107 protein-coding genes and 1 pseudogene (1 of these 108 running past the window's edge) are annotated in these 115,343 nt (G+C 49.9%); 67 read left to right on the forward strand and 41 right to left on the reverse strand.

All coding sequences use genetic code 11. The features are described from left to right. Nucleotides 1-336 (forward strand): hypothetical protein (locus tag K9N57_10035; protein MCF7804518.1); only part of this gene is annotated, 336 nt, incomplete at its 5' end. Between the two features lie 6 nt (nt 337-342). Here K9N57_10035 and K9N57_10040 read toward each other — a convergent pair. Beyond that, a complete protein-coding gene (locus tag K9N57_10040; GenBank protein ID MCF7804519.1) occupies nt 343-660 on the reverse strand; it encodes a metalloregulator ArsR/SmtB family transcription factor in 318 nt (105 codons plus the stop codon). A 316-nt stretch (nt 661-976) separates the two neighbouring features. Here K9N57_10040 and K9N57_10045 point away from each other — a divergent pair. Further along, nucleotides 977-1,306: pseudogene (locus K9N57_10045) on the forward strand (DUF1801 domain-containing protein). Nucleotides 1,307-1,391: 85 nt separating this feature from the next. On the opposite strand, the gene K9N57_10050 reads toward K9N57_10045, so the two are convergent. The 4 genes from K9N57_10050 to K9N57_10065 all read right to left on the reverse strand — a co-directional run bounded on the left by K9N57_10050 (nt 1,392) and on the right by K9N57_10065 (nt 3,934). Continuing rightward, the gene (locus K9N57_10050; protein MCF7804520.1) at nt 1,392-1,700 is read right to left on the reverse strand and encodes an antibiotic biosynthesis monooxygenase; all 309 of its coding nucleotides are present in this window, start codon (nt 1,698-1,700) and stop codon (nt 1,392-1,394) included. A gap of 156 nt (nt 1,701-1,856) precedes the next feature. Continuing rightward, nucleotides 1,857-2,399 (reverse strand): DUF1697 domain-containing protein, encoded by a 543-nt coding sequence (locus tag K9N57_10055; GenBank protein MCF7804521.1) that lies wholly within the window; start codon nt 2,397-2,399, stop codon nt 1,857-1,859. A gap of 490 nt (nt 2,400-2,889) precedes the next feature. Continuing rightward, nucleotides 2,890-3,300 carry a DUF6157 family protein gene (locus K9N57_10060; GenBank protein ID MCF7804522.1) on the reverse strand — a complete coding sequence of 137 codons (411 nt, stop codon included), beginning with the start codon at nt 3,298-3,300 and terminating at the stop codon, nt 2,890-2,892. Between the two features lie 196 nt (nt 3,301-3,496). After that, entirely contained in the window at nt 3,497-3,934 is a 438-nt protein-coding gene (locus K9N57_10065; GenBank protein MCF7804523.1) for an SRPBCC domain-containing protein, read from the reverse strand. Nucleotides 3,935-4,019: 85 nt separating this feature from the next. Here K9N57_10065 and K9N57_10070 point away from each other — a divergent pair, with 85 nt between their 5' ends. Together K9N57_10070 and K9N57_10075 are read left to right on the forward strand one after the other, a co-directional pair. Further along, complete coding sequence (locus tag K9N57_10070) at nt 4,020-4,820, forward strand: AraC family transcriptional regulator (GenBank protein MCF7804524.1); 801 nt, start codon at nt 4,020-4,022, stop codon at nt 4,818-4,820. A 646-nt stretch (nt 4,821-5,466) separates the two neighbouring features. Then, nucleotides 5,467-8,679 (forward strand): DUF4981 domain-containing protein, encoded by a 3,213-nt coding sequence (locus K9N57_10075; protein ID MCF7804525.1) that lies wholly within the window; start codon nt 5,467-5,469, stop codon nt 8,677-8,679. Between the two features lie 138 nt (nt 8,680-8,817). On the opposite strand, the gene K9N57_10080 is transcribed toward K9N57_10075, so the two are convergent. The 8 genes from K9N57_10080 to K9N57_10115 all read right to left on the reverse strand — a co-directional run bounded on the left by K9N57_10080 (nt 8,818) and on the right by K9N57_10115 (nt 15,111). Further along, a complete protein-coding gene (locus K9N57_10080; GenBank protein ID MCF7804526.1) occupies nt 8,818-9,303 on the reverse strand; it encodes an SRPBCC family protein in 486 nt (161 codons plus the stop codon). A gap of 23 nt (nt 9,304-9,326) precedes the next feature. Then, a complete protein-coding gene (locus tag K9N57_10085; GenBank protein MCF7804527.1) occupies nt 9,327-9,920 on the reverse strand; it encodes a dihydrofolate reductase family protein in 594 nt (197 codons plus the stop codon). A 33-nt stretch (nt 9,921-9,953) separates the two neighbouring features. After that, a complete protein-coding gene (locus K9N57_10090) occupies nt 9,954-10,448 on the reverse strand; it encodes an SRPBCC domain-containing protein (protein MCF7804528.1) in 495 nt (164 codons plus the stop codon). Beyond that, nucleotides 10,441-10,782, reverse strand: a complete 342-nt coding sequence (locus tag K9N57_10095; protein ID MCF7804529.1) for a metalloregulator ArsR/SmtB family transcription factor — start codon at nt 10,780-10,782, stop codon at nt 10,441-10,443. The genes K9N57_10090 and K9N57_10095 overlap by 8 nt, the downstream gene beginning before the upstream one ends. Nucleotides 10,783-11,070: 288 nt before the next feature. Continuing rightward, complete coding sequence (locus K9N57_10100) at nt 11,071-11,655, reverse strand: dihydrofolate reductase family protein (protein MCF7804530.1); 585 nt, start codon at nt 11,653-11,655, stop codon at nt 11,071-11,073. A 179-nt stretch (nt 11,656-11,834) separates the two neighbouring features. Then, the gene (locus K9N57_10105; protein ID MCF7804531.1) at nt 11,835-12,200 is read right to left on the reverse strand and encodes a nuclear transport factor 2 family protein; all 366 of its coding nucleotides are present in this window, start codon (nt 12,198-12,200) and stop codon (nt 11,835-11,837) included. A gap of 13 nt (nt 12,201-12,213) precedes the next feature. Then, nucleotides 12,214-13,128, reverse strand: a complete 915-nt coding sequence (locus K9N57_10110; protein ID MCF7804532.1) for a VOC family protein — start codon at nt 13,126-13,128, stop codon at nt 12,214-12,216. A gap of 894 nt (nt 13,129-14,022) precedes the next feature. Continuing rightward, nucleotides 14,023-15,111, reverse strand: a complete 1,089-nt coding sequence (locus K9N57_10115) for a winged helix DNA-binding domain-containing protein (GenBank protein ID MCF7804533.1) — start codon at nt 15,109-15,111, stop codon at nt 14,023-14,025. A 175-nt stretch (nt 15,112-15,286) separates the two neighbouring features. Between K9N57_10115 and K9N57_10120 the strand changes: the two genes are divergently transcribed. The 7 genes from K9N57_10120 to K9N57_10150 all read left to right on the forward strand — a co-directional run bounded on the left by K9N57_10120 (nt 15,287) and on the right by K9N57_10150 (nt 24,858). Next, nucleotides 15,287-16,159 carry a DUF72 domain-containing protein gene (locus K9N57_10120; GenBank protein MCF7804534.1) on the forward strand — a complete coding sequence of 291 codons (873 nt, stop codon included), beginning with the start codon at nt 15,287-15,289 and terminating at the stop codon, nt 16,157-16,159. A 20-nt stretch (nt 16,160-16,179) separates the two neighbouring features. Further along, complete coding sequence (locus tag K9N57_10125; protein ID MCF7804535.1) at nt 16,180-16,899, forward strand: SOS response-associated peptidase; 720 nt, start codon at nt 16,180-16,182, stop codon at nt 16,897-16,899. Between the two features lie 166 nt (nt 16,900-17,065). Continuing rightward, complete coding sequence (gene acs / locus K9N57_10130; protein MCF7804536.1) at nt 17,066-18,970, forward strand: acetate--CoA ligase; 1,905 nt, start codon at nt 17,066-17,068, stop codon at nt 18,968-18,970. 447 nt (nt 18,971-19,417) lie between these two features. Next, nucleotides 19,418-20,599 (forward strand): cation diffusion facilitator family transporter, encoded by a 1,182-nt coding sequence (locus tag K9N57_10135; protein MCF7804537.1) that lies wholly within the window; start codon nt 19,418-19,420, stop codon nt 20,597-20,599. A 30-nt stretch (nt 20,600-20,629) separates the two neighbouring features. After that, on the forward strand, nt 20,630-21,745 hold the full coding sequence (locus K9N57_10140) for an isocitrate/isopropylmalate dehydrogenase family protein (GenBank protein ID MCF7804538.1): 1,116 nt from the start codon (nt 20,630-20,632) through the stop codon (nt 21,743-21,745). A gap of 23 nt (nt 21,746-21,768) precedes the next feature. Further along, nucleotides 21,769-22,530: a DUF1571 domain-containing protein gene (locus K9N57_10145; protein ID MCF7804539.1), complete on the forward strand. Its 762-nt coding sequence runs from the start codon at nt 21,769-21,771 to the stop codon at nt 22,528-22,530. 141 nt (nt 22,531-22,671) lie between these two features. Continuing rightward, complete coding sequence (locus K9N57_10150) at nt 22,672-24,858, forward strand: choice-of-anchor B family protein (protein MCF7804540.1); 2,187 nt, start codon at nt 22,672-22,674, stop codon at nt 24,856-24,858. Here the strand turns inward: K9N57_10150 and K9N57_10155 are convergent. Then, nucleotides 24,803-25,042: a hypothetical protein gene (locus K9N57_10155; protein MCF7804541.1), complete on the reverse strand. Its 240-nt coding sequence runs from the start codon at nt 25,040-25,042 to the stop codon at nt 24,803-24,805. The two genes, K9N57_10150 and K9N57_10155, sit on opposite strands and share 56 nt — an antisense overlap. A 184-nt stretch (nt 25,043-25,226) precedes the next feature. On the opposite strand from K9N57_10155, the gene K9N57_10160 reads away from it, so the two are divergent. From K9N57_10160 to K9N57_10190, 7 genes are all read left to right on the forward strand, one after another. Further along, nucleotides 25,227-25,856: a hypothetical protein gene (locus K9N57_10160; protein MCF7804542.1), complete on the forward strand. Its 630-nt coding sequence runs from the start codon at nt 25,227-25,229 to the stop codon at nt 25,854-25,856. Between the two features lie 446 nt (nt 25,857-26,302). Next, on the forward strand, nt 26,303-27,871 hold the full coding sequence (locus K9N57_10165) for a PDZ domain-containing protein (protein MCF7804543.1): 1,569 nt from the start codon (nt 26,303-26,305) through the stop codon (nt 27,869-27,871). A 50-nt stretch (nt 27,872-27,921) separates the two neighbouring features. After that, the gene (locus K9N57_10170) at nt 27,922-29,148 is read left to right on the forward strand and encodes a PDZ domain-containing protein (protein MCF7804544.1); all 1,227 of its coding nucleotides are present in this window, start codon (nt 27,922-27,924) and stop codon (nt 29,146-29,148) included. 174 nt (nt 29,149-29,322) lie between these two features. Further along, nucleotides 29,323-29,931 carry a DUF4390 domain-containing protein gene (locus tag K9N57_10175; protein ID MCF7804545.1) on the forward strand — a complete coding sequence of 203 codons (609 nt, stop codon included), beginning with the start codon at nt 29,323-29,325 and terminating at the stop codon, nt 29,929-29,931. Nucleotides 29,932-29,954: 23 nt separating this feature from the next. Continuing rightward, nucleotides 29,955-31,154, forward strand: a complete 1,200-nt coding sequence (locus K9N57_10180) for a HAMP domain-containing protein (GenBank protein MCF7804546.1) — start codon at nt 29,955-29,957, stop codon at nt 31,152-31,154. Nucleotides 31,155-31,234: 80 nt separating this feature from the next. Beyond that, nucleotides 31,235-31,585 (forward strand): four helix bundle protein, encoded by a 351-nt coding sequence (locus K9N57_10185; GenBank protein MCF7804547.1) that lies wholly within the window; start codon nt 31,235-31,237, stop codon nt 31,583-31,585. 51 nt (nt 31,586-31,636) lie between these two features. Further along, the gene (locus tag K9N57_10190) at nt 31,637-32,992 is read left to right on the forward strand and encodes a sigma-54 dependent transcriptional regulator (GenBank protein MCF7804548.1); all 1,356 of its coding nucleotides are present in this window, start codon (nt 31,637-31,639) and stop codon (nt 32,990-32,992) included. Between the two features lie 193 nt (nt 32,993-33,185). Here the strand turns inward: K9N57_10190 and K9N57_10195 are convergent, their stop codons facing one another. The 3 genes from K9N57_10195 to K9N57_10205 are packed head-to-tail and all read right to left on the reverse strand — an operon-like array spanning nt 33,186 to nt 35,723. Then, on the reverse strand, nt 33,186-34,070 hold the full coding sequence (locus tag K9N57_10195; GenBank protein ID MCF7804549.1) for a metal ABC transporter permease: 885 nt from the start codon (nt 34,068-34,070) through the stop codon (nt 33,186-33,188). After that, nucleotides 34,063-34,851 carry a metal ABC transporter ATP-binding protein gene (locus K9N57_10200; protein MCF7804550.1) on the reverse strand — a complete coding sequence of 263 codons (789 nt, stop codon included), beginning with the start codon at nt 34,849-34,851 and terminating at the stop codon, nt 34,063-34,065. The genes K9N57_10195 and K9N57_10200 overlap by 8 nt, the downstream gene beginning before the upstream one ends. Next, entirely contained in the window at nt 34,851-35,723 is an 873-nt protein-coding gene (locus tag K9N57_10205; protein MCF7804551.1) for a metal ABC transporter substrate-binding protein, read from the reverse strand. The genes K9N57_10200 and K9N57_10205 overlap by 1 nt, the downstream gene beginning before the upstream one ends. Before the next feature lie 136 nt (nt 35,724-35,859). Between K9N57_10205 and K9N57_10210 the strand changes: the two genes are divergently transcribed. The 5 genes from K9N57_10210 (at nt 35,860) to K9N57_10230 (ending at nt 39,131) form a co-directional block, all read left to right on the forward strand. Then, nucleotides 35,860-36,066 carry a cold-shock protein gene (locus tag K9N57_10210; protein MCF7804552.1) on the forward strand — a complete coding sequence of 69 codons (207 nt, stop codon included), beginning with the start codon at nt 35,860-35,862 and terminating at the stop codon, nt 36,064-36,066. A gap of 35 nt (nt 36,067-36,101) precedes the next feature. After that, nucleotides 36,102-36,797 (forward strand): class I SAM-dependent methyltransferase, encoded by a 696-nt coding sequence (locus tag K9N57_10215; protein MCF7804553.1) that lies wholly within the window; start codon nt 36,102-36,104, stop codon nt 36,795-36,797. Between the two features lie 149 nt (nt 36,798-36,946). After that, the gene (locus tag K9N57_10220; GenBank protein MCF7804554.1) at nt 36,947-37,390 is read left to right on the forward strand and encodes a heavy-metal-associated domain-containing protein; all 444 of its coding nucleotides are present in this window, start codon (nt 36,947-36,949) and stop codon (nt 37,388-37,390) included. A gap of 113 nt (nt 37,391-37,503) precedes the next feature. After that, nucleotides 37,504-38,637, forward strand: coding sequence for an aminotransferase class V-fold PLP-dependent enzyme (locus K9N57_10225; GenBank protein ID MCF7804555.1), 1,134 nt, complete (start codon nt 37,504-37,506; stop codon nt 38,635-38,637). Further along, a complete protein-coding gene (locus K9N57_10230) occupies nt 38,637-39,131 on the forward strand; it encodes an NYN domain-containing protein (protein MCF7804556.1) in 495 nt (164 codons plus the stop codon). Before K9N57_10225 ends, K9N57_10230 begins: the two co-directional genes overlap by 1 nt. 384 nt (nt 39,132-39,515) lie before the next feature. Here the strand turns inward: K9N57_10230 and K9N57_10235 are convergent, their stop codons facing one another. Next, nucleotides 39,516-40,283 (reverse strand): type III pantothenate kinase, encoded by a 768-nt coding sequence (locus K9N57_10235; protein ID MCF7804557.1) that lies wholly within the window; start codon nt 40,281-40,283, stop codon nt 39,516-39,518. A 160-nt stretch (nt 40,284-40,443) separates the two neighbouring features. Here K9N57_10235 and K9N57_10240 point away from each other — a divergent pair, with 160 nt between their 5' ends. From K9N57_10240 to K9N57_10255, 4 genes are all read left to right on the forward strand, one after another. Then, nucleotides 40,444-40,659 carry a hypothetical protein gene (locus tag K9N57_10240; protein ID MCF7804558.1) on the forward strand — a complete coding sequence of 72 codons (216 nt, stop codon included), beginning with the start codon at nt 40,444-40,446 and terminating at the stop codon, nt 40,657-40,659. Between the two features lie 227 nt (nt 40,660-40,886). Then, complete coding sequence (locus tag K9N57_10245) at nt 40,887-45,794, forward strand: lamin tail domain-containing protein (GenBank protein MCF7804559.1); 4,908 nt, start codon at nt 40,887-40,889, stop codon at nt 45,792-45,794. Between the two features lie 482 nt (nt 45,795-46,276). Next, the gene (locus tag K9N57_10250; GenBank protein ID MCF7804560.1) at nt 46,277-46,726 is read left to right on the forward strand and encodes a PIN domain protein; all 450 of its coding nucleotides are present in this window, start codon (nt 46,277-46,279) and stop codon (nt 46,724-46,726) included. Beyond that, a complete protein-coding gene (locus K9N57_10255; GenBank protein MCF7804561.1) occupies nt 46,727-46,897 on the forward strand; it encodes a hypothetical protein in 171 nt (56 codons plus the stop codon). A 92-nt stretch (nt 46,898-46,989) separates the two neighbouring features. Here the strand turns inward: K9N57_10255 and K9N57_10260 are convergent, their stop codons facing one another. Genes K9N57_10260 through K9N57_10270 form a run of 3 tightly spaced genes read right to left on the reverse strand, consistent with a single transcriptional unit; the run spans nt 46,990 to nt 48,897 of the window. Beyond that, nucleotides 46,990-47,430, reverse strand: coding sequence for a hypothetical protein (locus K9N57_10260; protein MCF7804562.1), 441 nt, complete (start codon nt 47,428-47,430; stop codon nt 46,990-46,992). An 11-nt stretch (nt 47,431-47,441) separates the two neighbouring features. Continuing rightward, nucleotides 47,442-48,119, reverse strand: a complete 678-nt coding sequence (locus tag K9N57_10265) for a DUF4198 domain-containing protein (GenBank protein ID MCF7804563.1) — start codon at nt 48,117-48,119, stop codon at nt 47,442-47,444. Nucleotide 48,120: 1 nt separating this feature from the next. Continuing rightward, on the reverse strand, nt 48,121-48,897 hold the full coding sequence (locus K9N57_10270) for a hypothetical protein (protein MCF7804564.1): 777 nt from the start codon (nt 48,895-48,897) through the stop codon (nt 48,121-48,123). Nucleotides 48,898-49,093: 196 nt separating this feature from the next. Between K9N57_10270 and K9N57_10275 the strand changes: the two genes are divergently transcribed. The 12 genes from K9N57_10275 to argS all read left to right on the forward strand — a co-directional run bounded on the left by K9N57_10275 (nt 49,094) and on the right by argS (nt 59,702). Next, nucleotides 49,094-49,648 carry an RNA methyltransferase gene (locus K9N57_10275; GenBank protein ID MCF7804565.1) on the forward strand — a complete coding sequence of 185 codons (555 nt, stop codon included), beginning with the start codon at nt 49,094-49,096 and terminating at the stop codon, nt 49,646-49,648. Between the two features lie 66 nt (nt 49,649-49,714). Then, complete coding sequence (locus K9N57_10280) at nt 49,715-50,608, forward strand: SDR family oxidoreductase (protein ID MCF7804566.1); 894 nt, start codon at nt 49,715-49,717, stop codon at nt 50,606-50,608. An 82-nt stretch (nt 50,609-50,690) separates the two neighbouring features. After that, a complete protein-coding gene (locus K9N57_10285; GenBank protein MCF7804567.1) occupies nt 50,691-51,278 on the forward strand; it encodes an NAAT family transporter in 588 nt (195 codons plus the stop codon). A 370-nt stretch (nt 51,279-51,648) separates the two neighbouring features. Then, nucleotides 51,649-52,848, forward strand: a complete 1,200-nt coding sequence (locus K9N57_10290) for a cysteine desulfurase (GenBank protein MCF7804568.1) — start codon at nt 51,649-51,651, stop codon at nt 52,846-52,848. Nucleotides 52,849-52,981: 133 nt separating this feature from the next. After that, a complete protein-coding gene (gene mnmA / locus K9N57_10295; protein ID MCF7804569.1) occupies nt 52,982-54,100 on the forward strand; it encodes a tRNA 2-thiouridine(34) synthase MnmA in 1,119 nt (372 codons plus the stop codon). A gap of 178 nt (nt 54,101-54,278) precedes the next feature. Further along, nucleotides 54,279-55,079: a 3-methyl-2-oxobutanoate hydroxymethyltransferase gene (panB, locus tag K9N57_10300; protein ID MCF7804570.1), complete on the forward strand. Its 801-nt coding sequence runs from the start codon at nt 54,279-54,281 to the stop codon at nt 55,077-55,079. A 237-nt stretch (nt 55,080-55,316) separates the two neighbouring features. Beyond that, the gene (gene panC, locus K9N57_10305; GenBank protein ID MCF7804571.1) at nt 55,317-56,186 is read left to right on the forward strand and encodes a pantoate--beta-alanine ligase; all 870 of its coding nucleotides are present in this window, start codon (nt 55,317-55,319) and stop codon (nt 56,184-56,186) included. Beyond that, nucleotides 56,167-56,541, forward strand: a complete 375-nt coding sequence (locus K9N57_10310; protein ID MCF7804572.1) for an aspartate 1-decarboxylase — start codon at nt 56,167-56,169, stop codon at nt 56,539-56,541. The genes panC and K9N57_10310 overlap by 20 nt, the downstream gene beginning before the upstream one ends. 19 nt (nt 56,542-56,560) lie before the next feature. Beyond that, the gene (locus K9N57_10315) at nt 56,561-57,067 is read left to right on the forward strand and encodes a hypothetical protein (protein MCF7804573.1); all 507 of its coding nucleotides are present in this window, start codon (nt 56,561-56,563) and stop codon (nt 57,065-57,067) included. A gap of 18 nt (nt 57,068-57,085) precedes the next feature. Beyond that, the gene (locus tag K9N57_10320) at nt 57,086-57,664 is read left to right on the forward strand and encodes a LytR C-terminal domain-containing protein (protein ID MCF7804574.1); all 579 of its coding nucleotides are present in this window, start codon (nt 57,086-57,088) and stop codon (nt 57,662-57,664) included. Between the two features lie 47 nt (nt 57,665-57,711). Then, entirely contained in the window at nt 57,712-58,074 is a 363-nt protein-coding gene (gene rsfS / locus K9N57_10325) for a ribosome silencing factor (protein ID MCF7804575.1), read from the forward strand. Then, on the forward strand, nt 58,071-59,702 hold the full coding sequence (gene argS / locus K9N57_10330) for an arginine--tRNA ligase (protein ID MCF7804576.1): 1,632 nt from the start codon (nt 58,071-58,073) through the stop codon (nt 59,700-59,702). Before rsfS ends, argS begins: the two co-directional genes overlap by 4 nt. Before the next feature lie 579 nt (nt 59,703-60,281). On the opposite strand, the gene K9N57_10335 is transcribed toward argS, so the two are convergent. The 3 genes from K9N57_10335 to topA form a co-directional block, all read right to left on the reverse strand. After that, nucleotides 60,282-61,271 carry a site-specific DNA-methyltransferase gene (locus tag K9N57_10335; GenBank protein ID MCF7804577.1) on the reverse strand — a complete coding sequence of 330 codons (990 nt, stop codon included), beginning with the start codon at nt 61,269-61,271 and terminating at the stop codon, nt 60,282-60,284. Nucleotides 61,272-62,382: 1,111 nt separating this feature from the next. Beyond that, nucleotides 62,383-63,825 carry a glycine--tRNA ligase gene (locus K9N57_10340; GenBank protein ID MCF7804578.1) on the reverse strand — a complete coding sequence of 481 codons (1,443 nt, stop codon included), beginning with the start codon at nt 63,823-63,825 and terminating at the stop codon, nt 62,383-62,385. A gap of 3 nt (nt 63,826-63,828) precedes the next feature. Further along, the gene (gene topA, locus K9N57_10345; protein MCF7804579.1) at nt 63,829-66,087 is read right to left on the reverse strand and encodes a type I DNA topoisomerase; all 2,259 of its coding nucleotides are present in this window, start codon (nt 66,085-66,087) and stop codon (nt 63,829-63,831) included. Nucleotides 66,088-66,459: 372 nt separating this feature from the next. Here topA and K9N57_10350 point away from each other — a divergent pair, with 372 nt between their 5' ends. From K9N57_10350 to K9N57_10370, 5 genes are all read left to right on the forward strand, one after another. Continuing rightward, a complete protein-coding gene (locus K9N57_10350; GenBank protein ID MCF7804580.1) occupies nt 66,460-67,617 on the forward strand; it encodes a Na/Pi symporter in 1,158 nt (385 codons plus the stop codon). Nucleotides 67,618-67,622: 5 nt separating this feature from the next. Then, nucleotides 67,623-68,300 carry a hypothetical protein gene (locus K9N57_10355; protein MCF7804581.1) on the forward strand — a complete coding sequence of 226 codons (678 nt, stop codon included), beginning with the start codon at nt 67,623-67,625 and terminating at the stop codon, nt 68,298-68,300. Nucleotides 68,301-68,413: 113 nt separating this feature from the next. Further along, nucleotides 68,414-69,853, forward strand: coding sequence for a proline--tRNA ligase (gene proS / locus K9N57_10360; protein ID MCF7804582.1), 1,440 nt, complete (start codon nt 68,414-68,416; stop codon nt 69,851-69,853). A 286-nt stretch (nt 69,854-70,139) separates the two neighbouring features. Then, nucleotides 70,140-70,934, forward strand: coding sequence for a DNA repair protein RecO (gene recO / locus K9N57_10365; protein ID MCF7804583.1), 795 nt, complete (start codon nt 70,140-70,142; stop codon nt 70,932-70,934). 178 nt (nt 70,935-71,112) lie between these two features. Beyond that, nucleotides 71,113-71,994: a rhomboid family intramembrane serine protease gene (locus tag K9N57_10370; GenBank protein ID MCF7804584.1), complete on the forward strand. Its 882-nt coding sequence runs from the start codon at nt 71,113-71,115 to the stop codon at nt 71,992-71,994. 99 nt (nt 71,995-72,093) lie between these two features. Here K9N57_10370 and K9N57_10375 read toward each other — a convergent pair whose 3' ends face one another. The 4 genes from K9N57_10375 to K9N57_10390 form a co-directional block, all read right to left on the reverse strand. After that, on the reverse strand, nt 72,094-72,786 hold the full coding sequence (locus K9N57_10375; GenBank protein ID MCF7804585.1) for an LON peptidase substrate-binding domain-containing protein: 693 nt from the start codon (nt 72,784-72,786) through the stop codon (nt 72,094-72,096). Nucleotides 72,787-73,160: 374 nt separating this feature from the next. After that, nucleotides 73,161-75,566 carry a signal peptide peptidase SppA gene (sppA, locus tag K9N57_10380; protein MCF7804586.1) on the reverse strand — a complete coding sequence of 802 codons (2,406 nt, stop codon included), beginning with the start codon at nt 75,564-75,566 and terminating at the stop codon, nt 73,161-73,163. Between the two features lie 12 nt (nt 75,567-75,578). Beyond that, on the reverse strand, nt 75,579-76,529 hold the full coding sequence (gene queG / locus K9N57_10385) for a tRNA epoxyqueuosine(34) reductase QueG (GenBank protein ID MCF7804587.1): 951 nt from the start codon (nt 76,527-76,529) through the stop codon (nt 75,579-75,581). 377 nt (nt 76,530-76,906) lie between these two features. Further along, on the reverse strand, nt 76,907-77,464 hold the full coding sequence (locus K9N57_10390; GenBank protein MCF7804588.1) for an NUDIX hydrolase: 558 nt from the start codon (nt 77,462-77,464) through the stop codon (nt 76,907-76,909). Nucleotides 77,465-77,588: 124 nt separating this feature from the next. Here K9N57_10390 and K9N57_10395 point away from each other — a divergent pair, with 124 nt between their 5' ends. Beyond that, a complete protein-coding gene (locus tag K9N57_10395) occupies nt 77,589-78,095 on the forward strand; it encodes an NUDIX hydrolase (GenBank protein MCF7804589.1) in 507 nt (168 codons plus the stop codon). Between the two features lie 364 nt (nt 78,096-78,459). On the opposite strand, the gene K9N57_10400 is transcribed toward K9N57_10395, so the two are convergent. Continuing rightward, the gene (locus tag K9N57_10400) at nt 78,460-78,759 is read right to left on the reverse strand and encodes a glutathione S-transferase N-terminal domain-containing protein (protein MCF7804590.1); all 300 of its coding nucleotides are present in this window, start codon (nt 78,757-78,759) and stop codon (nt 78,460-78,462) included. A gap of 92 nt (nt 78,760-78,851) precedes the next feature. Next, nucleotides 78,852-79,910 carry a 23S rRNA (adenine(2503)-C(2))-methyltransferase RlmN gene (rlmN, locus tag K9N57_10405; protein MCF7804591.1) on the reverse strand — a complete coding sequence of 353 codons (1,059 nt, stop codon included), beginning with the start codon at nt 79,908-79,910 and terminating at the stop codon, nt 78,852-78,854. 395 nt (nt 79,911-80,305) lie between these two features. Between rlmN and K9N57_10410 the strand changes: the two genes are divergently transcribed. Together K9N57_10410 and K9N57_10415 are read left to right on the forward strand one after the other, a co-directional pair. Continuing rightward, the gene (locus K9N57_10410) at nt 80,306-81,325 is read left to right on the forward strand and encodes a MoxR family ATPase (protein MCF7804592.1); all 1,020 of its coding nucleotides are present in this window, start codon (nt 80,306-80,308) and stop codon (nt 81,323-81,325) included. Then, complete coding sequence (locus K9N57_10415) at nt 81,325-82,227, forward strand: DUF58 domain-containing protein (GenBank protein ID MCF7804593.1); 903 nt, start codon at nt 81,325-81,327, stop codon at nt 82,225-82,227. Before K9N57_10410 ends, K9N57_10415 begins: the two co-directional genes overlap by 1 nt. Before the next feature lie 94 nt (nt 82,228-82,321). Here the strand turns inward: K9N57_10415 and K9N57_10420 are convergent, their stop codons facing one another. The 9 genes from K9N57_10420 to K9N57_10460 all read right to left on the reverse strand — a co-directional run bounded on the left by K9N57_10420 (nt 82,322) and on the right by K9N57_10460 (nt 90,173). Beyond that, nucleotides 82,322-82,915 carry a hypothetical protein gene (locus tag K9N57_10420; GenBank protein ID MCF7804594.1) on the reverse strand — a complete coding sequence of 198 codons (594 nt, stop codon included), beginning with the start codon at nt 82,913-82,915 and terminating at the stop codon, nt 82,322-82,324. 134 nt (nt 82,916-83,049) lie between these two features. Next, nucleotides 83,050-84,162: a tetratricopeptide repeat protein gene (locus K9N57_10425; protein MCF7804595.1), complete on the reverse strand. Its 1,113-nt coding sequence runs from the start codon at nt 84,160-84,162 to the stop codon at nt 83,050-83,052. 88 nt (nt 84,163-84,250) lie between these two features. Then, nucleotides 84,251-85,351: an S-methyl-5-thioribose-1-phosphate isomerase gene (gene mtnA / locus K9N57_10430; protein ID MCF7804596.1), complete on the reverse strand. Its 1,101-nt coding sequence runs from the start codon at nt 85,349-85,351 to the stop codon at nt 84,251-84,253. Beyond that, a complete protein-coding gene (locus tag K9N57_10435; protein MCF7804597.1) occupies nt 85,302-85,721 on the reverse strand; it encodes a secondary thiamine-phosphate synthase enzyme YjbQ in 420 nt (139 codons plus the stop codon). The genes mtnA and K9N57_10435 overlap by 50 nt, the downstream gene beginning before the upstream one ends. A 1-nt stretch (nt 85,722) precedes the next feature. Further along, nucleotides 85,723-86,631, reverse strand: a complete 909-nt coding sequence (locus tag K9N57_10440) for a sugar kinase (GenBank protein ID MCF7804598.1) — start codon at nt 86,629-86,631, stop codon at nt 85,723-85,725. Between the two features lie 149 nt (nt 86,632-86,780). Continuing rightward, nucleotides 86,781-87,704 (reverse strand): malate dehydrogenase, encoded by a 924-nt coding sequence (mdh, locus tag K9N57_10445; protein MCF7804599.1) that lies wholly within the window; start codon nt 87,702-87,704, stop codon nt 86,781-86,783. Nucleotides 87,705-87,894: 190 nt separating this feature from the next. Further along, nucleotides 87,895-88,152, reverse strand: coding sequence for a 50S ribosomal protein L27 (gene rpmA / locus K9N57_10450; GenBank protein ID MCF7804600.1), 258 nt, complete (start codon nt 88,150-88,152; stop codon nt 87,895-87,897). A gap of 4 nt (nt 88,153-88,156) precedes the next feature. After that, nucleotides 88,157-88,564 (reverse strand): 50S ribosomal protein L21, encoded by a 408-nt coding sequence (gene rplU, locus K9N57_10455; protein MCF7804601.1) that lies wholly within the window; start codon nt 88,562-88,564, stop codon nt 88,157-88,159. A gap of 79 nt (nt 88,565-88,643) precedes the next feature. Next, on the reverse strand, nt 88,644-90,173 hold the full coding sequence (locus K9N57_10460; protein ID MCF7804602.1) for an Rne/Rng family ribonuclease: 1,530 nt from the start codon (nt 90,171-90,173) through the stop codon (nt 88,644-88,646). Between the two features lie 1,529 nt (nt 90,174-91,702). Here K9N57_10460 and K9N57_10465 point away from each other — a divergent pair. From K9N57_10465 to K9N57_10535, 15 genes are all read left to right on the forward strand, one after another. Further along, nucleotides 91,703-92,260 (forward strand): hypothetical protein, encoded by a 558-nt coding sequence (locus K9N57_10465; protein MCF7804603.1) that lies wholly within the window; start codon nt 91,703-91,705, stop codon nt 92,258-92,260. A 201-nt stretch (nt 92,261-92,461) separates the two neighbouring features. Next, on the forward strand, nt 92,462-93,712 hold the full coding sequence (locus K9N57_10470) for a hypothetical protein (GenBank protein ID MCF7804604.1): 1,251 nt from the start codon (nt 92,462-92,464) through the stop codon (nt 93,710-93,712). After that, on the forward strand, nt 93,709-94,041 hold the full coding sequence (locus K9N57_10475; protein ID MCF7804605.1) for an MTH1187 family thiamine-binding protein: 333 nt from the start codon (nt 93,709-93,711) through the stop codon (nt 94,039-94,041). Before K9N57_10470 ends, K9N57_10475 begins: the two co-directional genes overlap by 4 nt. 7 nt (nt 94,042-94,048) lie before the next feature. Then, entirely contained in the window at nt 94,049-95,143 is a 1,095-nt protein-coding gene (locus K9N57_10480; GenBank protein MCF7804606.1) for an Mrp/NBP35 family ATP-binding protein, read from the forward strand. 280 nt (nt 95,144-95,423) lie between these two features. Then, nucleotides 95,424-96,209 (forward strand): isoprenyl transferase, encoded by a 786-nt coding sequence (locus K9N57_10485; GenBank protein MCF7804607.1) that lies wholly within the window; start codon nt 95,424-95,426, stop codon nt 96,207-96,209. 4 nt (nt 96,210-96,213) lie between these two features. Next, nucleotides 96,214-98,601: an outer membrane protein assembly factor BamA gene (gene bamA, locus K9N57_10490; GenBank protein ID MCF7804608.1), complete on the forward strand. Its 2,388-nt coding sequence runs from the start codon at nt 96,214-96,216 to the stop codon at nt 98,599-98,601. Between the two features lie 42 nt (nt 98,602-98,643). Then, nucleotides 98,644-99,198 carry an OmpH family outer membrane protein gene (locus K9N57_10495; GenBank protein MCF7804609.1) on the forward strand — a complete coding sequence of 185 codons (555 nt, stop codon included), beginning with the start codon at nt 98,644-98,646 and terminating at the stop codon, nt 99,196-99,198. Nucleotides 99,199-99,229: 31 nt separating this feature from the next. After that, on the forward strand, nt 99,230-100,261 hold the full coding sequence (gene lpxD / locus K9N57_10500) for a UDP-3-O-(3-hydroxymyristoyl)glucosamine N-acyltransferase (GenBank protein MCF7804610.1): 1,032 nt from the start codon (nt 99,230-99,232) through the stop codon (nt 100,259-100,261). Continuing rightward, nucleotides 100,258-101,661 (forward strand): bifunctional UDP-3-O-[3-hydroxymyristoyl] N-acetylglucosamine deacetylase/3-hydroxyacyl-ACP dehydratase, encoded by a 1,404-nt coding sequence (locus K9N57_10505; protein ID MCF7804611.1) that lies wholly within the window; start codon nt 100,258-100,260, stop codon nt 101,659-101,661. Before lpxD ends, K9N57_10505 begins: the two co-directional genes overlap by 4 nt. An 8-nt stretch (nt 101,662-101,669) precedes the next feature. Further along, a complete protein-coding gene (gene lpxA, locus K9N57_10510) occupies nt 101,670-102,434 on the forward strand; it encodes an acyl-ACP--UDP-N-acetylglucosamine O-acyltransferase (GenBank protein MCF7804612.1) in 765 nt (254 codons plus the stop codon). Continuing rightward, nucleotides 102,434-103,267 carry a lipoate--protein ligase family protein gene (locus tag K9N57_10515; protein ID MCF7804613.1) on the forward strand — a complete coding sequence of 278 codons (834 nt, stop codon included), beginning with the start codon at nt 102,434-102,436 and terminating at the stop codon, nt 103,265-103,267. The genes lpxA and K9N57_10515 overlap by 1 nt, the downstream gene beginning before the upstream one ends. Then, entirely contained in the window at nt 103,239-104,012 is a 774-nt protein-coding gene (locus tag K9N57_10520; GenBank protein MCF7804614.1) for a hypothetical protein, read from the forward strand. The genes K9N57_10515 and K9N57_10520 overlap by 29 nt, the downstream gene beginning before the upstream one ends. After that, a complete protein-coding gene (locus tag K9N57_10525) occupies nt 104,000-105,154 on the forward strand; it encodes a 1-deoxy-D-xylulose-5-phosphate reductoisomerase (GenBank protein ID MCF7804615.1) in 1,155 nt (384 codons plus the stop codon). The genes K9N57_10520 and K9N57_10525 overlap by 13 nt, the downstream gene beginning before the upstream one ends. A gap of 51 nt (nt 105,155-105,205) precedes the next feature. Next, a complete protein-coding gene (gene rseP, locus K9N57_10530; protein ID MCF7804616.1) occupies nt 105,206-106,267 on the forward strand; it encodes an RIP metalloprotease RseP in 1,062 nt (353 codons plus the stop codon). 223 nt (nt 106,268-106,490) lie between these two features. Next, nucleotides 106,491-108,440, forward strand: a complete 1,950-nt coding sequence (locus K9N57_10535; GenBank protein ID MCF7804617.1) for a glycoside hydrolase family 127 protein — start codon at nt 106,491-106,493, stop codon at nt 108,438-108,440. A gap of 230 nt (nt 108,441-108,670) precedes the next feature. On the opposite strand, the gene K9N57_10540 is transcribed toward K9N57_10535, so the two are convergent. Then, the gene (locus K9N57_10540) at nt 108,671-109,087 is read right to left on the reverse strand and encodes a VOC family protein (GenBank protein MCF7804618.1); all 417 of its coding nucleotides are present in this window, start codon (nt 109,085-109,087) and stop codon (nt 108,671-108,673) included. 818 nt (nt 109,088-109,905) lie between these two features. Here K9N57_10540 and K9N57_10545 point away from each other — a divergent pair. The 5 genes from K9N57_10545 (at nt 109,906) to K9N57_10565 (ending at nt 114,990) form a co-directional block, all read left to right on the forward strand. After that, the gene (locus tag K9N57_10545) at nt 109,906-111,165 is read left to right on the forward strand and encodes a sulfatase (GenBank protein ID MCF7804619.1); all 1,260 of its coding nucleotides are present in this window, start codon (nt 109,906-109,908) and stop codon (nt 111,163-111,165) included. Between the two features lie 222 nt (nt 111,166-111,387). Then, nucleotides 111,388-111,960 carry a sulfotransferase gene (locus tag K9N57_10550; GenBank protein MCF7804620.1) on the forward strand — a complete coding sequence of 191 codons (573 nt, stop codon included), beginning with the start codon at nt 111,388-111,390 and terminating at the stop codon, nt 111,958-111,960. A gap of 65 nt (nt 111,961-112,025) precedes the next feature. After that, on the forward strand, nt 112,026-113,039 hold the full coding sequence (waaF, locus tag K9N57_10555; protein MCF7804621.1) for a lipopolysaccharide heptosyltransferase II: 1,014 nt from the start codon (nt 112,026-112,028) through the stop codon (nt 113,037-113,039). A 37-nt stretch (nt 113,040-113,076) separates the two neighbouring features. Continuing rightward, nucleotides 113,077-114,195: a CDP-glycerol glycerophosphotransferase family protein gene (locus K9N57_10560; protein MCF7804622.1), complete on the forward strand. Its 1,119-nt coding sequence runs from the start codon at nt 113,077-113,079 to the stop codon at nt 114,193-114,195. A 21-nt stretch (nt 114,196-114,216) separates the two neighbouring features. Next, entirely contained in the window at nt 114,217-114,990 is a 774-nt protein-coding gene (locus K9N57_10565) for a lipopolysaccharide kinase InaA family protein (GenBank protein ID MCF7804623.1), read from the forward strand. A gap of 3 nt (nt 114,991-114,993) precedes the next feature. On the opposite strand, the gene K9N57_10570 is transcribed toward K9N57_10565, so the two are convergent. Beyond that, on the reverse strand, nt 114,994-115,343 hold the 3' portion of the coding sequence (locus K9N57_10570) for a class I SAM-dependent methyltransferase (GenBank protein MCF7804624.1). 265 nt of this gene lie beyond the right edge of the window; only the last 350 of its 615 coding nucleotides appear in the window; its start codon lies beyond the right edge, outside the window; its stop codon occupies nt 114,994-114,996.

Consider the following 115,343-nt stretch of genomic DNA (forward strand, 5'->3'; position numbering starts at 1 on the left):
ATTTTAGGGAAAGTGCTTCTGTTTTTCTTTGTGTCCTGGCGCCTTGGTAGCGTATCCTATGCTTTTAATTTCGATACCTTCCTGTGCTTCATTTTATTTATCTGCCACGAAGACACGAAGGCGCAAAGTATTTTAGGGAGAATATTCACGTTTTTCTTAGTGTCCTGGTGCCTTGGTGGCGTATCCTATGCTTTTAATTTCGATACCTTCCTGTACTTCATTTTATTTATCTGCCACGAAGACACGAAGGCGCAAAGTAGTTCAGGGAGAATATTCACGTTTTTCTTAGTGTCTTGGTGCCTTGGTGGCGTATCCATTTTATTCGGTTTTTTCTGAAGGCATTCAACCGGAATAATCTTTCATCATGGCTTCCAGTTTATTGAACCTGTTCTCCCACAATTGCCGGAACGGCTCAATAAAGTCGGCTATTTCTTTCATTTTGTCGGGATTCAGCTGATAGTGGATTTCCCTGCCGTCCTGCTCCTGCTCAAGCAAGTCGCACTCGGTAAGTATTTGCAGGTGCTTTGAGACAGTCGGGCGTGCGGTGTCAAAATGGGCGGCTATTGCGCCGGCTGTCATCGTCTGGGATACGAGCAGAACCAGAATTGCTCGTCGGGTCGGGTCTGCAATAGCCTGAAATGGGTCTCTTCTGCGTTTCATCGTTTTTCTGTTTCTGTAGCCATTTGACTACTAATATATATGTAGATATTTAGCTACGCAAGTTCATTTATATTTTCTGCAAAATCCTATTCATAGAAACGTTCGCAGAAGATTACAGCATTACCACCTAAATACATGGAAGTATGCCAATTTCCTGGTAACTCCATACTCGTCAACCGCATAACACATTCGCACCTGTCGGTTCAGTGTAAATCTGCGGAGCCCAAAACAAGAGTAAGAGCAATATGGAGACAATTACAAACCCTGAATTGCGGTAGTCTTCGACAACTCTCCGGAACAGGTGCGGAAAAAACTGATGTCTTTGCGCCAGCTAGTTTTTGAGACGGTGGGAAAGACAGAAGGCGTTGAAACTGTGGAGGTGACGCTCAAATGGGGTGAACCGGGCTACATCGCGGAAAACGGCAGCACCGTCCGGATGGACCGGAAAGAGCGTAGCCCGAAGCACTACGCCATGTATTTCCACTGTACAACCACATTGGTTGATACGTTCCGGGAGCTGTACCGGGATACATTCACCTTCGAAGGCAACCGGGCGATTATCTTCCACGAAGATGAGGAGATCCCGGCCGACCAGTTAAAGCATTGTATTGCCCTAATGCTTATTTATCACGACAGGAAGTATCTCCCCAATGCTGAACTCCTGAGGAGATTGCTGAGCAGAAAATCCCTTATACTCCGAACTCACCAACTACAATTATTAACTATATTGCTCATTCGCTGTCCGTGGATACCAACCCGTGTCCACCCACGGGTTCTATCTCAATTTGGTCTTCGAAATCTTCGATTAACGGTCGTCCTCTGCTCATCGCCTCCTGAACTGAGGGAAGCTGAAGGGAAGCCTTATGGCTCTCCTTGCTCTCCCAGACTTCGGTAACCCAGATCCCCTGCTCGTTATCTGCATCTTTGGAGACGATATAGCTCAGGCAGCCGGGCATGTTGGATGCCCCTTCAATCAGGATTGCGATCAGGGCATCTCGCTTGCCGGCTTTGGCCGTTATTTTCCCTATCAATCCGTACATATCGTTGGATCCCTTTTCTGGCATGTTCGACAAAACCCATGCGGGAACAAAAGCCAATCCTAATATTCCCGCACCGGTCATGGAAATAAACTCGTTTCGTGAAATTTTACCTGGAATCATAATCACAGGTCCTCGGTTTGAGCATGGAAGAAAACGTCACATCAGCTCTTCCGCCATCTCCCGGATTTTCCCCATGGTGCGCCAGTTCCGGCTGGTGGTGGAAACGCCAAGTAATTTCTCTGCCTTATTTGCGAGCTTCGAGCGACCGATACCCTCCGGGGCGTAAAGATAAAATTTCTGTCCTTTCAATTCATATTCTTCAGACTCCTTCTTTACCTCACGAAGCCCATCCATATCCGGGTTTTCCGGTTCCGCCTCCAGGAAGGTGAGATGCAGCCGCCGGTCATCGGATTCCGCATCCGGGAACGGATTGGCCTCCATGGCCCGGATGAATTTCTTCTTTTCCAGGATGAATACGTTCGGCTTGAAATCATAGTTTTCAGCGATTGCGGCGCTGATTTGCTCCGAGAGCTCTGAGGTATCGACTTTCTTACTCCGAAACACCACGTTCCCGCTTTGGATGTAGCTGTTCACGTCTTCGAGGCCGAGATCCTCCAAAAGCGAACGGAGATCCGCCATCTTGATACGGTGTCTGCCGCCGACGTTAATTCCGCGGAATAGTGCGATATAAGTGGGCATTTTATTTTCCTTTCAGGGCTATTAATCTATTCATTTGCGAACTTGAAGATTCTGTGAATTTGCCCGTTTTTTCTTGATATCCCATAGGGATCCCTTCCGGGAAAAAACGGGCATGATAGCAATATTGAAGAAACCTGTTTATCCTTGAAATATATTTCCTTTCGGTAAAATTCACATTGGGTTATGCAGCCTCAAAAAAAGCTGAGTTAATTCTCACTTTTGTCTTGATACAAAAGTGAGGGAAAAATCAAGGCTGTATGATTTATTTCGACCGCTATACAGCTCGCTCCGAAAAATTCCCGGAACTTGCTTCGCGTCAGACAGCCGGAAATTTTTATCTCCACTCGCTGAAGCGGTGCCCAAAATAAATCATAAGGCCTAAAGAAGTCGTTGCTCAATCCAAATACAAAAGGACGCTTGGGTGGGCCTGTTCCGCTTTGGCGTTGACACTAAGATTTGGACTCTATGGTATATAACGTATCCTCCCATCTTAATCCTTCCGGCTGGATCGCATCGCTTTAATATGATCGAGGCCTTCGTCATTCGCAAATTCGGCGTATTCTGCCGATTCCATCGGATAGATGGCGACCGTGCCGTCTGCGTCGTGATGCGTGCCCCAACCGTAGCGTTTTCCCAGCGAGGAAGATCGCAGGCATGCGCGTCCGTTTGAGAAGAATTTTTCCCGGGCGTTCGGTCTTTGCTCCTCCGGAATGTCGTTTTTCTCAGCATGAACGACGAAGATAACGTCGTCCGAGGTGAATCTATACGGATGCTCCGAGATCAGCTCGTACTGGATACGGACGGCAGACTTTTTCTTCCGCAACGGCGGGATTTCAGATTCTTCAACGGGACAATCTTCCGCCACCTCAATGAATGTATTGTAGTAGTTGGTTGTGTGCATGGTTGGCTCCGTCTGTCAGTTATCCGGTTCCTAAAGTTGGCATTGAATTGGAAAAAATTCCAGATGATAACAGACCCTTTCCTCAAAGAGATCCCCCTGGGACAGGGTCGTTAATCCCTGAAAGAGGTACAACCGGATCTATCTTTCGCTTTCACGATGTAGAGATGTTGCGTGCAAAATCTCTACATGAAACAGGTCAGTTTCGCAGTCCTTCCACCAACGCCTTCAAATTCCCCAGCACCTCCTCCCATCCCTGCGTGGAATGGTCGTAGGCTTCCTTGTCTTTGAACCCTTGTTGTGTGACAGACAGGATCGTTTTTCCATTTTCCTTCTCCAGTCGATAGGTAATCTCCGCGTAGTTTTCCGGTTGGTCTTCCAACCCGGACATGGAGCTCAGATAACTGAATTTGAGTAGACGCTCTCGTTTCTTTTCGATGATGGTACCCTTGTCCACGTATTTCTCACCTTCCCAGGTGCCGGTGAAGGTGATGGGACTGCCCTCCTCCCAGTCGGATTCGGCTTCGGTGCCGTAAAAGTACTGCTGAATCAATTCCTTATCAGTTAATGCACGCCAGACGTCCGCCCTGGGCGCATCGATGGTTTTGGAAACCGTCAGTGTCAGTTCGTGATCCATATTTATTGTCTCCCGTTTTTTTCGTATGATTTGTTCGAAAAACTATTCAAACGGTCAGACCAAATATTGTAAAAACGCGACACGTATGGTACAGCCAAAACAGGAAGAGCCCCGCGGTATTCTGAACGAGGCAAAGGGATTAGAGCATTTCCGGTTGTATCGGTATTTGCCGTCCCCGGAGTTATCGCCCTTCGTGGAGAACTACTGGAGCGTCCAGTGGGATCTCCGGGGGAATGAGCCATTCACGCAGGATGTTCTGTCGCATCCGTCGATTGATCTGGTCTTCGAACGCGGGAACACGTGGATCTGGGGCGTGGTCACCGGCAAGTTTACCCGGGTGATCGAGGGGAAAGGCAAGGTGTTAGGCGTCAAATTTTGTCCCGGCGGATTCTATCCCTTCTATGGAAAGCCGGTGGCTTCGTTCACCGATGACGTCCTGCCGTTCCGCGAGGCGTTCGACGAAGATCTCGCATCTCTGGAATCGAGTATTCTCAGCATCGGAGAAACCGCGCAAATGGCGGAAGCGGGCGAGTCGTTTTTGATGCGGCACTTCCCGGAGGGGGATCCGAAAGCGATAGCGGCCGGACGAATTGTTGCACAGATTCAGGAGGATACTTCCATCCTGAGAGTGGAGGATCTGGCGGAGAAGGTTAATCGGAGCACCCGTACACTGCAGCGTCAATTTCGTCGGTACATCGGCGTCAGTCCCAAGTGGGTGATCCAGCGCTACCGTCTGCACGAAGCCGCCGAGAAGATGGCAAACGGACGCGCTGATCACTGGCCAGCGCTGGCGGTGGATCTAGGCTATTTCGACCAGGCGCATTTTATCCGGGATTTTAAGACGATTGTGGGGCAAACGCCGGCGGAGTATGCGAAAACGCTGTAATTCGGACGACAAAGTAGTTCAATTAAAATTTTTAGCGGAGTTACCCAATCATCTCAGTGAGTCCGAAAAACCGTTTTTATTGTAAACTCAATGTTTGATCCCGACCGGTCGAGAGAGTGCTGAGTTTTTTCCGTAGGGATCCTGTTAGGACAAGTCCTTTTGGGTACTTTTTATGTCCAGGTATTAATGTCCAAGTGTTCCATACAAGCCCATGCAAGCGGGGCTAACAAAAGTACCTTTCAAAAAATTCGTTTCACTAATTTTTCAATTTGAAGTAGATAGCCTTAGGAGTACCAATGATATTTCCGCAACCTCTGTGTCCCTTTTGTCTTGATACAAAAGGGACGAAAAAATCAAGGAAACTCAGAACTCGCACACCTCAACCGGACGATGGTCTTTCATAATACCAAATATTTGACAATTATAACTAAGGTAATTTTAATTCGAGTGCTCAGACACTGAGTTTCCGTTTAAAAACCCAAAATAAAGAGCACAGCCTTGACCTTTTATCCACTTTTGCGTCAAGGCAAAAGTGGAAAGGGGAGGAGAAGAAGATTTATGAATCTCATCGTGAGGTTTATATATTTAACCATATTCATCGTTAATCCTTCCGCCCGGACAACAACATCAACGGAGACAAGTCGATATGAAATTCCTCAAAGGTTCATTCGTGCCCTTTTTGGTTATTATTTTTGCTTTTGGCCACCAATCCATACAGGCACAGTTCTCTCTGGCAGAATTCCCCGACTGGGAAAACCCTACGGTCATCGGAATCAATAAGGAGCCGGCGCATGCGGAATTTGTCCCGCATCCGGATATCGAGTCGGCGCTGGCGGATGTTGGCCCGGAGTATAACTCGGTCTATCATCAGTCATTGGATGGCCAGTGGAAATTTCACTGGGCGGAGAATCCCGCAAAGCGTCCGGTCGATTTTTACAGAGAAGATTTTGACGTCAGCGCCTGGGCCGAGATCACCGTCCCCGGTACATGGCAGCTGCAGGGCTACGATTATCCTATCTATGCGAACAGCCGGTATCCGGTGGAGTCGCTCATGGATGGACTCAAGCCGCCGCGAGCTCCGCGCGAGTACAATCCCGTGGGATCGTACCGACAAACGTTCACTGTTCCCAGCGATTGGGAGGGGCGTCAGACTCTGATCCACTTCGAGGGCGTCAAGAGCGCTTTTTACATCTGGGTGAACGGGCAAAAGGTCGGCTATAGCGAGGGGAGCATGACCGCCGCGGAATTCGATTTGACCCCGTATCTGAAGGATGGCGAAAACTCACTGGCGGTGGAGGTGTATCGCTGGTCGGACGGTTCCTGGCTGGAGGATCAGGACATGTGGCGATTCAGCGGTATCTATCGGAGCGTCTACCTGTTCTCCAAACCGTATCTGCACCTGCAGGACTTTTTTGTCCGTGGCGGCCTTGATGACGAGTATCGGGACGGGACGCTCCAAATCACCGCCGACGTTCGGAACAATACTGATGATAGCATGCGACCGGCAACCGTGGAAGTATACCTCTACGATCCGGATGGCAACCAGGTTGGCGACGGCCCGGTAGCCACATCTCGAACCCAGCACGGAATGGCGTCCGGAGTGCTTACACAAGCGATTCTGGAAACGACCATTGAGAATCCGAAAAAATGGACAGCCGAAACGCCGAATCTCTATACGGTGATCCTGGTGTTGAAGGACAGCGACGGAAAAATCAAAGAGGTGGCGCGTACCAACACCGGTTTCCGGGAGATCGAGATCCGGGATAAGATGTTTTTGGTGAACGGTGAGGAAGTGAAACTCAAGGGCACCAATGTCCACGATCACGATCCGGTCTCCGGGAGAACCGTCAGGTATGAGATGATGGTGAAGGACGTCAAGCTAATGAAACGCCACAACCTGAACGCGGTGCGGATGGCTCACTATCCCCATGATCGGCGGTATTATGATTTATTCGATAAATATGGGTTGTACGTGATTGATGAAGCCAATGTGGAATCCCACGGGATTTCGTTTCGCCGGAATGTCCTCCCTGGAAGCGATCCTCTCTGGGAAGATGCCGTATTGGATCGCGCCCGGAGTATGGTGGAGGCCAATAAAAACCATCCTTCTGTTGTGATTTGGTCGATGGGGAATGAGGCGGGGAACGGCGAAAATATCGCACAGATGGCCTCCTGGGTTCGGACGGCCGATCCGTCCCGTCCGATTCACTACCAGCACATGAACTATATCGCCGATATGAATAGTTACATGTATCCTCCGGTTGACGGCACTCAACGGATAATCAACGATCCGGAGATCCCGCGCCCCATCATTCTTTGCGAATACGTGCATTCCATGGGTAATTCCACGGGGAATCTGGACGAGTACATGGAGCTAATGGCGAACAACACCAATTTTATCGGCGCCTTCATCTGGGATTGGGTGGATCAGGGACTCCGGAAGGAGAGTGAAGATGGGACTTGGTTCTGGGCGTACGGCGGCGATTACGGCGATGAACCCAACGACGGCAACTTCGGATTCAACGGCGTAATCTTCCCGGACAGAACTCCCCAGCCGGCGCTGCAAAAGGTGAAGTATTCCTACCAGTATGTGAATTTCGGCGCCAGTGATTTAAGAACCGGCCGGATCTGGATCGCCAATAATTACGACTTTCTCAATCTGAACCAATTTGAACTCCGGTGGTCGCTAAACGAGGACGGCAAATCCATCCAGTCCGGAACTATCGATACGTTGGACGTGGAACCCGGCGGGTTTATGGGATTGAAACTGCCCATCGAATCTCCGGAATATGAGCCGGGCCGGGAGTACTGGCTGAACGTCAGCCTGCACCTGAAAACGGGTAATAAGTGGGCTGATGTGGGATACAAGATGGCCTGGGAGCAGATGGAGATGCCGTACGCTGTTCCGGCAGCGCCAGCGATTACTCCGGACAACAGTTTGTCATTACAGGTGAACCAAACCGAAGATGTGGTGACCGTTTCCAATGACAATTTCGAAATAAAAATTTCCAATGATGACGGGGCACTTTCAAAGTATGAATACGGCGGCAATAGTCTGATAAGCGGGCGGCTCACACCAAATTTTTGGCGCGCCATGACCGACAACGACGAGGCCGGCTGGGAGGATGAACTCGATCCGTGGCGGAAAGCTGGCGCGAACAGGAGTGTCAACAGTGTGGAAGTGACTGAATCCGGTGACAACCGTGCTGAAGTCACTGTCGAGGGCACCATTCCGGTGGGCGAGACGACCTTCAAAACTGTTTATACGATATTGAGTAACGGCGCAGTACAGGTTGACCAAACAGTCACACCCCTCGGTGCAGATATTCCGTCGTACACTCCCAGAATTGGAATGAATCTTCGCATTGATAAAAGCTATGAAACCATGACCTGGTACGGTCGCGGTCCGTATGAGAACTACTGGGATCGCAAAATCGGGATCACCGTTGGGGAATACTCCGGCGCCATCGACTCCCTGTGGGTGAATTACCCGTATCCCCAGGAGAACGGGAACCGGGATGACGTCCGCTGGGCGGCGTTTGCCAAGGATGATGGCACAGGATTTCTCGCTGTCGCCGCAGACCGGATCAACGTCAGCGTCTGGCCGTACACCGTGGAAGATCTGCAGGAGGCGAAGCACATCAACGAACTGCCGCGCCGGGAATTTTATACCGTCAACCTGGATTATAAGCAGCAGGGTGTCGGCGGTACCAACTCCTGGTCTGAACGTGCCAGGGCATTATCGGAATATCGGCTGCCGACGAGCGAGAGTTACAATTACACGTTCTACCTGCAGCCGTATTCCAAAGAGATGGGCGAGCTGCGGGACGTGGCGAATTATCGGTTTCCGGAGGAATGATTGTGATCCGGGAAATAAAATAAGGAATCAATTAAAACCTAACCCGGGAGGATAAATTCCCCCCTCCCTACTCTTTTCAATTAACCCTGCCAGGGGTCAGCGACCCTGGCAGGGTTAATTAGTTATCTTAAGTGCAATTCAGGATATCTTCTTCAAATACTCCGCCAGCCTGTTCAGCGTCTGCTTTCCACCTTCGATGGCACCATTTTCTTCAACATTTTTGTCCCTGGCCTCTTTCGTTGGGAAAAGCGTCCGAAAGGTGAGCCGGGTTTTACCGCCCAGATCCTCAAATATCACCATTCCGTGGAAAAGCGGTCCTTGTTCAACTTCTTCGCCGTGTTCATACGACAGCCATTTCGGCTTCACGATTTCTGTGTATTTGATGTAGTTCTTGTAATCCGTGCCATCCGGGCCGTGCATGACGAAGTCCCAGACGCCTCCTTCCCTGAAATCCATGGAATGAGTGGTCGTGGTGAAGCCGTCCGGCCCCCACCATTGGCCGATCTTATCCGGTGACGTCCAGGCGTCGAATACCTGCTCCCTCGGCGCATCGAACTCACGGGTGAGAACGATCTCCCGTTCACTGGTATCCTGATTATTGCTGGTAGTTGTATTTGAATTCATAGTATTCCTTCGGTTTGTTGAGTTTAAAAAGAGCCAGTTTTCACGTCTCCATTTCGTTTGTAGGACGCGATTATGACCCCACTCGGCGAGACTTTTGAGTCCTTCAGTTCGAAGGCTGCTGGGATGGTTCCATCGCGAAATAACCGCTTCCCCTTGCCGAGGGTCACCGGGTATATCTTTAGCCACAGTTCGTCGGCTAAGTCATTTGTAAATAACGTCTGGATGAGATTGCTGCTTCCGTGGACCTGCAGTGTGGGGCCATCTTGTTGCTTTAACTTCTCAATCTCAGCAACCACATCATCCTGTATTTGAATTGTTCCCTCCCAATCCGTATTGAGGGAATCATCGTTTGAGACCACATATTTTTTTGCTTCCTCAAAAGGGTTATCATTCTGGTGGGGCCAGTACGAGGCAAAGATGTCGTATGTCTTTCTGCCCAGCAACAGATCGAAGGGCGGCGTCATCTGTTTACCCATTTCATCTCCCAGGACATCGTCAAAATAGGGCACCGTCCACCCCTCAAGATCAAAGTCGCCGGAGGGATCTTCGCCCTTGCTCCCGGGCGCCTGCATGACGCCGTCAAGGGATAGGAATGTTAATACTATTATTTTCCTCATATTGTAGTCCTTTATGTCGAATGCTTTTGTGATTTATTGAATCTCCGCAAGGCGTTCTTCCAAGCGATCCAGCGAGCTGTTCATGCCTTCAACCACGCCCATTTCCACAACGGATTCGCGGGTCTCAGGCGAGTCGAACAGTGTGGTCTCAATCATCCTGGTTTGACCGTTCTCCGCGATAAATTCCACGGTGATGCGCATTTCCGGCATCTCGTTATTCACCGCACCGTCGCTATCCGTAAAGTAGTCTTTATACACAAGCTTGTCCGGAGTATCGATTTCCTGGTAGATGGCCTTGCCCCAGGATTCATCCCCTTCATTTGGCCCGCGCAGACAGTATAACCATTCGCCGCCTACCCGGAAATCCATGGTACATTCGTCCATGGGCCACTCCTTCGGTCCCCACCAGCGACTCAGATGCTCGCAACTAGACCACATCTGAAACAAAAGGTCTTTCGGCGCATCGAACACTCTGCTTAAAACCAGTTCCCGGCCTTTTGTCTCCACCTGTAATTTATCGTTACTCATCTTTATTCTCCTTTGCTTGTATGCGTTCAAGGTAATCGTCCAGCCGATTGAAACTCCCCTCGAAGAAGCGCCGGTACTGCTCCATCCACTCGTCGATATCCCGGAGCGGTTCCGGATGCAGCCGGCACGGACGATACTGTGCCTCCCGGCTGCGTTCGATCAAGTTTGCCTTCTCCAGCACTTTGAGATGTTTGGTGACCGCCGGCATGGTCATGTCGAACGGTTCGGCTAACTCTGAGACCGTCTTCTCGCCTGTAGTCAAATTTGCCAATATGGCCCGGCGAGTTGGATCTGCAAGTGCTCCGAAGGTGGCGCTGAGGGTATCCTGTGGCATCGATTATCCTTATTTTACCATCTGTTTAATTAACTTGCTGGTAAAATAGATGATGACAACCTGTCTGTCAAGGCGAATTTTCAAAATTAAGTTGCTACATTGAAATCTCTGTTTACCAAGTGTAAGGACGCGGTTTATCGCGTACGGGAAGATGATACGAAATGTCAACTTACATTTTCCAAAGCGAACCCTTGCCGACTATTGCCTATAGCGGTGCCGGTGATTAGAAGAAAATGACCGTCACCGACGCGGGGAGCGGTCGGTGACGGAAGGACTTTCCGGTATTTTTCAGTGGAGTTGTATACTGCGATTAATGGGAGTATACTCCAGCTGCACCAGTCCGCCGCTGAGAGGTCTGACCTTTCGCAATCTGAAATTTTTGTAGGAATCAGATTCCCCGAACAGCCGGATTCCGCCGCCCAGCAGCACCGGGGCGACGAACAAGATCATCTCGTCGAGCAAGCCTTCTTCTATGAACTGCTGAGCCACGATGCCGCCGCCTTCGACCCAAATGTGTTTATCGGTGATGCTTTTCGCCTTCTCCAGGACGACTCCGATCGGCTCATCGGTGAATGTTACCTTCTCTCGGACATCTTTATCCGGCGGACGATGCGTCAACACGAATTTCGGCAGGGGATGCACGTCGCCGTAGCCGTGGGAGATCTCCCAGTCGTAGGTGCTCCGCCCCATGATGATGGCGCCGACACTCCGGAAGAACAACTCCCAGGCATACGGATTGTCCTCCTTTTCTGAGTCAAAATCTGGCAGACCGGTCTCGTCGTCATTAAACTGATCCAACCACGACAGATCCGCCTCCGGCCCGGCGATATAGCCGTCCAGACTCATGGCAATGTACAGGATGGTTTTACTCATGGATTTCCTTATCTAAATTGATAAACCAGATTTCTCCTCCGGGAGGAGTCCCTTCGGGGAGACTCCCTCGTTAAATCGAGGTCGTTCGAAGTGACATTGTTGGAAGGTTATATAAACATGCCAGAGTGTTTCTCAACTCAAAGGATTTTTTTGGCGCAATCTATCTTTTTCTGTTCACCTTAAAAAAGTCCGTGTTCGTTTGGCGAATCCTCGATCTTTTCTTGTGACGCTTCCCAGAGTTCGATGATCTTGCCGTCTTCAAACCGGAAGATATGGATTACTGCCCAGATTGAATCGGCGGCAAGTTGCACTTTTCCATGAACTGTCACCAGATCCTTGTCTTCCAGCGCTCGCAAAGCCTCATAGGATTTATCCGGGAATTCCTCAGCATTTTCCTCCATACCTACCAGCAGGGATTCCCTATCACCTTTGAAGTACACATTGTGGTGAATGAACTCCGGGTGGACGTGCTCTTCGTACGCTGGTCGGACATCACCCCTGGAGACCCGTTTCAAAAAGTCGATGGCGATTTCTTTATTTGTCATAGCATTTCCTTTGCTATTTTTCCGCATACGCCTTTTCCAGATTAGCAATTTCAATCTTCTTCATCTGAAGCATCGCTTCGGTGACCCGTTTCCCCTTTTCCCGGTCTCCGTCCCGGAGCAAACTATACAGCTGCTTCGGCACGATCTGCCACGAGACGCCATATTTGTCCTTCAGCCAGCCACACTGTTGCTCCTGTCCTTCTGCCGTGAATTGTTCCCAAAGATGATCCACCTCGTCCTGGGAGTCGCACTGCACGAGCAACGAAATCGCCTCGTTAAAGGTGAAGTCGTGCTCCATGGCACTGTCCATCGCCGCAAAGAGCTGGTCTTCCAGCCTGAAATCCGCGTACATCACGGTTCCTTTTTCCTGAAACTCGTTATTCTCTTCGTAGTGCGCAATGTTGACTACCTCCGAATTGTCCAAAACCGAGGTGTAAAACCGGATAGCTTCCTCGGCTTTGCCGCACTGGTCGTTGACGAACATCAAGGAAGGCATGATTTTCTGCTCGAATCCGCTCCGGGACTTCATTATTTGCCACGTCACGCCGAATTTATCTGCCGTCCAGCCATACCGGTCGCTGAACGGATAGGAATCCAGCGGCATCAAGGCTTTACCGCCCTTGTTCAGATTTTCCCAGAGCGCATCCACTTCTTCTGCAGTATCACAGTTTACGATAAACGATATCGACGGGTTAAACGTAAAATGCGGACCGCCGTTCAGTCCAACCATTTTATAACCCTCGATCTCGAACTCGACGGTCATCACTGTTCCGGCCTCTTGGCCGTGAACATCCTGTCCCGCTTCTACATAATGGGTGATGTTTCCGATAGCAGAATTTTCGAAGATGGATGTATAGAATTCCGCAGCCTCTTCGGCCTGATCGTCGAACCAAAGGTGCGGAATGATCTTTTGCTTTGATGTATTCATGAGTGCTCCTTTTTTCTTGGTAGATAGGCCAAGTTGAAAATAAGTCAACCGGGGAAAGAAATATCTCATACTGTAACGTTACAGTCAATATGATAATTCTTGTCATCTTTCGTTGAAGTGTTTTTTACTTGCTACACTTTTGAATCAAGTCCCTTACACAGAGCACTGGGACACTAAACGTGGAAGTACACTGTATTAGGTATAGTATAGTGGAACTCTGATGGATGAATTACCTAAAGAGTTAAAAATGCCGCCTCCTACGACACCAGTATACCGGAGTTTTTTCTACGGATCACGGGGCTTACGCCGATCGAGTACCGGGAGAAGTATAACCGGGAGGCGGTGGCGGTGTGATGATAGTTTAATTTGTTGAAAACATGATCAAGTCCACCACATAGTATAAAACAAAGGAAGATGAATAGCCCCGGGCTTTAGACCGGGGTCAAACGTAAAATTCAAATACAGACCAATCTCCCCTCTAGGCAATACGAATTTTCAATTTCTTATTACCCGTTTTTTCTTGATATCCCAAAGGGATCCCTTCCGGGGAAAAACGGGTAGAAAAAATCAAGCCTCGTAGAGATCCCTGGTGGGAAAAACTTCGAACTCACACTCTTACATTTTAACATGGTCTTTCATAATCCATAGATGAAAATTTAGTATGATTATTGCTCTATATAAGGGTGCTCAGACACGAAGTTTTCCACAAAACAGAATAACTTCTGGAGTCGTTTTATATAATCATTGACCATTTAGGTGCCATTTTGATAAGCGGAAGCCTGCTTTAGCCATTTCCAGAGCGTTCACAGAGCGTTACTTTCCATGCCGCATAGGACCATAAGATGTTCTTTTTCGTCTCCTATGTTCTCCAATGCAAATTCCAAATAGCGCCCTTTATTTCCAGTGATGCGTCACCTCCACCGTCTCGCGCACCAAAAATCTTGCAAATTCCCCGGCAGACTCCTCAACCTGCTCCCTGATATCCAAGGAAGGCTTGTCAAAAAATTCAGTCTCAATGGTCACTTTTGTCTTCTGCACCGAACGCTTCCAGATGCCAACGACTTGCCCGCCCACCACAATAACCGGACGGAAAATGCCGTTATTCGAAATTGCCTTCTTTTCGATGTTCTCCGAGATAGCCACGTTGCGACTCTTGTAACTGATGAGGAACTCATCGTACGCCGGAATGAGAAACGCCGATTTCTCTGCATCGGCAGTATTCACCGATGATTCGGAGAACCAATATTCCCGGGATTCGACCGCTTCGGACTGAAAATCCGGTTTAATCATTTCCAGTGCTTTTCGGGAATCGGTGAGTGTGAGTCCCGACCACCAGACAAAGTCATCAAGCGTGGCCGGGCCGTGACTCCGGAAATAGGTGCGGGCCAGTTTTGCCAGTGACTCTTCCCGGCTCAGCTTCGGTACGTCCGGGACACGCTCATCCATCAAAGCGTAGGTATAATCCCTACCTTTTGTCGCCCCGCTGCAGATGACGCCGTCCAGTTCTGCCTGCAACAGCAGATGTGAAGCCATGTTGTCCTTGTTTTCGAATCCCGCGTCCTCAAGTGCGGTCACCAGTTCTTTTCGCGAAAGATGGTTACCGTCGGTGAGTGCTTCCTCGATAGCACGGTTACTTCGTGCCACGACTTCTTTGGTAATACCCAGCTGTTTGTGGCGTGATCTGGTGGCAGTCTGAATCCGCGGTGCAGTTAAATCCAATATCCATCGGATGTCGTTGGCGGCAACAATATGCCACGTCGGTCTCAAAAGGTGTGTCCGGATGATATCTCCATCCTTTATCGCGTCCTCGATTGTCTCAAGATTCGAGCCAGGTAACCGGACTCCCAGGGCCCACTTCACCATGCGGTAATCCTGTGCCTGCACCGCGCCCATCCACCCAACCAGATCTTTGGGAGATGAGAATTGCGGATTAGCTATCTGCTGAGTCTGCAGTCTGATTCGTGCTATATCTGACGAGTTCACTGTGTTTCCCGTTGTTTAGTAAATTATCAGGAGTAAGAAGAAGCCATATTAACGAATTTTCGTATAAATTTCCTGTAATGGGTTCAATCGAATTATTCAGGGAAAATCAGTCTTCAACTTCTTACATTGCTTTCCGCTAGTAGACAACTGCAAATACAAAAAGTGAGAATAAACTATGAAATTCGGCAGCGTCGATAATCCCGGTGGCAGAGATCTGAGTCTCCCGGGGGACCATCCGGATACTGCCAAGGTGCTGTCAAATTCTAGGAGCTCCGGCAAGCCGAAGATTTACGTCGGTTGCGCCAAGTGGAACCGCCAGGATCTGAAGAATTTTTACCCGCGCGGTACCAAAGATGAACTCACCTATTACGCCACGCAGTTCAATTCCGTTGAGATGAACGCCACGTATCACCGGAGTTATCCGCCGGATCAGTACATCGAATGGCGGGAGAAAGTCCACGATAATTTTAAGTTTTTCCCAAAAGTAGACGGGTATATCAGTCACATGAAATGGCTGAACGAGATTGAGAATAGAACTGACGATTTTCTTTCGGGGGTGACTCATCTGGGAGAAAATCTTGGCACCATTTTTCTACAGTTATCGGTCCGGTTTGCACCGAAATTCATGGATCGGGTTATCCGCTTTATCGAACGCTGGCCAGCCGATCTCCCGCTGGCTATCGAATTACGGCATCCGGACTGGTATATCGACACCTCCGTTGCAGCGGAATTATATCAATTATTAGAGGAAAACGACGTTGCGAATGTCATCACCGATACTGCGGGTGAGCGTGAGCTGCTGCACATGCGGTTGACGAACGGCGAGGTGTTTATCCGCTACGTTGGCGCTAACCATCCCAGCGATTACTCCCGCCTGGATGATTGGGTCGTTCGTCTGAAATCCTGGGCTGAGCAAGGCATTGAACAGATCGACTTTTTCGTGCACCAGAATGAGGAAATCGAATCCCCGAAATTGGCGGCATACTTTATCAGGAAACTGAACAAGGCGATGGGGAACTCCCTGCCTGTTCCCCGTTATCTCAGTTAATACGAGTTTGGAGGTATCTTATGTGTGGTCGTGTATCACTGACGAAAGCGATTGAGCCTGTGGAACAACGCTTCAATGTAAAGTATACGGGTGACCGGGAGTGGCCGATCTACTATAACGGTGCGCCTTCTCAGTATTATCCCGTCATTACCAACGAAAACCCGGAACAGATACAGCTCTTCCGATGGGGATTAATTCCGTCGTGGTCGAAGCAACCGGAAACCAAGTATTCCATGATCAACGCGAAAGCGGAAACCCTGGAGGAAAAACGTTCCTATAAAGGGCCATTTCAAAAACGGCGTTGTCTCGTGATTGTGGATGGATTTTACGAGTGGAAAAAAACCGGGAATTCGAAACAACCGTATCGGATCAGATTGGAAAACGAGTCACTCTTCGCTTTCGCAGGACTGTATGAAATCTGGAAAAATGACGAACAGGTGCTCCCGTCCTTTACCATCATCACAACCGAGCCGAACTCCGTAATGGAAAATATCCACAACCGGATGCCGGTTATTTTGCCCAAAGAGGTGGAGCTCCAGTGGCTCGATAACTCCCTGGAAACCGATGAACTGAAGCCTTTACTCCGGCCGTATCCCAAAGATGATTTGACCGCCTATCCCGTATCAAAAATCGTGAATAATCCGAAAAATAATCAGCCGGATGTCATTCGCCCAATAGACGATAGCACAAAGAACGATCCTAATGATACCGGAGAAGATGGCCAGGCCGAACTATTCTGATTCAACATGCAAAATTTTAGGAATTTTCGTAACAAAGACTGAGTAAACTTCTCCGGGCATTGGAACATGACTCCTTTTCTCCTCTTTGAATTATTTTGATTTCCTCGTATACTTTAGCCTCGTCTTTTTATAAAACAGTCAAAGTGTCCGAAAGAAGGAGGAAGTTATGGCAGGTCAGAACGCCGATCTCCAGGGTGACGTCGTTTATCCACCGGAACAGATCGTTGAAAATGCCAATGCCAAAGACTGGCAGCAGATGCAGCAGCGCGCGGCTGATGATCTGGAAGGTTTTTGGGAGGAAGAAGCCGAGAAATATCACTGGTTTGATAAGTGGGACCAAGTGCTTGACGACAGCAATCCCCCGTTTTATAAATGGTTCACCGGTGGAAAAACCAACCTTGCCTACAACTGTCTGGACGTGCATGTCAAAAATTCCAACCGGAACAAACTGGCGCTGATCTGGGAAGGTGAAAACGGCGAACAGCGGACCTTTTCCTATTATGCGTTATATCGTGAAACGTGCAAGTTCGCAAACATCCTGAAGGCGCTGGGCGTGGAAAAAGGCGATCGGGTGACCCTGTACATGGGGCCGGTACCTGAAACCGTTATGGCGATGCTCGCCTGTGCCCGGATCGGCGCGATCCATTCGGTCGTGTTTGCCGGTTTTTCCAAGGAAGCACTTCGAGAACGGGTTGAAGACAGCCAATCCAAACTGGTCATCACCCAGGATGCCGGCTACCGTAACGGTTCGGAAGTGCCGCTGAAGCAGACCGTCGACAAAGCCATCCGCCACGTGGGATTTGTGGAAAACGTCCTAGTTGTGAAACGCACCGGCACGGAGGTCCACATGGAGCAGGGCCGGGATCACTGGTATCACGAACTGGCAGAGATGCCCATTGCCAGTCGCGCCTGTGAGGCCGAAGAAATGGACGCCGAAGATATGCTGTATCTGCTCTATACCTCCGGCACGACCGGCAAGCCGAAGGCGATTGTCCATACGACCGGCGGGTATATGGTTGGCATTGCGACGACACTCCGGTATGTGTTTGATCTCAAACCGTCAGATCGATTCTGGTGCGCGGCGGATCCGGGCTGGGTAACCGGCCATAGTTATATCGTGTACGGCCCACTACTCCTGGGTGCCACGAACTTTATGTACGAGGGGGCGCCGACGTATCCGTACCCGAATCGCTGGTGGAAGATGATCGAGTACTACGGACTGAATATTCTCTATACGGCGCCCACGGCCGTCCGGGGGTTAATGCGCTTTGGACGCGCCTGGCCGGATCGACACGACCTGTCCAGCCTGCGACTGTTAGGCTCCGTGGGTGAACCGATTAATCCGGAGGCCTGGAAGTGGTACCACGATGTCATTGGATACGGAGAATGCCCGATCATGGATACCTGGTGGCAGACAGAGACCGGCGGGTTCATGATTACGCCGGTGCCATCTATGCCATTGAAACCGGGGTCCGCCACTAAGCCGTTCTTTGGTGTGGAGGCGGATGTCGTCAATGATGATGGGGAATCGGTCGATTCGGATGAAGAAGGGTATCTCGTCATCAAAAAGCCGTGGCCCAGCATGCTCCGGACGCTCTACAAAGATGAAGAGCGCTTCAAGGAGACGTACTGGTCGAAATTCGAAGATCAGGGGTGGTACCTGGCCGGCGATTCTGCCAAGAAAGACGAAGATGGCTATTTCTGGGTCATCGGCCGGATCGATGATGTCCTGAACGTCGCCGGACACCGTCTGGGCACTGCCGAAGTGGAAAGCGCGCTTGTCAGCCATGATGCCGTGGCCGAAGCAGCCGTGATTGGCGTCCCGGACGACGTGAAAGGTAACGCCATCCATGCCTATGTTATCCTGACGGTCGGCTACGAAGGCAGCGAGGATCTGATGGATGAGCTGGTTGAGCACGTAGCTGAAGAACTTGGCCCGATTGCCAAACCGGCGAACGTCGAGGCCGTGGATTCTCTGCCGAAGACGCGTTCCGGCAAGATTATGCGGCGGGTTCTGCGTGCCAAGGCCATGGGTGAGGAGGTCGGCGACTTGTCGACTATGGCGGATTAATGTGTTTCCACATAATAGTATGATTTCCAGTGAAGCCATCCGCGATTGCGGGATGGCTTCATATCAATTTTTATATCTTTACCCGTTTTTTCTTGATAAAAAACGGGTAGAAAAAATCAAGAAAACTTCGAACTCGCACACGTAATTCGCTGTGGGTCTTTTATAATTATCTCTTATAAACTGTTTAGTCGACGAGTATTTTATTCGGGTGCTCAAACACGAAATTTTCTTTAAAACTTGGAATGTGTCTTTAACTTCGAAGACTTATTTACTTTTGCGAAATTTTTGGAGTCGCACATTTTTCCGGAAGGGATCCCTTTGGGATATCAAGAAAAAACGGGCAATAGACAAAAAATTAATTGTCAATTGGTAGTAAATCGTAGTACATGAGAATTTCACAGAAATATCCGTTTATTTCAGTATCCCTGACTGGTAAATTACCGGACTATGGAACGGCTGACCAAATGGATAGCCAATAGGTTTATCAAAGATGCCGATAACGTAACCGATGGCACAGTCCGGGAACACTACGGACTGCTGGAGGGCTGGGTCAGCATCGTCCTGAATTTTTTCCTGTTTGTTTTTAAGCTTATTATCGGGCTGACGGTGAACTCCCTGGCGCTCATTGCCGACGCCATCCATTCACTCTCGGATACCGCGACATCCATCGTGGTCATCGTGGGATTCAAAATCTCCAACAAGCCGCCGGATCGTGAGCATCCGTACGGACATGGGCGAGCAGAATATATCGCGACACTTATCATTTCAATTCTGCTGGTCGTCACGGGGATCGAGTTTATCCAGACGGGGATTAAGCGCATCGCTGAACCCGTGACTATCCAGATTGGTATTCCGCTGCTGGCGGCAGTGGTATTTACCATCGTTATCAAAGAGATGATGGGCCAGTTCTCGAAACATCTGGGAGATGCCATCGATTCCGATACGTTAGCTGCGGATTCCTGGCACCACCGAACGGATGCGATCTCATCCGCTTTGGTACTGGTGGCACTTATCGCCGGGATGTTCGGACTTCCCTCGCTGGATGGAGTAGCCAGTTTGGGCGTGGCGGGCGTACTCATTTACACGGGGTACGACATTGCCAGAAACGCCATTGATTCCCTCTTGGGCAAACCGCCGAAACCGGAATTAGTCCGGAAAATCCGGAGGATGGCCAAAGAAGTGGAATACGTATTGGATGCCCATGATATTGTGGTGCACAATTACGGGCAGGGTAAGTTTATTAATCTGCATATCGAGGTGGATGAATCTATCAATCCCATGCTGATGCATGACACGGCGGAGGCGGTGGAAAACTGCCTGGGTGAAGCCCTGAATGCTTACGCACTGGTACACCTGGATCCGATTGCACCGGAATCCGAATACGTCCAGCGTGTACGCAATACCATGAACGATATTCAGGAACGAGAACCGGATTTGAAAGGATTTCACGAGGTCAGAGTTGTGGATCACGAAAACCGGCATGTGGCTATTATGGATGTAATGCTGTCGCCGGAGCTGTCCACCACGGAATCGCAACAATACATACAGCATCTGAAATCCCTGCTCAAGGATAGATTGCCTGATATTGAGTTCCGGATTCAGGTGACCCCATTGCACCGGTTCAAATAGTCTATTACAGCAAGCACGAAGGGACATATTATGGCAAAATACCGGATAGCATGGTTGCCAGGCGATGGCGTTGGGAGTGAAGTGATGGAAGCGGCCCGGATGGTGCTGGATGCCCTCCCGTTCGATGCTGAGTACTTGCCGGGTGATATCGGCTGGGAATTCTGGAAATCCGAAGGCGACCCGCTCCCGGAACGTACCCTGAATGTGCTCAGGGAAACTGATGCCTGTCTGTTCGGTGCGATTACCTCTAAACCGGCCGGTGAGGCGAATGAAGAACTGGATCCGGTGCTTCAGGGAAAGGGTTACGAATATTTTAGTCCGATTGTCCGGCTGCGCCAGGAGTTCAATCTCCACACCAATCTGAGGCCGTGTAAGGCGTATCCGAATAACCCGCTGAACTACAGAGATGGTATCGATCTGGTCATCTTCCGGGAAAACACCGAAGGCATGTACGGAGGCGTGGAATTCCATCCCCTCCCGGACGAAGTATTTGAAGCGCTCTCCGTGCATCCCAAGATGAAAAAATTCGAGAAATTCGGCCTCGAAAACATCGCGCTCTCTACCCGTATTATGACGCGCCAGGGCTGCGAAAATATTGTCCATCAGGCGTTCGAATACGCGAAAAAGTTCAACCGGAAATCTGTGACTGTCGTGGATAAGCCGAACGTACTCCGTGAAACCGGCGGACTGATGTTGCGCACCGCACGCCAGGTTGCACAGGATTATCCTGATATTCCATTATATGAAACCAACATCGACGCCCAGTGTATGTGGCTGCTGAAAAATCCGCACGATTACGACGTCCTGGTGGCGGAGAACATGTTCGGAGATATTCTGTCCGACCTTTCGGCGCAACTCGTGGGCGGGCTTGGCTTTGCCTGCGCCGGCAATATCGGCGACGAGTATGCCGTCTTTGAGCCGACCCACGGATCGGCGCCGAAATACGCAGGGCAGTATCGCGTCAATCCCATCGCGATGATCCTGAGCACCAAAATGATGCTGGAGTGGCTAGGAGAGTCTGAAGATGCCCGGCGGATTGAATCGGCGGTGACTGAAGTTATCTCGAATGGAAAAATCCGTCCCAGAGATATGGGGGGCGATGCGACGACATTAGAGGTGGCAAAAGCAATTGCAGAAAAAGTCTGAACCATTTTAAGAAGGATTACAGCATGCGTAAAAATCGCCAGCTCGTGACATCTTTGGGGAAATATGTCTGCACGATATTCATTTGTATTAGTATCGCATCTGCCCAGGACGGGACGGCCCTATCAGAGCAGGAACTGGACTCCCTGATTACCTCAATGCAAGACGCCTATGCGGCGGTGGATGACTATACCTGCGTTTTCTACAAACAGGAGCGGATTGATGGTGAAATGCGCCCTATGGAGACGATCCGGATGAAATTCCGGAAGCCGTTTGAACTGTACATGAAGTGGATCGAAGATCCGTATGAGGGACGGGAGCTGCTGTATAAACGGGGATGGAATAATGGGGAGGTGCGGGTGAAACAGCATTCGTTTCCATATCTCACCGTCAACGTTGATCCGACCGGTACCCTGGCGATGCGGGGCAACCGGCATCCGGTAACCGAGGCAGGTATCGGGCATACGGTGCAGATAGTTGCCGACGATTATGAGCGATCCATTGCCCATCCGGAGGAAAAGGTCCTGTATCTTGATCGTGGTGATTCGACCATGTACGGAGAACAAGTCCGGTGCATAGAAGCCGTAACGCCGAAGAATGAGTCTTCAAATTATTATGCCCATCGGGCACTGGTGTACATCAGCTACCGGACTCACCTTCCGCTCCGTGTGAAGATCTGGAATACCGGCGATATTCTTGTGGAGGATTACGGATATGCGGATTTTAAAATAAATTCCGGGCTGACAAATCGGGATTTCGAACCAAGTAATCCGGATTACAATTTTTAACAAACGTCCCTCATTCCGCCGAAAAAAATAGTAACCACTTATCTTTCTTGTGGAATTTTTTGCCGAAAGACACTCTTAGGGATTGAAACTAAATGATGATAAATTCAGTCATCATTAGTAAAGAATGTTAAGGAGTTCCTGATGTCGCACATCGGATTGAGTTCAATATCGAGATGGTTGAGTCTGATCAGCTGCCTACTTATCGCAGGAAATACTTTTTCCCAGTCACCTGGTGTGCCGTATCCGTATGTGGAATGGGAGGGAGAGATACAATGGCTTACCGGTTATGATTGGGGTGGAGACGCTTTTCATGGCAGCTTAGATCTCGGGGATAATTTCTACTATGATACTGATATGAGTAACGCCTCCTATACGCCGGTCGAACTTCGATTCGCCGAGGATGAGACAACCTATTGCCAGGTTTATCGTCGTGAAACCGGATTCCGGGCAGCTGGGGTGGGCATTTTCCGGGGATCGGCCTGGGATATTTCTGACCCGGACAATCCGAGACGATTGAACCTCTGTTTCTTCGAGGACGAATTCACTAATGATTCAACGCAGGCCAATTACCTCTGGGATCCTGATACGACAGACAACGGCGGATATGAACAGCTTTTTATCATGGCTAGTGATTACGACGGAACAGGTGAAACGTATGGTGACGAGAATTACGCTCCCAGCAGCGATGCCATGTTTGTCTGGTGGCCACGACGTACGCCGGGACATTCGTTCTTTGAAGTGCCGGATTCTAAACTTCGGATTCATCTTGCCTGGTATGCTTTTAAACCGTTTTCGGTAACGCCGGCCGACGGACGGCTCAACCTTTCCTGGCAATACAAGGGAACTGGTGTAGATAGTGTCTACCTGTTTTATTCACAGACAGAAGAGGCAGACCAATTGTTAACATCATTGCCAATTGGTCAGACGTCATTTACCCATACAGGTCTTCAGAACGGAGCAAAATATTTCTATCAGTTACGGGCGTATGATGACCAGGGAGATCTGAAATATGTCAGTGAGGAAAAACTGGGCGTGCCACAGATAATCAGGCAAAATATGAGTCTGTTGGGCCAGTGGGATAACCGGAATGAGTACGGCGATATCTGGGGGTATACCGATCCTACTACAGGAAAAGAGTACGCTCTGTTGTGTGCCAGGGAGGCAGGACTAAGTATTATCGATATTTCAGGTTCCGAGCCAGTGGAAGTCGGATTTGAACCGTCAACGAATCGGGGGGTGGATTCCAAAGATGTGAAAGTGTATCAAGACTACGCGATACTGGTTAATGAGCGTATGCCAGCACAGGTCATCGATATTTCCGATCCTACTGATCCTGTCACGATCTCGACCATTCGGATAGAAAACACCAATGAGGGCGGAGCACATAATTGCTTCGTTGAGGGACAGTATCTGTATGTGGTAGGCGGACATGACGTCGGCGGGCTGGAGATCTATGACCTGGCCGATCCTTCCGCTCCAAGACTGGTGGGAAATTTCCACCCGTATTATTACCATGATGTATATGTTCGGAATGATACAGCGTATGCTGCTGCCATTCAGGGTGAAGGAGTCGATATAATCGATGTCTCCGACAAAGCGAATCCGAAACGGCTTGCGAAATTTAACTATGCCGGATCAGGAGCACACAATGTCTGGACCACAACCGACGGGAAGTATGCCTTTGTTGGCGACGAAGTCGGTTCGGCGGGTAATTGGACCCGGGTTTTCGATATCAGCAATTTAAATGACATCCAGCAGGTGAGCGACATAATCGTTGACTCCACCGCGGTCGTACACAATTGTTATATTCGTGGCGATCTGCTTTATGTCGCGCATTATACCGAAGGAGTTCGGATCTGGGATGTCTCTGATCCTACCCATCCGGAAGAGGTTGGATTTTACGATACATTTTACGAACAGAACGCGTTGTTCGGCGGCTGTTGGTCGGTATATCCCTATTTTAACTCTGGTAAAATTATCGTCTCTGATATGCAGTCAGGGTTATTCGTTCTGAATTATAATGCATCCGAAACCGGCACAGAAACTACCCAACCCGGAATCCCCCAAACGACTTCTTTCTTGCCGAATTACCCGAACCCGTTCAATCCGGTTACAACCCTGGAGTATGTTGTGGCCGAACCGGGGCCAGTCTTGGTGACTATTTATAATCTGGCAGGCTCCAGGATAACCACAATCGTTAATGAAAGACAGAAAGCGGGGCGATATACCGTTCGATGGAACGCCGCACAAGTTCCTTCTGGCGTGTATTTCGCTACGCTTCGTACCAAATCAAAAACGTTGTCCCGTAAATTGATTTTGATGAAGTAATTGCCTCGCGTGTAAGACTTTTTGGGATCTTATGCTCAGTATTGTCTTCCGGGATAACTTTCTGTAGTATGCGCATCAGGTCAGTGTCCGCCAACGAACAGCTGATGTTGGAGACCGGACAGATGGAGATATGCAGTTGCCTGGCCAGTCCGTAGCCCCCGATGAGCGTATAATGTATGGCCATGACCATATCAGTTCGATATAACGTATATCAAATTCATATTTGTTTAAGCAAACTCTGATGGAAATGACAAAAGAAGAGAAATCCTCCTATCCCTTTACTGCCAAGAGTTTCAAGGGGATTAAATATATTTTGGCATAAGGATTGTATGAATAAAGGGAGAAGCCAAGAAAAAAAGGAGGCAAAAATGAGACGAATTATACAGCAGATGCAGCGAATTTCGGCAGGAATATTCCTCTTACTATTTCCAATGTTGGCCTTTACCGCTCCGACCGGTTTCGGGGGCATGGCCTATTCCTTATTTCAGGATGAAGTCGAATGGGAAATGATTCAGTCATCCCGGGAAAATATGATTGAAACGAACAATTTAAATTCAGCGCTGCACCGAATAAGCGTACAGGTCCGTGCGAAATCGGCACTATCAAGTTTTTATTCGCCGGTGTCTGAAGGTGCGATGAATCTCTTTATCGCCCAGGTGGAAGATGATATGGTTGCCAGGAATCACGGGAATTCCATGGACGAGGCACTGATTTTCGATGCACTGCAATCCGTGACGAAATCATTGAAGAATGGTCACGAGGAGAATCCCGGTTACGGAAACCGTGTCCTGTACGATTCAGAAATACAGCTTTTACTCTATGAGGTTGAAGAAAAAATGGTAAAAGAAGCCCACCAACAATATTTTGAGAACAGTATAATTGACCGCGCTTTACGCGAACTCGCAACGAGCCAGCGATCTGCTGAGAACGATGATACCTCCTTAACCCAATACGAAGAGGCAGAGGTTCCGCAAAAATCCCTCAGATTTCACCGGTAAATATTTTCCTCATGAAGGTCACCCTTTCTCAGGATTCTGTTCGTTCCAGTGTCACTAAACAGTTACTTTGTAGTCCGCGAAATTATCAGCTAAAATTCTGACATTCAGGTTCGGCGGCCGGAGAGAAAGCCGCTGATCCTGGTAATTCTTCCTCCGTATTTTCCGCGTATGGTTTTTATTTGGATGTCACCAGATTTATCTTACTAGACTCACTGTGTAAAGCGCTCCTCGTAAGGGATTGAACCAATTCCTATATCAGATTGATATGTGCACATATCAATATCATATGAATTTGGACTGAAATTATGGACTACGGAAAACAACCAAAGCTAGGTAATACACTGATATAAAAGGGTATAAGGAGTTTGAATGAATGGTTGGCATGTCAGTTGCGTTAGTATGAAGTGAATTTGAAAATGATTGTCTGGTTGAAAGGAGAATAAAAAATGAAACGGGTTATGAATCAAAGCAGACGCAGTCTCAGCCTTGTTGGAACTTTTGGTGTGTTGAGCCTGGCGGTGATCCTTCTGGCGCCGATCCCACAAGTGGGAGAAGCTGCTAGTTCCGGAACGCCTGATGAGCAGAACAAACGTCAACAGTATCGGATACAAATTTTTTCTGAAATTTTTGATGATCCCATTTTGGCCAATTTATATGCCCGGGCCACCGGGCTGCCTGGATATGCAGTGGCGGTAACCGTTGATTCTACTGGCGACACGGTTGATGTTGAAGTCGACCTTGAGCGGGAATTACAGCGTATGCGAGAAGAATTACGACGAGCACAGGAGGAATTAGAGCGACTCGATCCCGACGTACGTAAACAGATGGATATCGATCTGAACCAGATGGAACAGAATATGGAGCAGGCGCTTCAATCGCTGGAAGATCCGGAATTCATGCAAAAGATGGATAGTTTGAGTAACATCGACGTCCGGATAACGCGCCGGGATTCGCGCCCGTTTCTGGGGATTTCCGTTGCCGATCTGGATTTCAAGGATGCGTACGAACGCCATTACGATTATAACTATGGCGTGCTGGTCACCGGTGTAGTGGATGGAACGCCGGCAGACGAAGCCGGCCTTCGTAAGGGCGATATTATTATGGAATTTAACGGAGGCAAAGTGCGATATCGCGGCGTACTGAAGAATATGATAGACAGCAAAAATATAGGCGATAAAATCCGGGTGAAATACTTTAGGGATGAAGAAATTATTACCACCACACTGACTCTGGAGCCACGCGCTCCGCGTATTCCGGATTTGCCCCATTCAGAAGAGGCCGAAGGAGACGACGAATCGATGGATAAAGAAGACTGGGGTGAAGTCGATTGGGATGAAGATTGGGAAAGTGATTGGGACGGATTCCAGGAAGGTTTTCTTTCGAAAGGATACGGTGGTGGTGGCTGGATACCAGTGTATTCCATGGTGGATTTAGGCGATATCAACGGCGTAATTGGTGACCTGGGATTTACTCAATTACCGGAAAGCGGCATCCTGATGCATGGCGGTGGTGGTCAGGGTCCAATCGGTAAAGGCTGGTTCATCGGTGGGATGGGAGCGGGATACAGCTTTGACCGGAGAAATAACACCACCCATCGACGGATGAAGTTTTCAACTTCCTATGGCGGTGTCACACTGGATAAACGGTACCGGCCGACGGATAATTTTGTCATTGCTCCCGGACTGGTGCTTGGGGGGGCTGGCGTCGAGTTGGAGGTGGCCCAAACTCAGGGCGACGTTATCTGGGATAGCCTGGGAACAAATTTAACTGGTAGCGGCAATAGTTATCTCCACATGAAAAAGAATTATCTGCTGGTGAATCCACGGGTGACCTTCATGTACAGGTTTCTGCCATGGCTGGCGCTGCGAACTGAAGTTGGGTATGCTCTTGGCATGTCATTCAAGTCCGGCTGGGAAGCACAGATGGGTGGCGATACTTATGAAATAGAAGGGTCACCAAATAGTAATTTTTATCATGGTCCGATGATTAGCATCGGTCCCTGGTTTGGATTCTAATCACTTCTGGAATTGTTAATCTGATGGGATCTATAGAAGGAGAAAGTATCATGAAAACGATAAACGGACGGACCAAAAAGGGTCAAAGGCTTTTAAGGGCGACGGTGATGGTATTCTGTCTGATCTTTGTTGCCGCGATGAACCCGTTGGCAGGACAGACCATAATCGTCAAGTCCTCATCCGGGGATTTCGCCAATCAGCAGTCGGATATTAAACGTAAGGTTATCGGAAGCGATAGTTCAACCATTCGCATTGGCATTGAATCTTCTTCCGATGAGCGGCCGTTATTCGGTGTCTTTTTGGATGATCTGGACTTTGAGCAGGCGTATAAAATGCATTATGATTACACCTATGGTGTATTGGTGGACGGCGTGGTTTCCAGCGGTGCGGCGGAACAGGCCGGCCTCATGGAAAACGATATCATTATGGAATTCGATGGAAAAAAAGTTCAACATGAGGATCATTTGGTTCGCATGATTCGGAGTAAGCGCGTCGGAGATCCGGTCGAGGTAAAATATTTCCGGGATGGGCATGTCAAAACAACAAGCGCTATCTTGCAGGGCAAAGAGAGTAAGGAGCAACCAAAGCCCCAGAAATCCGAATTTTGGACGCGGGATGCGGGTAACGGCGGATTAACATTTTATGCCTCGTGGTACGAACCAGACCACGAGCCGATATCGCAGCTGCTGTCCGATATGGGGTTTTCGGATGTGCGGTCTGATCCGCCGGTTGGTGGCGGAGACCTGGGACTGCTGATGCGAGGATTCCATGTACAGTTTGAAGGCGATAACAACTGGCTCTGGGGATTCGACTTCAACGATTACGAAAGCAATCGCCGGGCCGCGACCAACGCAAACCGGAGGCTGGATTACGAATTCGGTTACTGGGGATTTACCATGGATAAACGGATCCCGATTATTCATCATCTGATACTGAGTGGCGGATTTACCGCCGGATTCGCGTCCTACGATCTCAAGATGTATGAGATGCAGGAAAACTATCGCTGGGGCGATCTGAACCAGCAGATGGCGAACTCGGTAAACAATTATATGCATTTGCAGAAAAAGTACCTCATGGGGCAGCCCCGGGCTTCAGCAATTGTGCGGTTCACGGACTGGCTTGGGGTCCGCGGTACCGTGGGATACATGCTTGGATACTCCTATCACACCCGGTGGAACGCCCATGTGGTGGATGATAATATCGAAGTGGAAAATTCTCCGGAAACCTCCATAAACGGATTAACCTATTCCGTGGGGCTCTGGTTCGATTTCTTCTAAAAGGACCCAGACTGAGCCCTGACTTACAACGTTCCAAGGATATGAAAAGCCGTCCCGGTGAGACCATCACTGGGACGGTCTGCATGAAGGCGGCACTCCTGGTAAAGAATCCGTTGGCAAACGGGTAAATCTTCATGATATTAATATGATTCAAATGAATAATTGTCACAGGTGGTGGCACGCCGGAAACCGGAAGAGTTAATCGCCGCAATGTTCGAAACCCTGGCACAAAAAGTAGCGACAACTGCAATTACCATTGGCTCCCTCTTTTTTACCTCCATCGCCGGGACAAACGCCATATTTAACAACCCGGAAGTGGATGTGAAAGGGAGTAAAATTACAGTCACTACCGAGCTCCGGGATTGCTACACCGAAGAGCTGGATCGGCTTTTTCAATCAGGGCAACCGGTGCGCTTTTACTTCCGGGTTTCCATTCGGGAAAACCAAAACGACAAAGTCCTGATTGTCAAAGATTTCTACCATCAGATTAAGTATAGCCTCGTCGACGGTTATTATCAGATTTACTTTTCCGAGACCGATGAAACTATTAACACGGTTACGCTGGAAGAAGCTCACCAGGAGATGGCATCTATAGATAATTATGAGGTGGTGGACGCCGAATTCCTGGACGGGAACAAGCGATACTATTTTCATATGACGGCCTATATGAAAAATATCCGGCTGCCGGGTATGCAGGAAGAAATAAACCTGATGAGCTACTGGAAAGGTGTCGAGCCAACCATTAAGTCGAACCCGTTTGATAAATCGGTCCTGGCGTTATGAGAAAACTGATCCCGTCGTTCCGTATGCAGATTATTCTGCTGGTGACTGTGCTACTGACGGCGTCAGTACTGGTCTTCAGGAGCTATTTCCTCGACAGTTTTCGCACCTACCAGTCCCAGATTGAATACCTGGAGCTGGAATCCAAGGTGAACACCATATACCAGGAATACAAAGACAATTTGTCTCAGGAGGAAGCGGAAGCCTTCAAGAACGAGGTGGAAAACCTCCTCATCGATGTACGACAGATTGAACTGGCCGGCGACTTCTTTGAACGGGAAATCCAGGTCTACTCCATCTTTATCTTTGTGTTCCTGATACTGACGGTGCTGATTATTTTTCTTATCTCCTTTGGACTCATTACCCGTCCACTGGCCCGATTGCAGGACGCGACCCGGGAACTCGCAGCCGGTAATCTGGATATTCAGGTGAAGGAAAGCCCGTTTTCTCCGATAAATGACCTCATTGTCTCCTTTAATGCGATGACCGATGAGCTCGTGGAGAACCGAAACAAGCTCCTGGAAGCCGAAAAGGAGATGATGTGGCGCGAAATGGCTCAGGTGATGGCGCATGAAATAAAAAATCCGCTGACACCGATCCGTCTTCAGACCCAGCGCCTGGAGAATAAATATCTGATGGGCAGCGAAGATTTAGACAAGGTGTTCAGTGAGGTCATGAATATCGTGAATGAGGAGGTGGATAATCTCCAGTCACTGGTGAATCAGTTCCGGGATTTTGCCAGGATGCCCTCGGCGAACTTTGAGGAGTATAGTCTGAAAGATCAGCTCCGTGAAATCGTAATGCCGTATGAAAATGAAGTCGAAATCGAATGCGATGTACAGGAGGATTTGCCCCTGTTCTACGGTGATAAAATGCAGATGAAGCAGGTGTTCGTGAATCTGGTGCAAAATGCTATCCAGTCCATGGACGGCCAAGCCGACGGTTACCTCACAATTCATGCGGAATATGCCGATCCGAATTTTTTAATTACCGTGGAAGACAACGGCAGCGGTATTACCGATGAAGATATGGAAAATATCTTTAAACCGTATTTCACCAAGAAGAAAAAAGGAACGGGACTCGGTTTAGCCATCGTAAAACGGATCGTCCAGAGCCACGAAGGGACAATTGAGGTGGACAGCGAACCGGGCGAAGGTACCAGATTTACAATCGAAATCGGCCTGTCGCCGGAAAGCCGGAAGAAGTACGGGAATATTGAAACTTGAAACTCGAAACTTGATACTGGTGCTCCGCAATAACATCACTTACCTTTTGGTACTTCGGTGCATATAAATCAAGAATTGCAATGAAAGAAATCCACGAATTGGATGTGTATCAGTTGGCTGAGAAATTAGCGGATAAGGTATGGTACAATTTCGATGAATGGCCAGTGAAAGCTCAAAATACCATTGGATATCAGATTATTCGATCTGCCGATAGTATAAGTGCCAATATATCCGAAGGATATGGGCGATATACACCAAAAGAGAGAAAGTTGTTTTATAGGTACGCAAGAAGTTCTTTTGAAGAAACAAAATGTTGGTTGCGGAAACTAATCCGTAGAGACTTGATCACTGAAGAAGATGCAGTATATTTCAGAGATATTATTGACGAATTAGGCCCGAAACTGAATGCGTTCATTAATTCAACTCGATAATTCACCAATTTCGAGTTTCCAGTTTCAAGTCACCAATTCCGGAGGGAATCCATGAAAGTACTGGTAGTCGATGATGAAAAAAACATCCGTATCTCCCTGGGGAGCATCCTGGAGGATGAGGGATACGAAGTCCTCACTGCCGAAACCGGCGAAGAGGGACTGGAAGCCATTGAAAAGTCCGCCATTGATCTGGTGCTGTTGGACGTGAAGCTGCCCGGTATGGACGGAGTGGAAGTCCTGGAGCAGATCCTGGAGCGGGACGAAGATATGGATGTTATCATGATTTCCGGTCACAGCGATATCAGTATCGCCGTTAAAGCTATCAAGATAGGCGCGTACGATTTTATGGAGAAGCCGCTCTCCCTCCCAAAGATTGTGGTGGCGGCCCGGAATATCGCCGAAAAACAGCGGCTGTATCAACGGTTTCGCCAGGAAAAGGAAGAACTGGACGATCAGTACCGTATTGTTGGTGAATCCCCGCAGATCGAAAAAGTTCGGGAACTCATTGACAAGGTGGCGAAGCAGGAATCCAAGGTGCTGATTCGCGGCGAAAGCGGCACCGGGAAAGAACTGGTGGCCTACGCCATCCATGCCAACAGTGCCCGGAAGCACGGGCCGTTCGGCAAGTTTAACTGTGCAGCCATTCCAAACGAACTGGTTGAAAGCGAACTATTCGGACACGAAAAAGGCGCCTTTACCGGAGCGGATAAGCGGAAACTCGGTAAACTCGAGCTGGCCGATGGAGGCACTCTGTTTTTGGATGAAATCGGCGACATGAATCTGGATGCCCAGGCCAAGGTGCTCCGGGTGATCCAGGAGGGCAAATTCGAGCGGGTCGGCGGCAACGAAACTATCGATATCGATGTCCGGATTCTGGCGGCGACGAACAAAGATCTGGAAAAGATGATCGAGAACGGAACCTTCCGGGAAGATCTGTTTTATCGATTAAATGTTATCCCCATCGAAATACCGCCACTCCGGGATCGGGAAGGCGATATAGACATCCTGCTGGATTACTACCTTGGCTACTTCGCCAACGATCTCAAAACCGAGCCGAAGCAAATTTCCGAAGAGGCCCGGAAGCTGCTTCGGAAGTACGAATTCCCCGGTAACATACGTGAGTTACGAAATCTGGTGGAGCGGATGTACATCCTGACCAGCGGTGAAACTATCGAGGCGAGCGATGTACGCCCGAGTTTAACCCAAGATGGCAAGGTTGCAGACGGATCGTATTCCTTTCTGGAGACCAAAGATTTTTCGGAGGTCAGAAAAGAATTTGAGGTTTTTTATCTGGAAAAGCAGCTGGATAAGTTCGACTGGAACATCAGCGAGGTGGCCGACCATCTTGGGATGGCTCAGCCAAACCTCTCACGGAAAATCAAGCAGCTGGGGATTGAAAAAGAGTAAAAATCAGTGTAATAGTGTTCAGGTGTTCAGGTTAAAAATCGTGTTATTGTGTTCCTGTGTTAACGTGTTATAGTTTCGGGTTTTATTAATCTTAATCATAATCGCTTTTATGAGTTGTTTGTTGAGTATTGTTTTTCCAGTCTCCCGTCTCCGGCCTCCGGTTTCCGGTCAGTTTCCCCCTATGCCCGTTTCCCTATTCCTTTCCCCCCCCTTCTTGCCGTTCCCGGCTCATCGCCCGCTCCCGGTCAGTGGCTTCCAGTGCTTCCGGTTCGCACTTTTTCTTCTTTGGCGAAAACAGGTACGCTAACCCGAAAATGACACTATTAGTTACTACTATTGTTGCGCCAGAGGGCAAATCGAAATAGTACGAAAGTAGCATCCCCAGGGTGGTAGAGAGTATCCCAAAGACAATAGCCCAGATCATCATAATGCCAATACGGTGTGTCAGTTGATACGCCGCGGCCGCCGGAATGACGATAAGCGCAAACACCAGGATAACGCCCACCGCTTTCAGTGAAACCACAACCGTTAGTGACGTCATAAGCAGGAAACCGGAGAAAATAGGGGTGACCGGAATTCCGCTGGCCCGGGCCAGCACTTCATCGAATGTGATGAAGTGCAGCTCTTTGAACAGGCCGCCGATATAGGCGAAGGTGACGACTGCAACGGCAATTATTGCATAGATATCGGTGGCGGTGATGCTCAGGATATTGCCGAAAAGATACCCCATTACCTCGGCGTTATACGACTCCATCAGTCCAATGAAGATGATGGCCAGCGCCATGGTCAGCGAGAAGAACATCCCGATGGCGGCGTCGTATTTGAGTTCACCGTATCGCTCGATGAGGTCAATAAGTCCCGTGGAGATAATGCTGAAGAGAAATGCCATTAGTAGTGGATTGGTACCAGTCAGAAAACCGAATGTTACGCCGGCAAATGCGGCATGCGCGATACCGGCACCGATGAAGGACAATCCCCGGAGCACCAAAAAGACACCAACCGTGGATGCCAGAGATCCCACGAGGATCGCCGCGATGAAGGATCGGAGTAGAAAGTCGTACTGGAGAAAATCAAACATGGCTGTCGCTCACAATTACGCACGGTGAGCCGTCTTCAAGACAAATAACCCGTACTGCCTGCCCGTATACTTTTGAGAGAATATCTTCCCGGATGATCTCATCGCTGGGACCGAATGCGTGGAGGGTCTTATTCAAATACATCACCCGATCGACCCGGCCGACGAGATGATTGACGTCGTGGGTAATGAATAGGACTGTCAAGTCGAGCTGCTGATGGAGTCTGGTGATGAGTTCGATGAGCCGGATCTGGGTGCCGGGATCGATAGCGGAGGTTGGCTCGTCCAGCAGCAGAAGCTTGGGATTGCTTACCAGTGCCCGGGCCAGAAACACCCGCTGTTGCTGTCCGCCGGACAGGTGGCCGATGGGTTCGTGGATAGCATCCCGCATTTCCACCATTTCCAGGACTTCCCTGACGCGCTTGTCATCTTCCCTGGTCGGTCTACGAAATAATCCCAGTTTACTGTATATTCCCATCATCACGATATCTTCCACCAGTCCGGGCACGGTGGGATCGAGGCTATCCCGCTGTGGCAGATATCCAATGGATCCCCGGATCTCTTTCAGCGAAGAGGTAACTTTGGAGCCATCGACGATGATTTCGCCGTTGAACAGGGACTGTAACCCAAGGATGCCGAGGAAAAGGGTGGTTTTGCCGGAACCGTTGGGCCCGATGATACCAATGAATTCACCGGGATGCACTTCGGCAGTGATGTTCTTTAGCGCGAGGCGGTCGCCATACGCAATGGAAACATTCTGGAACCGAATGAGCGGATCACGCATTATTCGGATAACTCGCCGTGGGAAAGTTGATCGGCGTTGTACCAGATCAGATCAATATAGGTGTCGACATACGGTGTACCGTTAATTAGCGGACTCATCTCAACTATGTCCACGCCGGATTCGGCGCTCAGTGTTTTGGGAAGCCGATCGCTGAATTGCGGCAACCGGATGATGGCAAAGATTTCTCCGGTATCCAGTTGATCGGATAGTTTCGTCATGGCTCTGGCGGACGGTTCTGTCCCCGGATGATCCACAATATGGGCGGCAGGTGTGATATCGAAGGCACTGAAGAAATAATCGAGTCCGGGAGTCTGGACTATCACCTGCTCCCCTGCCAATGGTGCCAGTTTGTAACCGACATCCTGGTAGAGTATATCCAGCTCCCCTATAAATTGTTCGGCACGTGCCCGGAACTGTTGAGCGGAATCCGGCAAAACTTTCTGAAGTTCTGGCAGAATGACCTGAACGATGGATTTTGTGATCCGCGGATCCATCCAGATGTGCGGGTTATCACCGTGGATGAGCAGGGAGTCGCCGGCCAAGCTGTCCGCAACCGTGATAAGCGGAGTCGATTTTCGCTTGAGTCCGGATTTCACCTGGTCCGCCCACCCCTCTAGTCCCATGCCGTTAAAGACGATGAGGTCGGCATCCTGGATCAATTTTGCTTTGCTGCCGGAGAGATCGAGTGTGTGTGGATTTTCCATGCCGGAAACCAGGCTTTTCACCTGGCAGGCCTCACCGACGATGTTTTGGACAAGGTCCTGATAGACGGAGATGCTGGTAACGATTACCGGAGATTCATCCGGTTCCTTCTTTTGGCATCCCAGGAGAAGCAAGCCCATCAGGGCGAATATGAGCAGGAATTTTTTCATTGGAAAAAGGTACTGAGTTTTTTCGCAGAGCGCAAAGTATTTGAACGTTTCACGTTTACGAGGACTTGTAACTTTTCTCTGCCGCAGTTAGATTCATCCTCGTTGTTGGAAATAATTTTGATGAGGAGGAAAGCCAGTGGAAACCGGTACCGTGAAGTGGTTTAACGAATCCAAAGGATTCGGATTCATCCAGCGCGAGGGCAAAGAGGATGTATTCGTGCATTTTTCCGCTATCCATTCCGAAGGGTATAAAACCCTGAACGAAGGGCAGCAGGTGGAGTTTGAGGTGGTGAAAAGCCAAAAAGGCGTGCAGGCCTCCAACGTACAGATTATCGAAGAATAGTTCATTTCTCTGCGGCAATTTACCAAAGACGATTTATGACCTCACTGAAGGAACAACTCCGACAGGAATTCAATGACTGGGCCGATGCCGGTCGAGGCGACGGCATGCGTGATGGTCACTGGGATATGACGATCCAGACCATCGATAAAATGAAACTCACCGGACACGAGACCGTGCTGGATTTGGGCTGCGGCAACGGCTGGACGGTCCGGGAGCTGGCGAAGCGGCTACCGGGCGGCAAAGCAATCGGAATCGATATCTCCGATAAAATGATCGCCGAAGCCCGGGAGAAATCCATCGAGTTCGACAATACTGAATTTTATGTCTCCAGCGCAGATGCCCTTCCGCTGGTAGATGAGTCGTTTCAGCACGTTCTCAGCGTCGAATCGTTTTATTATTATCCCGATTTGGAACCGGTGTTGGCGGAACTTTTGCGGGTACTCCGTCCCGATGGCAGGTTCTGGTGTGTAGTCGATCTCTATAAGGAAAATCCATACAGCATGACCTGGCCGGAGAAGTTGAACGTTCCCGTCCATGCGCTGGGCGAATCCGATTACCGCAATATCTTTGAGGGATACGGTTTTCGCATTGCGGCACAGGAAAAGGTTGTGGACCGGCGTCCGGTGGACGAAGATCGCTTCAAGCCGGGTTGGGGGACGCCCACCTTTGAGGATTATAAGGAATACAAAGCGTTAGGAAGCCTATTGACCGTGGCAAAAAAGCCTGAGTGATCGTAGGCTGGATTACAATAGTGTCTCTATAGAATTGCGTATTATTTCTTCAGCAATTATATTGGTTTTTCATTTCCAGGCTCCATATTGGTGCAAGACGATTGCTTCAAAGCGAGCGTTCAAATAAGCCAAACACAAGGAGATAAACCATGAGAAAATATATACCTGCATTCGTGATCGCCATCGCAGTGGGGCTGATCAGTCTCGGCACGGTGGCACAGGGCGGCGAAAAGACATCCGAGGTTTCCATCGAGGGAATGATATGTGAGGCATGTGTCAATAAGGTGGAAAGCGCCGTAAAAAAGGTCGATGGCGTAAAAGCCGTCAACGTCGACCTGAAGACGAACTCCGCCCAGGTAACTTTTGCTTCCACCGCCAATATGGCCTCCGTGGAACAGGCCGTAGCTGACGCGGGATACACTGTGAAAACCGCTGAAGCGCAGAAGACGATGAAATCTTCCGAAGGTGCAACCTGCGGCGCGAGTAAAGCCAGCGCCAAGGAAGCAAGCACGAAAAGTGCCGATGCAAACGCTGGCGCCACATGCAGCGACAAATCCAAGGCATCCGCCAAGGAGACCGGTAAGGAGATTTAGCCTTACAGAGAAGAACATTTCCAATGAAAGGGCGCTCGCAAGAGCGCCCTTTTTTATATCCTGCCTGCTCGTTATTTTGACATCTCAACAGAAAATAAATCACAGGAAACGGTATGAATCCAGAAGAGGCAAGACAGTTTTTCCCGGCAGTGGATGAACGACTCTATCTGAACCATGCGGCCAGCTCTCCGTTTTCCACCAGAGTACGAGATGCTATTGCCATATATCATGAGAACCGCACTGAAGGCACCCTTGACGACTACAAGCAGGATTTAAAGGAAGTAAAAGATCTGCGGAAAAACCTGGGGCAGTTAATTCAGGGTCAGCCGGATCGCATTGCCCTCACTGGGAATACCTCCCACGGATTAAATATCGTCGCCCAGGGATTTCCCTGGAAACCGAAGGATGAAATCCTGTATAGTAGCATGGAATTTCCGGCCAATGTGTATCCCTTTTTGAATCTGAAAAAGCGGGGCGTCGTAGTCCGGGAAATCCCGGCGAACGAAGGCCGGCTCAAAGTCGAAGATATCGAGGAATACGTGACTGACCAGACACGGATGCTGACTTTGTCATACGTTCAGTATTTGAATGGTTACCGGGCAGATTTGCGGTACATCGGGACGTTCTGCCGGGAAAACAATATCGCCTTTGTTGTGGACGGCATCCAGGGACTCGGCGCCATGCCGCTGAACGTGAGCAATCTGCCGGTGGATGCGGTGGCCACCGGCGGGCACAAGTGGCTCATGTCCCCAAAGGGTACCGGCTTTATATATCTGACGAAAGAATTCCAGGAACGACTTGATATGACGTATCTCGGGTGGCTCAGTGTTCGGGAACCGTTCGAATTTCACAACTACGATCAGCCGGTCAAGGGCGAGGCGGCCCGTTACGAACTGGGAACACCCAACCAGACCGGTATCTATGGGATGAACGCCGCCGTACAATTACTGCTGGAAGTGGGCATCAACAACATCAGTCTGCATATCTTGGATATTACAGAATATTTGCGCTCGGGATTGCGGGATGCCGGATGCGAGATTTTGACACCGTTCGAAGACGGCGAGCGCGCCGGAATCGTGTTGTTTTCGTGCGGTAATCCAGACGAGAATCAGCGAATTTTTAACGCACTCTTGGAGAAGAAAGTAACCATTTCATTCCGGGATGGAACCCTCCGCGTGGCGCCGCATTTTTACAATACCCGCGCGGATATGGATCGTTTCCTGGAATTGTTGGAGGAGGTACGATAATGGGACAGCACTATATTTTAGACGGCTATAACGTCATTCATGCCATTTCAAAACTGATGCAGGCACTGGACGTCAGCGCCAAAGAAGCACGCCGGCAGCTGCGGGAACACGTCCACTCTTATTGCAACACCGGTGAGATTACCGCAACTATCGTGTACGATTCCCGGACTATGCCGAACATGTTCGACGATTATCAGGATGCGGATCAGCCGCATGTTGTTTACGTGAGTAACAGCAGCGATGCCGATGACTTTATTATCCGGGAGGCGGAGAAACAAGCCAACCAGAATACTACCATTGTTACCAGAGATAACAAGGTCGGCCAGATGGCCTCCGGCGCCGGCTGCTCGGTGATGACGCCGAGGGAGTTCTTTGACTTCACGGAGAAGCGACTCGGCGGGCGCAGCGGCTCACGGCCCCGCAAGTATTCCGATCACAAAATGTCCCAGGACGAAATTGAACAGTGGAAGGACCTGTTTAAGGCGGAGGAATGATTGGGATGTACCTCTTATGATTGTTTAATATGCTGAGGTGATTCGAATTTTCCGCCTTAGAATGAGATTCAAAGGCTGTATTACCTTCCCGTCACAAAGGTGCCGCACACCACCTGTCGGCGACCCGTTATGGGATCACCGACAGAAGACCTCGCAGTCATTCCGAGCGGAACGCCGCTCAGGATGACTGGTTTTTTTACCCTCACCAATCCCGCCTCGCAATGAGATTGCGAGGCTATAACAACAGGTGCTCCCGCCGCCGATCGCTGACAGCGTCGGTGGCGGTCATTAAATTACACACGACCACTGTCGGCGACGCTGAAAGCGGTCACCGCCAGGACGGGATCGCCCGGGCTGACGAGTTTTTTCACTTCTATCGGAAGCCTACCCCACCTGCTCATAAATTAATTGCAAGCCGTATAGGGTCAAATCCGGGTTGTACTCCCGGGCATCTTCGATGTGCGGCAGCAGAAGTTTCCCGATACCGCCGGTGACGATAACATCCATATCATCGGTTCCCAGTGAATTCCGAATACGCCTGATCATACCGTTGATGGAGTCCACAGCACCGTAGAGGATGCCGGACTGCATGCTCTCCTCGGTATTGGTGCCGATGACCTTCTCAGGGAAGTGTAGGTCTACTTTGAACAACCGGGCCGCCTTGGAAAACAGATCCCGGGCGGAAATCTCAAATCCCGGCATAATGATGCCGCCCATGTAGTCGCCATTTCCGTTGAGCACATCGAACGTGGTTGCGGTACCGAAATCCAGAATCACCTGGGGCAGATCATACAATGCTTTCCCGGCGATGGCGTTGCAAATCCGATCCGCGCCGACCTGCTTCGGATCCTCGTAGAGGATATTCAGATCGAGAGGAAGCGAGGCGTCCACAATAACAGGATCTATGGCAAGATATTTCTCCCCCATGGTGGCGAAAACATCTGTCACGTTGGGGACCACCGACCCGATGATCACCGAATCCAGTGCGTCCGGACGAATGCCTTCCTCTTCACAGAGTAGTTTGACGGTGATCCACGATTCGTCCACCGTCCGCGTCATAGCGCTGGTCAGCCGCCAGTGGGTCAGCAGCTCTCCATCGCTGAAAATGCCGAACACCGAATTGGTATTGCCGATATCAATGGCCAGTAACATAATAATCTCCCGGGAATATCAGTGAATTTGCCGGAATGTACGGACATTCCCAAAAAAACTAAACAGTTTGTGTCCCACCGTTGCAATTGCCCGGATTTCTCCGCAAGTTTATTAACGAATTAAATCCAATCACTAACAACCAGCTATCCCAGAGAAGGCGATGAGCAACGATCAGAGTTCACAGGACATTCTCCGAACTGTCTGGAGCGTATTTAAAGAAATACTCAAATATCTGCTCCTGTACCTTGTCTTTTATGCCATTTTGAAGGCACTTATTATGGAGGTACTGGCGTATGACAATGAGGGCGTGGTTGCTCTTACAGCGCTGATTCCGACCCTTCTCATTTATTACCTGATTAAACGGCGATCATCGTAAATTTGGTATCCAGTATTTCCAGCACCTGAATTTTTCTTGCTTCTGTAAATCTTCGGTGATATTGTTTACACGGTACAGCAATTGTTGTTTTCTTCGTAACGGTTTGAGTTCAACGGCGTTACCTATTCTGTAAGATTCGTATTACGCTGCACAATCGTTGGCGTCTATCGTATATCCGGTCTAACCGGTTGCTATAAGTTTCGCTATATAACGACGGGAGTTTCCCGGTGAAGAGATTGCTCATCTCTGCGTTCATAATAGGGTGTAGCGCCGTGGCGTTCGGACAAATCACCATCAGCGAGGTGATGTTTGATCCGACCGGCGATGAGTCCACCGATGAGTTCGTGGAACTCTACAATACGGCGGACTCGGCCGTCTCAGTGTACGCATGGCAGCTATTCGTGGATGGTTCGCCGGAGATGTTGAATGCTCCACCTTGGATTGCGCCACTCTCCACCCCCTCTTATCTAGTTATCAATCCGCACTCTTTTGCAATTATCCTGGACCTCGATTACTGGGACGGCGATCAAACCTACGATTCAATAATTCCGGATTCTGTCAAAGTGATGACCATCGACGACACCCGATTCGGTGTGTACGGGCTTTCCAATTCTACGGGCAGAGAGCTGGTACTAAAGGATTCCATGGATGCAATCGTTTCGGAATATACCTATACACCCGAAAATGACGAGGGATATTCAGATGAGAAAATCGTGCTCGGCGGCGCTAATTCTCCATCAAACTGGGAAGACAGCCGCCAACTCAACGGAACGCCGGGATTTACGAATTCAGTCAGTCCCAGGGATTACGACCTGGCGCTGACAGCTCCCGTCATATGGAGTCCGATGCCGGCGCGGCCAGATACATCTCTGGATATTTCCATCAGAGTGAAAAACGCCGGGGCGAAGTCCGCAGACGCAGCCAGGATTATTTTAAGTGGCGAGGATAAGCTCGGAGTATCTCAAATTCCGAATCTCGCTTCAGGGGATTCCACCCTGACCAAATTTACCATTTCCCTGCCCAGCGGTATCCATGCGTTGATAGCGGAACTGGACTATCCCGGCGATCAGGATACATCGAATAATACAATCACGTTTACCCTCCCGGTCAGATTCCCGGAAAATAGCGTCGTAATCAACGAAATCATGTACGATCCAATCAGCGGGAATCCCGAATGGCTTGAGTTACTCAATACATCCCCGGAAACTATTTCGCTGCTCGAATGGACATTCACAGATGAATCAAATATCCGGGCGACGATAGCGGACGATGCAACGATGTCACCTGAACAGCCTCTTGTTCTTGCCGAATCCGCCGATCTTGGGAATTACGACTATTCGCAAAACTCTGTGTATATCCCTGAAGATTTTCCGAACCTGAATAACGGCAGCGACGGCTTGGTCATCAGAGATGCTTCCGGTGCCGTCATCGATACGGTGTACTACTCCGGAAACTGGGGCGGTGGGGATGGAGTGAGTCTGGAACGGCGGAATCCCTATCTGTCCGGACTGAATCCGGGCAATTGGGCGAGCGCGAGTTCCGGGGTTGAAGCTACCCCGACGACTCCCAACTCCGTCATGGCGGATTCGGTGCAGGTCGAGTTGAAAAACCTGACGATGAAACCCGGCCTGGCTGAACCGGGGGAAAGCTTGACAATAACCGGAACACTCTGCAATACCGGACTTCGATCACTCACCGTCAACTCCGTCGGGGTCTCCGATTACACCGATTCCGCATTCGGCGATATCGATAAACTTGGCAGTATCGCGACCCACGCCCCGCTTGACGTCGGAGATTCCACGGAGTTCCGCTTCGATCTGAGATTCTCCACCCCCGGCTTGCGGCGTGTAGTATTGAGTTGTGAATTGTCCGGCGGGGACGAAGTCACCCTGACGGACACCACAATTCAAGTAAAGTATCCGGAGCCAGTGCTACGTATCAATGAAATTATGTATACCCCGGATGATGGCGAACCGGAGTGGATTGAAATGGTGAACGTCGGCGATAAGCCCGTGAATTTGGCGGGGTGGCAGGTGCGGGATGCCGCAGGCAATACCGCCGGATATTCCCTGTATGACAGACGCGTGAGTCCGGGCCATTACATCGTGATTGCCGGTGACAGCACGCTGACTGAATATTATCTGGATTTGCCGGATTCCCTCATCTGTCCGGTTTCTGATTTTCCCACACTGAATAACTCCGGCGATTCCATGGTGATCATCCCGCCTGCCGGAAAACCACACGACGCCCTGGAATATCAATCCTCCTGGGGCGGAAATGCCGGAGAATCTCTGGAGCGGCGGAATATTTACGCTCCGGCAACTGACGCCTCGAACTGGAGAACCAGCCAATCGGAGGATGGCGCCACACCGGGATTACCGAACAGTATCGCCGTACCGGATCTGGACGCCGGAATTGCCGGGATGACCCTCTCCTCTGCGGAAACTGTTGCAGTGACCGTTCGTAACTATGGACTCCGGAATTTGCCGGATCACACCCTTTCATTATACCGTGATGCAGACGAGGATTCGATAGCGGATTCCAACGAGCTTATCAAAGAGGTCGCTGGAGCCAATCTCTCAACCGGAGATTCCGTCACCCACCGGGTGGTTCTCCCGGACGAACTCCACGGCTACCACCGGTTTTTAGCGGAGATCCGGCTGTCCGGTGATGAGAATCCCGGGAACAACACCGCCTTCACCGCCGGGATATTCGGTTATCCGCCGGAAACGGTGAAAATCAACGAGATCATGTACCGGCCGGAACCGGGCGAGCCGGAATGGGTGGAAGTGTATGTTGCCAGAGATTCCGTGGACTTACGCGGTTTTCGTGTTTGTGATGCCGGGAGTGAATCCCGGATTCCGATTCACGGAAAGCAGCTCTATCATAGCGGGGAGTACGTTGTGTTTGCGAGTGACTCTTCGGTGCTGCAATCGTATCCTCGCAGTGATTTCTCAATCGAAATTCCAGATGAATTCCCGACACTCAACAACGGAATAGATTCTGTCACCATCAGGGACGGCGTCCATAAGATTCAGGAAAAAGTGGAATATACCTCAGATTGGGGCGGCAACGGCGTTTCGCTGGAACGAGTTAACCTGTTTACGGAGGTGCAGCACAGCGATAATTGGGGCGATTCCAATGATGAATCCGGCGCTACGCCCGGGCGGGTCAACAGTATCGCGACGCTGGAATATGATCTTGCCATAGGTTCGGAAAGTTTGACGCCGACTACATCATTGGCACCAGATAAAGAGTGGCAATTGCAAAGCACTATTCGAAATGTGGGATTGAATGCCGCAGATGCGTGTACCATTAATTTTCAGATTAAATCTGCCGTGTCCCCGGCGCAGACTGGCTCCAGACGGATTGAGTTACACCTCGCACACGGTGATTCGGGTGTGATATCGCTGGCGATGCCCGCATTGAAGAGCGGAACGTACACCGTATTATTGGAATTAACCTTCGAACAGGATAGCCGGGAGACCAATAATTTTGCCGAACGTGTAATCAGCGTTCCGTTTCAGGAATCAGCACTGCTATTGACAGAGTTCGCTCCGGTGCCCGGTGAAGGGTGGTCGGAATTCGTGGAGATATACAATCCGGGACCTGATGCTATTGAACTCTCCGGCTGGAAACTCGCAGACAACAGCGCTAAGGCAGAGATAAAAGGAAATTACAATCTCTGGTCAAAGGAATATGCGATCCTGACGCCGGACAGCTCGGTCTTCCGGGAGTTTCGGTTGCCGGATTCGTCAGTATATATCGTCTTGGATCGGTGGCGGAGCCTGAATAACGGTGCCGATGAAATCCGCGTGATTGATCCGGCCGGCGTGACCGTCGATTCCCTGCATTACACTCCGGAGTGGAACATCGCCGCCGGCAAATCGCTGGAACGACGGAGATATTTTACCGGATTTTCTCCGGGTGCCAGTTCGAACGCGGGAAATTGGGACGTCAGTACCTCGGCCTCAGGGGGAACCCCAGGATTCGTGAGTTCGGTGGCAATTTCGGATTCGTATCAAATCAGAGTTGAGCGGATGGACTCGGTGCAATCTGTACCGCCGCTGAATGGCCTGAATCCGGAATACCTGGTTGTTAATACCGGCCTGAAGACCATTAATACCATCGATTTTCAAATCGGGATCGATGAGAACGACGATTTAGTACTCAACCCGGAAGAGATCCAGGGCGATACGAGTCTTGCTTCCCTGGCGCCGGGAGACACGGTTACCGCATGGAGTTCGTTAATTGTTCCGAATCTATCGGGACAACGCCGGCTCATCGGACTGTTCACATTTAATGGTGATACCGTCAGGCACATCTCGAATCTCTGGATTCCGTATCCGCGGCAATCGGTCATATTGAATGAATTTTTACCCGATCCATCGGAAATATATCCTGCGGAGTTCGTGGAAGTAGTAAATACCGGAGACGATACTATTTCTCTGGGAAACTGGCGGTTACTTGTAAACGAACGTAGCGCGGAATTGGATTCCGGTCTCTCTGTGCTACCTGAACAATACGTGGTGATTTCAGAAGATTCACTCTCTATGGACTCTGGCGTTCTCATGGCGCCGGCAGACTGGGCGAATTTGTCCAATGATGGCGGGACAATTCAACTGTTCGATCAGTACGGAAACCTGATGGATTCCCTGGCCTATGACAATCGCTGGGATTTGCAGGCAGGCCGGTCTCAGGAGCGGGTGCATCTTGAGAATGGGGAACACTCGGTGTCGAATTGGCGGACGAGCGTAAGTCCGGACGGCGCGACACCCGGTGTAGAGAACAGCATCTATTACCATCCGGATTCGCTGGCGACCGGATGGACGTTCACGCCACCGACCTTTTCGCCAGATGGTGACGGATTCGATGATTTGTTACAGGTTACTTACCGTGGCGAATTGTCATTGGATTACGTGACCATCCGGATCTTTGATACCGTTGGTCGAAATATCCGGACGCTGGTTCGGGATACGCCTGCTCCGGTGCGGCAGACGTGGCTCTGGGACGGCCGTGATTACGATGATCGCATTGCGCCAATCGGTATCTACATTGTGCACATCGAGTACAAACTATCAGATGGGAACGTCCGGGAAAAGATCGAGACGGTGGTGCTGGCGAAGCGATTGTGATCTTGACGCATAATATCGCTTCGTGGTGTTTACAAACTGAGGTTAAGTGTAGATTAATACTCAGTACTTTTAGTCCGGATATCTTTAGGTGCTATTCCGTATAACCTTTGCTTCTTCTGTCCTATTTAACCGTTTTTATTAGGGGCTTCTGATGCCCCGCTTGTATGGAATACTTGGATATGAAAAGTACCCAAAAGGGTTTGCCTCAGCGATATCCTTAATCCCTGCTCCGCCCAGACGGAACGATTAATCTATACCCCTCTCTTCGGAACTTGGTTTTATAGGATTCTAAATACCTGGTCACCGCTAATTTAGCGACAGCGAATCTACCTCAGACTTCATTCAGGGAGAACTGCACTCTGCGAAGTGAATAGAGGTTCGGTTGAACTATTCGATGAGCCGATTTTTTGCGCGATTTTCTATTGGCACACCAATCTCTTACACCTATATTGCAGAGAAATTTGGAGACACATGCAGACGAAATGAAGTTTCGAATCTATACAGATACATCAGTGATTGGAGGATGCTTCGACCCCGAATTTGCCGAGTGGTCGAATCAGTTACTCGACCAATTTGCCGCGGGCGAAAAAATTCTTGTCCTCTCTGATTTGACGTTACGTGAATTGGAGTTAGCGCCCGATTTTATTATGGAACGTTTGCAGGATGTACCAAAGCAGTATACCGAATATGTGGACTTCACGAATGAAGTGAAAGCCCTAGCACACCAATATGTTGCCGAAGGTGTCCTGGGCGAAAAAAATATCGTCGATGCGCAGCATATTGCCTTGGCGACTTTCCAGCGGGTAGATGTTTTGACGAGTTGGAACTTTCGACATATTGTGCACTTTATAAAGGTGCGACAGTTTAATGCGGTGAACCTGAAGTTTGGATATCCTACCATAGAAATTCGCTCACCCCAGGAGGTGGTATAAATGAGTACAACTAAATCGAATCACACAGACAAAGAAGTCAGTGCGGTTCAATTAATGCGCGAAATTCGGGACAAATTATCCACCGACTATCGGGCGAATCCCGAGCAAGAAGACCAAGAATTAGCAGCGATTCGTAATAAATATCGTATCCGAGAAACAACCGAAGCATAATTCAACCTCACCTTCGTTGCACCGGACAGTATGAGCTAGTCAGCTCTTGGACGGTCATTTCTCGCCGGAATGGAGGATCTGTTTTCAAGGGTCTATCCAGTAAATTTAGTCTTTTTGGCGGCGTAATAAAATCCGATTCCCGTTAGTCCAAAGATCACGCTCACACCAACTAGGACTTGTTGCCAGCGATTCAGTCCTTTCCGATTTATTTCATTGAGTTGCAGAGATTCGGATACGCTGATTGTTTCAATAAGGCCGTGGCCCATACCGTCGCTGATTTCGAATGTCCATTGACCTGAGGTATCCGGCGCAAAGATGAAGCGGCCGTATTGATCGGTCAGTCCTTCCTGGTAGACTGTTCCCTCATCACCGGGGCGATAGATTTTCACTTCGCTGTAGGAGAACGGCGTCCCGTCGTTGTAGGTGACCCCGATGCCGGTACCGCCCTCAAAGGTGGAATATTCCACGCCATGTGCGTATAACAGGGTTAGGGGAAGCAGGGTGATAATCAAAAATTTTATAATTATGCGCATATGCCTCAACTTTATTCTGTGACCCGGAACGTTAATGAACAAGTTTTTCCGTTCAGGTGGGTGGTAAGCAGGTAGTAACCCGGATATTTCAGTCGATATTCTGCTTTGCGATTTTCTGCAACGGTGAGATAAGTAGTCTTTTTTCCTTCGGGCATGATAGCAACGGTGCCGTCAGCCGATTGACCGTCAGTGGATATAGCCAAGTGGATTGTGTTGCCGGTTTTAGGTACGGATTCCGAAAATTCCAGCACGATCTCAAGTCTTGAGCCAAATTCCACTTTCAAAGTATCTGCAATCTTTTTGCCAACGGTAAAAACCGTTTGTCCCCAGTAGAGTGGCTCCTCCATCTGCGGCTTCTTGAGGACGAATCTGGCGAGATACATTCCCGGCGTTTCCGGAATGAACCGGATGATTCGATGGTCACCGTCTTCGGATACCTGCGGCTCGAGAATAGTGTCGTCCGGCGTCTTTATTAGGACGGTGTGGAACAGCCTGTCTTGAAACAGAAAGTCGCCGCCGGGAAACTCGTGTCCGCTGGTGATGACAAGTTCCATTGGTTGTCCCGGTTCGGGCGACGGCGTTTTGGGATAAATCCAGTGCTTGTGCGCCTGGAGCATCATCGCTGGGAGCAAGATTAGTGCCCATACCGTAAGCGGTGTTCGCCAAAGACTTCTCTGGGAAACTTGCATATCAGAACCGGTACATCAGCGTGGCGTTCATACGCATACTCTCCATGTTGTTACCGAAGGCCAGGCCGGATTTGAAGATGGTATTCGGCGAACCAAGCGGCAGATAGAAACCCGGAAGCAGAGTGACATTATCCAGGCCGTCTTCCAACGTTCCGAGGAGTTCCAGGCCGGCGGCGATGCCGTGCGGATCGGCGGAGAGCGGAGTTTTTGCAGCGAAGATCCAGTCGCTGTAGGACTCGTCGCCATCCCGGCCGTAGCGCAGATTGAGCACCATGTTGCTGTGTGCGAACAGGTCTTTGCTCAGGATAAGCGCCCCTTCGTAGACACGCTGACCGTTGAGCAGCGTCTTGCTGCGATCGAAAGGATGTTCATAGGTTCCGACCACTGCAATATCGACCACGTAAATCTGTGGAAACCGGTACTGGAGTGTAAATGCCGCCGCTTCCAGGAAAGGGGACGGTCCCATTGGAGCGAATTCTGCCTGCTGACCTGGCACTAGCAGGTCGTTGCCGAACTTGGCGAAGTGGGTGTGGACATCGAACATCAGGAAGTCCGACAGACCTCGGGACAGTCCGGGCGTAAATTCCCAGTGATCCATTTGGGGATTGGACCTGTCCTCCACCATATAATCGAAATGGACGTGGAAGATATGCTCTCCCAGCTTAGCAGTGGAGTAACTCTCCGCTTCGATATATTCCATGGCATGATGCCCGTTGGCTGTGGTGAAAATAACTATGGACAGAAAAATTAGCAGAACATGCGCTTGCAGATGCTTCATTCCCGGAGCCTTTCCCAGGTTTTTCCGTATTACGAATTATAAGTAATGTAATACGACTGCCGGGGAGAACCAACACAAGTTTTCAAAAACGTGTTGGATTTAACGGGGGATCCAGGGAGTTCATAATTGTATTGTGAGAGAAAGAAGTGTCGGACACTTTCCCGCTGATTTTCAGTCTTCCGTAAAGTACCTTTGTATGAACTCGAATCAGCGACAGATGGGTATCATGAGCAAGGAAGACATCGTTATCCACAACCAGGACCGGGAGGAGCCACGGGGGATTACGCATCCCATCGTCATCGTATTGGATCGGTTACGGAGCGCATTTAACGTGGGGAATATATTTCGGATTGCCGATGTCTGCGCTGCAGAGAAAGTGATTACCTGCGGCTATACTGCGTCGCCGCCGCACCCAAAATTGGAAAAGACTGCCCTGGGTGCTGAGGAATTCGTAGAAAATGAGCACTTCGAAACGAGTCTGGAAGCGGTAGTGCATTTGAAGGCGCAGGGATACCAGGTCATCGGGATTGAGACGGTGGAAGGTGCGCCGGATATTTGGGATGTGGAGTTGGATTTTCCGGTGGCGTTTGTATTCGGCAACGAGGCGCTCGGAGTAGAGCGCGAAACGCTGGAGGCGTGCGACCTTATCGCAAAGTTGCCGGCGTTCGGGCGAAAGAATTCGCTGAATGTGGCGAACTGTGCGTCAACGGTGCTGTACCGGGCGATTGAGGTGTATACGAAGAATGAGTAGTACACCCCCTTTCCCCACCAAACAAGTGTTCAGATACTCCAATTAAACGATAAACAGATTTCGGAAATGCCCCAATTTGATCGGGTTTTCATCGTTGGCTGCGGGGATATCGGAAAACGGGTCGCCGCAGTCTGGCAGGATCGCTCCAAAGATGTCCTAGCCCTGGCCCGCTCTCCAGAGAGTGCTGAGAAATTAGAATCGTTGGGAATCACTTCGGTCCACGGCGATCTGGATAAGCCGGAATCCCTCAAGGATTTACCTTTGAGCAATGCGCTCATGTATTACCTGGCACCGCCTCCCAGAGATGGAGTAACCGATTCGAGAATGGCGCATTTCCTCAACTCGGTCGACGATGACAATCTCCCGGCACAGTTCATCTATATGAGCACCAGCGGGGTCTACGGCGATACCGGTGGGCAATGGGTCGCCGAAGATGCGCCGCTGAATCCGACCTCCGACCGCTCCCGCCGGCGGGTTGACGCCGAGAAGCAGGTGCGGGAATGGTGTTCCGTTCAGGGGATACCATACAACATTCTCCGGGTGCCGGGGATCTACGGCCCTGGACGACTGCCCATCGACAAGGTGAAGCGGGGTCGCCCTGTACTTCGTGAAGAAGATTCACCGCACTCCAACCGGATCCACGCCGACGATCTGGCCCGGATTTGCGCACAGGTGGCCACTGACGGCCATCCCAACGAAATTTACAACGTCCGCGGCGATGAGATCAGCACTGTCACTCAGTACTATTATACGCTGGCGGATCTGCTGGGAGTGGAACGTCCGCCGACCATCACCTGGGAGGAGGCACAGGAGCAGTATAGTCCTATTTCTTTATCGTTCTTAAAAGACTCCAAACGATTGGACATCTCCAAACTACAGTCACACCTTGATTATCAATTCCTTTATCCATCTCTGGAAGAAGGTTTGCGGGCCACGCTCCGGGAGGCGGATATCAAATAAACTAGTTTCCTATGGAAATTAGCTTTTTCCGCGAAATAAAATTGTATAAACTTGCCACCGAATTTGAGGGAGTGAGTTTATAATGACAATTTATTCAGCTGCAATTCTGTTGTTTCTTGTGATGGATCCACTGGGGAATATTCCGGTATTCATGTCCGTACTCAAAGACGTGGAGGAAAAGCGCCGGAAGTGGATTATTCTGAGGGAAGCGGTTATCGCATTCGGCGTGCTTTGTCTGTTTCTGGTGTTCGGCCGGCCGATCCTGAATCTGCTTCAAATTTCCGAGCCATCCCTGGGGATTGCCGGTGGAGTCATTCTCTTCATTATCTCAATCAAGATGATTTTCCCGCCACAGGAAGGCGTATTCGGCGCCAGCGCGGATCGGGAGCCGCTCATCGTGCCCCTGGCCATCCCGCTGATTGCGGGACCGTCTGCTATCGCCACAGTGATGCTCTTCGCCTCCAGAGATCCCGGTCGAATGTTCGACTGGTTCCTGGCGCTGTTCTCTGCGTGGGTGATCAGCACCATCATTCTGTTCTCCTCCGGCGTCCTGCGGCACATCTTTCGCCGCCGCGGTCTGGCGGCTATCGAGCGCCTGATGGGGATGATCCTCACGGCGATCTCCATTCAGATGCTGCTGAACGGGATTGAGCAGTTTCTCGCGCGATAAAAAGAGACTCACCGCAGAGACGCAGAGACCGCAAAGAAAAGCAAAATGACAAAATGCTGAAAAACACCAATGCCACTGAAGGCAACAAGCAAAAGAGTTAAGTAGCCGCGAAGATACACGAAGAAAAACGCGAATTATAACAACCCACTACAAAGAAATCCCGCCAAGCGTGAATTACCAACAGAGTACTCACTGTTGATATTAGGACAGTACTGAAAACTTAAGGCGTATGACTGCTTTTAACTATAACACTGTAACACGATAACACATTAACACATTTTCTTACTCGAACACTTAAACACCCGAACACTGAAACACTGTTTTCACCACTCTTGACATCAATAGTCTCTCACCGTATGTTACTCCGCTTATGCGGAACCGAAACGAAAATACTATTTATGCTGATCACAGCGCCACAACGCCCGTGGATTCGCAGGTGGTTGATGAGATGCGGCGGATTATGACCAATGTTTGGGGGAACGCCAGCAGCGTCCACCAGATAGGTAGATCAGCCAAAGTGGAGCTGGAACAGGCCAGAGAGACGATCGCCGGTGCACTCAACGCCTCACGGAACGAGATTCTCTTCACCAGCGGTGCCACCGAGTCCGACAATTTTGCCCTGCGTGGGTTGGCTCAGGCATTTCGCAACAAGGGCAAACATATTATCACTTCGAAGGCGGAGCATCACGCAGTGCTCCATACCTGCGAGGCGCTGGATAAGAATGGATTTTCTGTGACCTATCTGGACGTGGACAAACACGTAATGGTCAATCCCGGTGATGTGGAGGCTGTCCTCACCGACGAGACGATCCTCATCAGCATCATGCATGCCAACAACGAGATCGGTACGATCAATCCCATAGATGAAATCGGAAAAATTGCTCAGGAGCACGATATTCCATTCCACACGGATGCGGTCCAGACCTTCGGAAAACTGCCATTGGATGTGAGTGAATTACCGGTGGATGCGCTTTCGGTCTCCGGACATAAAATTTATGGCCCCAAGGGCATCGGATTTCTGTACGTGAACAAGAATCTAGATATTATTCCCCAACTGACCGGCGGTGCCCAGGAACGGAACCTTCGGGCCGGCACCGAAAATTTACCGGCGATTGTGGGGTTGGCGAAGGCGGTTGAGCTCGCACTTGAGAGTCAAAATTCCGAAACCGATCGGTTACGGAACTTGCAGAAATCGCTGGAGATCGGATTGACTGAGCAAATCCCCGGGGCCACCGTTCACGGCCATCCGGAAAAGCGCATCGCCGGATTAACGCACATCGGATTCGATGGCGTTGATGGTGAATCGCTGGTGATGAACCTGGATATGCGCGGTATCGCCGTCTCCAGCGGATCGGCGTGCTCCTCCGGAACGGTGAATCCGTCTCACGTACTCCTGGCCATGGGCTACGAGAAAGACAGAGCCAAGAGTGCCATTCGCATCTCCCTGGGGAGAAGTAATACGGAGGAGGATATTCCGGTATTGATTGACGCAATCCGAGAAGAGGTCGAACGTATCCGAACCGCCGGAGAGCAACGGAACCAAAAGAAAGAAGAAATCGTACACGCTTGACAAGATAAAAACTTGGCACGCAGATGACGCTGAAACTACCGATTACTGCTGATAAATAAGGACAAAAATTTGCTTATTCTTTATCTGCGATAATCTGCTTAATCTGCGTTATCAGCGTGCTATTAGGTGTTATATGAAGTGGAAACCGGACAAAGGTGAGCGCGTAGTAGCTGCGATGAGCGGCGGCGTGGATTCGTCTTTAATGGCGAAGCTGCTGCTGGATCAGGGTTACGACGTTATCGGCGTCACCATGAAGTTGTGGACCTATGAACGGGTCGGCGGCAACACCCGTGCGGCGGATAGCAACTGCTGCTCCATCGAGGAGATCAACGACGCGCGGATGGTCTGTCATCAACTGGGTATTCCACATTACGTGTTGGACTTTTCGGACACGTTTCACGACACGGTGGTTGAGAATTTTGTCAGCGAGTACCTGAACGGCAGCACGCCGAATCCGTGTGTGCTCTGCAATTCGCGGGTGCGCTGGGTCTCCCTGCTGGATCGCATCGGCGAGTTCGGCGCGGAATTCATCGCAACGGGACACTACGCCCGTCGCCGCTACAATCCGGAAACGGATGCAATGGAGCTACTGCAGGGACTCGACCCACAGAAGGATCAGTCGTATGTCCTATGGGGAGTCAATCAGGATCTGTTAAGACGGACACTCTGGCCGCTGGGGAATTTCACCAAGGAGACCGTCCGCTCGGATGCCAGCGACGCGAATTTGCACACGGCACAGCGTCCTGAGAGTTTCGAGATCTGCTTTGTTGCCGATAACGACTACCGACGTTTCCTGAGCGAGTACGCGACAGAGGAGATGGAGTCCATTCCCGAGGGCGAAATCGTGGATACTGAAGGGAATGTACTGGGAATGCACGAAGGCTATCCAAACTACACTATCGGTCAGCGCCGGGGGCTCGGAATCGCAATCGGCGAGCCGGTTTATGTGAAGGAGATTCGCCCGGAAACCAACCGGATTGTTGTCGGCAAGAAGCAGGAAGTGCTGTCGGAAACCTGTGAGATTGCCGGAGTGAATTACACCAGTGGTATCGAGCTCATCACGCCAACGCGGGTCAGGGCTGCCATTCGGTACAACCACCGCGGTGCAGACGCAACCCTGGTTCCGAAGGAGAACAATACAGCGACCATAGAATTCGACGAACCACAACACGCCATCACACCGGGGCAATCAGCAGTGTTTTACCGCGATGACCTGGTGTTGGGCGGCGGATTTATTAAGCAGGCGGCGTGATTTGCAATTGTATAAGTCACTCTTCGACAGGCACGGAGTAACTCACCTGGGCGTCATTCCTTATAAGAGGTTCCTACCGGAGTTGAGATTGTCGTCGCAGAGGGAACACTACGGGGAAGGGTGAGCGCCGGAATTCAAACGATTTTCGACTTTTATTTATTTTTAACGGAGGCCCCTAATGCCAAAAAAAGTTACAACCAAGACAATCCGATCGTGGAAGGGTAGCGACCATAAGATTACCTCGCTCACGGCGTACGACGCTACATTCGGGAAATTGGTGGATGCTGCAGGCATTGATTTGATCCTGGTGGGCGACTCGGCCGGGAATGTCTTCGCCGGTCACGAAAATACGATTCCCATGACGATGGACCAAATGATCTATCACACGGCTTCAGTCCGTCGAAGTGTCTCCAGAGCTTTACTCGTCGCAGACATGCCGTTTGGTTCCTATCAGAGTTCCGATGAAAAGGGTATAGAAAACGCTGTTCGCTTGATGAAGGAGGCGGGCGCTGAAGCGGTGAAACTGGAAGGCGGAAAGCGGATTGCCGATCTTGTAAAAAAACTCACCGAGAGCGGTATCCCGGTCATGGGGCATCTGGGGCTGACTCCGCAATCTATTAATGAGTTCGGCGGGTATCACACCCAGGCGACCTCTGAGATCACCGCTGAGCGGCTCATTGACGATGCACAGGCGTTACAGCATGCGGGCGTGTTTTCGATGGTACTGGAAAAGATTCCGGCCTCGCTTGCCAAGAAGGTTACCGAAACTATCAGCATTCCCACTATCGGCATCGGCGCTGGCCCGGACTGCGACGGACAGGTTTTGGTTATTTACGATATGCTCGGTCTGTATGATGAAATCAATCCGAAGTTCGTTCGCCGATACGCGCATCTCGCCGATGATATCCGCTCTGCGCTTGGAAAATATATTGAGGATGTGCAGAGCGGCGATTTTCCGAGCGCTGACGAGTCGTATTAAAACAAAATAAATCGATTCTTCCTCGCAATGAGATTGCGAGGCTATTTAGACAGCCTTGAAATTTCATTTCAAAGTATACAGCATACAGATTGGTACATATATCCTCGCCGATCTTTTCGGAGACAGTAACAGTTTTCATGTAATCAGATATCACTGTCGGCGATCCCACCGACAGGATGGAAATATCCCAAAATACCGTTCACTTTTTCACCTGATTACTGTTACATTCCATTCTCTATGGCAACGGAAGTCATCAAATCAGTCAAAACGATGCAGCGGCGGTCGGCAAGCCTCCAACAGGCTGGTCACACCATTGCGCTGGTGCCGACCATGGGATTCCTTCACGAGGGGCACCTCTCGCTGGTGGATATCGCCAGGGGCAAGGGTGATACGGTGGTGATGAGTATCTTTGTGAATCCGACGCAATTCGGCGAAGGCGAGGATTTCGAGGATTATCCCAGAGATTTCGAGAGGGATCTGTCGCTTGCCATGGATCGGGGCGTTGACGTTATTTTTTGGCCCGGTGCCGATGATATGTATCCGGAAAACTTCAGTACACATGTCGAAGTTAAAAATCTTACAGAACATCTTTGCGGTGCGTCCCGTCCGGGACATTTCCAGGGGGTCACCACAGTGGTGGCAAAATTATTTAACATCGTTCAGCCGGATATAGCCATCTTTGGGCAAAAGGATGCCCAGCAGGGATTCGTACTGAAGCGAATGATTCGGGATCTGAATTTTCCCATCGATATTGTGCTCGGCCCGATTATCCGTGAAGAAGACGGAGTGGCTATGAGCTCCCGGAATACTTACCTTTCCGAGGAGGAGCGGGAACAGGCACTTTCCCTCTATCAGGGGCTGCAGACGGCGAAAAAAAAGGTTGAATCTGGAGAGGTGGATAGTAATATTATTATTGATAAAATCCGTTCGGTTATAGAGCCGAACCCCGACGTTGAGATTGACTATATAGAAGTGACGGATACCGAGAATTTATCGCCTGTTGAGACCATAGAAGGTCAGGTATTAATTGCGGTTGCAGCGTATGTTGGAACAACACGGTTGATTGACAATATAATAGTGAGCAATAATGAAACGAACACTACTTAAATCCAAGATTCACCGGGGTACGGTGACGGAAGCAGATCTGGCTTATGAGGGAAGCCTCACGCTGGATCCTGAATATATGCGAGCAGCGGATATTCTACCGTACGAGAAAGTGCATATCGTCAACATCAATAACGGGGCACGGCTGGAAACGTATGCCATCGAAGGTGTACCGGGCAGCAAAACCATATGCCTGAATGGCGCCGCGGCCCGTCTCGGCCAGGTTGGCGATCGGGTTATTGTGATGAGTTATGTGCAAATGAAGGAAGCAGAAGCCCGGAACCATGAACCGACCGTCGTACTTCTGGATGAAAAAAATAATATCGTATCGGTTACCTCTGACAGTGTAGCCGCATAGATTCTTTAGGAGGATTCGTATGAAGAAAGTTATATCCATCTTAGCGATACTTATAGCGATCGCTCTCATCAATCCTTCAGTCGTGGATGCGCAATTCCGCGCGGAACAGAATAGACCGTCGATTTCCGAGCGGATTGGGATGCCGTATTCGCCATCCAACAGCAGCATGGTGCTTGGTTTTATCGATCCGTCCAAATTGGATATGAAACAGTCGTACTCCATGTCATTTATCTCAGGAGCCGGCCAGTCCACAACGCTTGGAATGTATACCAATCGGCTGTCTTATATGATTAGCCCGGATATGCAGATTATCGCAGATATCGGATATCTGCACCAGCCATTTCAATCAATGAATAGCGGTCTCCCCTCAAATATCTTTAGTAACGGCCAGTTCTTCTATGGAGGAGAATTGCGCTACAAACCGACGGACAATACATCCCTGAGGATCCGCCTTGATAATATGCCCCGGTATAATTCCTGGGGTAACCCGTATTCCCGGAGTTATTCACCACTACTGGGATACTAACCCAAAGGAAAACTGTCTATGCCTCGACGTTCCCGCCGTCGCACACCCCGTCGTTCCAATCGCAAAGAGGCGTCCGAATCCCGGAACAATGTAAAATCCTGGGCAATTAACTTTGTTATCGGGACACTGGCAGTTGTGGTGTTAGGCTTTGTGTATTCCTCCATAAATCGCATTCAGGAAAATAAGCAGGCCGTGGCTGACCTATCTCTGGAAGAAAGTATCCAGAAATATGAAAAGAAAAGTCTGGCCAAAGAGCTCTACGAGCAGAAACAGTTCACGGATGTCTGGGTCGAGGTGTTAAACGGAAATGGGGTCGCCGGTGTGGCCGGAAATTTTACGGATTATCTGCGGGAGCAGGGCTTCGATGTGCAAAATACGGACAACGCCTCTAACTTTAATTATCAGAATACTCAGGTGATTGCCCGATCGGACGAACAACGGAAGGCCATCGCCGTGGCGCAGGCACTGCAGATTGATACGAGTCAGGTCAAGATCCAACCGGATCCGTCGCTGCAGCTGGACGTTACCGTTATCCTTGGAAAAGACTACAAAGATTTATCCGTGTATAAGTCAATTCAACAATCGAATATCCCGTAAGGAGTACAGCCGTTAGCAAGCCAAAAATACGCAAAAACAGCGAAGAAATTACTTCCAGCGAATTAGCACATAGCATCGCCGAATTATCTCTCACCAAAAAAGCCGAAGACGTCACCGTCCTGGATCTTCAGGGACTGACGACCATTACCGATTATTTCGTTATTGCGTCCGGTGCGTCGGATACCCAGGTGAAAGCCATCGTAGATGCCATCACCGACGGCCTCGAACCGGAGATCGAACCGTGGCACATCGAAGGCTATAACCAGCTCCGCTGGGTGCTGCTGGATTTCGTCGATGTGGTAGTCCACGTGTTCCAGCGACAGGTCCGTGAATACTATGATATCGAGCGTCTCTGGGCCGATGCAGATAAAGAGCTGGTGACCGAAGACGAAGTGACCGAATCCGAATGATTAAGTATCTCCGCGGGATTATCGGCGTGGCTGCCGATTCTCTCGACTATCCCGACACCGATTTTACCGTTGAGCGTCCCAAACTGGACGAACATGGCAATTACTCCACGAATATTGCCCTGACCCTCACCAAACCTCTCCGCCGTAATCCCATGGAAATTGCGGAGGCAATTCTGGATGAATTGGAGTATGACGAGACCATCGTAGACGAGGTGAAGATTGCCAAGCCCGGCTTCATCAATTTTTATCTTTCCAAAGATTACTTTCGGCAGCAGCTGAAAGTTATACATACTCAGGGCGACGATTTTGGTAAGCATCCCAGGAAGGAAAATCCGACAGCGCTGGTGGAGTTTGTCAGCGCCAATCCCACCGGGCCACTGAACATCGGACACGGCCGCCAGGCGGTACTAGGCGATACCATCGCCAATTTTCTGGAGTGGAACGGGTATGCCGTCTCCAGAGAATACTATTACAATGACGCCGGCCGCCAGATGCGCGTCCTGGCTGAGTCGGTGAAGTCCCGCTATTACGAGCTGCTGGATGAGAATTTCCCATTCCCGGAAGACGGGTATCAGGGCGAGTACATCCGGGATATCGCACAGACACTTATCGATAAACACGGTGATGAACTCCTCAAATCCGATAGTCTGGATCCGTTTCTGGAAGAGGCGGAAAACGTCGTGTTCGCGGACATCAACGGGACACTGGAACGCCTGGGCATCGAGTTCGACACTTATTATAATGAACGTTCGCTGTATGATGACGGGGCGATTGAAAGGGTACTTTCGACGTTTAAAGAAAAGGGACACTCCTACGAGGAGGACGGCGCCGTCTGGTTTAAGGCTACGGATTTCGGCCAGGATCAGGATCGGGTTATCGTCAAAAGTTCCGGCGAGCCAACCTATCGTCTGCCGGATATGGCCTATCACACCACCAAAATCGAACGTGGTTTCGATCGGATTATCGACCTGTTCGGCGCGGATCACCACGCCGCGTATCCGGACGTGATGGCTGGACTCCAGGCGCTCGGTTACGCCACGGACAATATTGAGGTGTATCTCCACCAGTTCGTGACGCTGGTACGGGATGGCAAGCAGATGAAGATGTCCACCCGCAAGGCAAATTATGTGACGCTGGACGAACTGATGGCCGAAGTTGGCGTAGACGTCATCCGGTATTTCTTCAACATGCGGACCATGAACTCGCATCTGAATTTCGACCTGGATCTGGCGCTGAAACAGAGCGACGAAAATCCGGTCTTCTATCTCCAGTACGGACACGCCCGGATTTGCAGTATCTTCAAAAAAGCCGAGGAACGTGGCGTTGAACCGCCGGATTCCGCCCCGGACCTTTCCGTGATTGGGGAGCCGGAGGAGATCGATCTCATCGAAAAGATGCTAGAATTTCCGGAAATTATCGCCTCATGTGGCCAGACGCTCGAGCCGGTGCAACTCTGTCAGTATCTACAAGATCTGGCGACGGCGCTTCATAAATTTTATACCGAATGCATCGTTATCTCCGATGATGTTAAACTGACTCAAGCAAGACTGTATCTCATCGAGGCGACGCGGATTGTCTTAGCTAACGGACTCACCGTTCTCGGCATCACCGCTCCCGAGCGGATGTAGTCGGTAGTTTCTATTTCCCTTTTTAAGTAGTCTCAACTCCTCTAAAAGTAAGGGAAAAAAATAGGGTGCTTTGGAGGGGATAGGGAACATCAGTGCTAGAGTGTTAAAGTGTTATTGTGTTATCGTGTTATCGTTAAGACGACTTCGTAATCTTAATCATGCTCTTAATCTCTCCGCTGGGATCCTATTGGGAGAATCGGTTTTTTTAGAGAATAGATTAGGGAGAAAGAAAACTGCCGTTAGTTGTTCGTGGCATGTTGTTAGTTGAAGGAGAAATGTCATTAAACGAATCGCGCTGGATTGATTTACCACGGACAACAAACTACTAACTACGAACAAAACCAACTATACCCGCTAAATCAGGCATGAGTCCGTCAATAGCCGGATTAGTACCCTGGTTGAATGAGCGGGAACTACAAACAGCCTTTGACACTGGACTCAGGACACCCAGCACACAACGGTTTTAACAATAACACTGTAACACGCTAACACATTAACACGCAGTTACTTGCCCCGTAGGGATCCCTTTGGGAAACACTTCCTCCGGGAGGAGTCCCTTCCAGGAAACACCCGAACACTCTAACACTTTTTTTCAATCTCATCCACCTTATTCAATATCCCGAAATGCCCGCGTCCGAATTCATCGCAGAGAATCCCGATGGCGTCTTGCTTCGTCATGGAATCCGAGCGGAGTTCCCGATAGCGTGACTCCAGATCGGCACGTTCTTTCTCTGTCCAGGGTTTGCCCTGATTCCTTGGTACAGTATTTTCCGGCTGACGGACTGTGTTCATCAGAAAGCCCGGATCAAGATTCTCCATCGCTGTGATTTGATGTGTATACGCTGACTTACTCAGTTCGAATCCCGTGGCCTTACGGTTGAGTCCCCGGGCGACTTTGGCGGTGGAAAAGCTGCCAAGAAACAGATCGCCCACTACATCGCCGGGATTGCTGCTGTAGCGAATGATTTTTTTCAGCAGTGCAGTCGGTAGTTCATTCTTGTTCTTTTTCTGTCCCGGCTTGTACTCCCGGTTGATCACCCAGACATCCTCCCGGTCCTGGTAGTTCAGTGAACCCCCATCGGAATCCTTTTCCTGCGAACCATAGCGAGCGAAGGTGTTGAAGGTGACAGGCCCCCCGGGTTTGATGTAGTAAAGAATATGATAATGCGAGGAGACATATTTCTTTTTTGTATACACGCCAAAATTGTACTTCCAAATGATGTGATTGCGCTCCTGTAGCGATGTCTCACGTAATGTTTCCAGGATATGGTACAGATTCGTATACCCGGAGACGATATAGATTGATCCGCCCGGCCTGAGAATCCGCTCCGCCTGGGTGATCCACTGTCGACTGAACTCTCCGTACTTATCCTGGGGCACTTCAACGTAGCCGTCGATGACGTGTGCCTCGTCCCTGTTGTAATGTTTGTGGAGCGTGTCACCTTCGATTCCGTACGGCGGATCGGTAACAATGAGGTCAATGGAATCATCGGGGATGTGTTGCTCACATCCTGCGATACAATTTTCGTTGAAATACCGGTTAATGTAACTTTGATCTTCTTTGGTCATAAAATTGGACAGGTTGAATTCTCGCCTGATTCAGGGAGGAAACGTACTGGAAAACCGGATGGTTTTCCAGTACGTTTCAATAGTATTTGGAAAATAGTTCTCACTCTCATTCCCTCCTCTTCAATTGAAGTGAGATTGAAGGTACCTGCCCTCTGAAACTTTGTTGTAGGAAGGAGGTTGGTATTTTTGCCCTCGCTAACGAGCCCAATTCCCACACCTTGTCCAAACCTGAGTCATCTTCCCTGTTTAATAACTACTTTTGGCTTGACCCAAAAGTAGACAAAAAGTCAAGATTGTGTTTTCAATTGTGATCGCTGATGTGGCTCAGTCGGGCCAGAACCAGAACTCAGTCGCTCCGCCCCTTCAAACAGCTGGTTCTGGCTTTCCTCCTTTTACCACCGGGATGCTCAAAATTGAAAACAAGACCATTGAACAACAACTATCGATATTTTCGGTTTTGCCATTCGAATTTTTGCACATTTTTTTCCGGCGGTTCGGGGGAGGTAAAAAAGTGCGCCGAGCAGAAACTCCACTAACATTAAAATATTGACAAAAGCAGTCATCCCGACCGGAGCATAGCGGAGTGGAGGGATCTCGTTAAGCAACCACGAGGGGAACCTTACCAGATCCCTCGGTTTGTCTGAAAGACGACTCACCCGGGATGACTGCGTTTATAAAAACGACCCATCCCATTCCGGTGTGATGGCTCGCGAATTGTGTAGCCCGGCATGGAGTGAAACGGAATTTCGGGCGTTAGTTGTATGGTAGTTAACAACACAGCTCCATCCCTCCCATAGGGATCCCGTTGGGGCTCTATTGCGATAGCGATTTTTCCCCTCTCTTCGAAGAAAGGGGATTAAGGGGTGAGTTGTGATTGAAAGATTGGGTCATCCAGTACGGAACGGAGTGGAATCGAGGGATCGCATGAAGAAATCTCAGGAGTTCAATTAACGAGATCCTTCGGCTTCGCTCAGGATGACTGGTGTTGCTTTTGTCCTGCAATGAATAAAACGAATCATCCCGACCAAGATGGAGGGATCTCGTGAAGTACTCTCTACGGTGGACATTGCGAAGCATATAATTAAGGACATAACATTGTCCTTAATTCAAACTACTCCAGCTCCACCTCGGTCTGTTTCAGTTTCTCATTCAGCACGTCAACAAGCTGTTCGGCATCGAGACGAATCTGCTCCAGCGTATCCCGATCCCTGAGAGTGACGGTGCCGTCCTCCACGGAGTCGTGATCCACGGTGATGCAGTACGGTGTACCGGCTTCGTCCTGCCGGCGATACCGCTTGCCGATGGAGCCGCCGTCGTCATAGAATGTGGCAAAGTGTGTGTGGAGATCGTCATAGATATTCCGTGCCATCTCGGGCATGCCCTGCTTATTAAACAGCGGGAAGATCGCCACCTTGGTTGGTGCAATCTTTGGCGAAAGCTGCAGGACGGTCCGGTCGTTTTCTTCGTCCTCCCAGTATGCATCGGCAAGCAGCGTGAGTACAGTTCTGTCGACCCCGGCTGAGGCTTCTACTACCGCAGGGACAACGTGTTCGTTATTCGGCTGGTCAAAATAGGTCAATCGCTTTCCGCTGTATTCCTGGTGCCGATCCAGGTCGTAGGTACCCCGGTCGGCGATGCCTTCCAGTTCCGACCATCCGAACGGAAACAGATACTCCACATCTTTACACTCGGAGGCGTAGTGCGCCAGTTCGTCTTCCCCGTGGGGCCGCAGCCGGAGTTTATCCTGGTTAACGCCAAGACTTACGTACCAGTCGAACCGGGACTGCACCCATTCGTCGAAACTTTCTTTTGTCTGGTCAGGATGGACAAAGTACTCGATCTCCATCTGCTCGAATTCCCGGGAGCGAAAGATAAAGTTCCCGGTGGTCACCTCGTTGCGGAATGATTTCCCGATTTGGGCAATACCAAATGGCAGCTTTACCCGGCTGGTGGAAACCACGTTATTAAAATTTACAAAGATGCCCTGGGCGGTTTCCGGCCGGAGGTAGACCTGGCTGCCCGAGTCTTCCGTGGGGCCGAGATGGGTCTTGAACATCAGGTTGAACTGGCGAACTTTTGTCCAGTCCGTAGTGCCGCCAACGGGATCCCGGATCTCTTCCTTCATGATGATATCGTACAGTGCGTCGTTATCGTTCAGTGCGCTTTCCAGCTCGGACTGTACCCGATCCGCTTCATCATCTTTGCACTTGTCTCGGAGATTCTTGATGTGCTGCTCAATGAGGTGATCCGCGCGGAAGCGGGCTTTGCTTGTTTTATTGTCGATAAGCGGATCGTTGAATCCTGCTACGTGTCCCGAGGCTTCCCAAACCTTGGAATGCATCAGAATACTGGCATCCAGGCCGACCACATCCTCGCGGGTAGTGACGATATCGTGCCACCACTGATCCCGGACGTTTCGCTTGAGCTCCACGCCCAATGGACCGTAATCCCAGGTACTGTTCAGACCGCCATAGATTTCGCTGCTCTGAAAAATAAATCCGCGGCGTTTGGCCAGGGCTACTAACGGTTCGAGATTCTCAAGTTGCTTCGACATCGCTTACGCTGCTCCTTTCGCGTCGGACACTTCCTCATCCGTAAAATTTTCCGGCTCCATCTCTGCTTTACAATTCAGGCATTTGAAAAATTCACCCTTGGACTTCGTGTTCTTTTCTACCAAAAATTCGGCATCGCAATTCGGGCAGGAGTGCGGTACCGGTTTATCCCAGACCGCGAACTCACAATCCGGGTAGTTCGCGCATCCATAGAATACCTTGCCCTTCCGGGAGCGGCGTTCCACGATATCTCCGCCGTCCTCGGGACAGTCGATTCCCAGTGGAATCGGCTTGGTGTTTTTACACTCCGGGTAGTTGCTGCAGGCCATAAATCGTCCGTATCGCCCGGTTTTGATTACCATTGTCGAACCGCATTTTTCGCAGTTCTCGTCGGTCTCCTCCGGCGGACCTTGTTCTTCCAAAGGTTTTGTGTTTTTACAATCGGGAAATCCGCTGCAGGCCAGGAATTTGCCGTTTCGTCCCCATTTAATGACCATTTCCCGGCCGCACTTCTCACACTTTTCACCGGTGCCTTCCTGGAGTGATTTCTTGATGTCTTTGCTTTTACTCTGCACGGCTTCCAGCGATTTGTTGAACGGTTTATAGAAATCCTGAACCACATCAACCCAATCGTCCTTGCCCGCCTCGATCTTATCTAACTCGTCTTCCATTTGTGCGGTGAACTTTGTGTTAAAGATATTCGGAAAGTGCTTCACCAGGACGTCACACACGGTAAAGCCGAGTTCGGTGGGGATGAGCTGTTTGCCTTCCCGGTTCACGTAATCCCGATCATAGAGCGTGGTAATAATCTGCGAATACGTACTGGGGCGCCCAATGCCCTGATTGTCCAGTTCTTTAATCAGGCTGCTCTCATTGTAGTGAGCCGGCGGCTTGGTAAAGTGCTGTTCCGGTGTAATCTCCTCAAGACTGAGAGTTTCGCCTTCCTCAATATCTTCGGGCACATCTGTATCTTTGTCTTCCTCGTAGCCATTGGGCATCCGTTTATATGCCTTCAGGTATCCGTCGAACTTCAGGATGGAACCGGATGTCCGGAACTGATACTCTTCCCCGGCGGCGATGTCGATGGTCGTCCGGGCGTATTTCGCCGGGGACATCTGTGAACCGAGCAACCGATACCAAATAAGGGTATATAACTTGAAATGATCGTTTGGGAGTTGGCCCTTGATTTTATCTGGCGGAAGATTCCAGACGGTCGGTCGAATTGCCTCATGGGCGTCCTGAACCTGGCTTTTCTTGCTGGCATACTGCCGGGGGCTCTTCGGTAGATATTTATCGCCGGCCCACTTCTTCACTGCATCCCTGGAACCGGCCAGTGCTTCGTTGGCCAGACGAGTGGAGTCGGTACGCATATAGGTGATGAGACCCTGCGTCTCCCCGTTGACTTCGACGCCTTCATAGAGCCGCTGCGCCAGCGCCATGGTCTTCTTTGGAGAGAAGCCGAGCTTGTAGGCCGCATCCTGTTGTAAAGTACTGGTGGTATAAGGCGGATACGGTTTCCGCGAGACCGTCTTCTTTTTGATAGAATCTACTATAAAGTCTTGCTCGTTCAGCGTGGAGAGGATCTCGTTCACTTCCTCTTCCGAGCCGATCTCCGGATCTTCACCATTAACTTTATGCAGATCCGAGGTGAAGACATCGGTGTTCTCGCCCTTGAGTTGTGCATGGACCGACCAGTACTCATCCGGTTCGAACGCCTCGATTTCCCGCTCCCGCTCCACGATAATCCGGAGCGCCACCGACTGGACGCGTCCAGCGCTCAGTCCACGGTAGAGGGTTTTCCAGAGAAAGGGACTCACTTTGTATCCCACCAGGCGGTCCAAAATACGGCGCGCTTGCTGGGCGTTCACGAGGTTGTCGTTGATAGAATGCGGATCGGCCAGCCCGCTTTTCACCCCGGACTTGGTGATTTCATGAAACAACACCCGGTGGACGTCCTGCTTATTGCCGTTCAGGATTTTGGCGATGTGCCATGCAATGGCCTCGCCTTCCCGGTCGGGATCGGTGCCGAGGTAGATAGAATCAGAGTTCCTTGCGGCCTTCTTTAATTCTTTGATGATCTTGCCCTTGCCGCGAATGGTCTGATAGGTCGGTTCGAAATTATTCTCTACATCTATCCCTAATTCCTTCGGTGGCAGATCCCGGATGTGCCCCACCGACGATTTGACGTCATAATCTTTGCCAAGGTACTTCTTCAGGGTTTTGGCTTTGGACGGCGATTCAACTATTAACAGATTTTTCGCCATGCAGTTGATACTCCTTTCGCTTGTATTCAGCCAATGAATATAATGATTGTACTTTCATTCACAAAACCGTTATCTGAAAGAATTGTTTGCTCAGAATTCGGGAGTCTGCGAGCAGGGTTTTGTTGTTACCATTGAATATATATAATCTCTGTTCGCTACAAATTCATTTATCTTTTACAAATTTCTTGTGAATTGTGCAGGTGCATTGTATGATTACATCCTATATAGCGGACTGACAAACGAATGTTTTAAAACGGGAAGAGTTTGCTGGACATGACGCTGAAAGACTATCTATTTTCCTCCAAACACTTTCTTTTTTATATATAGTTTCCTGATGAAATTGCCACCCACAAACCGGACGGACTGTTAGGAATGGACGGACTTTCGCCAAAAGCGAAGCAATCGGAACGCTCTCAATGGGTAAATTGGCTCAAAGCCGCAGCAGTAATTGCGGTACTGTATCTGTTTCTCGTCTCCATCGGAATGATCGGGACGGCGTTCAAGGGGATGGGCCGGGAGATGGCCGAAACACTGCTGCAATCTGCGGCCGGTCCGGTCATCGGATTGGTCATCGGGATTCTGGCAACCAGCATAATTCAGAGTTCGTCCACTACGACTTCACTGGTCGTGGGGATGGTCGCAGCCGGCACCTTCGGAAGCGACCCTAAACTTGCCGTTGCGGCTGCGGTGCCCATCATTATGGGAGCGAATATCGGTACCAGCATAACCAACACCATCGTCTCGCTGGGACACATCACCCATAAGCAGGAATTCCAGCGGGCGTTTTCGGCGTCGATTGTCCATGATTTTTTTAATTTTTTTGCTGTAATCATTCTGTTTCCGCTGGAAGTATATACCGGCATAATCAGCAAGAGTGCCAACTTGCTGACGAACCTTTTTATCGGGACTGGATCGATTACGTTTCAAAGTCCGGTGAAAGCGGCAACAAAGCCGGCCGTCCATTTTATGGAAGAGCTGATGGGGCTCCAGGAGATCATTAATCCGAATGTCATTCTGGCGATTGTGGCGGTCCTGCTTCTGTTCTTTTCGCTCCGTTCCCTGACGAAACTCATCAGAAGCTTGGTGATTACGCGCCTGGAGACCTTTTTCGACACCCATATTTTTAAAACGGATCTGCGGGCGATACTGTTTGGGATCGCCATCACGATCATGGTGCAGAGCAGCTCAATTACCACCTCCCTGGTTATTCCGTTGGCAGGGGCAGGGATATTGACACTGAGGCAGATTTTTCCCTATACTTTGGGGTCGAATATCGGAACCACGTTTACGGCGTTGCTGGCCAGTCTGGCTACCGGCTCTCACGCGCCGCTGGCAGTCGCTTTTGCTCATCTGCTGTTTAACATTTTTGGCATTGGCATCATCTGGCCGATTCCCGCTCTGCGGCGATTGCCTATTAAGTTTGCCAAATGGTTCTCTGCCATCACGGTAAAAAACAGGGCATACCCGATTATATATGTTATAGTGGCTTTCTTTATAATACCATTAATGCTAATAGTGATACTGAGGTAACAGTCATGTCATTCTTCAAAGATATATTAAAGCTCTTAAGCTCCCAAGATTTACTGGCCCAGGCCTGGGACGATTCAAACGACATGTTGATACTGTCCAGAGATATGTTTCGGGAGGCAGTCAAACATCTCCGGGAGGATCGGAATATTGAAAAGCTCCGCGCATTGAAGCAACGGGACTGGGAGATCAACACCTTCCAGCGCGACGTGCGCCGGAAGGTGCTCACTCACTATTCGGTCACGGAGGATCAATCCGACCTGGCGAACGGACTGATCCTTATCAACATGGTGGTGGACATCGAACGGCTGGGTGACTATGCCAAAAATATTGTGGATTTGGCGATTAACCATCCCAACACGATAATTACCGAGGAAATATCAGATGACCTGTATACCATGGAAAAGGAAATACACGACCGGTACGAAAAAACGATCCAGGCCATCAAGAATCACGACCTGGAGCTTGCCAAAGATTTAAAAGCGCGGTATAAGTACGAAATATCCAAGAAGTCCGATGCCATCGTGAACGGGATTATTTCCGGTGAAATGACCGATTTTGATTCTCCGTCGCGAGCGGCGGCAATTGCGTTGTATGCCCGGTACCTCAAACGACTCGGCAGTCACCTCAACAATATTGCTACCACGCTGGTGAATCCATTCGATACCATTGGGTATATGCAGTAGAAACCTGCAGGAAATCCCACATCGGCTTTGACATTTTTCCCCCGGTTCTCTAAACTATCTTTTCTGTCAACAGGGAACAGAGCCAATAAATTTTAACCGAGGATTGTAGCGGTATGTCAAAGGGCGTAACGAAGCAGAGCGAAGATTTTTCACGATGGTACACTGATGTGGTGCAGAAGGCAGAACTGGCGGACTACTCGCCGGTAAAAGGCTGTATGGTGATCCGGCCGTACGGATATTCCATCTGGGAGAGTCTGAAAGAGACGCTTGACCGGATGTTCAAGGAGACCGGGCACCAGAATGCGTATTTTCCCTTGTTCATTCCCCAAAGTTATCTGGAGAAAGAAGCCGAACACGTTGAGGGATTTGCACCGGAAACGGCCGTGGTAACCCACGGTGGTGGCAAAGAGCTGGAAGAGCCGCTGGTGGTGCGGCCCACTTCGGAGACTATTATCTGGTCCATGTATCAAAAATGGATCGGGTCGTATCGTGATCTGCCCCTGCTGATCAATCAGTGGGCCAATGTGGTACGCTGGGAAATGCGGACCCGGCTATTTCTCCGGACCACAGAATTTCTCTGGCAGGAAGGGCATACCGCCCATGCCACCGCGGAGGAAGCAGAGGAAGAGGCGCGCCAGATGTTAGAGGTCTACAAAACACTGGCTGAAGAATACATGGCGATGCCCGTATTGACCGGCCTGAAGAGCGAGAGCGAAAAGTTTGCCGGTGCGGTGCGCACCTATACCATCGAAGCGATGATGGGCGACAAAAAGGCACTCCAGTCCGGCACCTCACATAATCTGGGCCAAAATTTTGCCAAGGCTTTCGACGTCCAGTTCCAAAACGAGGATAACGAACTCGAGTACGTGTACGCAACGAGTTGGGGGGTCAGCACCCGGCTAGTCGGTGCTTTAATTATGGCGCACGGCGATGATCAGGGGCTCGTGCTCCCACCGAAGCTGGCACCGTATCAGGTCGTGATTGTACCCATTTGGCGGACAGAAGACCAGAAAGGGCCGGTAACCGATCTCGTGGAGACCGTTACCGATGGGTTACGCGAATCCGGCGTCCGTGTGCACGTGGACGACCGGGAAACGGTAACGCCGGGATTCAAGTTTAACGATTGGGAGATGAAAGGCGTACCGCTCCGGATCGAAATCGGTCCCAGGGATGTGGAAAACAATCAAGGCGTGTTGGCGCGACGTCTGACCAGTGAAAAATCCTCAATGGGAATTGAGGAGATTCAGTCGCAAGTACCGGGAATTCTTGACGAAATACAGAACACCATGTTCGACCGGGCGCTGAAGTTCCGGGAAGAGAATACACTGAAAACGACCGACTATGATGAACTCAAAGAATTCATAGGTAACGACAATGGATTTGTGTTGGCACCGTGGGACGGCACCGCCGAGACCGAAGAACAGATAAAAAACGAAACCAAAGCCACCATCCGGTGTATCCCGTTCGACGGGCCGGATGTGGAAGACGGCGACACGGATCCCGTCTCCGGTAAACCCGCCAAACACTGGGTGTATTACTCCAAGGCGTATTAAGGTAATACGAAGTCTACTTCCAAAGATGCTATCTTTGCCGAAAGATGGCATCTTTTGGCAGCCGCTATAATTTTCTTTTAGCTCAAGTATCGAGTATTGCGTAACGGAACTTTCGAGGTAGAATCTACGCAATACGCAGTACGTAATATTTAACAAGACCACAACAATTCCCTTCTGCACCAATGTTACGGAGAGCAGGTGCTTTAACTTTAACACCCGAACACCTGAACACTTTATCACTGCTTTAACGATTGCATTCCCCCTCGATTTGGTCTAAGATTTCCGTATGGCAATTGTCACCACAGATGCGGTCGTGCTGCGTCGGATTGAGCACAGCGAAACCAGTCTGATCTGTACCTTTTACACTAGGGATTACGGCCGGTTAACGGCTATTGCCAAGGGTGCCCGTCGACAGAAGAGTCAGTTCGCCGGCACGCTCGACCTGATGAATTACCTCCAGATCACGGCATATACCAAAGAGACCAGAGAAGTCCAGACCCTTTCGGATGCCGAATTTGTCCGAACGTTCAACAAGTTACAGCGCGATATGGATCGTGCCGGTATCGGTATGGTGCTGGTGGAGACTATGCGCAAAGCCATCATTGGAGAAGAACCACATCCGGAAATATTCGACCTGTTGGTTGATACACTCATCGCTCTCAACGATTACGATGATCCCGGTATTGAAGTCCTCTGGTGGTTTCACCTGCACCTGGCCTCGCTGTTGGGCTTTTTGCCCCAATTCGACGAATGTTATGAGTGTGGGAAATCTCTCTTCGAAGGATACTTTTCTGCCGATACCGGACAAATTCATTGTAAGTCGTGCGTGATCCATCAGCCGGGAATGGTGCACCTGCGGAATATGGAACTGCGGATCCTCCGGTACCTGCTAGAGAAATCGCTGGGAGAAATCGATTTTGGCGCGATTCGGCGGGTCATGCCAGAGCAAGCGGATGGCGAATCTCACCAACCGACAATTCAGCCAGAACTCCTCACCGGTGTCATTGTGAAATACCTTCAATACCATGTGGAAGGGATCGCCACATTGCAGAGCTTGGACTTTTTCACTACATTCGAATGACATTAGAAAACCAGAAAAATACTAGCACGTCCCGGAAGGGACTCCTGGTGGAGCAGATGACGCTGAAAAAACGAATTATCACGGATAAAAACATTAAAAAATCCCCATGGGATTTAATTGATTTTCATCTTATGAGTAAATTCTTATGGTTGCGTGTAACTGAATTGTAGTCAGATTAATGTATCGGAACAGTAATAACATCAATTTTGGGAGTAGCTGGGGGCCGCCGGGCCGGCGAGGCGGCGGAACCCTCAATCCGCTGAAGAGCGACTTTTACTCTAATGCCATCCGGGTGCTTATCGCGGCCAATCTGGCAATTTTTGTTCTGCTCTGGCTCTTCGGGACCAGACAGTTTGAACTCTCGGTATTTCAAACATTCGGTTTGGTTCCGCAGCGGGTTTGGCACGAGGGTATGGTCTGGCAGCCGATTACCTACATGTTTCTGCACGGCGGATTTTGGCACGTTGCTATTAATATGTTTGTTCTCTGGATGTTCGGCACCGAGATCGAGCACCGCTGGGGTCGGTCGGAATTTTTAAAATACTATTTTATCACCGGTGTCGGTTCCGGGTTGGTGACCATGCTCTTTTCGCTAAATTCCACGATTCCGGTGGTGGGCGCCAGCGGCGCCATCTATGGAATTCTGCTGGCGTACGGATTGATGTTTCCGAACCGGTATGTGTATATCTATTTCCTGTTTCCCCTCAAGGTGAAGTATTTCGTGGCGATTATCGGCGGGATTGCTTTTTTCTCATCGCTCAGCAGCACCGGCGGGAATATCAGCCATATGACGCATCTCAGCGGGATGATTATCGGCTGGCTCTACTTTAAGCAGGACTGGCGTCTGGATTTTCTGAAGAATCGCTTCCGGAAAAGCAAGCGGAAGCAGACGCTGAACAAGATCAAAAAGGTGGAGAAGGAAATTCACGACTTCCGGGCGGAGATCGATCGAATCCTGGACAAAATTAATAAGGTGGGATACGATAACCTGACGGAAGAGGAGAAAGAGTTACTCTACCAGGCGAGTAAGCACCTGGCGGATGACGACAAGCCGAATTGATACAATAAAATATTTTCAGGTTACGAGTATTTGCCGCTTAAAGCCCTTTCCTTTTAGGGCTTTAAGCGGCCAGTTTTATGATCATCGATAAGCCGACAATCAATTCCACCTTGGATTATCCGGAATCATAATATCCAGATCGTCCAGGAATCCGAGATCTTTGATCTCCTGGCGCAAATACTCCCGAACAATTTCACTGCGGATTGGAATATTCTGTATCTCCAGAAGCTTTTGTTTGTCTTCCGTGGTAATCGGAAGCCAGGTAGTCAACAGGTTGACCAGCATTTCCAGCGGTACATCCTCCGACAGTATATCTTCGATGGGGAAATCGGCTTCAGTCATCTGAGCAATTTTCCGGAATTGCCGTAAAAGCGCTTCCCGCTCTTCCCTGAGATTACCGCCTGAAGTGGAATCCTGAAGGATCTCCATTTCACCACGGCGATAGGGCATCTTTTGTGGTAACTCATGGATTTCTACCTTGGAGAGACCGTTCAACAGGATATTGAATTTGCCGTCTTCAAGTCGTTTGAATTTCTCTACGTATCCGATGGTTCCTGTGGTGAAAATTTGCGGCTTTTCAAAGTAATCCTCTTCCCATCCTTCCTTCAGCAGAGTTACACAGATAATGCGTTCGCCAGTGAGTACATCGCGAACCATCTCTTTATACCGCTCCTCAAAGATGTGGAGAGGGAGGAGTGTTTTCGGGAAGAATACAGTATTCGGGAGAGGGAAAATTGGTGATTCTCCGGAAAATTCTGTGAGTTCATAATTGAAGCCTAGGCTTTCGGTCATAGTCTCTTCCTTAATTTATCATCTACAAAATCGTTTCTCTGAGGACAGCCGAAACGAAATTAAGATTTTTTGAACCGGTATTACGTACTACGTATTACACAATATAGTTATCGGAGTGTACAGGTGTTTCCCAAAGGGATCCCTTCGGTACAATTGTTCAGGTAACGGCATGTCTCCTCCATCCCATCGCCCAGACGAACCGGCTAAGGAGTGATATCTTTTATCCCCTTTGTCTTTTCAAGACTCTTTATCCTTACTACAAACTGATTAATCTGTGGTATTGGGATTATCACGAAGGATTCTTTCAGCAAGAGTAAGATGAATAATCACCACCAACAGTAACACTTGAATACCCGAACATTCTAACACTGGTTTTAACGCACCTCCAACATATACGGCAGCAGGTACAGCGCTTCCTGGTTGGAGAGGAGCGTGGCCCGATCCATTTCCCGGAGCGCCTTTTGTAGTGCTGGATACGCTTCCAGGCGTTTCGCCATAATGTCTGTACCGTTGAACATCTGCAGAAAATCCACCGAGTACTTGGGGTAAAATTCCAGCGCAACATCTTCATCCGAAGCCACCCCGATTTTTTCTTTGGTGATCTCCAGTGCCCGCTTCAGGCCGCCGACTTCGTCCACAAATCCCGCATCCTTACCGCCTTCGCCTGAGTAGATACGGCCCCGGCCCAGGCTGTCGACTTGTGCCGTCGTCATTCCGCGACCGTCGGCTACCTTGCCAATAAAATCCTGGTAGAAGTCGTTAATCAGCGAATACAGTTTCTCGCGTTCTTCGGTCGTCATGCTGTCCGAAACCGAGAAAAAGTTCGAATGTTCGCCCCGTTTAAATACGTCCATATTGACGCCAGCTTTGTCAAACAGGTCGTCCATGCTGAAGGTACCCGCTATCACGCCGATGGATCCAGTAATGGTCGCGGGATCGGCGATGATGGTATCGGCATTCATGGCGATGTAGTATCCGCCGGACGCCGCCAGATCGCTCATGCTGACGATCACCGGTTTGGGGTTGTCGCCAGTGACGGTGAGATGAATTTCCCGCCAGATAATGTCGGACGCCAGGCCGGAGCCCCCCGGACTGTCAATTCGCAGGAGTATCGCTTTGACGGTCTTATCTTTCCGGGCCTTTCTGATAGCGTTGGAGATGGTTTCCGAACCCATCGTGACGGTTCCCGTCAACGGCGAACGCTGGCTCTTTCCTGTGGTGATTTGTCCCACGGCATACACGACGGCGATCTTTTCGCTGAGCGGCGTCTCCCAGTTGTAGTGCCATTCTCCGCGCCGATTATACCGCGTTTCGGACATTAATTCATACTCGTCGTTTCCGTTTTCTTCGGTGATCATCTTTTTGAGTTCATCGTGGTATATCAGGGAATCAACGAGACCGGCCTCGCGTGCTCCGGAGGGTGTGAACGGCCCCTGGTCTATGACGGATTGTATCTCCCGCTGGCTCATGCCACGCGATTCAGCCATTCCGGAAGTAAACATATCATATACATCATCCAGGTAGGCATTCAGTTGCAGTGCGTTCGCCTCCGTGGTGCTGTCCTCGGTAAACATATCGCCGGCAGACTTGTATTCGCCGACATGTACGAATTCCGCCTTGACCCCGATCTTATCCAGCAGGCCTTTTATGTAAATCTGCTGCATGCTGAGGCCGGTCAGCCAGAGCGATCCTGCGGGATTCATAAATACTTTATCGGCCACGCTCGCCAGGTAATACTGGAGATTGCCGCCTTCATCCATATAGACGTAAACCTTTTTCCCGGTATCACGAAACCGGTCAATGGCATCCCGCATTTCCTTCAGTTTGGCGGGGCCTGTGGATACATTTTTAATGTATAATACAATGCCGGCGATGTCTTTTCGCCTGGAATACCGTTCCATCTGTAAAATAAAATTGGTCAGCGTCCGCCCGGGTGTCACACTGAACAGGCCGCTCCGCATTTTTTCCTCAATGATAGGCCCATCCAGAGTAAGAAGTACAAACTTGTCCTCCTTCACCGGATCAACCACGGTTCGCATGGAGGAAGCCGAGTAGCGGTATGCAGCGATTCCGTCCTGAATCCATCCGTCGCCGGAGACATCCGAGACCGCTTCCACCTTGTGGTGCGGCAGGTTGAATCCAACGCCGATACCCACGGTTTCCGTGGTATTATCGTAATATCCGTTCAGCGCCAGCCCGTTCACCAATTCAGTGGAGAGAAACGCCCGGGCATCCGCGGTATATTCATCGCTGGTAAAATCGTAGCGGTAGACAGCGTCGGCGGCAATAGTGAACCGATTACCGAATGGTCGCAACGCAAGCCCGGCCGTGTAGGATGTCCGGCCACCATTATTTTCGGTAATATTATCGGCGGTTCCTCCCAGCGAAATAAAACGCGTCGGCCGCACCGTGAGTCCCAGGTTGTATTGGGGAGCCATCATCTCCCCGAAATCCAGACTGAAGCCGAAATATGAGCCGCGAACGATTTTAGCGCCGCTACCGTAGGTATAGGTGTAGTTCGTGCCGTTATATCGCATGCCCAACCCGGATATGTTGTTATCCTGTCCGCCGCCCAAGTATAAGCCGTAGCGATCGGCAATTCCGTTTTCAATATTCCCGGAAAATCCGAACTGGATGCCGTCGTTAATGGCGAGCCCGGCGGGATTGCGATCTATGGAAAAAATATCATCTGTGGTGGAAACCGATGCCGGTGGGACTAACTGGGCGGAAGCGCCGATCGTGCAACCAAATAAAACCAGGCCAAACAGTAACTTTTTCATCTGGGATACTCCTTATTCTGCATTATGTTGTTGTCCGAGTGCGGCGCGTACGTTCCTGAGAATTCCCTCATATTTGGCGCGCTTGATTGGACTGTGTCGAAATCGTTCGCGGTATTCGTCTACTGTTAAGGTCAGCCACTCGCTGAGATCACGATTGACATTCTCCGACCGTGGTTGAAAATGCGGATCGCCGGTGACATGTTCAAATGAATTATTCCAGGGACACACGTTTTGACAGATATCGCAACCATAGATCCAGCCCTCCGTCTGGTCGGACTGCGGTTCCGGGATGGTGTCTCCCCGGTGCTCGATAGTGAGGTAAGATAAACATTTGTTAGAATCCAGCACATATTCATCAACGATGGCATCTGTGGGGCAGGCGTCGATGCACTGACGGCAGCTGCCGCAAAAATCCGGAATCGGCGAATCGTACTCCAATTCCACGTCGCATATGATTGCTCCAAGGAAAAACCAGGAGCCGTGTTCGCGGTGAATAAGGTTGGTATGTTTCCCGATCCATCCGATGCCGGCCCGGGCGGCCCACGCTTTCTCCATAATTGGGCCGGTATCAACGTAGGAACGGGACTGGACTTCCCGGTCTACCATTTGATGGAGATACGCTTCCAGCTCCCGTACTTTGGGAGTAACCACTTCATGATAATCATCTCCCCAGGCGTAATTACTGATTTTGGCTTTATCGTTTTCTTCAGGGGCGCGTCCGGTATAGTAGTTATAGGAGAGCATGATAACAGATTTTGCCTCGGGGACCACTTTCCGGGGATCCGTCCGTCGTTGGACGTTCCGGGCCATCCACTGCATACCGGCATGGTACTCCAGATCCAGGTACTCCCGGAGTCGCTGTGCCTCCTCGTCCAGCGCTTCCGCCTTTGCGATGCCGAACTCCAGGAAGCCTAGTTCGTCGGCGCGTTGTTCCAGGGATTGTCGGAGATCGTAAGGATTCATCTCATTTCTATTTATAAATTTGACTCTGAAGTTTAAGTCTTTTCTGTCCTTTTGCCTTGATGCAAAAGGACGAAAAAATCAAGGCTGCGCTAATCATTTTGACCACTTAAACGGTTCATTCCAAAAAAATTCCAGGAACTTGCTTCGCTTCAAACAGCCAGGAATTTTTATCTCCATTCGCCGAAGTGGTGCCCAAAATGATTAGCGAGGCCGCGATATCCAGTCCCTGGTCTTTCGTAATAAATCTCCTTCTCAAATTCATATTAAACGAGTTTAATACAGTTCTAACGATAACACTCTACCAAGACGGAAACACTGTAACGTGATTGTTCCCAATAACCTTATACCCTTATACCTCTATACCCCTATACCTCATCTTACCCCTCCGGTTTCCATTCGCCGTTCAAATACTTCTCCGCCCAGAAGATACCGACCATGGATTTGGCGTCGGTGATTTTACCGGATCGGACGGCGTCCAGCGCTTCGTTTAAACTAAGGGTAAACGTTTCGATGAATTCGTCGTGATCCTGCTGCTCCTCATGAAACGTGAGATCTTCCGCCACATAGATATGGATGATTTCGTTGCTGTAGCCGATGCCGGGATGCAACTTGCCAAGCCGGATCAGGTTCCCAGCCTCGTACCCTGTTTCCTCGAGCAGCTCCCGGTATGCTGATTCGCCGGAATCCTCGCCTTCGTCAATCTTGCCTGCCGGCAGTTCCCACATCTCTTCGCCTACGGGGTATCGGAACTGTTTTTCCATCACGAGATCACCGTTATTCAGCACCGGAATCATCACCGAGGCGCCGGGATGTTTAATGTATTCACGGATGCTTTTTCCACCATCCGGCAGTTCCACTTCATCTTTATACACATGCAGTAGAACGCCGCTAAAAACTTTTTCCGAGGATAACTGAGTTTCTGTTAGATCCGCCATAATCTTTCCTTTTTCAATGAAATGGATTTTACAAATTGAATGGTACGGCTGCAAGCACCGGTGATAATGTCGCCAACGAAAGAACTGTTTGCCGAAACGGAGCCCTGCCCGTATTTTTTCGGGTATGCGATCACACATCAACTATTGCTGGGAATGTGGTGCCGAAGCGGCGGTGAAATTCGTGGAAGGCAGGGACCGGAAGGTCTGCACCGAGTGCGGGCGAATCTTGTATGAGAACCCGTTTCCGACGACGGCGGCACTTATTCGGAATCCCCGCAATGAAATTCTCCTGGTCAAACGCGCCGTGGATCCTGCGAAAGGGTACTGGTGTCTGCCGGGTGGATTCCTTGAACTCGGCGAATCGCCGGAGCAAGGTGTGCTCCGGGAATTGAAGGAAGAAACAAATCTGGCTGGGACGGTTGAATCATTCGTGGGACTGAGTCCCAGTATGTACGGCGTCTGGGGCGATGTAGTCGTGATGGGATTTCACGTATCCGTGAATGGGGGCAAGCTGATCGCCGGTGACGACGCGCAGGAAGTTCGGTATTTTCCCACAGATGATTTACCGGCGCTGGCGTTTGAGACGCATGAACGGTTGATTGAGATGTTTATAGAGACGTATCCCGAATGAGTATTACGTACTACGTATTGCGTATAACCATCAGTCATCCTGAGTAAATCAGCATAAGCGGGGGGAGCCAACCCAAAGGGGCCCAATCCGGGACGCCCGTTTTGCGCAAGTCAGAAGGACTCCTTTTCCTCATTTTTATCCCGTCATCCAGACGCCGTCCTTGGGCGGAGACGTGATAGGAAATCAATCTGTGAACCCGGGGGCTCCGAATTTGTATAAAAGTCAACTACCAGTCATTCCGAGCGAGTGAAACGAGTCGAGGAATCTCGTGAAGGAATCTTCGAGAATAAACTGATGAGATTCTTTTCCGGAAGAAATCACTTTGGGATGACTCAATTTTAGGTAATCCGCAATATTGTGGTAATTATCCTTCCGTGGAAACTGTCTCCGTCCCCGTTTCAATCATCTTGTCCAGTGCTCCGCTTTGTTCCAGCGCCCTCAGCTCGGTAAAACCGCCGATGGGTTGGCCGTGGATCAGAATTTGGGGGACGGTTCGCTGGCCGGTGAGATCCACAAGAAATTCGCGGAAATCATCCCGGCCGGTGAGATCGACGGACTCGTATTCAATGTCCTTCTCGTCCAATAAACGCTTGGCGCCCTGGCAATACGGACAAAAAACGGTGGTGTAAACTGTTACTGCAGATTCTGTGTTTTCATTCGGCATAATCGATACCTCAGTTGATGCTTGGTTAATTCTTTGGAAAAATATAATAAAATCAAAAGGGAGACTTTGTTGAGTGTCTTACATTGTTGCAATCATGTTTGTGCGCGTTTCTTTTCGTTGTATTCAGTCTGGAGCTGACCGCAAGCGGCGTTGATATCTTCACCACGACTCCACCGGACTGTCAATGGAAACGGCGCCGGATGCAACGCTCCCAGAAACGCTTCGATTTTCCGCTCCGGCGGTCGTTTATAGGAACTGTCGATATCGTTAAACGGGATCACGTTCAGTTTACAGTTAATGTCCTGGAGCATACTCTTGAGTCGTCTGGCATCACTTTCAGAATCGGAATAGCCGTCGATGAGCACATATTCGAAGGTGATTCGGTTCCCGGTCATGGCGGTATACCTTTTCGCCGCATTCAGCAGGTCACCGATAGTCCACCGTTGATTCAGTGGCATCAGTTCGGAGCGTATCTTATCTCTGGTGGCATTCAGGGAGATAGCCAGTTTGAATGGTTGTTCCTCGTTCGTATACTGGAGAATCCTGGGAAGAATTCCACTGGTGGAAATGGTAATCCGCTGGCGACCGATGTTCGGTCCCTTGTCATCATTGAAGAGATAGGCTGCCCGGATAACTTCATCGTAGTTATTAAACGGCTCGCCCATACCCATAAACACGATATTGGTGATATCGCGATCCGAATAATCCTGAAGAATACGATACTGTTCGAAAATTTCGCCGGCATCAAGATGGCGGTGAAAGCCCATTTTCCCGGTAGCGCAAAAGTCGCAGTCCACAGCGCATCCCACCTGACTGGAGACACAAATGGTCACCCGGTCCTTTGACGGAATAAAGACGGCTTCGATCTGTTTGCCGTCCTCCAGTTCGATGAGAAACTTCACCGTTTCGTTTTGACCCTCGCCTGTCTGACGAATTACCGTGCCACGCTCCAGCGAATGTTCCCTGGATAATTTTGTCCGGAGATCTTTCGAGAGGGTCGTAATTTCATCAAAAGAGGCGGCGCCCTTCTGATAAATCCAGCGAAATAGCTGCTCTCCGCGGAACGCAGGTTCGCCCTGCTCCTGCATGAATTCACTGAGTTCCTCTAGCGTGCGTCCTTTGAGCGGTCGATTTTTTTCGAGTTTTCGCATAGCGAAGAATAATAAGAACCAGGACAGCGGATTCCAAATGCAATTCAGGATTAATAGCATAGCACGCAGATAAACGCAGAAACAAAAGATTGACGCGGATTAAAAAGATAGCAACAATAAGCAAAGAATGAATTCTGAGTAGGAGTTAGCAAAAACAGTCATCACGAGCGGCTCCGCGCATGCGCTCACGGGATTCCTCAACTTATTGTGGAGACCGACGTCGGTCGGTATGTCTCAAGCGTCTACCGTCGGTGAACCCTCCAAGGGTCGCCGACGTTTTTGAAGAATTATGAGGTAACCGTCACCGACGACAAGAGCGATCGGTGACGGGAGAAATACCCCCATGAATCCACGTTGACAACTTCTGAAGCCTTCTGTACTTTGCCTAATTGTGAATGATCAAGACGAAAGGACGTTCAGAGTTGAATACACCGAATGACGAATTACTGGTTCAGGAATTAAATGAGACTTATCAAAGAATTACTGATGAGGTCGGCAAGGTTATCATCGGGCAGCGAAAGATTATGGAACAACTGCTCATTGCGCTGTTTTCCCGGGGGCATTGTGTGCTGGTCGGCGTGCCGGGGCTGGCGAAAACCCTGCTGATCCAGACCTTGTCAGAAGTCTTGGATCTGAAGTTCAGCCGGATCCAGTTTACGCCGGATCTGATGCCGTCCGACATCACAGGCACGGAAATTATTGAGGAGGATCAGACGACCGGAAAGCGGGTATTTAAATTTGTGCGCGGTCCGGTCTTCGCTAATATCGTGTTGGCAGATGAAATAAACCGGACGCCACCCAAGACCCAGGCTGCGCTTCTTGAAGCCATGCAGGAGCACAAAGTGACGGCAGCGGGTACGACCTATACGCTGGATGAACCGTTTTTCGTGCTGGCCACACAAAATCCTATCGAGCAAGAGGGAACCTATCCCCTGCCTGAGGCGCAGCTAGATCGATTCATGTTTAATCTTCTTGTTGACTACCCTACGACGGAAGAGGAAAACGAGATCGTGAAGTCCACTACCAGCGCGTATGAGGCGGAACTGGATAAGGTAGCCTCGTTCGAAGATATTTCCGATTACCAGGCGCTGGTCCGCCGGGTTCCGGTGGCTGATCCGGTGGTCCGGTTTGCAGTGAAATTAGTCAGCGCCACCAGGCCGAATACCGCAGATGCTCCGGAGTTCATTAACGACTGGCTCGAGTGGGGTGCCGGTCCGCGGGCGTCTCAATATCTGATACTCGGCGCCAAAACGAGGTCAGTACTCGAGGGACGCCCAACGCCTTCTGTGGAGGATGTGAAGGCGCTGGCAAAACCGGTATTACGTCATCGGATTATCACCACATTTACCGCCGAGGCGGACGGTATTAAGCCGGACGATATCATCGAAAAGCTAGTTGAGACCATCCCGGACTGATGCCGACGAACGTAGACAAACGCGAATATCTCGATCCGGAAACCATCTCCCGGATCGAAAACCTTTCCCTGGTCGCCAGATTAGTAGTAGAGGGCTTTATCATCGGGTTGCATAAGAGTCCGTATCACGGCTTCTCGGTTGAGTTTGCTGAGCACCGCCAGTACATGCCCGGTGATGAAATTAAGCATATCGACTGGAAACTGTACGGCAAGACTGATCGCTATTATGTAAAACAGTTTGAGGAAGAGACGAATCTCAAAGCGCATATTGTGTTGGATGCCAGTCAATCCATGGGATTTGGTGAAACCGGTGTGACCAAGCTCCAATATGGCTCTTACCTTGGCGCCGCCTTAACCTACCTGATGCTGAAACAACAGGATGCGGTGGGGTTAACGGTGTTTGACCACGGCATCCGCAGTATTGTGCCGCCGAGTTCTCGTCCCAGCTATCTCAATGTGATTCTTGGACAAATGGATGGTCTGGAAACCGGCAGAGATACAAATATTGCCGGGACGCTTCACGAGCTGGCCGACCGGGTAAAACGGCGGGGACTCATCATTCTTATCTCTGACTTATTAGACGATCCGGATGAAGTCATTACCGGCCTGAAGCACTTTCGCCATAAAAAGCACGAAGTACTGGTTTTTCATATTCTGGACAGACAAGAAATTGAATTTCAGTACGACCGGCAGGTCGAACTCACGGATATGGAGAGCGGAGAACACGTGACCACGGAGCCGCGGCTGATTCAGTCCGAATACCGCCGGGAGATGGAAAAGTTCATTGAGTATTATCGCCAGGAATGTCTCTCAAATCATATCGATTACGTGCAACTTACCACTGATCAACCGTTCGATATTTCACTGACGGAATATCTGAATAAGCGACAAAAACTTGGATAAATACAGTATTATAGTGTTAGGGTGTTCAGGTGTTCAGGTAAAATCGTCGTGACAAACCTCTGTACTCATATACATTTTACTCCACATATTTCACTTACTCAGTGGGTACTGAGGCCGAATCCGGATAACTATTTTCAACAATCTGATAGATATAGTCACCAGTGGGTTTTTTGTTCCCATTCCCGGCGTTCCCGGCAGTATAAAATGAGATAACTCCCTGCGGTTTTTCCGGAGCGCGCCAGGTAAAATTCCATTTCACCGGCCCGTCTTCGGTGCCCCGGTATGTCCCATCTCTGGTATGATTTAAATAAAACCGCTCTTTATCATTTACCTCGTCATCATCAAGCTGCATCAGATCGTCATCGTATTTGACAATTTCACCACTCTTGGTGAGGTCTTTATTGATAATCGTGACCTGGAATCCCCAGCGTTCCTGTCCCTCCTGGGCGAGTTCCACCGTCAGTGGGTACAGCTTTCCGGGTTCATACACCTTTGGAACTCCATGTAGTATTAAAGTCCCAGGCCCGGAATTTAATTCATAAGACACATGGCAGTCGCTCTGGACACAAATGCCTTCGCCTGGTGCCCCGGTTTTTTTATTCACCGGACCGCGCCCATACGAAAAGGCCATCACGGTGAATAAACACAGGGTGAAACCAAATATGCTGAAATGAATTAGTCGTCTCATATTGGGAGTTCCGTTGTATTCGTGTTATCAAGAGATTAATGTTAGTCAACCTGAAGAAAATAAAAAAGCCCGGATACGGAAAACTGTATCCGGGCTAACAATTCTGCGATTTAGCCGCAAGAGCGGGCTCCTATTTATTGTCCTCCGGCTTGTTCCTGCTCGAGTTTTTTGGCTTTTTCCAGGATTTCCTGGCCCTTTTGCGGGTCGCCCATGCGATAGACCGTGATAGCAAGTTTTTTCATCACAGCAATATTTTCAGGCTGTTTTTCCAACACGGCCCGAAATGTGTCAGCTGCCTGTTCCCACATTTCCATTTCCTGGTACAATTCGCCCAGGCGAATTTGTGCTTCAACATCTTCCGGACGCAGTTCGACAGCTCTTTCCATGCTTTCCAGCGCCTCTTTGTACTGCTGATCTGCCTTAGTGCTGTCACTAGCTTCGTTATAATCTTGGGCCAGCTGGATGTGGAGGATAGCTTGATTAAAGTAGAGATCCGGATTTTCCGGTTCCTGTTCCAGGGCCTGATTGTACATATTCAGCGCCTCTTCCACTTTATTTTCTTTGATATATACCGAGGCCAGCAGCTGGATGGCCTGGAGGTTTTCTGGCTCTAACTCATGGGCTTTCTTCAGTAATTCGAGCGCCCGTTCATTTTCGCCTTCGTCCGCCAGAAGTCGGCCGTAGTTAAAGATAACCTGGAAATTCTCCGGATTCTTCTCAACGGCGGTTTCGAAGGTTTCTTTTGCCCGTGCAAGATTACCCGTCAGCAGATACGCAGTAGCCAAACTGCCGTAAGTTTCCGGCTTATCCGGCATTATAGTCATGGCCGTTTCAAACTGATTAATAGCACGCTGGAGCATTGTATCCCTCTTTGCACCTTGTGCTTCAATGGCGGCATTATACGTTTTTGCTCCGGAATTAAACTTCTGAGTCCAATATTTCATCCGGACGTTTTTAATCTGCTCCTTGAATTGATCGCCCTTCTCGAGAGACCGTTCAAAAGCTTCATTCATCTGTTCGAATTTTTCCTGGCGGGCATACACCTGGGAGCCCAGGAGGAAAGGAACTTCCGGATTTTCCGGTTCAACTTCTTCAGCCTGTTTCAAAAACTTTTCGGCATTGTCCCAGTTCTCCTGCTGGATGTACAGCTTCGCTGAGGTTAATTCCTGGCTTTGACATGCAATAAAAACGGTGCCGGCAATCACCGCTAAAAGCACAATGAGTAATGGTAAACGTCGCGAATTCATTATCGGACTCCTCAAAATTGGATTAGATTCAACATACTCTCAAAAATATCCCCTCAAACCGGATATTTCAAGAAGAAAAGTCCGGTTTTTATGGTCGCCATGAACGAATGAAACCCCTGAAATCATAAGGGTTTCGGGCTATCCCAATTTCTGTTATAATCCCAGTGATATATTGTGCAGGCGTCACGTCAAATGCCGGGGCATATACACCGACGTTATCCGGCGCAGTTTTGATATTTCCCCAGGTGATGATCTCATCGCCGCCGCGCATTTCGATAGGAATTTCTTCCCCGGATTCCAGTGACATATCCACTGTAGAGGTTGGGGCGGCCACGTAAAATGGTATTTCATGAGCCTGAGCCGCGATCGCCAGCTGATAGGTGCCGATTTTGTTTGCGGCATCACCGTTGTTTGCAATGCGATCTGCGCCAACGATGACGGCGTCGATTGGTTCTTGCTGCATCAGTGAGGCGGCCATACCGTCGGTCATCACGGTGACCGGAATATTGGCGCGATCCAGCTCCCAGGCAGTCAGCCGGGCGCCCTGCAACAGTGGTCGGGTTTCATCGGCGAATACCTGCACTCGTTTCCCATGCATTGCAGCGGTATAAATCACGCCGAGTGCCGTTCCGATCCCGCCGGTGGCAAGCGCCCCGGTATTGCAGTGAGTAATAATATTTGATTTTTCCCTGAGTAATGCCGCGCCGTATTCCCCGATCTTTCGGCATCGTTCTTTGTCGTCCTCATGGAGTTCTTGTGCTCTGGCCTCCATGATGTTATAAGCTTTGGCTTTTGTCTCCGGAGACTGCGATTCTGCCGCATCGACCACTGTATTGATAGCCCAACTGAGGTTTACGGCCGTTGGCCGAGCCTGCTCTAATGATTTCAGTTCGGTCCTCAGTGAAGAAAAATCAGCAGGAGCTGACGATGATTTCCAATCTCTGGCAACCAACAGAACTCCATAGGCCCCTGCCACGCCCAGTGCCGGTGCTCCCCGAACGGATAAGCGTACAATACTTTCAATGAGTTCGTCCACTTCCGTGATGTGAAGAAGGTGCTCTTCTGATGGAAGCCGTGTCTGATCCAGCATCCGGATGGCGCCGTCTTCCCACCACAGCGCTCGCGGGATGTCTTCCCGGTTACTTGCCAATGATCTGGACGATAAGCTTGCGTTCGCGGGCGGGTACATCGAAGTCGATAAACACGATCTGCTGCCAGGTGCCGAGCGCCAGTTCGCCGTCGATAATCGGGACGGTGAGATCCGGCTTGGTCATCGCGGCCCGGATATGCGAATGGCCATTGCCGTCGTGCCACGTTTCGTTGTGATGGTAGGTCTTCTCAGCGGGTGCAATTTGTTCCCAGACTTCCGGGATATCCTGAAGAAGGCCCGGTTCATGCTCAATAGTGGTGATGCCACCAGTGGAACCGGGACAAAAGACGGTCACCTGCCCCTGGCTAATATCGTTTTTGCGCACCAGTCGTTGCACATCATCAGAGATATCGCTGATGTCGATTTCCCGCTTGCTGCTTACGTGTATGTACTCGGTGAATATATCCATGTTATTCCAGGTCAAAAGTTGTGAGTTCGTAGAAACGTTTATATCGTTGGTGAATGGCTTGCGGTTCCAACGAACGCAGATTATCCAGGCTGAAGTCTTCCACATTGAAACTCGCCATGACACTGCCGTAGACGACTGCCTGGCGAAGGGATTTTTTGTTCACTTTGCCGCAACGCTCCAGATGACCCACGAGTCCGCCGGCGAACACATCACCTGCGCCGGTGGGATCAACAATGTTTTCCAGGGGGAATCCCGGGGTAAAGAAGACGGCGCTATCGTCGACCATCATGGCACCGTGTTCACCCTTTTTGATAATGATAACTTCGGGACCTTCCTTTAACAGCATCTTCGCGGCCACCAAAAGATTTGGCTCTTCGGTAAGGAGACGGATTTCCGAATCACTGATGAGCAGGATGTCTGTCCGGGCGATAACTTTTTTCAAGTCCGAAAGTGTGGTATTGATCCAGAGATTCATGGTATCGGTGATTACCAGCGCCGGGTCATTAACCTGCCCGAGCACGTCCAGTTGCAATGCAGGATGGATATTTGCCAAGAAGAGATACTCGGTGGATTTGTACTTATCCGGGATTTCCGGGGTAAATTCTTCGAAGACATTTAACTGAGTGTCCAGCGTATCCCGCTGGTTCATATCGTAGTGGTAACGGCCGGACCACCGGAATGTACGGCCTTCGACCTGTTGGAGACCTGTGATGTCGACTCCCTTCTCCTGGAGCATCGTAACAGCGTCTTCAGGGAAGTCCGTACCTACAACTCCCACCATCTGTACCCGGGAAAAATAGCTGGCAGCCACGCTGAAATACATCGCCGAGCCGCCGAGGGCTTCTTCCCGTTTGTCAAATGGGGTCTCGATGGTATCAAGTGCCACCGATCCAACGACTAAAATTGCCACACGTCCCTCCTCCTTGGCGATTTGAATAACCGGATAATGTTACGATCTCCGGGGAGGGATTTCAACTGAAAGCCAACCGCACCGCCTGAAACGCAAGAAGCCCCGGCGGACCGGGGCTTCTGTGGAAAGTTAGAGATTGCTTACCTGAATCAGAGGGACACCTTAGAGAGATTGTCCCGGACGTGTTCCGCCGACTTTTCGAGCATGGCTTTTTCTTCATCGTTCAGTTCCACTTCCAGAATGTCCTCGATACCACCCTGACCGAGTTTCACCGGAACGCCCATGTAGAGTTCTTCCAGGCCGTATTCACCGGTTAGCCACGCAGCACATGGCAGGATACGCTTGTTATCCTTGACAATGGCTTCCACCATCTCGGTCGCTGCGGCGGACGGGGCATAATAAGCGCTGCCGCTCTTCAGCAGACCCACGATCTCACCGCCGCCCTTTCGGGTCCGTTCGACGATGGCGTCAATTTTATCCTTTGAAAGCAGATCCGGCAGCGGGATACCAGCGACAGTAGCGTACCGGGGCAGCGGAACCATAGTGTCGCCGTGCCCACCAAGCACCATCGCCTGAATATCCCGGACAGAGACGTTCAATTCCATTGCCACAAATGAGCGGAACCGGGCCGTATCCAGTATGCCGGCCATACCCATCACGTTGGCGGAATCCAAACCGCTGACTTTAAGTGCGACGTAGGCCATAACATCCAGCGGGTTTGTGACCATGATAATTGTGGTGTCTGGCGAACGCTTTACCACGTTTTCCACCACATCGGTGATAATTTCGGTGTTTTTGGCTAACAGATCGTCGCGGCTCATACCAGGTTTCCGGGCTAATCCGGCGGTAATGACTGTGACAGAGGACCCGGCGGTCTCCTCATAGCCGTTTGATCCGGTGAGCATGGTGTCAAAACCTTCGACTGGTGCTGACTCCCACATATCGAGGGATTTCCCCTGGGGCATACCTTCAACGATATCCACCAGGACGACTTCGTTTGCCAGTTCCTTTTCGGCGATCCGGCGGGCGGTATTCTCGCCTACATGACCGGCGCCAATGACTGATACTTTCATGGGGGGCCTCCTTTCCCGATTTCTACGGGAAGTTAATCGGTAGTTAGAATGGATTTTTATGGATAAAAACAAAAGGCGTGGACATTGTCCACGCCTTTAAACTTATAGTCTTAATTGTAATTGATCCAGTCCGGAATAAAAGTCAGACTGCATCGTGCATCACTGGGTAATGCAGCAGCAATTTGTTGGGTTATTCGTTCGGGTAAACACTGACGATTTTTCTGTCACGTCCCCGGCGTTCGAAGGTTACCCGGCCGTCGATTTTGGCAAAGAGCGTATCATCGCTACCACGGCCTACGTTCCATCCGGGATGGATTTTAGTGCCGCGCTGGCGGATGATAATACTCCCGGCGGACACAAATTCGCCGCCGAAGGCTTTCACACCAAGTCGTTGGGCATTGCTGTCACGACCGTTTTTCGAAGAACCAACACCTTTTTTATGTGCCATAGTTTTACTCCTCTGAAGTCTTTTCGGCAGAAGCCGCCGGTTCGGCTTCCTTTTCCTTCTTTTTCGTCGATTTCTTGGATGCGCTTTTCGATTTGGCGCCGGTGGTTTTAATATCGTCTATCCGGATCGTAGTAAACGGCTGTCGGTGTCCGCGTTTCCGGCGATAGTTTTTCCGCCGTTTTTTCTTAAACACGATAACCTTCTCTGCTTTACCGTGCCGCAATACGGTTGCTTCCACCGTTGCGCCATCCACTGTCGGTGTCCCGATCTCGGGGGATTTCCCGTTCTGCAGATACAAAACCCGATCGTACGTGAGATTTGCTCCTTCTTCTGCATCAGTTAGCGGAACGTTCAGTTCCGCCCCTGGAGTCACCTTATATTGCATCCCTTTAATTTCAACAACCGCGTACATGAGCCGTAACTCCTGTTTATCAAATAATTACATTTTCCAAAAGCACATTAATATAGAATCGCATTTTTTCCATATCAAGTTAATATTGGTCTGTAATTTCCTGCTTCCGCTTTTTGGAGATAAAACGGAATTCATCAATATTAATGGCTTCGTCTTTCTCGACGTCGATTTTCATGATATGATGCCACATCAGCCGGCGGATGATACTTTTCGTCCCTTCCGTTAGATAGTCGCCAATTGTCGGGTGAACCTTCAGGATCAACCGGCGCTCGTTACACTCAGACTTGAAGCGCTTAATCCAGCTCTCAATCTTGGTGACCATCGATTCCTTGGACGGGACGCGACCGGTACCGCGACAGATGGGGCACTCTTCGCTGGTGGAAAGCAGTAGACTCAGCCGGACCCGCTGTCGGGTCATCTCCATGAGGCCAAACTCTGACACCTGCGCCAGGGCAATCTTGGCGCGATCTTTTTTGGTCTCCTTCTTCATTTCGTCGTACAATTTTTTCTTATTGCGATCCTGCTGAAGGTCGATAAAGTCGACTACGATCAATCCGCCGATATCCCGGAGGCGGAGTTGGCGGGCGATTTCTCTGGCCGCTTCCATGTTGATTTTTAGCGAATTTTGCTCGTGATTTTTCCGGCCGATAAACTTCCCGGAATTCACATCAATGGTGACCATTGCTTCGGTATGCTCAATCACCAGATGGCCGCCGCTCTTCAGCCAGACCTTCCGGTTGAGCGATTTCTCGATCTCTTTATCAATGTTATATTTATCAAAGATGGGATCCCGGCCGTCGTACCGGTGGAGTTTGTCCACCAGTTGTGGAGAGGTGGATTTCAGATAGCTGGTAAGCTTCTTGAACAACTTTTTTTCGTCACAGATTACGCGGTCAACATCGGAGGTAAACACGTCCCGGATTATACTGCTGGCCATCTCCATGTCTTTGTAAACGATGCAGGGCGCTTTGCCCTTTTTGATATTGGTATCGACTTTTTTCCAGGTGGAAATGAGGTAGTCAATATCGCTCTGAAGCTCTTCCTTGGATTTTCCATCGGCGACGGTGCGAACGATGAGACCGTAGTTTTCTGGTTTGATTTCGTAACCGATGCGCTTCAGGCGGCGCTTTTCGTTCCGGTTATTGATTTTGCGTGAAACGCCAACATGATCCGCGTACGGCAATAATACCATGAATCGTCCCGGAATCGAGACTGCCGTCGTAACACGAGGCCCTTTGCCGCGATACGGCTCCTTAATCACCTGGACAATAATATCTTCCCCGGATTTCAGCCCCGGATGTGCCCGGTTTCTCCCGCGCGACCGGAAATTGCCGTTGTCTTCATCGTCCGGCGCATCCAGCATCCCCGGAAACGGGTAATTGTTATCTTCAATTTCGCTGAATGGCAGAAAGGCGTTGGTTTCGTGACCAATATCCACGAAGGCCGCCTGCATCCCATTGATGACGTTCTCAACCTGGCCAAGATAGATATTCCCGACCATGCGTTCGTTTTCTGGCTTCTCTACATAAAATTCTACGAGCTGCGAATCTTCCAGGATGGCGATACGTGTTTCCCCGGACGACTCGTTAATAAAGATTTCTTTCCTCATAATGCTAACCCTTTATACTATCCGTGGCCAAATAGTAAGGGTATTGACCAAATTGTCTTGCCGAATTGTACCCGTTACCGGGTGACAGATTATTTAAACAGAGGTGAAGGAGTTACGGGGAGGATGTTGGGTGATTTGAGTCCGTAAGCATAGCCGGTGCAGCCTATATTCAAAACGGGGGTTTCTATTCCATGAGGCACCCGGCCATTTGGTACTCCGGGATTGAAATCCGTTTCGGTGAGCGATTGTTTGAACCGGCTCCCATTCGAAATGGCGCTGAAGTAATGTGAGTGTTACATCAGTACACTGGCGAAATGCAATGATAACTTGACTACAGCCTGAAATTAGTGGTTTGACCCACACAGGCCGACTCTCAAATCGATTGGATGTAGTTTGGTATCCAGCAAGCCGTGCGGCCCAGATGATTGAAAAAACGACCAGGCCAACTGGTATAAGTTCTACAACAAAGATATGATTTCCCTGATACATCCGTCCTGCAAATTCCTTCACATGGCACGTTCGATATCTAATCCCTTACATTAAATATCGAAACGGCAGTTAAGATCTTTCTTCAACATTCTTATTATTTTCTAATAGCCTGTTATCTTCAACAGTAACAGACTTATGTATTGGTAAAATTTTTACCGGGAAACACCTGGAATCGCAAAGAACAGTTTATTGTGATGCGTGTCCATTCGGGTGCCCAGATTTTGCGAAGAAAAGTACATGTTCCCTTTCTGACATTCAAGATCTTTTTCCTGTGTGCCGCCCGGAATCCCCTGGCGTAACTCCTAATTCCAAAACGGATAATTGGCAACAAATAAGGGTCCTTTTTCATTGAGTATTCTGTAAAAACGCCTGCCATAGATCATGTCAAATGTGGCAGATTTATCCGGAAACATGGCGATAGCTTGTGTACGTACCCGGTACACTAGCAACAACGATTCGGATAAGGAAGTGTGTGGGGCAGAGAGCGTTTGACACGCGAAGTCTGTCATTAGACGAAGACGCCGAAGTGCCTGTTCCTCTTGTGCTTCTGATCTCATATTGAAACGGTAGTCTCCAGGGTGTTTAGTAATACATATTCATAATTTGAAATCATTGTAATCCGTATTGTTCCGTGATACACGATTCCAATTAAAACAATAAAGAAAAGAAATATAAGTGAACTTTGCTGCTTGATGGTATAAAAAAGACATAAAAAACCGTTTGACATTTAAAAAAGTAAAATATATAATTCTGCAATATGGGAAAACAAAACACATATCACCGCTTTCTGATATCATGCGCAGGAGTAAATACGCGGGGGCGGAAATGTTATTTAGCTCACACGGGGAGCAAGTCAGCGTCTTTATCTTTGGAACCATATGGAACAAATGCAGACCTGGCTGACCGGGAACAATATAGTATTGTCAAAAGTTACCTTCCAATTTGTCTCTGACTCCGATCCTTTTACAGCCGAGATCGCGGGGGATTTATATGAATTTTTTTAATATTAGTGAATTTACGGAAAACACGGAGGATTACTCATGAGGTTAAACAAACAACTACGCTGGGGGATCCTGGTAATGTTGCTCGTACCGGTGTTGTTGTTCGGTTTGCTTTACTGGGGAATGCAATCCAGCTATACAAATGATATCCAGACTTTGGCAGAACAGAAGGCAGAGTTGCAGCAAAAAGTGGACTCACTGCGGAACGTCGTGACTAAAGTAGAAGATGATATTAATACGGTATCCAAAGTCAATATCAGCCGAATTGTGGCAACAGCTTATAATAGTTTTACCTGGCAAACCAATGACGATCCGTTCACGACATCCAGTGGAGAACAGGTGCAGGATGGGACCCTGGCGCTGAGCCGGGATCTGATCCAGGCTGAATCCGACCTGATGCACCGTATGGGATTTAATCCCACCGGCGCCTACGCCTACGGAGATACTGTATTTGTTGTATACGTAAAGCCGATGGTGGTGCACGATACGATGAATAAGCGTTTTCAACACCGGGCGGATATCTGGCTGGAAGATTATGGCACCGCCAGAGAATGGGGAAAACGCAAGGTGTTTATCGCGAGGCGTTCGGATTCCTGACGGAATTAATCTTTCTGAAATAGAGAGGTGAGTTGTTGATGCCCCGGCTTGTCCGGGGCATTTTTTTTACCAGAGGAATCAAGGCTGCTGTTTCCACGGGGAGTAATGTTTTTCGTTCCGGAAATCTGCCGTTTTTAAGTTGATCCCAAAGCCAGTTTTGGGTACAATGCACAGCTGTAATTATAACAGGAGATGCAGACTATGGAAGACACAGAGAATATTCAAATCCTGCAGCGATATTACCATACTGCAGTGGTTTATCTGTTGTTGACTGCCACCATGGCAGCCATCCTCTTCGGGCTCCGGATATTTCAGGTGTATTTACCATTTTCACTTTCTATCGCCACCGTCCATCTTGGAACTCTGGGAGCGCTGACCATGGGGATTATGGGGTTGTATCTCAGACTTTTTTATGGGTTAGAGGTCGTGGAAGTCAAACCGTGGACGGTTAGAACAATTCATATACTACCCAACGTTGGCATCGGTATCCTGACTATCGGTTTCCTTCTGAATACATGGCCCGTTCTGGCAGTGGGATTCCTCGGGACGGCATACGCGCTGATCTGGTGGGCTGTGGAATATTTTCGATGGCTGCTCCAGGCTGATTCGGCCGATAGGAAAGGCGCCCTACTGTTTGGTGCATTTGGTGTGATTGGTCTAGTTGTTGCCGTCCTGATTGGTGGTTACCTCTTCCACGGGTATCTGAGTGGTAATACCGTCCAGAACATGCGGTTAACCCACATCCACGCCGGATTCGTCGGTTGGGCTTCTCTGGGATTGCTTGGGATTGGAATCGCACTTCGGGGTGGCGAAAATCCGGTTACGAAATCCATTGGTATTTTACAGGGAAGCGCCTGGGTGTGGTTCGCCGGATTTCTCCTTCTCGCAGGGTTCATGGTTACCTGGAATCTGTCACTTTTAATGATTGCCGGGAGTATCATTATACTAGGTCTCTTTGGGTATGGATATAGTATGCCAAAAGTCGGGGAGTTGGGAAGTGATTCATCCGAGGCAGGGACAGCAGCTGGTTCTAAGCGCTTGCTGCCATATATTATTATCGGATTTCTCGGTCTATTTGTCGCCATCCTGCTCGGGTTCGATATTTCCATTAATTATCCCAGCGGACGAGCTGGTTCGCATCGCATTATCGGTGTGGGCGGCTGGTTAGTGATGACATTTCTTATGGCACTTTTATCAGAAATTCCCCGGACATCATTGGCACTATTGCAGAGTAAAGGTGAGACGGTCACCGCTGTGCAACAATACCTATATCCGGGGATTTTTCGTATCGGGTGGATTGTGTTAACGGCAGGACTCCTGATTGCCCTTACCGGATATTTTACTTCACCGACGATTATGTTCGCCGGGCTTTTATTGTTGACAGGTATGGTGGCGATTCTTGCTATTTCTGTTTTGATGAAATATCCGGTTACAACCGGGAGAGCCTCATGAGTGACGAACCGACTATTTTGGTTGAGTTCAGTATGTCACCGCTTGGTAAGGGTGAAAGCGTGAGTCCGTATGTCGCCAGAGCACTGGATATTATTGATAACAGCGGACTGGATTACGAGTTGCATTCGCTGGGCACAATAATCGAGGGACAGTGGAGTGAGGTCATGGAAGTCCTCAAACAGTGCCATCAGGCGATGGAAAAAAATTGCGACCGGATTACTACCACGATGAAAATGGACTACCGGGCAGGGGCCTCCGGGCGTATCCAGGGGAAAGTTTCCTCCGTGGAAGACAAAGTTGGACGAAAATTACAGACGCAGAAGGAGTAATAGATATATGGCGGGTGTTAATCAGGACGAAGTGAAGCAAATTCTGGAGCAGGTGACTTATCCGGGGTTCAGCCGGAATATTGTCTCATTCGGGATGGTGGGCGATATAGCCATTCAGGATGGTACGATCCAGGTGGAACTCCGCATTTCGTCCAGTGATGAAGAAAAGAAACAGCAAGTGGTCGGCGAAGTTCGGGATGTACTGAAAAAGGAGACCGGCGCAGATGATGTCTCAGTGTCGCTGGTAGATCCCATGGAAGAAGGATCCTCACCCTCGCCAGGTGGCGGAGGCCACGCGCCACAGCAGTCACAGGGGTCCGGAGATCCCTGGGCGGATCACCATGCCATTCCGAATGTAAAGCATGTGATCGCGGTCGCCAGTGGCAAGGGTGGCGTTGGCAAATCGACGGTTGCGGCAAATTTGGCCGCCAGCCTGAAGGAACAGGGCAACCGCGTGGGACTGTTGGATTTGGATATTTACGGACCAAGTTTACCAACCCTCTTTGGTATCACGGACCAGCCGTATCTCACCAAAGATGAACGGATTGCTCCGCTGGAGAAATACGGATTAAAACTCATGTCCTTCGGTAATATTCTCGGCGACGATTCCCCCGTAATTTGGCGAGGTCCTATGGTGGCAAAAATGGTGGATCAGTTTCTGAACGGTATCGACTGGAAGGAACTGGATTACCTGGTGCTGGATTTGCCACCCGGAACCGGCGACGTGCAGCTGACGCTCGTTCAAAAAATAGAAATTCGTGGGGCTATCATTGTGACTACACCGCAGGAACTGGCGTTGCAGGATGTGAAAAAAGGTGCCAACATGTTCAGGAAAGTGGATACGCCGGTACTGGGCATTATCGAAAATATGAGCTACTTCAATTGCCCACACTGTGGTGAAGATACCGATGTATTCAGTCGGGGCGGAGGGCAAAAGGAGAGCGTCCGGCTTGGTGTTCCACTCCTCGGCCGGATTCCGTTACATCCGGAATTGATGGAAGCCTCTGACCAGGGAAAACCGATTGTATTTTCGGATGGAGAGGCCGTTACTTCAAAAGCCTTTCAGGAAATTGCCGAAAAATTATCGGAACAATTGGCATAGGATTTCGATTAACGAACGCAAATCAATTCCGAAACTCTCTGCAGGATTATCGTGGTAATTTGCAGGATGAAACCTTGTCTGTGATGTTATATGATGCAGTCCAAGGATTTGGCCATACAAATAGTGTCGCTTTCGGGATATTTGGGGGGCATCGTGGAGTTGACCACCGGCAGAGAATTTGTGATTGCCGTCGGAAAAGGCCACGGACCTTTATCTTGACTTCCTGAAGGGGAGAAAATAAATTCATCAAGATGTACACGAAATTATTTATTAAGGCGTTATGACAGCAGATTTAGAGTCATTAGAACAGCAAATTCAGCAGCACGGGCGCCTGCCCAGTCACATCGCAATCATTATGGATGGCAATGGCCGTTGGGCTAAAGAAAGAAGTCTCCCGCGGCTGGCCGGACACAACGAAGGCATTAATTCTGTCCGGGAGATTGTGCGGGCCTGCGGTGAGCTCGGTGTCGAGGCATTGACGCTCTATACCTTTTCCAAGGAAAACTGGAACCGGCCTCCCAGAGAAGTCACTGCACTCATGAAACTCCTTCTTAGAACCATCCGAAAAGAAGTCGATGAGCTGATGGCGAATAATGTGAAAATCAGAGTCATCGGGGATCTGGAGGATCTTCCGCCAGAACCACGCCAGAGTATGAAGGAAGCGATGGACCGGACGGCAAACAACACCGGGCTGCAGTTAAATCTTGCCCTGAGTTACGGAGGGCGGAGCGAAATTTTGGAAGCTGTCGAAGCCCTTTATCATGACATTCAGGCTGGTAAGCATTCCATAAATGAATTGGATGAAAACCTGTTTAGTTCCTATATGCACACTGGTTCTCAGCCTGATCCTGACCTGCTTATCCGCACCAGTGGCGAAGCACGGATCAGTAATTTCCTCCTGTGGCAATTAGCGTACACCGAATTGTATATCACATCTGTCTATTGGCCGGACTTTCGCCGGGAAGAGCTCTATAAGGCAATTCTTGATTACCAGAGCAGGGAGCGGCGATTCGGTAAAGTCAGCGAACAGATAAAAAATAAACCACTAGTTGCGGAACAGTCTTAACTGTATGAATATTGTGTTTTTCCGTGGAAGGTTCGCCGTTCGTGTAATTACGGCGATCAGTTTTGTTATTGCACTCCTGATGATTGGGCTGGATTCCGCTGCCTTTGCGCAGCAGGCTTCCAGTCAACAGCAGATTAACCTCTTAGGTCTCTCCGTCCAGGGCAACGAGACCGCCAGCGCCGATATCATCAGAGCGAATTCCGGGCTTCGGGTGGATCAATCCCTGACAATGGAAGATATCCAGAAGTCTTTTGATCGTCTCTGGGAACTGCAACTTTTCTCCGATATAAAATTTTTGATTGACCGGGAAACCCCCAACGGCGTCTACCTTATTATTCAAGTTAAGGAACATCCCCGGCTCAACCGGGTCCGGTTCCGTGGCAACGACAAGATTAAGGACAAGAAGTTCGAGGAAGAACTCAATCTCCTTCCTGGCCAGGTGCTCAGTCCACAGCAGATTTTCAATACGGCGAAAAAGATGAAAGAACTCTATAAAGAGGAGAATTATTTGCTGGCCGAGGTCGACTGGGACACCACCTTCACTGAAGATCGCCAAAATTATGTGAACCTGACGTACACCATCGATGAGGGGAAAAAGGTCAAAATTCAGGATATCACATTCCATGGGAACGACCACATCGCCGAACGAAAGCTCCGGGGCCAGATGGAAAAGGTGAAAGAGCAGCGCTGGTGGAAATTTTTCCAGGATGTGGAATATACCCGGGAAAATTATCTCACCGGCCAGACGAACGTCATTAATTATTATAAAACCCAGGGGTATCGGGACGCCGAGATTGTCCGGGATTCCGTCTATTATAATGATGAGAAAACCCGGATGTTTATCGATATGTGGATCGATGAAGGGGATATTTATACTTACGGCGACTTCTCCTGGACAGGGAACTCTTTGTATAATAGTAAAGAGTTGAACCGAGCCCTGGGCGTGGAACCGGGAGAACAGTATGATCTTGAAGCGTTTCAGGCCGGAATCGAAAATGTCCGGAGTCTGTATATGGATCGGGGCTACTTGTACTTTCAGGTCAATCCCCAGGAAGTCCCGGTCGGTGATAATACGGTGGACATCACCTTTCAGGTACAGGAAAATTATCAGGTCAGCGTCCGGATGATTGATATTACCGGAAATACGAAGACCAAGGAAGATGTCATCCGGCGGGAATTGATGATCTTTCCCGGCGATATTTTCAGTCGTGAACGGCTGCTCCGGAGCCAGCGGGAAATCTTTATCCTGAATTACTTTTCCAACGTGGTACCGGATGTGGTCCCGGTGGACGATAAACATGTGGATTTATCGGTGGAAGTGGAAGAAAAACAGACCGATCGCGCCAACGCTTCTGTCGGCTATAGCGAACGGGATGGCTTGCTGGGAAGCGTTGGTGTAGAGTTCAATAACTTGATGGGGAACGGTCAGCAGTTGGTGTTTAACTACCAGCGCGGTCAGTATTACAAGTCGTTTCAGTTTCAGTTCAACGAGCCGTGGCCGTTTAACCGGCCCAATCCGGTCGGGTTCAGTGTCTTTTCCACCAACCGGGGACGATTTGGATCAGGCGCATCCAGCTACTATTTACCGTTCAACATTTCCCGACGGGGGGGATCGGTTTCCATCGGGCATCGTTTTCGGTGGCCGGATAGTTACTTCCGCGGCAACTGGTCGCTTTATATCGATTCCAAGGAATATACGAACATTCAGGATTCCACGACATTCCAGCGGATTGTCCGTAGCGGAGAAAAGTCGACCCGTGGTGTTCGGCTGACGCAAACCATTCGGCGGGACAGCCGGGACCGACCAGAATTTCCTACGGAAGGATCTCGGGTCACATTTCGGTCCGCAATATCTGGTGGCCCACTGGGCGGAAACGAAGAATACCACAAGCATGAGTTAAAGCTCGAATGGTTCACGCCGATGGTCTGGGATTTGGTGTTGTATACGGATATTGAAGCCGGCGCAATGAAAGGATTGTATCGGAATGCGGTAATTCCGTATGATGAGCACTTTTTTATGGGGGGATCAGGGATGATCTACGGAACAGCTCTGCGTGGGTATAGCGACCGGGCTGTTGGTCCGACTTCAATTGATGGGTATCCACTAGGGGGACGTGCCATGCTCAAGTATTCCCTGGAATTACGGGTACCCATTTCGGATAATCCGACGCTTTACGGCTTAGGTTTCTTCGAAAGTGGCAACACGTATCTGGACGTTGAGCACATCAACCCGTATGCCCTGAAGCGATCTGCCGGCGTCGGTTTCCGGCTGTTTATGCCGATGTTGGGACTTTTGGGTTTTGACTTTGGATATGGCTTCGATTCGCTTGAACCAGGTTCCACACAGCCGAATGGCTGGCAGACACATTTTATCTTTGGTCAACCATTTTAATGTTTAGATTATAACAGACTTCAGAACTACAAGGAGGAAAGCGTGAAACGGATAACACAAGCAGGGATTTTACTAACCTTATCTGTCTTGATGGCCGTACCGGCATTGGGGCAATTAAAGATTGCATATGTGAACTCGGATCGGATTATGCAGGAATACGAAGAGGCGCGAGAAGCCCAGAAGAAGATGGATCTGGAAGCCAAACAGCTGGAAAATAAGTATATGTCCATGACCAGTCAGCTGGATAGCCTGCAGCGTTCCTTTCAGCAGCAGCAGTTCGTGATGAGTGAAGAGCGCCGCCAGCAGAAGCAGCAGCAAATCCAGTCGCTCCAGCAGCGGATTCAGCAGTTCCAGATGGAAAACGTCGGCCCGCAGGGACAGATTTATGCCAAGCAGGAACAAATTCTGGGGCCGGTATTACAGAAGATTAATACCGCTATCAAAAAAGTCGCTAACGATGGTAGTTACGACTATGTGCTGGATTCCGTCGGCGGTAACATCCTGTACGCGGAAGAAAAACACGATATCACAGCGGATGTACTGTACGAACTGCGCCGGGGGACATCTTCCAGCAGCTCTTCATCTTCGCAACAATAACACATAGACGGCTGCCTGCGTAGAACATTTCGTGAATACATCACTATCTGAAATTGCAGCCATGGTGGAAGGGGAGCTCCATGGCGGTGCTCCCGACGTCAGTATTACTGACATCGCCGAGATCCAGCTGGCTAATGAGAACGAAATTACCTTCGTCGGGAATTCTAAATACTTTACGTATCTCTCAGAAACCAAAGCTGCGGCAGTTATTTTACCTACAAGTTATTCCGGGGATTTTGAACCCCGGATTCAGGTCGATAATCCTCAGCTGGCCGTCAAAATCCTCATCGATCATTTCCGACCACCTCATCCGCTGTCCTTCCAAGGTATCCATGAGTCGGCGGTAATTCATTCATCGGCAAAAATCGGTGAAAAGGTGACCATCGGTCCGAACACGGTGATCGGCAGTCACTGCATCATTGGAGATAACGCGATTATCGAAGGCAACGTGAATATTGGACAGGACTGCTCTCTCGGTCACGATACCCATCTCTATCCGAACATCACCGTCTATGATCGTACTACCATCGGTGCCAATTGTATTGTGCACAGCGGAACCGTGCTCGGGAGCGACGGTTACGGGTTTACTCAGGAAGATGGTATCCACCGGAAAATCCGTCAGGTGGGGGCCGTACGGATTGAGGACGACGTTGAGATTGGCTCCAACTGTTCCATTGATCGCGCAACGTTGGGGGAAACGGTTATTGGCCAGGGATCCAAGCTGGATAACTTGGTGCAGATAGGTCATAACGTGAAAATCGGCAAGGGTTGCCTTATTGTGGCGCAGGTTGGTATTTCCGGCAGTACGCAACTGGGCGATTATGTGGTCGTTGGCGGTCAGGTCGGCCTCGCCGGACATCTGAAAATTGGTGATCAGGTCACAATTGCATCAAAGTCAGGTGTTACCAAAGATATTGAGGGACATGAGACCGTATCCGGATTCCCGGCACAGTCCCACAGCGAAGAACGCAAACAGGTAATTTATATACGACAACTCCCGGAGATGGCCAGCCGTATTAAATCTTTGGAAGAGACCATAGAGAAGAAAGAGAATCCGGAGTGAAGAAGCAACGAACGATACAAAAACCAATTTCCATAGAAGGGTACGGCCTCCATACCGGTGAACCGTGCAAAATGACATTCCGTCCGGCGGAGGTGAATACCGGCTTTCAATTTCGGCGGTTAGACCTGGAAGAGGCGCCGGCGATTCAGGCAGATATTGAACATGTGGTGGATATCTCCCGGGGGACGACAATCCAGGCAAATGGCGCCAAAGTGCATACGGTGGAACACGTGCTCTCCGCATTGGCCGGTTTGCAATTAGATAATGTCATGGTAGATCTAAACGGGCCGGAACCACCTGTTATGGACGGCAGTGCAAAACCGTATGTGGACGCGCTGCTCGAAGTTGGATTCCGGGAACAGGATGAGGAGCGTCAGGAACTGCAGATCGACAAGACGATCACCTATTCTGACCCGGATCGGGAAGTGGATATCCATCTGCTGCCGTCCGACCGGCTTCGCGTTACCTTTATGATCGACTATAAAAATCCGACTCTGGGAACGCAGTATACGGCCCTCTATTCTCTGGAAGACGAATACGCCGACGAATTTGCCGAAGCCCGGACGTTTTGCTTCCTTCACGAAGTCGAGGACCTGAAGGAACAAGGCCTGATCAAGGGCGGCAATGTGGAAAACGCTGTGGTGATCGTTGACCGGGAAATCGAGAAATCCGAGTTTGACCGGCTGAAGAGATTATTTAAGATCGAGGACGATATTACGCTCGGCACAAACGGAATCCTGGACAGCAAAGAACTCAGGTTCTACAACGAGCCAGCCCGGCACAAGGTTGTGGACCTTATTGGTGATATGGCGTTGTTAGGTATGCCGATTAAAGGACACATTATTGCAGCCCGCAGCGGCCATGCGGCGAACGTGGAACTGGTGAAGAAAATTAAAAAAGAGTATGAACGACAGCTGATCCGGGAAAAATATCAGAGTGAGCAGCAAGATGACAGCCAGTACTTTTTTGATGTCCGTGCCATCAGTAAAATCCTGCCGCACCGGTATCCGTTTTTGTTGGTCGACAGAATTTTGGACCTGGAACCGCAGAAGCGGGTAACAGCCATCAAGAACGTGACCATTAACGAACATTTTTTTCAGGGTCATTTTCCTGGAAAACCAATAATGCCGGGTGTTCTGGTACTGGAAGCCATGGGGCAGGCCGGTGGGATTCTGCTGTTGAATACCGTGGATAATCCGGAAAATAAACTGGTGTACTTTACCGGAATCGATAACGTCAAATTTCGGAAAACCATTGTACCCGGCGATCAAATCCGATTGGAATTGGAACTTTTAAAATACAGGCTATCCATCTGTAAGATGCGCGGAAAAGCATATGTAAACGGACAGGTGGTCGCCGAAGCTGAACTCAGTGCTTCAGTAGTGGAGCAGGACGACTAGTTTTGAGCATTCATCCGTCTGCAATTATTCACGATTCCGCAAAAATTGGCGAGAACGTCTCTGTCGGTCCGTTTTCCATCGTCGAAAAAAATACGGTTATTGAAGACGGGGTGGAAATCCGTGCTCATGCGATGATCGGAGAGAACACAATACTCCGACGGAACTGCAAGGTATTCCACGGGGCGGTCGTGGGTGAAATCCCCCAGGATCTCAAGTTCAATGGCGAAAACACCTATGTGGAAGTTGGCGAGAGCACGGTGATTCGAGAGTACGTGACAATTCACCGGGGGACAGATGATCGGCACAAGACGCTGCTCGGGCGGAATTGCCTGATAATGGCGTACGCTCATGTGGCGCACGATTGTTTTCTCGGCGATAATGTAATTCTGGCGAATGCCGTCAATCTGGCTGGTCACGTAACCCTGGAAGATTATGTAATCCTCGGCGGATTGGTGCCGGTGCATCAATTTGTACGCATCGGTAAGCACGCATATATCGGGGGAGGATATCGGGTATCCAAAGATGTCCCACCATTTATCCTTGCCAGTTCCGAGCCGTTGACATATGCCGGCCTCAACGTGGTCGGATTACGCCGCAGAGGATTCACCGCCGAAAATCGGTCCCTTATAAAGAAGGCTTATCGCCTGCTATTCCGTTCGGAGTACAACACATCGCAGGCCCTGGAACAGATCAAGACCCAGTTGACACAAACTGAAGAAGTCAAATATATCATCCAGTTCGTTGAACAGAGTGAACGCGGCATTATAGGCTGATGGCGCCCCCACTCTGGCGCTTTATCCCGCTGAGTACGGAAAGCGGTCAGTTTCACATGGCCGCCGATACATACCTGACTCACCATTCCAAAGAATTGCCGGTCCTGCGGTTTTACCAGTGGAAGCCGTATGCCCTTTCTCTGGGACACCACCAAGCTACAGATTCCATTGATTTTACCGCGTGCAGGAACGGGGGAATTGATGTAGTGCGGCGTCCGACGGGAGGACGTGCTATTTTGCACGCCGACGAACTTACCTACTCTGTCATCATCCCGGCGGGCTCCCCGATTGGCCGGGGCGGCGTTCATGAAATTCACAACAAAATCAGTCAGGCGCTGGCTGCGGGTATTCTTCGGTTGGGTGCGGATATTCGGCTGAATGAGGCGGGCTCCGATCTGCGGAGTCAGTATAACGACACGATCGGATCGCTGGCGTGTTTTTCATCCACCACGAAATACGAGCTCCAACTGGCGGACAAAAAGGTGGTTGGCAGTGCCCAGCGAAAATTCGGGTCCGAAGTTCTCCAGCACGGCTCTATTCTGCTTGGTGCAGCCCATAGAGCATTGCCGGAATTTTTGAATCTGACATCTGAGCAAGAGAAAGCAGTTCGCCGCCAACTGGATTCGAAAACGACCGAATTACGGAAGCACCTTTCCAGAGATATTGATATGGCGGCGCTGTGTGGGCATATCCGTGCGGGATTTCAGGATGTCTTCGGATGCGAATTCCGGGAACAGCCGCTCACCGATTCCGAGCGCCAAAGCATTCGTGATTCCAGTGACAAATACCGTATATTACCTTCCTATGCGAACGCTTCGACTAATACTAGGTAGCCTGTGCTTTATCATTTTTGGAGGCAGTCTGTATGGGCAATACCGCCTCCCGGTTGATTTTTCCGGAAGTGATTCAACGCAGATCACCGGAAATCTGAATCGGTTCGCGGATCACTGGGGACTGCACCTGGGTGAAATTCCGGGATTTGTGTTCCCGGCCGACGGGGAATTTCCGAGGATCCAATTTTATTATCAGCAGTCCGGAGGGTTTACCCATCAGAAATCGCGATATGATGGTAATCCTCCGGACGGTATTACCAGTCTCGGTACTTTCACAGCCATGGGAGACGTGACCTCGAATCTCCAGCTAATTCTCCGGTATAATACCTTGGCTCTGGAAAACCGGGGAGCCGTATTAAACGGCTACGGAGCGCGTTTTCGGTCGGCGGTGGGTACGGACAGCCTGCACGCGCTGGCCATTGGCGTACTCAATCAAAAGGTGGCGGATGCCGGAAATTTCTCTGCAAACAGCCTGGATATCAGCTTTCAGTACGGATGGTTTCTCGGGTACTGGACAATCCGCGCGGATTTGGCGGCAAGCTTCGTCGATGGAAAAGTGGATGTCAGTGGGAATTCGGCCATCGGCACGGCGCATGATGGCCGATATGAGCACCGGACGATTCACGGCGGCCTGGCACTATACAGGCAATACAGGCGAATCACCACCGGACTGACACTTCGAACGAATTTAAACATCTGGACACTACACGGGACAATCGGATGGAGTCTCCCATCAAATTTTTAACAATTCTGGGCAGTACCGGATCAATCGGCGTAAGTGCGCTGAAGGTGGTCGATGCCCATCCGGACCGGTTTCGGGTTACCGGGTTGTCAGCGTATTCCAACGCCGAATTGCTTGCTGAACAGGCCCGGCAATACCAGCCCGATGTGGTTTGCCTCGTTAATGAATCTAAATTACCGGAATTGCGCGACGCGCTGGCCGCTGAAAATATTGAAATATTGGGAGGGCGGATCGGCCTGTTAGAACTAGCAGCCAGGGATGACGCGACGCTCGTGCTCAATGCGATAGTCGGATCACCTGGAATGGAGCCAACCATCAGGGCCATCGAAGCCGGGACGGACGTGGCGCTCTCGAATAAAGAGAGCCTGGTGATGGCCGGCGATCTGATTCGGCGGAAACTGGCAGAGCACGATGTCGCGCTTTATCCTGTCGACAGCGAGCATAGCGCCATCTGGCAGTGCCTGCGCGGGGAGCAACTAAGCGAGGTGAATAAGATTATTCTCACTGCCTCAGGCGGGCCATTCCTGAATACTCCTGCCAGGGATTTTAAAACGCTGACTGTCTCGCAGGCACTGGATCATCCGAATTGGAATATGGGGAAAAAGATTACCATCGATTCGGCCACCATGATGAACAAGGGACTCGAAGTCATTGAGGCACATTGGCTGTTCGATATTCCGCCGGATCGTATCGAGGTACTCGTGCATCCACAGTCGATTATCCATTCCATGGTAGAATTTGCGGATGGTTCGGTGAAGGCACAGCTAGGTATCCCGGATATGAAGGTACCGATTCAATATGCGTTATTGTATCCGGAGCACGCTCCGCCACGGTGGGATACGCTGGATCTGGCATCGCTGGGACAATTGACTTTTGAGGCGGCCGATACGGAAAAATTCCGGAGCATCGAGCTGGCATACAAGGCCTTGCAGGAAGGGGGAACTCTGCCTGCGGTGTTGAATGTAGCGAACGAGGTGGCTGTGTACGCGTTCCTGGATGAAAAAATCGGTTTTACGGATATTCCGGAGTTAGTGGAACAGGCTCTGGAAGCCCATGATACTACGCTTCATCCTTCTCTGGAAGTTATCCTGGAAACGGAACAGTGGACAAAGGCTTTTATAGAGCCTAAATTAGAAATCCCGTAAAGGTTGGCCCTGAACGGGAGGGCAAAGCAACTCAATTAGAAACGGACTGTTATGATTATCAATATATTGGCAATAATTTTTGCGCTGGGGCTTATTATCCTGGTGCACGAACTGGGACATTTCTTTGCAGCAAAGATGTCCGGAGTGCGGGTTGACCGGTTTTCCATCGGATTCCCGCCGCATTTCTTTAAAAAGCAGAAGGGCGAGACTGAATACTGTCTCGGTGCCGTACCGCTGGGTGGCTATGTAAAAATGGCCGGTATGCTGGATGAAAGTATGGACGAAGAGATCAAGGGCGAGCCATGGGAGTTTGCTTCCAAGAGTATTCCCCAGAAGATCTTCATTATGAGCGCCGGAGTGCTGATGAACTTCATTCTGGCGGCCATCATTTTTAGTTTCATAACACTGGCCCAGGGAATCCCGGAGAGTTCGGATACCACAGTTGTGGATCAGGTGGTGCAGGACTATCCGGCGGCTGAAGCCGGGATGAAACCCGGGGCGCGGATTACATCTGTAAACGGAGAACAGGTCGACACCTGGCAGGAGCTCACGAATATCATCCACAACCTGCCCAACACGGAAATTGACGTAACCTGGGTACAGAACGGCGAAACTCAGTCGGCAACGTTAACTACCAAAGTCGATAGGCAGTTTACTGATGGTGAACTGAAAGAAATTGGACTTATCGGAATCTCTCCGGAGGTGCATCGCCGGAGCGCAGGACTTTTTGAATCGCTGGGATCGGGCCTGTCGCAGACCTGGTGGTGGGGTAAAGTCACGGTGGTCTCCTTGAAGATGCTCATTACCGGCGAAGAATCGATGAAATCCGTCGGCGGTCCCATTTTTATTGCAAAACTGGCGGGAGACAGTGCCCGGAACGGGTTTATGAATCTGCTGAATCTGGTGGCGATTATCAGCATCAATATCGGGTTTCTGAACATCCTGCCGGTACCGGCACTGGATGGCGGGCATCTGGTGATTACCATGATTGAGGGGATTAAGGGCGATCCCCTGAGCGTAAAGACCCGCATGATCGTCCAGCAGGTCGGAATGGCACTGTTGTTAACGCTGATGGTTTTTGTGATCTACAACGATATTATGCGGCTACTCTAAAAATTTCTCCTTACCGGAGGAATTTACCGGCTTTTTCCGTAATCGTCCGGGCTCAGATTTATTGATATTTATTGCGGCGATCTCATACGCCTGACGTTCGACATTACACGATATTATATAAACCATTTACCTGTACTGAATTATAATATCGCGCAATTTGCGTGAAACAGAACGCTCGCGCATACAATTTAATTGGTCGAACCCCAAACCCGGAGGGTGTGTCATGAGATCTACAATTTTACTTCTTGTCATTAGCGTGTTATTAGGTTGTGCGCAGCAACCCAACGAGGGGTATCCCATCTCTCCGGTAAAAAGTATCCAGGTCCGTCTTTCCGATAATTTCTGGCTCCCCAAGATAAAAACCGTACAGAATACCACCATCAGATATGCATTGGAAAAGTGCAGTACCGAGGGCCGGATGGATAATTTTCTGATCGCCGGCGGCGAAATGGAAGGTACCACCAAAGGCGCAATGCCGTTTGACGACACGGACGTCTACAAGATTATCGAAGGAGCGTCGTTATCCCTGGCCAGCTCTCCTGATGCGGAGTTGGAATCGTATATCGATTCCGTGATTGCCATTATCAAAGTGGGCCAGGAAGAGGACGGCTATCTCACCACCTGGCGCACTATTGACCCGAAAAATCCACCTGCGGAATGGGTGGAGCCCGGGGAGCGCTGGGAGGACCTCTCCATGAGCCACGAGCTGTATAACGCCGGACACATGTACGAGGCGGCTGTTGCCCATTACAAGGCCACGGGCAAACGCACCTTTCTGGACATCGCGCTGAAGAACGCCGACCTGATGGTGGAGACTTTCGGTCCGGGCAAACTGGAAAAGGTGCCTGGCCATCAGGTTATAGAGACCGGGTTGATCAAGCTCTACCAGGTGACGGGCAAGAAAAAGTATCTTGAGCTGGCCAAATTTTTCCTGGATCGCCGGGGAGATCCGGAGCGAGAAGAACGGTTCGGACCGTACGCCCAGGATCACAAGCCGGTCACCGAGCAGGATGAGGTGGTCGGTCATGCAGTGCGCGCCGTCTACATGTACGCCGGGATGACCGATATCGCAGCGATTTACAAAGACCAGGCGTACCGCCAGGCCGTGGACGATCTCTGGGAAAACATGGTGTATAAAAAGATGTACGTCACCGGCGGTATTGGCGCCAAACACGAGGGAGAATCGTTTGGCGAGAACTATGAACTGCCGAATCTCACAGCCTACAGCGAGACCTGCGCGGCCATCGGGAGCGTCTACTGGAATCACCGGTTGTTTCTGCTGACCGGAGATTCCAAATATTACGATATCATCGAGCGAACGCTGTATAACGGATTGATTTCCGGGCTGTCGCTGGACGGGACGCACTTTTTTTACCCCAATCCGCTGGAGTCCAACGGCGAGTACACTTTTAATCAGGGTGCCTGTACCCGGAAAGACTGGTTCGACTGTTCCTGTTGTCCTACCAACATGATCCGCTTTATTCCGTCGATTCCGAACCTGGTATACGCCACCGAAGGGGAGAAACTGTACATCAACCTGTTTATGGCCAACAGCGCGGATATCACGGTGGACGGTATGGCGGTTACGGTGACTCAGGAAACGGATTATCCCTGGGACGGAATTATCTCGATTGCAGTTGACCCGGAGTCACAGAAGCGGTTTGCCGTCCATGTCCGGATTCCGGGCTGGGCACAGAACGATGCGGTTCCCGGCGATCTGTATACATACGCCGATGCGTACGAAGGGAAGCCGAAAATCCTGGTAAACGGCGAGGAAGCGAACTATACCACCGAAAATGGCTACGCCGTGGTCACCCGTCGCTGGGAAAAAGGTGATACTCTTACTCTGAATTGCCCCATGGAAGTCCGTCGAATAAAAGCTCATGAGAAGGTGGAAGCGGATCGCGGCAAGGTGGCGCTGGAGCGCGGCCCGATTGTCTACTGTGCGGAAGAGGTTGATAATGACAGGTATATTGATAAAATGGTGATAGCGGACGATCAAGGACTGTCAGAAGAAATGCGTAATGATCTGCTCGGTGGAGTCGGTGTGCTGAGGGGAGAAGTACCGATGATGGATTCCGGAGAAACAGCTGAGATTCAACTTGTGCCCTATTATTCGTGGTCGAATCGTGGTGTTGGGAAAATGAAAATGTGGTTTCCGCAGGCGGGGTAATGGTATACCCGGGAACTTGAGGATTTCTCGTTAAGTATTGCGTACTGCGTGTTACGCATTCTTGACTGGCAGCGACCAATTCGCGGCGGGGATTACCGACGAAGAACTCACCCGTAGCCTCGTAATTTTATTACGAGGCGGTACACCTTTATCAAACTCTATCCCCAAACTTGTATATGCCTCGAAATGAGATTTCAAGGCTCATTCTTTTGTATCGAGATTTTATTACACTACTCCTGCATCGCAGCAGTAATCACCACCGAGTCTGCCGATCGCTCTGCCGGGCCGTGGTAAACGGCTTCGATGTTGTTTCCGTCCGGATCCAGGATATAGGCACCGTAGTATCCGGGGTGGTATTGCGAGCGTTCCCCCGGCGCGCCGTTGTCCTGTCCTCCGGCTTCGAGCCCGGCGGAGTAAAACCGCTGCACCATCTCTGGTGAGGCAGCCTGGAATGCGAGGTGGAAGTTGTTGGTCGGCTCTTTATCTGCGGTGACAAAGAGCTCGTCGGCCGCAAAATGGTGTGGGCTTTCGCTGGTGATTTTTCGTCCAACGGATCGCAGCACCCTGCGATAAAACTCTTTACTCCGTTCCAGATCCGAGACGCGGATATGGACGTGATCTATGAGGCGGCCCTGGTGGAATTGCATCGGTACCTCCCGGTATTTGTTATTTTAGTTTGATTTGAAAAAAGGAGTGGTTTTAATATCTGGGATGAAAATACTATGCGCAACAAGAACGTCATTTCCGTTTTTCACACACTTTTTTATAAAAAGTGTGCAAAAATCCGGCTGTGAAAACTGATTTGAAAACGCTAACGGTTCGCTCCAGGTGAGAACCAGAACTCCCTTCGGTCAGACAGCTGGTTCTCACTCTCTTTCGCTCACCGAGCGTTGGGCAAATCAGTTTCCAAGGCCGCAACTGGCGAAAGGATTCCGAAAAAGTTTAGAAGAACTTTTTTTAACCTGCATAATTCAAAAAACAACAAGACGTTCTCCGGACACCCGCGATGGTGCCCCATTTGTCTGGCACCTTGGTGAAGGGAAGGCGGGGAATAATTGCACAAGTAGAGACGTGCCATGGCACGTCTCTACATAATTGAAATTATTGCTCTTAAGTCATATCGATAATGTTCATTTATTCCGATTTATGAATCATCAAGGTTATATGAAAACTTCGTGTCTGAGCACCACAATAGAAATTGATTAGATTACTATTTCCCGAGTAGACTTTTATGTAAGACTATCTTTCTCTGAAATATGTGCGAGTTCGAAGTTTTCTTGATTTTTTCTCCCCCTTTTTTATCAAGAAAAAAGGGGGAGTTAGAAATATGTGTATTTTGATTCGATTAATTAAAAGGTATTGAATTCAATTGATCAAAAACTTGAACGCCGCTGGCAATTCCTTCACTGGGGTAATATATTTGATATTCGAACAAAATTGAACCGAACAAGAGCGCGGAGATAATATGGGGAAACAAAATCTGATTTTTATCACCCTGGATGCGGTGCGGCCGGATCATTTTAGCTGCTACGGATACGATCGATTTGAATCCAAAGGGGTGGACGAAATTGCCGCCGAGGGGACACTCTTCGAAAATAATATCTGCGCTTCTTGTCTGACGCCCATCTCCCATGCAACCATGCTCACAGGTAAGCATCCCCAAAAACACGGCATCCGGCATCCGTTTTCAAAGGTACAGAGTAAAACCCTGGCCGAGATGATGAAGGGAAAGGGGTACAGCACCGCCGGATTTGTCGGGATAAATTTTTTGGGATCGACGCATGGATTCGCCGAGGGATTCGATTACTACAACGAGCCGACCAAGGAGTCCAGCTGGAATTCCAAGGAGTACAAAAAGGACGACGAAACCATGCAGACCCTCTGGGGCAACTGGTGGATTCCTGACATGCTCAACTGGATGAAGGAGCACGCCGATCAGCCGTTCTTCATCTGGGCGCACTATTTTGAGGTGCATTTTCTCTCAGAGAAGTGGCTGCTTTATTCCGGCAAGATGCCCCAGGACGAACTTTCGGATTGGGCGTATTATGACGGCAAGCTGAAATACATGGACGAGCACTTTATTCAGCCGATGAATCAGCAGCTGAAGGATCTGGGCATCTGGGACAACACGGCGATTGCCCTGACGGCCGATCACGGGGAGACGCTCGGCCCGGATAATCCGAACTGGGAGGATTACTACTTTAACTATCCCCAGCACAAGACCATGCTGGAGGACGACATCCGGGTACCGCTGATCTTCAAGGGCGCCGACGTTCCCAAAGGCAAACGCGTTGAGCAGACCACCACCGCCGTCGACCTGGTGCCGACCATGCTTGACATTATGGGAATCGAGAGTGATGAGGAATTCGATGGTCAGAGCCTGACGCCACTATTCTACGATGAGGAACTGGAAGAAACCGTTGCGTACGGGGAAGAACTGTACGAAGAGCGCGGCAAGGGATCGCTCCAGTTCGTGCGGACTGACACTTACAAGCTGATCCGGAACCTCTCCGAAGGCGCGGAAGAATTTTATAATCTTGTGGAAGATCCGGGAGAGAGGGAAAACCGGATCGACAAACTGACGACGAAAGAGGAAGAAGTCGCCGAAAAATTCCGGGACATAATGACGGAACAGTATGAAGGGTATCGCTCCGATGGCGGCGGATTCAGCGATGATGAGTCGAAAAAGATCGAGGAGCGGCTGCGGGATCTGGGATATATCTAGTTCGGAAATAGCACGCTGATGTCGCGGATACTCCAATTGATGACAGATAAAAAATTCACCGCAGAGACGCAGAGGGCGCAGAGAAAGATAAGGAATCATAAATGATTTATAACAATTCAAGGTACTGAATAAGACTCATACTCTTGGCTGCTAACGGGTTTTAACCTTAACACTTAAACACGTGAACACAATAACACTTTAATATGGTAACACACTAACCACATGAATAACTTCATAACCATCGTTTCCGGACTCCCCCGCTCCGGTACCTCCATGATGATGAAAATGCTGGAGGCCGGCGGGTTGGAAGTGGTGACCGACGATATCCGGAAGCCGGACGAAGACAATCCCAAGGGCTATTACGAGTTCGAACAGGTCAAACAGATCAAGGAAGACCAGTCCTGGCTGCCGAAGTGTGAAGGCAAGGTCGTCAAGATGGTGTCACGGCTGCTGCTGGATTTGCCTGAGGAATACGAGTACAAGATCATCTTTATGCGGCGGGCGATGGAAGAGATCCTGGCCTCCCAGCGGAAGATGCTGGAGCGGAGTGGAAAAGAAGCACCGAGCGCCGAGGATGACACCGAAATGTCCCGATTGTTCAACCAGCACCTACAGCATGTTGAGCAGTGGATGGAAAGGCAACCGAACGTGGACTATATCTATGTAAATTACAACGCAACCATCCAGGAGCCTGGAAAGACCGCCGGGAAAGTCATTGATTTCCTCGACGACAATCTCGATCAATCAAAAATGGCGGGCGTCGTGGATACCAACCTCTACCGTCAGCGCAAGTGATTCCCTTTAATACTGTTGCAATAGCCAACCGACTCAAACACCTTTCCCCGATAATCTAAATTCCTATGAAAATTCTCATCTACTCTCCCAACTGGATCGGCGATGCAGTCATGGCGATTCCCATGGTTCGTCAGACCCGGACAGTCTTTCCCGACGCCGAAATTACCGTGTTCGCCAGAGATTGGGTGGCGCCGGTTTACCGGTTTGTGGGAGAAATCGATAACATTGTCGAGTTCTCCAGGGAGGAGGTGAAGACCTCAAAATCCCGACGCCGAATTATTAAGTCACTGAAGGTGACGGGGTACGATAAGGCGTTTTTGCTGACGGATTCCTTCTCCACCGCGATGACCATCTTCCGGGCGCGAATCCCGGAACGCGTCGGCTACACCGGCCAGTTCCGCTCCTGGATGCTGACCAACCGGTATTCGCTGAAGACCGGTAAATCCATGCATCGCTCGGACAAATATTGTCACCTGCTGAGCGATTACTCGGATTCAATATCTATGGGAAATTCGCCGGAATTCGATTCGCTGGGAAACGAAGAAATCCAAATGCCCCAGGGATGGGATAACGCAGCGATCCGAATCGGCGTCAACCCGCACTCGGTGGCGACCTCCAGGCGCTGGCCGGAAAAGAACTGGATTCAACTGTTTGACTCTTATAAAGATGCGCAAGTGCAATTTATCATTTTTGGTGGGAACGATGCGCGAGAAGCGGGAGAAAGACTCCGGGAAAGTTCCGGTGCAAATGTATTAAATCTGGCAGGGGAGACATCGCTGGGAGAGTCTATTCGTTTGATGGGACAGTGTCAGCTGTTCGTCTCCAACGATTCCGGCCCTATGCACATCGCGGATGCGGCCGGCGTACCGACGGTGGGACTCTGGGGCGCAGGCAATACGGAGAGCACCGGACTACGCTCAAGCCCTTCGGTCAATCTGAACGCGGATGTGTATTGCAGTCCCTGCGAAAAAAATCAGTGCATTAATGACGATGAGCCGCTGCTCTGCATGTACTCCATTTCGCCGGAATGGGTACGGGACACGATGGATGATTTGCTGGAATCGAGTACGGTGAATTAGCAGATGGAAATTGAGCAAATTCGGACGGGTTTTTTCTATGTCTAAAATCAAAGTGCTGTTCAAGATGCAATATCTCTATCACAAGGCAGCGTACGACCCGCTCATTGATGTATTCGAGGCGGACGACCGGTTCGACGTGTACCTGTCGCTTTCTCACGAGCTGGTACGGCGGCTCTGGATCTTCGAAATTGACAAGACTAAGCCGTACCTGGAGCAGTGGAAGAGGGAAGGCCATCAGATATCCGATGAAGATGAGCACTTTGATATTGTGATCTGTCCGGACACTGTTGAGGAAAAGAAATTTGGTAAGACCATGCTCTGCCTGGTACACCACGGCATGGGGCTCAAGACTATCCTGTTCCGGAATCTGAAGAACCATAATATGCACCACTACGATATCCTGGTGGAAGGACAATACCGGGTGGAGGCGCTGGAGCAGTCCGGCGTGCTGAACGGTTCGCATGTGTACAAAGTCGGCCTCCCAAAGCTGGATCCCCTCTTCTGGGAAGAACATTTTGACCGGGAGAAGATCCTCACCGATCTGGGGTTGGATCCCGAGAAAAAGACGGTGCTGTACGCGCCAACCTACAAGCCGACCAGCGTGTACGATTTGAAAGACGCAATTTTCGAGGCGACCACCGATTACAACCTGATCATCAAACTTCACCACTACGCCTGGATGGGGAAATTTGCGCATCACAGCCAGCATCGGACAATCCAGTGGCGGCTCCGGAAGTACGATCACGCTACGCTGATTCCGAAGGACGAGTATAATATTATTCCATTGATGTATGCCACCGATACGCTGGTGGCCGCGGCGTCCAGCACTGTCTACAATTTTTTGGCCACCGGGAAGACCGGCGTCATCTACGACCTGGATCACGATAATATGCGCCACTCGGACGGGCAGCACATTCTGAATATCGACAACCGGGAATTCCTGAAGGATGCGTTTGTTCACATCTTCTCGCCGGAGGAGTTACAAGACGGGATTCGGAAGGCGCTGAATCCGACCCCCGCGATGCAGAAAAACGCCGCCGAACGGCGGGAGTATTATTACTACAAGCCGGACGGAAAGTCGTCGATACGGACGCGGGACAAGATCCTGGAATTGTACGAGGAGGGCAGGCATCTGAATGATCCGACGAATGTGTAAATCGATGATGCGGGCTTTCCGATGATTTACAGACCGCATCACGGTGTTCAGCTTTCCCGGAAGCAGATAGAACGATTTTCCGATCGGGACTGGATTCGCGAGCACGCAATCGATACTTACAAGGATACCACCAACCTGGTCGCCAGGTTGAATTATCCGGTGGACGGATTTCCCGAAGAATACGTCATCAAGTGGTTTGGCTGGCGGAATACGATTTCGAAGATTTTAAGTCCCGTTATGCGCTCCCGGGCAAAAAAATCCTGGGACGCGGCGCACTTTTTTCTGGCCAATAATGTCCCAACTCCACCGCCGCTTATCGTGTATACCTCACGGCGATACGGGATTGTCCGGGAGAATTTCTATATATCGGAAAGTGTGGAGGAGTTTAACTCTGCCAGGAAGATCCTGCGCTACATGGATGTGCCGGAAGCTGACAAGGCCCGCATTGTGGAGATCATCGCCGGGATGGTCAAACGGCTGCACGTCGCGAACTTTACGCACAATGATTTGACGCTGGCAAATTTCCTGGTGAATGAGGTTGAGCCCGGGAAGATCTTTCTGGTGGATCTGAACAGGGGGACGCGCCACTTCCATCTCTGGGATTATCACCGGATTAAGGATATTACCAAGATGGATCTCTGTCCCTGCGATCTGGATGAATTACATCCGAATTGTTACCGGGATCAGTTTCTCAGAGCCTACAGCGAGAATTATGAACGGGACAGGCGGCTCGTCGCCAAAGCGTTGGTGCGGAAACGTCGGAAAAAACGGTGGAAAAAAAAGTTGCGTGAGTAGCCGTTACTTCGGCTGGAGTAATAAAATTGTCTGGGCGTGGATGCCCGGCAGGATTTTTTTCGAGTCCAGGATTTTGAGCCCCGCTTCCCGGATTTCCTCTTCAATCTGCTCCTCATCCGCCATGGTAATCTTATGGTGATTTCTGAAGAATCGCATCAGTTTGTGTGCTGCGGATGAGGTGTACACGGAAACGACCGCCCATTCGGTTATTACCCGACGGATTTCGGAGAACGCCCGGATGCGATCTTCGGGCGTGTGAAAGTGCTGAATTAATCGCATGGAGAGCAGGCCGTGGAAAGCGTCATCTCTGAACGGGAGATTCATGATATCCGCATTAGCGAACCGGGCCTGGG

The organism is Candidatus Neomarinimicrobiota bacterium, assembly GCA_021734025.1.
Classification (GTDB): Bacteria; Fidelibacterota; JAANXI01; order JAANXI01; family JAANXI01; genus JAANXI01.

Coding starts and splice junctions, on each gene's coding strand:
- K9N57_10370 (MCF7804584.1), top strand. CDS start 71,113: ATGTATCGGAACAGTAATAACATCAATTTTGGGAGTAGCTGGGGGCCG.
- rplU (MCF7804601.1), bottom strand. CDS start 88,564: ATGTACGCGGTTGTTGAAATTAAAGGGATGCAATATAAGGTGACTCCA.
- argS (MCF7804576.1), top strand. CDS start 58,071: ATGATTAAGTATCTCCGCGGGATTATCGGCGTGGCTGCCGATTCTCTC.
- K9N57_10150 (MCF7804540.1), top strand. CDS start 22,672: ATGTCGCACATCGGATTGAGTTCAATATCGAGATGGTTGAGTCTGATC.
- K9N57_10105 (MCF7804531.1), bottom strand. CDS start 12,200: ATGACAAATAAAGAAATCGCCATCGACTTTTTGAAACGGGTCTCCAGG.
- K9N57_10155 (MCF7804541.1), bottom strand. CDS start 25,042: ATGGCCATACATTATACGCTCATCGGGGGCTACGGACTGGCCAGGCAA.
- K9N57_10230 (MCF7804556.1), top strand. CDS start 38,637: ATGGGACAGCACTATATTTTAGACGGCTATAACGTCATTCATGCCATT.
- K9N57_10290 (MCF7804568.1), top strand. CDS start 51,649: ATGCGGAACCGAAACGAAAATACTATTTATGCTGATCACAGCGCCACA.
- sppA (MCF7804586.1), bottom strand. CDS start 75,566: ATGAAAAAGTTACTGTTTGGCCTGGTTTTATTTGGTTGCACGATCGGC.
- K9N57_10100 (MCF7804530.1), bottom strand. CDS start 11,655: ATGAGTAAAACCATCCTGTACATTGCCATGAGTCTGGACGGCTATATC.
- K9N57_10215 (MCF7804553.1), top strand. CDS start 36,102: ATGACCTCACTGAAGGAACAACTCCGACAGGAATTCAATGACTGGGCC.
- K9N57_10460 (MCF7804602.1), bottom strand. CDS start 90,173: ATGAGGAAAGAAATCTTTATTAACGAGTCGTCCGGGGAAACACGTATC.
- proS (MCF7804582.1), top strand. CDS start 68,414: ATGTCAAAGGGCGTAACGAAGCAGAGCGAAGATTTTTCACGATGGTAC.
- K9N57_10485 (MCF7804607.1), top strand. CDS start 95,424: ATGACAGCAGATTTAGAGTCATTAGAACAGCAAATTCAGCAGCACGGG.
- K9N57_10390 (MCF7804588.1), bottom strand. CDS start 77,464: ATGGCGGATCTAACAGAAACTCAGTTATCCTCGGAAAAAGTTTTTAGC.
- mtnA (MCF7804596.1), bottom strand. CDS start 85,351: ATGTACCCGCCCGCGAACGCAAGCTTATCGTCCAGATCATTGGCAAGT.
- K9N57_10135 (MCF7804537.1), top strand. CDS start 19,418: ATGGAACGGCTGACCAAATGGATAGCCAATAGGTTTATCAAAGATGCC.
- K9N57_10435 (MCF7804597.1), bottom strand. CDS start 85,721: ATGGATATATTCACCGAGTACATACACGTAAGCAGCAAGCGGGAAATC.
- mdh (MCF7804599.1), bottom strand. CDS start 87,704: ATGAAAGTATCAGTCATTGGCGCCGGTCATGTAGGCGAGAATACCGCC.
- K9N57_10170 (MCF7804544.1), top strand. CDS start 27,922: ATGAAAACGATAAACGGACGGACCAAAAAGGGTCAAAGGCTTTTAAGG.
- K9N57_10240 (MCF7804558.1), top strand. CDS start 40,444: ATGAGCAACGATCAGAGTTCACAGGACATTCTCCGAACTGTCTGGAGC.
- K9N57_10095 (MCF7804529.1), bottom strand. CDS start 10,782: ATGCCACAGGATACCCTCAGCGCCACCTTCGGAGCACTTGCAGATCCA.
- K9N57_10205 (MCF7804551.1), bottom strand. CDS start 35,723: ATGAAAAAATTCCTGCTCATATTCGCCCTGATGGGCTTGCTTCTCCTG.
- queG (MCF7804587.1), bottom strand. CDS start 76,529: ATGAATCCTTACGATCTCCGACAATCCCTGGAACAACGCGCCGACGAA.
- K9N57_10350 (MCF7804580.1), top strand. CDS start 66,460: ATGGACGGACTTTCGCCAAAAGCGAAGCAATCGGAACGCTCTCAATGG.
- K9N57_10055 (MCF7804521.1), bottom strand. CDS start 2,399: ATGCCCACTTATATCGCACTATTCCGCGGAATTAACGTCGGCGGCAGA.
- K9N57_10475 (MCF7804605.1), top strand. CDS start 93,709: ATGAGTGACGAACCGACTATTTTGGTTGAGTTCAGTATGTCACCGCTT.
- K9N57_10070 (MCF7804524.1), top strand. CDS start 4,020: ATGGTACAGCCAAAACAGGAAGAGCCCCGCGGTATTCTGAACGAGGCA.
- acs (MCF7804536.1), top strand. CDS start 17,066: ATGGCAGGTCAGAACGCCGATCTCCAGGGTGACGTCGTTTATCCACCG.
- K9N57_10085 (MCF7804527.1), bottom strand. CDS start 9,920: ATGAGGAAAATAATAGTATTAACATTCCTATCCCTTGACGGCGTCATG.
- K9N57_10470 (MCF7804604.1), top strand. CDS start 92,462: ATGGAAGACACAGAGAATATTCAAATCCTGCAGCGATATTACCATACT.
- K9N57_10220 (MCF7804554.1), top strand. CDS start 36,947: ATGAGAAAATATATACCTGCATTCGTGATCGCCATCGCAGTGGGGCTG.
- K9N57_10415 (MCF7804593.1), top strand. CDS start 81,325: ATGCCGACGAACGTAGACAAACGCGAATATCTCGATCCGGAAACCATC.
- K9N57_10545 (MCF7804619.1), top strand. CDS start 109,906: ATGGGGAAACAAAATCTGATTTTTATCACCCTGGATGCGGTGCGGCCG.
- K9N57_10420 (MCF7804594.1), bottom strand. CDS start 82,915: ATGAGACGACTAATTCATTTCAGCATATTTGGTTTCACCCTGTGTTTA.
- K9N57_10255 (MCF7804561.1), top strand. CDS start 46,727: ATGAGTACAACTAAATCGAATCACACAGACAAAGAAGTCAGTGCGGTT.
- K9N57_10050 (MCF7804520.1), bottom strand. CDS start 1,700: ATGTACGGATTGATAGGGAAAATAACGGCCAAAGCCGGCAAGCGAGAT.
- rpmA (MCF7804600.1), bottom strand. CDS start 88,152: ATGGCACATAAAAAAGGTGTTGGTTCTTCGAAAAACGGTCGTGACAGC.
- K9N57_10465 (MCF7804603.1), top strand. CDS start 91,703: ATGAGGTTAAACAAACAACTACGCTGGGGGATCCTGGTAATGTTGCTC.
- K9N57_10270 (MCF7804564.1), bottom strand. CDS start 48,897: ATGAAGCATCTGCAAGCGCATGTTCTGCTAATTTTTCTGTCCATAGTT.
- bamA (MCF7804608.1), top strand. CDS start 96,214: ATGAATATTGTGTTTTTCCGTGGAAGGTTCGCCGTTCGTGTAATTACG.
- K9N57_10410 (MCF7804592.1), top strand. CDS start 80,306: ATGATCAAGACGAAAGGACGTTCAGAGTTGAATACACCGAATGACGAA.
- K9N57_10560 (MCF7804622.1), top strand. CDS start 113,077: ATGTCTAAAATCAAAGTGCTGTTCAAGATGCAATATCTCTATCACAAG.
- K9N57_10200 (MCF7804550.1), bottom strand. CDS start 34,851: ATGCGTGATCCGCTCATTCGGTTCCAGAATGTTTCCATTGCGTATGGC.
- K9N57_10040 (MCF7804519.1), bottom strand. CDS start 660: ATGAAACGCAGAAGAGACCCATTTCAGGCTATTGCAGACCCGACCCGA.
- waaF (MCF7804621.1), top strand. CDS start 112,026: ATGAAAATTCTCATCTACTCTCCCAACTGGATCGGCGATGCAGTCATG.
- rlmN (MCF7804591.1), bottom strand. CDS start 79,910: ATGCGAAAACTCGAAAAAAATCGACCGCTCAAAGGACGCACGCTAGAG.
- K9N57_10375 (MCF7804585.1), bottom strand. CDS start 72,786: ATGACCGAAAGCCTAGGCTTCAATTATGAACTCACAGAATTTTCCGGA.
- K9N57_10335 (MCF7804577.1), bottom strand. CDS start 61,271: ATGACCAAAGAAGATCAAAGTTACATTAACCGGTATTTCAACGAAAAT.
- K9N57_10145 (MCF7804539.1), top strand. CDS start 21,769: ATGCGTAAAAATCGCCAGCTCGTGACATCTTTGGGGAAATATGTCTGC.
- recO (MCF7804583.1), top strand. CDS start 70,140: ATGGCAATTGTCACCACAGATGCGGTCGTGCTGCGTCGGATTGAGCAC.
- K9N57_10480 (MCF7804606.1), top strand. CDS start 94,049: ATGGCGGGTGTTAATCAGGACGAAGTGAAGCAAATTCTGGAGCAGGTG.
- K9N57_10065 (MCF7804523.1), bottom strand. CDS start 3,934: ATGGATCACGAACTGACACTGACGGTTTCCAAAACCATCGATGCGCCC.
- K9N57_10550 (MCF7804620.1), top strand. CDS start 111,388: ATGAATAACTTCATAACCATCGTTTCCGGACTCCCCCGCTCCGGTACC.
- K9N57_10260 (MCF7804562.1), bottom strand. CDS start 47,430: ATGCGCATAATTATAAAATTTTTGATTATCACCCTGCTTCCCCTAACC.
- K9N57_10565 (MCF7804623.1), top strand. CDS start 114,217: ATGATTTACAGACCGCATCACGGTGTTCAGCTTTCCCGGAAGCAGATA.
- K9N57_10355 (MCF7804581.1), top strand. CDS start 67,623: ATGTCATTCTTCAAAGATATATTAAAGCTCTTAAGCTCCCAAGATTTA.
- K9N57_10080 (MCF7804526.1), bottom strand. CDS start 9,303: ATGAATTCAAATACAACTACCAGCAATAATCAGGATACCAGTGAACGG.
- K9N57_10520 (MCF7804614.1), top strand. CDS start 103,239: ATGCGAACGCTTCGACTAATACTAGGTAGCCTGTGCTTTATCATTTTT.
- rseP (MCF7804616.1), top strand. CDS start 105,206: ATGATTATCAATATATTGGCAATAATTTTTGCGCTGGGGCTTATTATC.
- K9N57_10265 (MCF7804563.1), bottom strand. CDS start 48,119: ATGCAAGTTTCCCAGAGAAGTCTTTGGCGAACACCGCTTACGGTATGG.
- K9N57_10250 (MCF7804560.1), top strand. CDS start 46,277: ATGAAGTTTCGAATCTATACAGATACATCAGTGATTGGAGGATGCTTC.
- K9N57_10285 (MCF7804567.1), top strand. CDS start 50,691: ATGACAATTTATTCAGCTGCAATTCTGTTGTTTCTTGTGATGGATCCA.
- K9N57_10315 (MCF7804573.1), top strand. CDS start 56,561: ATGAAGAAAGTTATATCCATCTTAGCGATACTTATAGCGATCGCTCTC.
- K9N57_10425 (MCF7804595.1), bottom strand. CDS start 84,162: ATGAATTCGCGACGTTTACCATTACTCATTGTGCTTTTAGCGGTGATT.
- K9N57_10320 (MCF7804574.1), top strand. CDS start 57,086: ATGCCTCGACGTTCCCGCCGTCGCACACCCCGTCGTTCCAATCGCAAA.
- K9N57_10535 (MCF7804617.1), top strand. CDS start 106,491: ATGAGATCTACAATTTTACTTCTTGTCATTAGCGTGTTATTAGGTTGT.
- K9N57_10275 (MCF7804565.1), top strand. CDS start 49,094: ATGAACTCGAATCAGCGACAGATGGGTATCATGAGCAAGGAAGACATC.
- K9N57_10280 (MCF7804566.1), top strand. CDS start 49,715: ATGCCCCAATTTGATCGGGTTTTCATCGTTGGCTGCGGGGATATCGGA.
- K9N57_10090 (MCF7804528.1), bottom strand. CDS start 10,448: ATGAGTAACGATAAATTACAGGTGGAGACAAAAGGCCGGGAACTGGTT.
- K9N57_10515 (MCF7804613.1), top strand. CDS start 102,434: ATGGCGCCCCCACTCTGGCGCTTTATCCCGCTGAGTACGGAAAGCGGT.
- topA (MCF7804579.1), bottom strand. CDS start 66,087: ATGGCGAAAAATCTGTTAATAGTTGAATCGCCGTCCAAAGCCAAAACC.
- K9N57_10400 (MCF7804590.1), bottom strand. CDS start 78,759: ATGCCGAATGAAAACACAGAATCTGCAGTAACAGTTTACACCACCGTT.
- K9N57_10235 (MCF7804557.1), bottom strand. CDS start 40,283: ATGTTACTGGCCATTGATATCGGCAATACCAATTCGGTGTTCGGCATT.
- K9N57_10395 (MCF7804589.1), top strand. CDS start 77,589: ATGCGATCACACATCAACTATTGCTGGGAATGTGGTGCCGAAGCGGCG.
- K9N57_10060 (MCF7804522.1), bottom strand. CDS start 3,300: ATGCACACAACCAACTACTACAATACATTCATTGAGGTGGCGGAAGAT.
- K9N57_10180 (MCF7804546.1), top strand. CDS start 29,955: ATGCAGATTATTCTGCTGGTGACTGTGCTACTGACGGCGTCAGTACTG.
- K9N57_10540 (MCF7804618.1), bottom strand. CDS start 109,087: ATGCAATTCCACCAGGGCCGCCTCATAGATCACGTCCATATCCGCGTC.
- K9N57_10125 (MCF7804535.1), top strand. CDS start 16,180: ATGTGTGGTCGTGTATCACTGACGAAAGCGATTGAGCCTGTGGAACAA.
- K9N57_10075 (MCF7804525.1), top strand. CDS start 5,467: ATGAAATTCCTCAAAGGTTCATTCGTGCCCTTTTTGGTTATTATTTTT.
- K9N57_10185 (MCF7804547.1), top strand. CDS start 31,235: ATGAAAGAAATCCACGAATTGGATGTGTATCAGTTGGCTGAGAAATTA.
- K9N57_10140 (MCF7804538.1), top strand. CDS start 20,630: ATGGCAAAATACCGGATAGCATGGTTGCCAGGCGATGGCGTTGGGAGT.
- K9N57_10190 (MCF7804548.1), top strand. CDS start 31,637: ATGAAAGTACTGGTAGTCGATGATGAAAAAAACATCCGTATCTCCCTG.
- K9N57_10340 (MCF7804578.1), bottom strand. CDS start 63,825: ATGTCGAAGCAACTTGAGAATCTCGAACCGTTAGTAGCCCTGGCCAAA.
- K9N57_10110 (MCF7804532.1), bottom strand. CDS start 13,128: ATGAATACATCAAAGCAAAAGATCATTCCGCACCTTTGGTTCGACGAT.
- K9N57_10120 (MCF7804534.1), top strand. CDS start 15,287: ATGAAATTCGGCAGCGTCGATAATCCCGGTGGCAGAGATCTGAGTCTC.
- K9N57_10160 (MCF7804542.1), top strand. CDS start 25,227: ATGAGACGAATTATACAGCAGATGCAGCGAATTTCGGCAGGAATATTC.
- panC (MCF7804571.1), top strand. CDS start 55,317: ATGGCAACGGAAGTCATCAAATCAGTCAAAACGATGCAGCGGCGGTCG.
- mnmA (MCF7804569.1), top strand. CDS start 52,982: ATGAAGTGGAAACCGGACAAAGGTGAGCGCGTAGTAGCTGCGATGAGC.
- K9N57_10165 (MCF7804543.1), top strand. CDS start 26,303: ATGAAACGGGTTATGAATCAAAGCAGACGCAGTCTCAGCCTTGTTGGA.
- K9N57_10195 (MCF7804549.1), bottom strand. CDS start 34,070: ATGTTTGATTTTCTCCAGTACGACTTTCTACTCCGATCCTTCATCGCG.
- K9N57_10225 (MCF7804555.1), top strand. CDS start 37,504: ATGAATCCAGAAGAGGCAAGACAGTTTTTCCCGGCAGTGGATGAACGA.
- panB (MCF7804570.1), top strand. CDS start 54,279: ATGCCAAAAAAAGTTACAACCAAGACAATCCGATCGTGGAAGGGTAGC.
- K9N57_10310 (MCF7804572.1), top strand. CDS start 56,167: ATGAAACGAACACTACTTAAATCCAAGATTCACCGGGGTACGGTGACG.